Source organism: Fundidesulfovibrio sp. YSD1, from assembly GCF_055397115.1.
In genome coordinates this window covers 613,244-726,954 of the sequence record NZ_AP043666.1, presented here as the reverse complement: position 1 = coordinate 726,954, position 113,711 = coordinate 613,244, and the positions used below count along the sequence as shown (strand labels likewise).

At 67.4% G+C, this 113,711-nt stretch carries 95 protein-coding genes and 1 tRNA gene (2 of these 96 running past the window's edge); 61 read left to right on the top strand and 35 right to left on the bottom strand.

Annotated elements, in window-relative coordinates:
• The 4 genes in view from ACZ5V4_RS03405 to bioB are tightly spaced (each overlapping or abutting the next) and all read right to left on the bottom strand, a layout consistent with a single transcriptional unit that may run on beyond the window.
• Window positions 1-203, bottom strand: partial view of a methyltransferase gene (locus tag ACZ5V4_RS03405; RefSeq protein WP_464316773.1) — the start only. 577 nt of this gene lie to the left of the window's left edge; the window shows 203 of its 780 coding nt (coding positions 1-203); the start codon lies at window positions 201-203; its stop codon lies beyond the left edge, outside the window.
• A complete protein-coding gene (locus tag ACZ5V4_RS03400) occupies window positions 200-829 on the bottom strand; it encodes an alpha/beta fold hydrolase (RefSeq protein ID WP_464316772.1) in 630 nt (209 codons plus the stop codon). The genes ACZ5V4_RS03405 and ACZ5V4_RS03400 overlap by 4 nt, the downstream gene beginning before the upstream one ends.
• Window positions 826-1,986, bottom strand: coding sequence for an 8-amino-7-oxononanoate synthase (bioF, locus tag ACZ5V4_RS03395; RefSeq protein WP_464316771.1), 1,161 nt, complete (start codon window positions 1,984-1,986; stop codon window positions 826-828). Before bioF ends, ACZ5V4_RS03400 begins: the two co-directional genes overlap by 4 nt.
• Window positions 1,979-2,980, bottom strand: coding sequence for a biotin synthase BioB (gene bioB / locus ACZ5V4_RS03390; RefSeq protein WP_464316770.1), 1,002 nt, complete (start codon window positions 2,978-2,980; stop codon window positions 1,979-1,981). Before bioB ends, bioF begins: the two co-directional genes overlap by 8 nt.
• Before the next feature lie 112 nt (window positions 2,981-3,092).
• On the opposite strand from bioB, the gene ACZ5V4_RS03385 reads away from it, so the two are divergent.
• Both ACZ5V4_RS03385 and ACZ5V4_RS03380 read left to right on the top strand, forming a co-directional pair.
• On the top strand, window positions 3,093-3,515 hold the full coding sequence (locus tag ACZ5V4_RS03385) for a DUF4079 family protein (RefSeq protein ID WP_464316769.1): 423 nt from the start codon (window positions 3,093-3,095) through the stop codon (window positions 3,513-3,515).
• Entirely contained in the window at window positions 3,512-4,990 is a 1,479-nt protein-coding gene (locus tag ACZ5V4_RS03380) for a SagB/ThcOx family dehydrogenase (protein WP_464316768.1), read from the top strand. Before ACZ5V4_RS03385 ends, ACZ5V4_RS03380 begins: the two co-directional genes overlap by 4 nt.
• 5 nt (window positions 4,991-4,995) lie before the next feature.
• Here the strand turns inward: ACZ5V4_RS03380 and ACZ5V4_RS03375 are convergent, their stop codons facing one another.
• Complete coding sequence (locus ACZ5V4_RS03375; protein WP_464316767.1) at window positions 4,996-5,535, bottom strand: hypothetical protein; 540 nt, start codon at window positions 5,533-5,535, stop codon at window positions 4,996-4,998.
• A 321-nt stretch (window positions 5,536-5,856) separates the two neighbouring features.
• Here ACZ5V4_RS03375 and ACZ5V4_RS03370 point away from each other — a divergent pair, with 321 nt between their 5' ends.
• Entirely contained in the window at window positions 5,857-6,432 is a 576-nt protein-coding gene (locus tag ACZ5V4_RS03370; protein ID WP_464316766.1) for a class I SAM-dependent methyltransferase, read from the top strand.
• 35 nt (window positions 6,433-6,467) lie between these two features.
• Window positions 6,468-6,914: a hypothetical protein gene (locus ACZ5V4_RS03365; RefSeq protein WP_464316765.1), complete on the top strand. Its 447-nt coding sequence runs from the start codon at window positions 6,468-6,470 to the stop codon at window positions 6,912-6,914.
• Between the two features lie 51 nt (window positions 6,915-6,965).
• Here ACZ5V4_RS03365 and ACZ5V4_RS03360 read toward each other — a convergent pair whose 3' ends face one another.
• Window positions 6,966-8,075 carry an AI-2E family transporter gene (locus tag ACZ5V4_RS03360; protein ID WP_464316764.1) on the bottom strand — a complete coding sequence of 370 codons (1,110 nt, stop codon included), beginning with the start codon at window positions 8,073-8,075 and terminating at the stop codon, window positions 6,966-6,968.
• Window positions 8,076-8,202: 127 nt separating this feature from the next.
• Between ACZ5V4_RS03360 and ACZ5V4_RS03355 the strand changes: the two genes are divergently transcribed.
• The 5 genes from ACZ5V4_RS03355 to ACZ5V4_RS03335 all read left to right on the top strand — a co-directional run bounded on the left by ACZ5V4_RS03355 (window position 8,203) and on the right by ACZ5V4_RS03335 (window position 13,499).
• The gene (locus tag ACZ5V4_RS03355; protein ID WP_464316763.1) at window positions 8,203-9,123 is read left to right on the top strand and encodes a rhomboid family intramembrane serine protease; all 921 of its coding nucleotides are present in this window, start codon (window positions 8,203-8,205) and stop codon (window positions 9,121-9,123) included.
• A 339-nt stretch (window positions 9,124-9,462) separates the two neighbouring features.
• On the top strand, window positions 9,463-9,969 hold the full coding sequence (locus ACZ5V4_RS03350) for a PH domain-containing protein (protein ID WP_464316762.1): 507 nt from the start codon (window positions 9,463-9,465) through the stop codon (window positions 9,967-9,969).
• A 62-nt stretch (window positions 9,970-10,031) separates the two neighbouring features.
• Entirely contained in the window at window positions 10,032-11,495 is a 1,464-nt protein-coding gene (locus ACZ5V4_RS03345) for a HAMP domain-containing sensor histidine kinase (RefSeq protein WP_464316761.1), read from the top strand.
• A gap of 1 nt (window position 11,496) precedes the next feature.
• Window positions 11,497-12,123: a hypothetical protein gene (locus tag ACZ5V4_RS03340; protein ID WP_464316760.1), complete on the top strand. Its 627-nt coding sequence runs from the start codon at window positions 11,497-11,499 to the stop codon at window positions 12,121-12,123.
• A gap of 2 nt (window positions 12,124-12,125) precedes the next feature.
• Complete coding sequence (locus ACZ5V4_RS03335) at window positions 12,126-13,499, top strand: sigma-54-dependent transcriptional regulator (RefSeq protein WP_464316759.1); 1,374 nt, start codon at window positions 12,126-12,128, stop codon at window positions 13,497-13,499.
• 41 nt (window positions 13,500-13,540) lie between these two features.
• Here ACZ5V4_RS03335 and ACZ5V4_RS03330 read toward each other — a convergent pair whose 3' ends face one another.
• The 4 genes from ACZ5V4_RS03330 to ACZ5V4_RS03315 form a co-directional block, all read right to left on the bottom strand.
• Entirely contained in the window at window positions 13,541-16,315 is a 2,775-nt protein-coding gene (locus tag ACZ5V4_RS03330; RefSeq protein WP_464316758.1) for an MGH1-like glycoside hydrolase domain-containing protein, read from the bottom strand.
• Window positions 16,316-16,548: 233 nt separating this feature from the next.
• Window positions 16,549-17,997 carry a menaquinone biosynthesis decarboxylase gene (locus ACZ5V4_RS03325; RefSeq protein WP_464316757.1) on the bottom strand — a complete coding sequence of 483 codons (1,449 nt, stop codon included), beginning with the start codon at window positions 17,995-17,997 and terminating at the stop codon, window positions 16,549-16,551.
• A gap of 33 nt (window positions 17,998-18,030) precedes the next feature.
• Window positions 18,031-18,531, bottom strand: coding sequence for a cyclic nucleotide-binding domain-containing protein (locus tag ACZ5V4_RS03320; RefSeq protein WP_464316756.1), 501 nt, complete (start codon window positions 18,529-18,531; stop codon window positions 18,031-18,033).
• A 45-nt stretch (window positions 18,532-18,576) separates the two neighbouring features.
• Window positions 18,577-20,274: a long-chain-fatty-acid--CoA ligase gene (locus ACZ5V4_RS03315; RefSeq protein ID WP_464316755.1), complete on the bottom strand. Its 1,698-nt coding sequence runs from the start codon at window positions 20,272-20,274 to the stop codon at window positions 18,577-18,579.
• A 371-nt stretch (window positions 20,275-20,645) separates the two neighbouring features.
• Between ACZ5V4_RS03315 and ACZ5V4_RS03310 the strand changes: the two genes are divergently transcribed.
• Entirely contained in the window at window positions 20,646-21,617 is a 972-nt protein-coding gene (locus ACZ5V4_RS03310; RefSeq protein WP_464316754.1) for a deoxyhypusine synthase family protein, read from the top strand.
• A gap of 82 nt (window positions 21,618-21,699) precedes the next feature.
• On the opposite strand, the gene ACZ5V4_RS03305 is transcribed toward ACZ5V4_RS03310, so the two are convergent.
• Window positions 21,700-22,461: an NAD(P)-dependent oxidoreductase gene (locus ACZ5V4_RS03305; RefSeq protein WP_464317804.1), complete on the bottom strand. Its 762-nt coding sequence runs from the start codon at window positions 22,459-22,461 to the stop codon at window positions 21,700-21,702.
• On the opposite strand from ACZ5V4_RS03305, the gene ACZ5V4_RS03300 reads away from it, so the two are divergent.
• From ACZ5V4_RS03300 to ACZ5V4_RS03290, 3 genes are all read left to right on the top strand, one after another.
• Window positions 22,426-22,752 carry a hypothetical protein gene (locus ACZ5V4_RS03300; RefSeq protein ID WP_464317858.1) on the top strand — a complete coding sequence of 109 codons (327 nt, stop codon included), beginning with the start codon at window positions 22,426-22,428 and terminating at the stop codon, window positions 22,750-22,752. The two genes, ACZ5V4_RS03305 and ACZ5V4_RS03300, sit on opposite strands and share 36 nt — an antisense overlap.
• Before the next feature lie 186 nt (window positions 22,753-22,938).
• Window positions 22,939-23,565: a LysE family translocator gene (locus tag ACZ5V4_RS03295; protein ID WP_464316753.1), complete on the top strand. Its 627-nt coding sequence runs from the start codon at window positions 22,939-22,941 to the stop codon at window positions 23,563-23,565.
• Between the two features lie 365 nt (window positions 23,566-23,930).
• Entirely contained in the window at window positions 23,931-24,611 is a 681-nt protein-coding gene (locus tag ACZ5V4_RS03290) for a hypothetical protein (protein ID WP_464316752.1), read from the top strand.
• A gap of 249 nt (window positions 24,612-24,860) precedes the next feature.
• On the opposite strand, the gene ACZ5V4_RS03285 is transcribed toward ACZ5V4_RS03290, so the two are convergent.
• The 4 genes from ACZ5V4_RS03285 to ACZ5V4_RS03270 form a co-directional block, all read right to left on the bottom strand.
• On the bottom strand, window positions 24,861-25,370 hold the full coding sequence (locus ACZ5V4_RS03285; protein WP_464316751.1) for a hypothetical protein: 510 nt from the start codon (window positions 25,368-25,370) through the stop codon (window positions 24,861-24,863).
• A gap of 3 nt (window positions 25,371-25,373) precedes the next feature.
• Entirely contained in the window at window positions 25,374-25,805 is a 432-nt protein-coding gene (locus tag ACZ5V4_RS03280) for a hypothetical protein (protein WP_464316750.1), read from the bottom strand.
• A 33-nt stretch (window positions 25,806-25,838) separates the two neighbouring features.
• Window positions 25,839-26,867 carry an HlyD family secretion protein gene (locus ACZ5V4_RS03275; protein ID WP_464316749.1) on the bottom strand — a complete coding sequence of 343 codons (1,029 nt, stop codon included), beginning with the start codon at window positions 26,865-26,867 and terminating at the stop codon, window positions 25,839-25,841.
• Between the two features lie 130 nt (window positions 26,868-26,997).
• A tRNA-Leu gene (locus ACZ5V4_RS03270) sits at window positions 26,998-27,084 on the bottom strand.
• Window positions 27,085-27,171: 87 nt separating this feature from the next.
• Here ACZ5V4_RS03270 and ACZ5V4_RS03265 point away from each other — a divergent pair.
• The 4 genes from ACZ5V4_RS03265 (at window position 27,172) to ACZ5V4_RS03250 (ending at window position 30,137) form a co-directional block, all read left to right on the top strand.
• On the top strand, window positions 27,172-27,858 hold the full coding sequence (locus tag ACZ5V4_RS03265) for a DUF554 domain-containing protein (protein WP_464316748.1): 687 nt from the start codon (window positions 27,172-27,174) through the stop codon (window positions 27,856-27,858).
• Between the two features lie 18 nt (window positions 27,859-27,876).
• The gene (locus ACZ5V4_RS03260) at window positions 27,877-28,230 is read left to right on the top strand and encodes a hydrogenase maturation nickel metallochaperone HypA/HybF (protein ID WP_464316747.1); all 354 of its coding nucleotides are present in this window, start codon (window positions 27,877-27,879) and stop codon (window positions 28,228-28,230) included.
• 2 nt (window positions 28,231-28,232) lie between these two features.
• Window positions 28,233-28,889, top strand: a complete 657-nt coding sequence (gene hypB / locus ACZ5V4_RS03255; RefSeq protein ID WP_464316746.1) for a hydrogenase nickel incorporation protein HypB — start codon at window positions 28,233-28,235, stop codon at window positions 28,887-28,889.
• 123 nt (window positions 28,890-29,012) lie between these two features.
• Window positions 29,013-30,137 (top strand): NADH:flavin oxidoreductase, encoded by a 1,125-nt coding sequence (locus ACZ5V4_RS03250; protein ID WP_464316745.1) that lies wholly within the window; start codon window positions 29,013-29,015, stop codon window positions 30,135-30,137.
• A 63-nt stretch (window positions 30,138-30,200) separates the two neighbouring features.
• Here the strand turns inward: ACZ5V4_RS03250 and alr are convergent, their stop codons facing one another.
• Window positions 30,201-31,322 (bottom strand): alanine racemase, encoded by a 1,122-nt coding sequence (gene alr / locus ACZ5V4_RS03245; RefSeq protein ID WP_464316744.1) that lies wholly within the window; start codon window positions 31,320-31,322, stop codon window positions 30,201-30,203.
• A gap of 46 nt (window positions 31,323-31,368) precedes the next feature.
• Here alr and mutL point away from each other — a divergent pair, with 46 nt between their 5' ends.
• Window positions 31,369-33,399, top strand: a complete 2,031-nt coding sequence (gene mutL, locus ACZ5V4_RS03240; protein ID WP_464316743.1) for a DNA mismatch repair endonuclease MutL — start codon at window positions 31,369-31,371, stop codon at window positions 33,397-33,399.
• 14 nt (window positions 33,400-33,413) lie between these two features.
• Here the strand turns inward: mutL and rfaD are convergent, their stop codons facing one another.
• Window positions 33,414-34,385: an ADP-glyceromanno-heptose 6-epimerase gene (gene rfaD / locus ACZ5V4_RS03235; protein WP_464316742.1), complete on the bottom strand. Its 972-nt coding sequence runs from the start codon at window positions 34,383-34,385 to the stop codon at window positions 33,414-33,416.
• Window positions 34,386-34,535: 150 nt separating this feature from the next.
• Between rfaD and ACZ5V4_RS03230 the strand changes: the two genes are divergently transcribed.
• The 7 genes from ACZ5V4_RS03230 (at window position 34,536) to ldhH (ending at window position 45,910) form a co-directional block, all read left to right on the top strand.
• Window positions 34,536-36,116: a phosphoenolpyruvate carboxykinase (ATP) gene (locus ACZ5V4_RS03230; RefSeq protein WP_464316741.1), complete on the top strand. Its 1,581-nt coding sequence runs from the start codon at window positions 34,536-34,538 to the stop codon at window positions 36,114-36,116.
• A gap of 102 nt (window positions 36,117-36,218) precedes the next feature.
• A complete protein-coding gene (locus ACZ5V4_RS03225; RefSeq protein WP_464316740.1) occupies window positions 36,219-38,999 on the top strand; it encodes a PAS domain-containing hybrid sensor histidine kinase/response regulator in 2,781 nt (926 codons plus the stop codon).
• Between the two features lie 112 nt (window positions 39,000-39,111).
• Window positions 39,112-39,861 carry a tetratricopeptide repeat protein gene (locus ACZ5V4_RS03220; RefSeq protein WP_464316739.1) on the top strand — a complete coding sequence of 250 codons (750 nt, stop codon included), beginning with the start codon at window positions 39,112-39,114 and terminating at the stop codon, window positions 39,859-39,861.
• 102 nt (window positions 39,862-39,963) lie between these two features.
• Complete coding sequence (locus ACZ5V4_RS03215; RefSeq protein WP_464316738.1) at window positions 39,964-42,117, top strand: ABC transporter substrate binding protein; 2,154 nt, start codon at window positions 39,964-39,966, stop codon at window positions 42,115-42,117.
• Window positions 42,114-42,869 carry a LytR/AlgR family response regulator transcription factor gene (locus tag ACZ5V4_RS03210; protein ID WP_464316737.1) on the top strand — a complete coding sequence of 252 codons (756 nt, stop codon included), beginning with the start codon at window positions 42,114-42,116 and terminating at the stop codon, window positions 42,867-42,869. Before ACZ5V4_RS03215 ends, ACZ5V4_RS03210 begins: the two co-directional genes overlap by 4 nt.
• A 354-nt stretch (window positions 42,870-43,223) precedes the next feature.
• Complete coding sequence (locus tag ACZ5V4_RS03205; protein ID WP_464316736.1) at window positions 43,224-43,775, top strand: LutC/YkgG family protein; 552 nt, start codon at window positions 43,224-43,226, stop codon at window positions 43,773-43,775.
• Window positions 43,775-45,910: an L-lactate dehydrogenase (quinone) large subunit LdhH gene (gene ldhH, locus ACZ5V4_RS03200; protein WP_464316735.1), complete on the top strand. Its 2,136-nt coding sequence runs from the start codon at window positions 43,775-43,777 to the stop codon at window positions 45,908-45,910. The genes ACZ5V4_RS03205 and ldhH overlap by 1 nt, the downstream gene beginning before the upstream one ends.
• 121 nt (window positions 45,911-46,031) lie before the next feature.
• Here the strand turns inward: ldhH and ACZ5V4_RS03195 are convergent, their stop codons facing one another.
• The 12 genes from ACZ5V4_RS03195 to ACZ5V4_RS03140 form a co-directional block, all read right to left on the bottom strand.
• Window positions 46,032-46,238, bottom strand: coding sequence for a hypothetical protein (locus ACZ5V4_RS03195; protein ID WP_464316734.1), 207 nt, complete (start codon window positions 46,236-46,238; stop codon window positions 46,032-46,034).
• A gap of 259 nt (window positions 46,239-46,497) precedes the next feature.
• Window positions 46,498-46,731 (bottom strand): hypothetical protein, encoded by a 234-nt coding sequence (locus tag ACZ5V4_RS03190; RefSeq protein WP_464316733.1) that lies wholly within the window; start codon window positions 46,729-46,731, stop codon window positions 46,498-46,500.
• 97 nt (window positions 46,732-46,828) lie between these two features.
• Complete coding sequence (locus ACZ5V4_RS03185; RefSeq protein ID WP_464316732.1) at window positions 46,829-48,322, bottom strand: efflux transporter outer membrane subunit; 1,494 nt, start codon at window positions 48,320-48,322, stop codon at window positions 46,829-46,831.
• A complete protein-coding gene (locus ACZ5V4_RS03180) occupies window positions 48,319-49,299 on the bottom strand; it encodes an efflux RND transporter periplasmic adaptor subunit (RefSeq protein WP_464316731.1) in 981 nt (326 codons plus the stop codon). Before ACZ5V4_RS03180 ends, ACZ5V4_RS03185 begins: the two co-directional genes overlap by 4 nt.
• Window positions 49,296-50,018 (bottom strand): ABC transporter ATP-binding protein, encoded by a 723-nt coding sequence (locus ACZ5V4_RS03175; RefSeq protein WP_464316730.1) that lies wholly within the window; start codon window positions 50,016-50,018, stop codon window positions 49,296-49,298. Before ACZ5V4_RS03175 ends, ACZ5V4_RS03180 begins: the two co-directional genes overlap by 4 nt.
• A 3-nt stretch (window positions 50,019-50,021) precedes the next feature.
• On the bottom strand, window positions 50,022-51,182 hold the full coding sequence (locus ACZ5V4_RS03170) for an ABC transporter permease (protein ID WP_464316729.1): 1,161 nt from the start codon (window positions 51,180-51,182) through the stop codon (window positions 50,022-50,024).
• A gap of 402 nt (window positions 51,183-51,584) precedes the next feature.
• A complete protein-coding gene (gene nifJ, locus ACZ5V4_RS03165; RefSeq protein WP_464316728.1) occupies window positions 51,585-55,211 on the bottom strand; it encodes a pyruvate:ferredoxin (flavodoxin) oxidoreductase in 3,627 nt (1,208 codons plus the stop codon).
• A gap of 36 nt (window positions 55,212-55,247) precedes the next feature.
• Window positions 55,248-56,315, bottom strand: coding sequence for a phosphotransacetylase family protein (locus ACZ5V4_RS03160; RefSeq protein ID WP_464316727.1), 1,068 nt, complete (start codon window positions 56,313-56,315; stop codon window positions 55,248-55,250).
• A 20-nt stretch (window positions 56,316-56,335) separates the two neighbouring features.
• Entirely contained in the window at window positions 56,336-58,432 is a 2,097-nt protein-coding gene (locus ACZ5V4_RS03155) for an acetate--CoA ligase family protein (protein WP_464316726.1), read from the bottom strand.
• Between the two features lie 430 nt (window positions 58,433-58,862).
• Window positions 58,863-59,261: a restriction endonuclease gene (locus tag ACZ5V4_RS03150; protein WP_464316725.1), complete on the bottom strand. Its 399-nt coding sequence runs from the start codon at window positions 59,259-59,261 to the stop codon at window positions 58,863-58,865.
• Window positions 59,262-59,359: 98 nt separating this feature from the next.
• Window positions 59,360-59,809: a hypothetical protein gene (locus ACZ5V4_RS03145; RefSeq protein WP_464316724.1), complete on the bottom strand. Its 450-nt coding sequence runs from the start codon at window positions 59,807-59,809 to the stop codon at window positions 59,360-59,362.
• Between the two features lie 67 nt (window positions 59,810-59,876).
• Complete coding sequence (locus ACZ5V4_RS03140) at window positions 59,877-62,036, bottom strand: PAS domain-containing sensor histidine kinase (protein ID WP_464316723.1); 2,160 nt, start codon at window positions 62,034-62,036, stop codon at window positions 59,877-59,879.
• A 178-nt stretch (window positions 62,037-62,214) separates the two neighbouring features.
• Here ACZ5V4_RS03140 and ACZ5V4_RS03135 point away from each other — a divergent pair, with 178 nt between their 5' ends.
• The 34 genes from ACZ5V4_RS03135 (at window position 62,215) to ACZ5V4_RS02970 (ending at window position 104,119) form a co-directional block, all read left to right on the top strand.
• Window positions 62,215-62,472: a hypothetical protein gene (locus ACZ5V4_RS03135; protein ID WP_464316722.1), complete on the top strand. Its 258-nt coding sequence runs from the start codon at window positions 62,215-62,217 to the stop codon at window positions 62,470-62,472.
• A 676-nt stretch (window positions 62,473-63,148) separates the two neighbouring features.
• Window positions 63,149-65,713 carry a tetratricopeptide repeat protein gene (locus ACZ5V4_RS03130; RefSeq protein ID WP_464316721.1) on the top strand — a complete coding sequence of 855 codons (2,565 nt, stop codon included), beginning with the start codon at window positions 63,149-63,151 and terminating at the stop codon, window positions 65,711-65,713.
• A gap of 58 nt (window positions 65,714-65,771) precedes the next feature.
• Window positions 65,772-67,151, top strand: coding sequence for a TIGR03013 family XrtA/PEP-CTERM system glycosyltransferase (locus tag ACZ5V4_RS03125; protein WP_464316720.1), 1,380 nt, complete (start codon window positions 65,772-65,774; stop codon window positions 67,149-67,151).
• Window positions 67,152-67,164: 13 nt separating this feature from the next.
• The gene (locus ACZ5V4_RS03120; protein WP_464316719.1) at window positions 67,165-67,962 is read left to right on the top strand and encodes a polysaccharide biosynthesis/export family protein; all 798 of its coding nucleotides are present in this window, start codon (window positions 67,165-67,167) and stop codon (window positions 67,960-67,962) included.
• 19 nt (window positions 67,963-67,981) lie between these two features.
• A complete protein-coding gene (locus tag ACZ5V4_RS03115; RefSeq protein ID WP_464316718.1) occupies window positions 67,982-69,469 on the top strand; it encodes an XrtA system polysaccharide chain length determinant in 1,488 nt (495 codons plus the stop codon).
• Window positions 69,470-69,488: 19 nt separating this feature from the next.
• Window positions 69,489-70,310: an XrtA-associated tyrosine autokinase gene (locus ACZ5V4_RS03110; protein WP_464316717.1), complete on the top strand. Its 822-nt coding sequence runs from the start codon at window positions 69,489-69,491 to the stop codon at window positions 70,308-70,310.
• A 36-nt stretch (window positions 70,311-70,346) separates the two neighbouring features.
• Window positions 70,347-71,678, top strand: a complete 1,332-nt coding sequence (locus ACZ5V4_RS03105) for an XrtA/PEP-CTERM system-associated ATPase (protein WP_464316716.1) — start codon at window positions 70,347-70,349, stop codon at window positions 71,676-71,678.
• A 1-nt stretch (window position 71,679) separates the two neighbouring features.
• Window positions 71,680-72,912, top strand: coding sequence for a porin family protein (locus ACZ5V4_RS03100; RefSeq protein ID WP_464316715.1), 1,233 nt, complete (start codon window positions 71,680-71,682; stop codon window positions 72,910-72,912).
• A gap of 8 nt (window positions 72,913-72,920) precedes the next feature.
• Window positions 72,921-73,835 carry an XrtA system polysaccharide deacetylase gene (locus ACZ5V4_RS03095; RefSeq protein ID WP_464316714.1) on the top strand — a complete coding sequence of 305 codons (915 nt, stop codon included), beginning with the start codon at window positions 72,921-72,923 and terminating at the stop codon, window positions 73,833-73,835.
• Window positions 73,832-75,223, top strand: coding sequence for a phenylacetate--CoA ligase family protein (locus ACZ5V4_RS03090; protein ID WP_464316713.1), 1,392 nt, complete (start codon window positions 73,832-73,834; stop codon window positions 75,221-75,223). Before ACZ5V4_RS03095 ends, ACZ5V4_RS03090 begins: the two co-directional genes overlap by 4 nt.
• A 73-nt stretch (window positions 75,224-75,296) precedes the next feature.
• The gene (locus ACZ5V4_RS03085) at window positions 75,297-76,415 is read left to right on the top strand and encodes a glycosyltransferase family 2 protein (protein ID WP_464316712.1); all 1,119 of its coding nucleotides are present in this window, start codon (window positions 75,297-75,299) and stop codon (window positions 76,413-76,415) included.
• The gene (locus tag ACZ5V4_RS03080) at window positions 76,412-77,542 is read left to right on the top strand and encodes a glycosyltransferase (protein WP_464316711.1); all 1,131 of its coding nucleotides are present in this window, start codon (window positions 76,412-76,414) and stop codon (window positions 77,540-77,542) included. Before ACZ5V4_RS03085 ends, ACZ5V4_RS03080 begins: the two co-directional genes overlap by 4 nt.
• Window positions 77,539-78,618, top strand: coding sequence for a glycosyltransferase family 2 protein (locus tag ACZ5V4_RS03075; RefSeq protein ID WP_464316710.1), 1,080 nt, complete (start codon window positions 77,539-77,541; stop codon window positions 78,616-78,618). The genes ACZ5V4_RS03080 and ACZ5V4_RS03075 overlap by 4 nt, the downstream gene beginning before the upstream one ends.
• Window positions 78,615-79,754: a glycosyltransferase gene (locus tag ACZ5V4_RS03070; RefSeq protein ID WP_464316709.1), complete on the top strand. Its 1,140-nt coding sequence runs from the start codon at window positions 78,615-78,617 to the stop codon at window positions 79,752-79,754. Before ACZ5V4_RS03075 ends, ACZ5V4_RS03070 begins: the two co-directional genes overlap by 4 nt.
• Window positions 79,751-81,448 carry a TIGR03790 family protein gene (locus ACZ5V4_RS03065; RefSeq protein WP_464316708.1) on the top strand — a complete coding sequence of 566 codons (1,698 nt, stop codon included), beginning with the start codon at window positions 79,751-79,753 and terminating at the stop codon, window positions 81,446-81,448. The genes ACZ5V4_RS03070 and ACZ5V4_RS03065 overlap by 4 nt, the downstream gene beginning before the upstream one ends.
• A 6-nt stretch (window positions 81,449-81,454) precedes the next feature.
• Entirely contained in the window at window positions 81,455-82,294 is an 840-nt protein-coding gene (locus tag ACZ5V4_RS03060; RefSeq protein ID WP_464316707.1) for an ABC transporter permease, read from the top strand.
• Window positions 82,295-82,335: 41 nt separating this feature from the next.
• A complete protein-coding gene (locus ACZ5V4_RS03055; protein ID WP_464316706.1) occupies window positions 82,336-83,625 on the top strand; it encodes an ABC transporter ATP-binding protein in 1,290 nt (429 codons plus the stop codon).
• A 22-nt stretch (window positions 83,626-83,647) separates the two neighbouring features.
• On the top strand, window positions 83,648-84,622 hold the full coding sequence (locus ACZ5V4_RS03050; RefSeq protein WP_464316705.1) for a glycosyltransferase family 2 protein: 975 nt from the start codon (window positions 83,648-83,650) through the stop codon (window positions 84,620-84,622).
• Between the two features lie 149 nt (window positions 84,623-84,771).
• Window positions 84,772-85,866 carry a glycosyltransferase family 4 protein gene (locus tag ACZ5V4_RS03045; protein WP_464316704.1) on the top strand — a complete coding sequence of 365 codons (1,095 nt, stop codon included), beginning with the start codon at window positions 84,772-84,774 and terminating at the stop codon, window positions 85,864-85,866.
• On the top strand, window positions 85,863-87,095 hold the full coding sequence (locus ACZ5V4_RS03040; RefSeq protein WP_464316703.1) for a Glu/Leu/Phe/Val dehydrogenase dimerization domain-containing protein: 1,233 nt from the start codon (window positions 85,863-85,865) through the stop codon (window positions 87,093-87,095). Before ACZ5V4_RS03045 ends, ACZ5V4_RS03040 begins: the two co-directional genes overlap by 4 nt.
• Window positions 87,092-88,024 carry a glycosyltransferase family 2 protein gene (locus tag ACZ5V4_RS03035; RefSeq protein ID WP_464316702.1) on the top strand — a complete coding sequence of 311 codons (933 nt, stop codon included), beginning with the start codon at window positions 87,092-87,094 and terminating at the stop codon, window positions 88,022-88,024. The genes ACZ5V4_RS03040 and ACZ5V4_RS03035 overlap by 4 nt, the downstream gene beginning before the upstream one ends.
• Window positions 88,021-89,133, top strand: a complete 1,113-nt coding sequence (locus ACZ5V4_RS03030) for a polysaccharide deacetylase family protein (protein ID WP_464316701.1) — start codon at window positions 88,021-88,023, stop codon at window positions 89,131-89,133. The genes ACZ5V4_RS03035 and ACZ5V4_RS03030 overlap by 4 nt, the downstream gene beginning before the upstream one ends.
• Window positions 89,130-90,083: a glycosyltransferase family 2 protein gene (locus ACZ5V4_RS03025; protein WP_464316700.1), complete on the top strand. Its 954-nt coding sequence runs from the start codon at window positions 89,130-89,132 to the stop codon at window positions 90,081-90,083. The genes ACZ5V4_RS03030 and ACZ5V4_RS03025 overlap by 4 nt, the downstream gene beginning before the upstream one ends.
• Window positions 90,084-91,634, top strand: a complete 1,551-nt coding sequence (locus ACZ5V4_RS03020; RefSeq protein ID WP_464316699.1) for an O-antigen ligase family protein — start codon at window positions 90,084-90,086, stop codon at window positions 91,632-91,634.
• Window positions 91,621-92,763 carry a glycosyltransferase family 4 protein gene (locus ACZ5V4_RS03015; RefSeq protein WP_464316698.1) on the top strand — a complete coding sequence of 381 codons (1,143 nt, stop codon included), beginning with the start codon at window positions 91,621-91,623 and terminating at the stop codon, window positions 92,761-92,763. The genes ACZ5V4_RS03020 and ACZ5V4_RS03015 overlap by 14 nt, the downstream gene beginning before the upstream one ends.
• 13 nt (window positions 92,764-92,776) lie before the next feature.
• Window positions 92,777-94,597, top strand: a complete 1,821-nt coding sequence (locus tag ACZ5V4_RS03010) for a hypothetical protein (protein WP_464316697.1) — start codon at window positions 92,777-92,779, stop codon at window positions 94,595-94,597.
• A gap of 28 nt (window positions 94,598-94,625) precedes the next feature.
• Window positions 94,626-95,615: a glycosyltransferase gene (locus ACZ5V4_RS03005; protein WP_464316696.1), complete on the top strand. Its 990-nt coding sequence runs from the start codon at window positions 94,626-94,628 to the stop codon at window positions 95,613-95,615.
• Window positions 95,616-95,657: 42 nt separating this feature from the next.
• Complete coding sequence (locus ACZ5V4_RS03000; protein ID WP_464316695.1) at window positions 95,658-96,506, top strand: exosortase/archaeosortase family protein; 849 nt, start codon at window positions 95,658-95,660, stop codon at window positions 96,504-96,506.
• The gene (locus ACZ5V4_RS02995) at window positions 96,503-97,138 is read left to right on the top strand and encodes an exosortase C-terminal domain/associated protein EpsI (protein ID WP_464316694.1); all 636 of its coding nucleotides are present in this window, start codon (window positions 96,503-96,505) and stop codon (window positions 97,136-97,138) included. Before ACZ5V4_RS03000 ends, ACZ5V4_RS02995 begins: the two co-directional genes overlap by 4 nt.
• Before the next feature lie 9 nt (window positions 97,139-97,147).
• On the top strand, window positions 97,148-99,229 hold the full coding sequence (prsK, locus tag ACZ5V4_RS02990) for an XrtA/PEP-CTERM system histidine kinase PrsK (protein ID WP_464316693.1): 2,082 nt from the start codon (window positions 97,148-97,150) through the stop codon (window positions 99,227-99,229).
• A complete protein-coding gene (gene prsR, locus ACZ5V4_RS02985; protein ID WP_464316692.1) occupies window positions 99,226-100,620 on the top strand; it encodes a PEP-CTERM-box response regulator transcription factor in 1,395 nt (464 codons plus the stop codon). The genes prsK and prsR overlap by 4 nt, the downstream gene beginning before the upstream one ends.
• Before the next feature lie 20 nt (window positions 100,621-100,640).
• The gene (locus ACZ5V4_RS02980) at window positions 100,641-101,948 is read left to right on the top strand and encodes a nucleotide sugar dehydrogenase (RefSeq protein WP_464316691.1); all 1,308 of its coding nucleotides are present in this window, start codon (window positions 100,641-100,643) and stop codon (window positions 101,946-101,948) included.
• 85 nt (window positions 101,949-102,033) lie between these two features.
• The gene (locus tag ACZ5V4_RS02975; RefSeq protein WP_464316690.1) at window positions 102,034-102,945 is read left to right on the top strand and encodes a glycosyltransferase family 2 protein; all 912 of its coding nucleotides are present in this window, start codon (window positions 102,034-102,036) and stop codon (window positions 102,943-102,945) included.
• A 328-nt stretch (window positions 102,946-103,273) separates the two neighbouring features.
• Window positions 103,274-104,119: a PEP-CTERM sorting domain-containing protein gene (locus tag ACZ5V4_RS02970; RefSeq protein ID WP_464316689.1), complete on the top strand. Its 846-nt coding sequence runs from the start codon at window positions 103,274-103,276 to the stop codon at window positions 104,117-104,119.
• Window positions 104,120-104,478: 359 nt separating this feature from the next.
• On the opposite strand, the gene ACZ5V4_RS02965 is transcribed toward ACZ5V4_RS02970, so the two are convergent.
• From ACZ5V4_RS02965 to ACZ5V4_RS02945, 5 genes are all read right to left on the bottom strand, one after another.
• On the bottom strand, window positions 104,479-106,488 hold the full coding sequence (locus tag ACZ5V4_RS02965; RefSeq protein ID WP_464316688.1) for a ThiF family adenylyltransferase: 2,010 nt from the start codon (window positions 106,486-106,488) through the stop codon (window positions 104,479-104,481).
• 2 nt (window positions 106,489-106,490) lie between these two features.
• Window positions 106,491-107,369, bottom strand: a complete 879-nt coding sequence (locus ACZ5V4_RS02960) for an N-acyl amino acid synthase FeeM domain-containing protein (protein WP_464316687.1) — start codon at window positions 107,367-107,369, stop codon at window positions 106,491-106,493.
• Window positions 107,370-107,490: 121 nt separating this feature from the next.
• A complete protein-coding gene (locus tag ACZ5V4_RS02955) occupies window positions 107,491-108,930 on the bottom strand; it encodes a sigma-54 interaction domain-containing protein (RefSeq protein WP_464316686.1) in 1,440 nt (479 codons plus the stop codon).
• A 170-nt stretch (window positions 108,931-109,100) separates the two neighbouring features.
• Entirely contained in the window at window positions 109,101-109,688 is a 588-nt protein-coding gene (locus tag ACZ5V4_RS02950) for a PilZ domain-containing protein (RefSeq protein ID WP_464316685.1), read from the bottom strand.
• Window positions 109,689-109,845: 157 nt separating this feature from the next.
• Complete coding sequence (locus tag ACZ5V4_RS02945) at window positions 109,846-110,631, bottom strand: hypothetical protein (RefSeq protein WP_464316684.1); 786 nt, start codon at window positions 110,629-110,631, stop codon at window positions 109,846-109,848.
• Window positions 110,632-110,873: 242 nt separating this feature from the next.
• On the opposite strand from ACZ5V4_RS02945, the gene ACZ5V4_RS02940 reads away from it, so the two are divergent.
• Together ACZ5V4_RS02940 and ACZ5V4_RS02935 are read left to right on the top strand one after the other, a co-directional pair.
• On the top strand, window positions 110,874-111,155 hold the full coding sequence (locus ACZ5V4_RS02940; protein WP_464316683.1) for a hypothetical protein: 282 nt from the start codon (window positions 110,874-110,876) through the stop codon (window positions 111,153-111,155).
• A 182-nt stretch (window positions 111,156-111,337) separates the two neighbouring features.
• Window positions 111,338-113,110, top strand: a complete 1,773-nt coding sequence (locus tag ACZ5V4_RS02935) for a diguanylate cyclase domain-containing protein (protein WP_464316682.1) — start codon at window positions 111,338-111,340, stop codon at window positions 113,108-113,110.
• A gap of 102 nt (window positions 113,111-113,212) precedes the next feature.
• Here ACZ5V4_RS02935 and ACZ5V4_RS02930 read toward each other — a convergent pair whose 3' ends face one another.
• A protein-coding gene (locus ACZ5V4_RS02930; protein WP_464316681.1) for an MlaA family lipoprotein crosses the window boundary here: on the bottom strand, window positions 113,213-113,711 show its 3' portion. Its footprint extends 278 nt past the window's final position; 499 of the gene's 777 nt are visible here — the last part of the coding sequence; the start codon falls outside the window, past its right edge; the stop codon is at window positions 113,213-113,215.

Here is a 113,711-nt window from a genome sequence, read left to right as displayed (position 1 = left end):
CCCGGCAGGCCCGAGGCCAGAAGATGCGCGGCCAGGGCTCCCGTGCCGCAGCCCATGTCCAGCACGCGCGCCCCGGGCGCGACCCCTCGCGCGAGCGCCAGCTCCGCCAGCCTGCGGGCCGAGGCGGCCTGGGCCGTGGCGTGGCGGTCGTAGTCGCGGGCCTTGCCGAAGGCCCGGCTGATGAGCCCGGCGCGGGAGCTCAAAGACTCTCCAGGAAGGCGCGCACGAACCCGGCGCATTCTCGGGCGCGCGTGAAGGGGAAGGCATGTCCGCCCGAGGGCAGCAGGGTGACGCCTTCGCCGAAGGATGCCCGGGCGTTCTCCGGGGAGACCACGGCGTCGTCTCGCGCGCCCACGGCCAGCAGGGGCTTGCCCAGGTCTGCCAGGGCCGCCGCCTCGTCGCGCTCCAGGAGCTGGTCCAGGCCCCAGGCCAGCCGGTCCGCCCTGGCCGTGGCCGTGGCGGGGAAATTGGCCTCGGGCAGCCCGCAGGACCTGTAGAACCCAGCGAGCACCGCGCCCGGGTCGCGTCCAAGGCCCCGGCGCATGGCCCGGACAGGGCCGGGGGCGACGCCGAAGCGCGTGAAGCCGCCCAGGCTTATGAGCGCGTCGAATGGCGAGGGTTTTTGGGCCAACAGGAGCATGACCCCCAGCGAATGGCCCACGGCCAAGGTGGGCGTCGAGGGGGCCGGGGAGAAGTCCAGGTCCTCGGGGCCGAAGAAGCCGAGATCCAGCCTGCGCGCCGGATATTCGGGCAAGAGCGCGGCCAGCGGGTCCCAGAAGGAGGGGCCGAAGGCCCAGCCGTGCAGGAAGAGAAGCCTCGGGCGCTTCACGATGCGCTCCTGACGGCCCTGGGCACGGCCACGGCCAGCCGCTCCAGGTCGGCCTGGGTGTGCAGGGCCGTGAGCGAGAGCCGGAGCCTGCTCGATCCCGGGGGCACCGTGGGCGGGCGCACGGCCACGGCCAGGACGCCTTCTTCCTTGAGGGCCTGCATGGCCTCAAGGGCGCGCGATTCCTCGCCGACGGTCACGGGCACGATCTGCGTGGAGGACGCCCCCGTGTCCAGGCCCGCGTTGGCGAGCCTCTCGCGAAGCCTCCCGGCCCCGGCGAGAAGGGCCTGGCGCTCGCGCTCCATGCCGGGCAGGAGGTCCAGGGCCGCGTCCGCGGCCCCGAGCGCCGCCGGGGGCAGGGCGGTGGAGAAGATGAACCCGGGCGCGCGGTTGACCAGGTACTCGCGCACTTCGGCCGCGCAGCACACGTAGGCCCCGTAGCTGCCGAGCGCCTTGCTGAACGTGCCCATGACGAGCCCGCGTTCGATCCTGGCCCCGGCGGCCAGGCCCATGCCCGAACGCCCGAGCACGCCGACGGCGTGGGCCTCGTCCAGGTAGAGGAAGGCCCCGAAGCGCCCGGCCAGCGAGGCCAGGGCGTCCACGTCGGCGCGGTCGCCGTCCATGGAGAAGACCGTCTCCGAGAGGATGAACCGTGCCCCGGGCTTGTCCGCGCTTTTCTTCAGGAGCGACTCCAGGTGGTCCATGTCCAGGTGGCGGTAGCGCTGCTGGCGCGCCCCGGAGAGGCGCACGCCCTCGTGCATGCTGGCGTGGTTGAGCCTGTCCGCGAAGACCAGCGGCTCGGACCCGAGCGCTCCCTTGTCCAAAAGCGCGGCGATGACCGAGGCGTTGGTCTGGAAGCCGGACCCCATGACCAGCGCGGCCTCGCTGCCCTTGAGCCGGGCCAGCTTGGCCTCCAGTTCCTCGTGCGGGGGCAGCGTGCCGCAGATGAGCCGCGACGACGCGGAGCCCGCGCCCCAGGCGCTGGCGAACTCGCAGGCCCGGGCGATGCAGGCCGGGTGCCTGGAGAGTCCCATGTAGTCGTTGGAGGAGGCGTTCAGGACGGATGCGTCGCGCGGGTCGAACACGCGCGTGCGGCGCAGGCGGTGCGCGGCCTCGATCCGGGAGAGCGTTTCCCGGTAGCGCTCAAGGGGATCAGTCATCCGAGATATCCCACCCTGCGTCGAGGATGCCCTGGCGGTCGCGGGCCGCGTCCAGGCCGCGCGTGGTCAGGTAGTCGCCGATCATGATCCCGCTTGCCCCGGCTTCCAGCGGTTCGAGGCCGCGCTCCTGGCCGAACACGGTCTGGCGGCCGCCGCAGATGCGGATGTGCGCCCCGGGTGCGATGAAGCGCAGCATGGCAACCACCTTGAGCGCCTCTTCCGGCTCCAGGGGGATGCGCGAGCCCATGGGCGTGCCCGGGATGGGGTGCAGGAAATTGACGGGGATGGAGTGCGCGCCGAGTTCGCGCAGGGTGGCCCCCAGTTCCGCTCGCTGCTCCCAGCTCTCGCCAAGGCCGAAGATGCCGCCCGAGCAGACGTGCAGGCCCAGGGCCACGGCGTCGCGCACGGCGGCGACGTCGTCCTCGTAGTCGTGGGTGGTGCAGATCTGCGGGAAAAAGCTGCGCGCGGTCTCCATGTTGTGGTGGTAGGCCTTGAGCCCGGCCCGCTTGAGCTCGCCCAGCTGGTCCGCCGTGAGCACGCCGCAGGAGGCGTCGGCCTGCATGCCCAGCGAATCCACCAGGCTGACGGCCTGCCTGAGGAGCTCGAAGTCCCCCCCCGAGGGGGTGAGCCCGCTGGTGACGATGCCGAAGCGCCGCGCTCCCGCCTCGCGCATGGCCCGGGCCGCGCGGCCGATCTCCTCCAGGTCCAGGAAGGGGTGCTCGGGGGCTCCGGTGTCGAAGTGGGCGGACTGGGCGCAGAAGGCGCAGTTCTCGGAACAGCGGCCGCTCTTGGCGTTGACGATGGCGCAGAGGCTGACCGAGCGGCCGAGGCGCTTAACGCGGACGTCGCGGGCCGCGGCGAAGAGCGCCCGGGCCGCGACGCCCCGGGCCTCGGCCACGTCGGCGGCCAAGCGGGCGAGCTCGGCCGCGCCGAGCGGGGCGTCCGCCAGGGCGCGGGCCTTCCAATCATCGAAGGGGTGGTTGCAAATACCCATGGGATCACGTAAAAAAATATAATACTCCGCTCGTCCCGGGGGCGGGCGGGCAAGAGGATCACAGTACCCGGCGCAAGCCTGCTTGGCAACCGGCCCGCGCCCGGAGGCCACCATGCTCTACATCCATCCCACGCTGATGTTCCTGGCGGTGCTTGTCATGCTCTACGTCCTGCGACTGGGCATCGTCAGGCTCATGGCCACGCGCTATGGCGGCAAGGGGGTCTTCCCCTGGAAGCGCCACGTGCGCCTGGGCAAGACGGTCATGGGCGTGTTCGCCCTGGGCGCATGCGGCGGGCTCTTCTTCACCTGGACCCAGTGGTCCGCCCCGCTCAAGACCGGAGCGCACGCCGTGCTCGCCGGGTTCATCCTCGCCCTGGCCGCCTTCGGCACCCTGACCGGGCTCTCCCTGGACAGGACGCGCAAGCGCGGCAACCCCCTGGCCCTGGCGCACGCCGCCGGGAACGTCACCATGGCCGCGCTGGCGGCCGCGCAGGTGTTCACGGGCGTGGGGGTGTTGCGGGACTGGGCGTGGTGATCTCCCCGCGCCTCTACCACGAGGCAGTGTTCCACCGCCGGGGACGGCTCTCCGGCATGGGCCTCGACTGGGTGAACCAGCCCTCCACGTTCAAGAGCTACGAGGGGGCCGCTCATTTCGCCTTGCCGCGCGACATGGACCTGCCCCGCGCGACCCTCTGGCAGGCCCTGCGAGCCCCGGCCGCCCCCGCGCCCCTTCGCGCCGACGCCCTGGGCGCGGCGCTCTTCCACGCCGCCGGGCTCACGCGGGCTTCCAGCCACCGGGGCCGCGAGCTTCTCTACCGGGCCTGCCCCTCGGCGGGCGCGCTCTACCCCTGCGAGGTCTACCTGGCCTGGCCCGGCTCGGGTGAGCTTCCGGCCGGGCTCTTCCATTACGACGTCTCGCGCCACGGCCTGTCGCTCCTGCGCCCGGGCTTCCCCGGGCCGCAGGACCTGGGCCTTCCAGCGAACTCGCGCATGCCCGGGGAGGCGCTGGTGTTCGTCACGGCGATCTTCTTCCGCAGCGCCTGGAAATACCGCGCCCGGGCCTACCGCTACCTGAACCTGGACGCCGGGCACGTGTGCGAGGGCCTCGTGCTGGGCTTCGGCGCGCTGGGCGCGGCTTCCTCGGCGGAGCTCGACTTCGACGACGCCCGCGTGGCCGCTTTTCTCGGCCTGGACCCGGACCGGGAGGGCTGCCTGTGCGTGGTCCGGGCCGCCTGCGGCCACGACGAGGCCGCGCCCGGGCCGCCCGGGGAGATCGTTCCCGGGGCCGAGCGCTTGAGCCGTTGCGCGGCCCTGGACCCCGTGCCCGGGGAGTTGGCCCGTGTTCACGCCGAATGCGCCAACGTGCAGCGCCTCCAGGCGGCCATGCCTTCGCCCGCCGGCTCCCGGCTCGGCGCGGACCTCACCTGGGCCCAGGAGCGGCCCGGGCCGGTCCCTCCGGAGCGCATTGGGCTCTTCACCGCCATGGCCGCCAGGCGCTCCAGGCGCAATTTCATCGCCTCCGGCCTCTCGGCCCCGGCGATCTCGCGCGCGCTGGCCACGCTCGGCGCGCCGCTGTACGCCCGGACCGGGCATCCGGCCGAGGACGCCTGCGGGGTGGGCCTGCTCGCTGGAGGGGAGGCGGGGCTCGCGCCGGGGCACTTTATTCTGGACAGGAGAAACGCCCGCCTGGGGCTTCGCCGCGACGGCAACATCAGGCCCGCCATGGCGCACATCTGCCTGGACCAGCTGTGGATGCGCGACGCGGCCGTGCACGTGCTCTTCTTCGCCGACTTTTCCGAGCTGGACCCGTGCCTGGGCTCGCGGGGATACCGCGCGGCGCTTCAGAACGCGGGACGCCTCGGGCACAGGCTCTACCTGGCCGCGGAATCCCTGGGGCTGGGGGCGTGCGGGGTGGGGGCCTTCTACGACGACGAGGCCGCCGAAGTGCTGGGCCTGCCTTCCGGGGCCGGGCTTCTCTACCTGATGGCGGCAGGCCCGGTCAGGGGGTGAGGCGCCTAGTGCGTGCGCTCCTTCATGCGCCGCATGAGGTCGCGGATGACGTCCATGTGATAGGAAATGAACACGTTGTACTCGTGCTGAGTGGACGGCACGGGGACGCCGTGCTCCTTGGCCAGCGAGTAGAGCCGCACGCGCGACATGCGTTCGCCGTGTTCCATCATCTGCCGGGCCGTGAAGGCGATGAGCTCCTGCTTTCCGGCGGATGCCGCGTCCGTTCCCCCGTTGCGTCCGCTCCTGCCGGAACTGCCGGACACGGCCGCTTCCAGCTGCTTCAGGCGCTGCTCCAGCGCGCTGAGCCTGCGGGAAACGGGCTCGCCGGGATCTTCATCGATGTTCCCGGCTCCGTGCAAGAGCTCGGGATTTCCAGCCGCGATTTCGAGGGCCAGGGAAATGACTTCTCGCTGCGACCAGTTGAACGTCGCCTGCAAGGACTGCAGCGCTTGCGCCGCAGCCGGTGTGAGCGTCACACCTATGGGCTTGCCACCTTCCGCCACCTGCTGGGCGCGCCATCTGGTGGTACGTGCTTTCCCGTTCATACATCCCTCCAGTACAGCATGATGACCGTAAAGCAGGGATGCAGCAATTTCCATTGGAATGCAAGTGAGTTTCCAGGAAAACAACAGGGAACGGCGTGCAGGAGGACAAGGATGACCGGTGTACTGCTGTCAATGCGGATGCGGCCCGCGAGCAGCCAACAGCAGGGCGGACGGCCTTGGCAACGCTGCCCGGTCCGTGGAATAGGGGCCTGAATCCCGAACCTTCCGACTTGGAGGACACATGCGATCATTGCCGGCCCGATTGACCCTTCCCCCCGCCGGGCGCGCCGCCAAGGCCCCGCCGCAGCAGGCCGGGCGCTGATGGACGGTGGCGCGGTCTCGGGCGCGGCGGCCAGGGCCTCGGAGTTCCTCGTGCGCTGGCGCGGCGCGCTCCTTGAGGCGGCGCGCCTCGGGCCGGTGCTGGACGTGGCCTGCGGCGACGGGCGCAACGGGCTGCACCTGGCCGCCTTCGGGGCCGAGGTGCTCATGGTGGACCGTTCGGACGAGGCCCTGGCGAGCCTCGATGAGCTCGGCAGGCCGGGAAACGCGCGGTTCACCCGCATGGACCTGGAGACCCCCGAGCCCCCGTCCTTCGGGGCGGAGCGCTTCGGCGCGGTGCTGGTCTTCCGCTACCTGCACCGCCCGCTCATCCCCGCGCTCAAGGCCTGCCTGAAGCCCGGCGGGATGCTCCTCTACGAAACCTTCCTGGAGGGCCAGGAGGCCTACGGTAGGCCCCGCAACCCGGAGCACCTGCTTAAGCGCGGGGAGCTTGCGGGCTGGTTCGCGGACTATGAAATCCTGGAGCTTTTCGAGGGCTTGCTCGATCATCCGCCCAGGTTCATGGGCCGCGCCGCCCTGAGGAAGCCCGCGCCTGTTGCCAGCGCCGTCAGCCCCTGATACCTACGCGGCCACACCACAGGGAGGTCGGCCTCATGCGTCTCATCATCGTCATCGTCAGTTTTCTCCTGCTCGTTGCGGCGGCGGCGTCCCACGCCCAGTCCGAACGGGACGGCAACGACTGGCGCGCGCGCAGCGAGAGCTGGAAATATTCATACGTCACCGGGCTTCTGGACGGCGTGACCACGGGCAACGAGTTCACCATGCCCACGCTCTCCAAGGGCAGCATCGTCCTCTACAAGGAGGACCGAGCCTGCGTGGAGAAGGCCCAGGTGACCTTCGACTACAACACCAGCCGGTTCTTCTTCGGGCTTTCGCTCAAGGAAGTCGTGGAGGGGCTCGACGCCTTCTACCAGGACCCGGCCAACCAGCACATCCCGGCCAACAGGGCCGTGCGCGTGTGGGCCATGGCCCGCAAGGGCGTGCCCGAGGCGGACGCCCTGCTGAAGCAATTGCGCCAGGAGTGGGCCCCGGCGAAGTAGGAAGGATCCGGGCCCCGGCTCCCCGCGCGGCGAGGGAGGGGAGGGGGCTTTTCAGGGCTGATCCGCGTCGCCCTCGGGCGGGACGCACTTGGCCGCGAGCATCTCGCTGTATTCGTCGGAGTAGATGGCCAGCATGACCATGGCCAGGGCCAGGACCATGGGGCCGTAAAGGATGCCCAGCGGCCCGAAGTACTTGATGCCGCCGATGATGGAGAGAAACACCCAGAAGGTGGACATCTGGGCCTGGCCCTGCATGAGCAGCGGCCTGAGCACCGAGTCGATGCCCGAGACGATGATCATGCCCCAGGCGGAGATGATGATCGCGCCCTTCACGTCGCCCATGATGAGCAGGTAGAGGGCCGTGGGCCCCCAGACGAGCATGGTGCCCACCACGGGCACCAGCGAGGCGAAGCCCATCATCGCGCCCCAGAAGAAGGCCGGGACCCCCACGATGGCCAGGCCGATGCCGCCCGCCACGCCCTGGCAGATGGCCACCAGGAAGCTGCCCACCACCACGGAGCGGGCCACGTCGCGCATCTTGCGCAGGATGCGGTCCTCCTGGGCGTCGTGCAGGGGCGAGAGGTGCTTGAGCTGCACGAGCATGGACTCGCCGTCGCGGAACAGGAAGAAGAGCACGAAGAGCATGATCAGGAAGTTGAGCAGCACGCCCACGGTGTTGCCCAGAAGCCTCGTGCCCAGGTCGATGGACATCTGGCCCACGTTCTTGGAGAGGTCCAGGAGGCTGCCCTTGAAGTCGATCTTGGAGAGGTCCAGTTCCAGCCAGGGGAAGGTGTTCTGAAGCCACTCGAGGTAGGGCGCGAAGGTCTCGCTTTTGAGCCAGAGCTCCAGGTGCGTGTCCTTGAGCCAGGCCTGCAGGCTCGAGATGGACCGCGCCGCCTGGCCCGCCAGGGCGGCCGAGACCAGGAACATGGGCACGATGAGCACCAGCGTGACCAGGGCCGTGGAGCACAGCGCGGCCAGGGTGCCGCGGTTGTTCAGGCGCTGCTTGAGCTTCTGGTGCGCGGGGTGCAGCAGCGAGGCCAGGATGATGGCGATGAAAATGTCGTGGACGAAAGGCCTGAGCACCAGGAAGGCGAAATAGAGCGATATCGCCAGAATCCCGAGCAGGAAGAACGAATATATCTGTTCCTTGTTTTCCATGGCTGTCCTGGTTTCCCTCACGGATGGTCAGGGCCTTCCTAGCAGAGGCCGCCCCGTCCGCAAAGAGACATTTCGGAGCGAAGCGCTGAACCATCCCGCCGCCACCCGCAGGCCCTCCTGGATCGACGTGGCCCCGCCGCTGCTCGAGCGCGCGGGGCTTGCCGAGCTTGGCCCGGAGACGGCCAGGCAGTGGTCGCTGGTGCTCTATTCCAGGCGCGTGCCGCACCGCGTCAGGCAGGGGTATCCGGGGCTCAGGCTCCTGGTGCCGCCCTCGCGCGAGGACGAGGCCCTGGCCGAGCTCTCGGCCTACCTGCGCGAGAACCCGCCCGAGCCGCCCGGCCTGCCGGACTTCAGAGCCTCGCGCGAGGCCGTGTGGCGCGAGCTGCCCGGCGTGCTCTGGAGCCTCGGCGCGGTGACCGTTTTCCTGACCATGACCGGGGCCGAGAACACCCTGGGCGCGTTCATGACGGACTTCCACCGCCTGGGCGGGGGCGACACCTCGCTCATGGCCCGGGGCCAGTGGTGGCGGGCGCTCACGGCCCTGACCCTGCACGCGGACGTGGCGCACCTGATGGGCAACGTCTGCCTGGGCGGGACGTTTCTCGTGCTTTTGGCCAGGCAGGCCGGGCTCGGCACTGCGTGGTTCCTGTCGCTCACGGCCGGGGTGCTGGCCAACGTGGCCAAGGTGGCCCTGCAGGGGCCGGGCTTTCGTTTCCTGGGCGCGTCCACGGCCGTGTTCGCGGCGCTCGGCGTGCTGGCCGGGATTCGGGTGGTGCGCCTGGGGCGGGACTTGAGCTGGAAGCGCGCCCTGCCGTTCGCGGCCGGGCTCATGATTTTGGCGTTTCTCGGGGTGGGCGACGAAGAGCAGTCCCGGCGCATCGACCTGGCCGGGCACTTCATGGGCTTCGGTGTGGGGCTGGCCCTGGGGCTCGCCCACGGCCTGGGCACGGAGCGCTCGAAAGGCGGCGGCCGCGCGCTCTCTCCGTGGCTGGGGTGCCTCGCGGCCGCTCTTACGCTCGCAGCCTGGGCCTGGGCCCTACTTGCATGAGTCGTTCTTGTCGGACTTCGAACCGAAGTCCGGGCCGATGCGCGGGATTCAGCCCCCGCCGCCTTCGATCTTCGGGAACAGCTTGTTCACCAGGATGGCCCCGCCCACGATGATGGCGAGGAAGAGAAGGGCGTCGAGCATGGGTCTCTCCTGTCCGGCGTTATCCGCAAAGTATAATCAGCCCGTCGCGAAAAGCAAACCTCGGTCCATCGGCTTTTTCTATCCGAACTCCCGGCGCTCCCGACAGGGGCTTCAATCCCTTCGATTCTTTACACTAGCCGCGTGCCTGGTCTATGTTGTCCCTCGCGGCGAATCCCAGAATCCAACCGGAGCGAGAGCATGGACCCCAAACGCGTCCTGGCCCAAGACGAGCAGATCCTCTACCTGACCAAGAAACACTGGGCCGTCTTCATCAAGGCCGCCATCTACTTCGCCCTGGCCGCGCTGGTGCTGGCCTACAAGGACCCCATCCTCAAGGCCGCGCAGTTCACCCCGCCCGAGGACCTGAAGAAGATCCTGCCGCCGGTCGTCAACTGGACCGTGAAGGGCGCGTGCTTCACCCTGGCCACGGTCTTCGGGCTTTTGGGGCTGGCCAGGCTTTTGAGCTTCTTCAGCAACAAGGTGATCATCACCGGCAAGCGCGTGATCCAGCACGACGTGCTCTCGGGCTCGCTCTCCTCGCTGGACCTGGCTCGCATCGAGTCGGTGCGCGCCTGCACCGGGTTTCTGGGCTCGGTGCTGGGCTACGGCAAGGTGATCATGGTCATGGGCTCGGGCCAGAAGGTCGCAGTGGCCAACCTGCGCCGCCCGCACGAATTCGAGAAGGAACTTTTCGGGGCCAAGTGATTGCCCGCCGGGGGCTTTGGGCGTATGGTCCGCCCCGTCACGGAGCGGACCACCAAAAGACCATGCGTTTCCCCACTCGACCTCGCTACCTGAGGATCGGCATCCTCTTCAAGCTGATCCTGGTCTTCACCTCCATATTGGTGATCATCTACTTCACCACCTCGAACATCTTCGACTACCAGAAGGGGATCGTGAACATCTCCCGCGAGGTGGTGAAGGTGCGCTTCGAGGTGCTCTCGTTCTCCCAGACCATGGTGGACAGCCTGCTCTCCATGGAGGAAAACCAGAAAAAGTACGAGGTGTTGCGCCAGGACAACTACAAGGAATACTTCGCCTCGGCCTTCCGGGAGTACCGGCGCAACCTCTACTCCATCCAGTGGTTCAGCTACCCGGGCTCCGAGGTGTGGGCCAAGCTCCAGGAGGACTTCCAGCAGACCTTCCCGGACGTGGCCGACCCGTCCGCGCTCATGAAGGCGCAGCCGCCCTGGGTGCCCCAGGAGAAGCTGAACGAATGGCTGGGGATCATCTTCGAGGCCAAGCAGGAGAACGAGCGTTTCGTGGAATCGAGCATGCGCGAGCTCTACGCCTGGAGCGAGCGCTCCGTGCGCGCGGGCATGGTGGGACTGGGCGTGTCCATGGCCGTGGCGCTCCTTGGCAGCGCCTACCTGACCTACTCGATCTTCCGCCCGCTGCGCGAGCTCAGCCGCGGCATCCGGGCCTTCACCCAGGACGGCAAGCTCGAATCCGTGCGCGTGATCTCGCGCGACGAGCTTGGCGAGCTGGCCCAGGCCTTCAACGAGATGACCGCGAGGCTCAAGGAGGAGGAGAAGATGCGGTCGGACTTCATCGACATGCTGAGCCATGAGATCCGCACGCCCCTGACCTCCATCCGCGAATCCGTGAACCTCATGCGCGAGCAGGTTCTGGGCGAGGTCAGCGAGCGCCAGAAGCGTTTCCTGGACATCGCCTCCTCCGAACTCGAGCGCATCTCCAAGCTCCTGGCCAGGCTCATGCAGGTCACCAGCATGTCCTCGCGCTTCGTCACGCTGAGCTTCAGGCCCGTGGACCCCGTGCACCTGCTCCACGAGACCGTGGACAAGGCCTCCCCGGCGGCCGAAGCCAAGAAGATCACCATCAACGCCCACGTGCTGCCGGACATCCCGTCCGTGATGGCCGACACCGAGCACTTGCGCCAGGCGCTTTTGAACCTCATCGGCAACGCGGTTAAGTTCTCGCCGCCGGGCTCCACCGTGGAGGCCTCGCTCCAACTGGCCGACGGGGGCAACCAGCTTTTGTTCTCCGTGGTCGATTCCGGGCCGGGCATCCCCGAGGCCGAGCAGCTTTTGGTGTTCAACAAGTACTACCGGGGCGAGATGCTCAAGAAATCCGCCGACGGCATCGGGCTCGGGCTCTCCATCGCCAAGAACATCGTGGAGGCCCACGGGGGCAAGATCTGGCTCTCCAGCCGGCCCGGGCGGGGCAGCACCTTTTTCTTTACGATACCCATCTCCAGGGAGATACAGTGACATGCGCGCGCAACCCACACCCGTGAACGCAACCTTCGGCCCCGCCGCCTTGGCGGTGCTCCTCCTGCTCGCCATGAGCGCCTGCGCGCCGCACAAGCCCGCTTTGCAGGAGGGCGAGGGCGCGGCCCCGGCCGTGGCCGGGATCGAGAACCTGGACGCCGACTCCGCCTACGCCAGGGGCCTCAGCGCCTTCTGGACCGGCGACTACAGGACCGCCGTCGCCCTGTTCGGCAATCTGGCCTCGGGCGGAGAGGACAAGACGCTCCGCTCCAAGGCCCTGTTCGGCCTGGCCTGCTCCAGGCTGGCCTCCGCCAGGACCGAGGAGGACCTCGTGGCCGCGCGAAACGCCTGGCGCGACTGGGAGCTCTCGGCCATGGGCGAGCCCGCCGAGGTGGACGCGCGCATGCTCGGCCCCTTCCTCTCCAACCCCAAGCTCTTCGCGCCCGCCAGGGACGGGGCGGCCAGGGAGGCAGCCAAGCCGCAGCCCAAGCAGCCCGGCACCGGCGAGCTTGAACTTTCCAGGCGTTTGCAGGAAAAGGAAAAGGAAGTGTTGCAGCTGCAAAGGCAGATCAAAGCCCTGGAAGCCATCCACCGGGAGATCCAGGCCAAGAAGAAGATGTCGCAGTAGACATGGCAGCGACCAAGCTCCGCAAGACCATCCTCGTGGCCGACGACGACCCGCACATCCAGGAAGTCCTGGACGTGCGGCTGGGCTCGGCCGGGTACGAGGTCATCCTGGCTTCGGACGGCAGGCAGGCCCTGGACATCCTGGAGCGCACCCCCGTGGACCTGGTGATCTCCGACGTGCGCATGCCGGGCCTGGACGGGCTCGAGCTCCAGGCGCGCCTGGAGAAGACCGCGCCCAACCTGCCCATCATCTTCCTCACGGCCTTCGGCTCCATCCAGGACGCGGTGACCGCCATCAAGAGCGGGGCCGTGGACTACCTGACCAAGCCCTTCGAGGGCCGCGAACTCCTGGAGAAGGTCAGCAAGGTCCTGGCCAAGGCCGGCCCGGGCACGAGCTTCGTGGCCCCCGCCCCGGCCGCGCCCCGCTCCGGCGGCATGTGGGAGACGCGCTCGCCCAGGATGCGCGAGCTGGCCCAGATGGTGGAGAAGGTGGCCCCGCGCGACGTGAGCGTCCTGCTGCTGGGCGAATCCGGCACCGGCAAGGAGCGCATCGCACACCTGCTGCACGAACTGAGCCCGCGCCACGAGCACCCGCTGGTGGTGGTGGACTGCGGCTCCACCCCGGCCACGCTCCTGGAGTCGGAGCTCTTCGGCCACGTGAAGGGCTCCTTCACCCACGCCGTGCGCGACAAGAAGGGCCTCATCGAGGAGGCCCACAAGGGCACGCTCTTCCTGGACGAGATCGGCAACATCTCCACCGAGATGCAGCTTCGCCTGCTGCGCTTTTTGGAGAACCGCAAGATCAGGCGCATCGGCGACACGCGCGAGATCGCCGTGGACTGCCGCGTTGTGGCCGCCACCAACGCCGACCTGGCCCAGGATGTGGCCGAGGGCACCTTCCGCGAGGACCTCTACTACCGCCTGCGCGTGGTGACCATAAACGTGCCCCCCCTGCGCGAGCGCAAGGAGGACATCCCGCTTCTGGCCGCGCATTTCGCCGCGTCGTTCTGCAAGTCCCAGGGGTTGGAGCAGGTGCGCATCCCCCAGGAAACATACGACTTCATGGCCAACTACGCCTGGCCAGGAAACATCCGCGAGCTGAAAAACGCCATCGAGGCGGGCGTGGTGCTCTGCCAGGGCGGCGTGCTCACCCCGCGCGACCTCCAACTGGCCCCGGCTTCCAGGGTCCACCACGGCGACGAGGCCATGTCCCTGGACGAGAGCGAGAAGCAGGCCATCATCCGGGCCCTGGAGAAATCCGCCTGGGTGCAGAAGGACGCGGCCCCGCTGCTCGGGGTCAGCCGCAGGGCGCTCAACTACAAGATCCAGAAGTACGGCATCGAGATCCCCACTCGCCGCCGCACCCTCAAACCCTGATTTTCCGGGGAGGCGGCGCCTCCCCGGTTTCTTGCCCCTCCTCAGCTTCCCTTCCTGCCCTGGGGGCTCTTCGCCCCCTTGCTGAACGCGCCATGCTTGCCCAGTCGCAGGAAACTCTCCGCGTCCGTGAGGCCGAACAACTCGATCAGCTTGGCCACCAGCCCGGTCCACCCCGTCTGATGGCTCGCCCCGATCCCGGCGCCGTTGTCGCCGTGGAAGTACTCGTAGAAGAGCAGGTGGTCGCGCCAGTGCGGGTCTTGCTGGAACTTGGCGCTGCCGCCGAACACGGGCCTTAGCCCGTCGTCCCCCCGCAGGAAGATGCGCGTGAGGCGCGCGGCGATCTCCCGGGCCACCTCGAAGAGGTTCATCATCCTGCCCGAACCCGTCGGGCATTCGATCCTGAAGGTGTCCCCGTAGTAGCTGTAGTAGGACAAGAGCCCCCGGATGATCAGCACGTTCACCGGCATCCACACGGGGCCGCGCCAGTTGGAGTTGCCCCCGAACATGCCGCTGTCCGATTCCGCGGGCAGATAGCCTACCCTGTACTCCTGGCCGTTGACCCGGAACACGTAGGGCTGGCCGAGGTGGTGGCGTGAGAGCGCGCGGATGCCGTATGGACTCAAGAACTCGTTCTCGTCGAGCATCCGGGTCAGGATGCGCCGCAGGCGCTCCTTGTTGACCAGGGCGATGAGGCCCCTGTCCTCGACGCCGAGATGGCCGGGGCCGGTGGCGTGGATGCACTCGAGCAGTTCGGGCATCCTGGTCAGGCGCGTCTTGAACGCCTCTGTGACCCTGGGCATGCGTTCGCGTTGCCACTTTTCGATCACCGTGGCCGCGCAAAGCGGCAGGAGCCCCACCATCGAGCGCACCTTGAGCCGCCGCGCGCCGCCGTCGGGCAGGCGCAGGATGTCGTAGTAGAACCCGTCCTCCTCGTCCCACATGCCGTCCTCGCCCTTGCGGTTGATGCCCGAGGCGATCCAGAGGAAGTGCTCTATGAACTTGGTGCAGAGGTCCTCGTAGATGGGGTCGTGACCGGCCAGCTCGATGCTCAGCTCGGTCATGTTCTGGCAGAAGAAGGCCATCCATGCGGTGCCGTCGGCCTGTTCCAGGTAGCCCCCGGTGGGCAGGGGGGCGCTGCGGTCGAACACGCCTATGTTGTCCAGGCCCAGGAACCCGCCCTCGAAAATGTTCTTGCCGAAGCGGTCCTTGCGGTTGACCCACCAAGTGAAGTTCAGGGTGAGCCTGGCGAAGGAGCGCTTGAGGAAGTCCACGTCCTCCCGCCCGTGCAGGGCCTTCTCCGTCAGGTAGAGAAAAAGCGTGGCCCAGGCGTGCACGGGAGGGTTCACGTCGCTGAAGTTCCATTCGTAGGCGGGCAGTTGCCCACTCGGGTGCATGTAGATCTCGCGCAGCATCAGCTCCAGCTGCTCCTTGGCGAACCCCGGGTCGGCCGAGGACAGGGCGATGGCGTGAAAGGCCAGGTCCCAGGCCGCGTACCAGGGGTATTCCCACTTGTCGGGCATGGAGATGACGTGGTCGTTGACCATGTGGAACCATTCCCTGTTCCTGAACGCCGTCTTTTGCTGGCCGTGCAGGGGATGAGCCTGGTGCTCCTCCAGCCATTTGTCGGCGTCGAAGTAGTAGTACTGCTTGGACCAGAGCATCCCGGCCAGGGCCTGGCGCATCACGAAGGCCTCGTCGGGCATGGCCCGGGGGGGAGTGATGGAGGTGTAGAACTCGTCCGCTTCGCGGATTCTCTGAGCGAAGAGTTCGTCGAAGCCCGCGCCGAAGGGGCCGTCGCCCGTGCGGGACGCGGCCGCCGTGAGCCTCAGCCTGATGGTGGCGCCCGTGCCGGGAGGGATGTCCAGGAGGTAGCGGGCGGCGGCCTTGGTGCCGGTTCTGGCAGGATTCACAGCGTCCCCCCGGCCGTTGACCACGTATTCGTTGAAGGCGTCCTTCACGAAGGGGCCAAGGTTGGGAGTGCCGAAGACGCGTTCGTTGTTGGTCTCGTTCTCGGTGAAGAGAAGTTCGGGCTCGCCTTCCAGGCTCAGGATGAAGTCGGGCAGGCTCTCCGCGAACAGGGGGTCCGTGTGGGCCGCGCGTATCCCTCCGCCGTCCGAAACCGTGAGCACCGGCTTGCTGCCGCCGTCCGGCCAGGACCACGTGTTGCGGAACCACACGGTGGGCAGCACGTGCAGGGGGGCCGTCTCCGGGCCGCGGTTGTGCGCGGTGATCCTGACGAGGATGTCCTCGTGGGATGCCTTGGCGTACTCCACGAAGACGTCGAAGTAACGGTCCTGGTCGAAGACGCCGGTGTCGAGCAGCTCGTACTCGGGCTCCTGGCGCGAGCGCGAGCCGTTCACGCGCACCAGCTCGGCGTAGGGGAAGGCCGCCTGGGGGTACTTGTAGAGGTACTTCATGTAGGAGTGCGTGGGCGTGCTGTCCAGGTAGAAGTAGTATTCCTTCACGTCCTCCCCGTGGTTGCCCTCGCTGTTGGTCAGGCCGAAGAGGCGCTCCTTGAGGATGGGGTCGCGGCCGTTCCACAGGGCCACGGCGAAGCAGAGCACCTGGTTGCGGTCGGATATCCCGCCGAGGCCGTCCTCACCCCAACGGTACGCGCGCGACCTGGCCTGGTCGTGGCTGAAATGGTTCCAGGCGTCGCCGTCGGGGCTGTAGTCCTCGCGCACCGTGCCCCACTGCCTCTCGCTCAGGTAGGGGCCCCACCGCTTCCAGGGATGCCCGGGCGTCTTGCACTGCTGTCCGTCTGCTTCGCACTGGTCCAGCCGCGCCTGTTCCGCGCTTTTGGTCGGCTTGGTCATGGTCCGGCTCCTTTTCGGTGGGCGGTTGTGCCCGGCCTCCGGCGGCTCGGGCACGGACGCGCGCGGGAGGAGGCGGAATTCTGGGTGCAGGATGCCACTGATCGAGGAAGAGAGAAAGGCGGGGAAGGAAGAAATACGTCGTTGCGGGGTGATTTCCGGGCGCGCGCAGACGCAAAAAAAGCCGGGGCGCAGCTGCGCCCCGGCCTGATGCCTCGTCGAACGGTTTTGCCTGATCAGTCGATGCCCAGGCTCTTCCAGATGGAATTGATCCTGGCCTTGACCTCGGGGCTCATGGTCAGGGCGTCGGGCCATTCGCGGTGGTGGCCCTCCTCGGGGCCCTTCTTGGTGGCGTCGATGCCGATCTTGCCGCCGTAGTGGGGCAGGGGGCAGGCGTGGTCCAGGGCGTCGGTGGGGCCTTCCACCACCACGATGTCTCGCCGCCAGTCCACGTTGTTGCCGATGCGCCAGAGCACCTCGCTCACGTTCTGCACGTTCACCTCGGCGTCCACGATGACGATGACCTTGGTGAACATCATCTGGCCCATGCCCCACAGGGCGTACATCACCTTGCGGGTCTGGCCGGGGTAGCGCTTGTTGATGGAGACGAAGCACAGGTTGTGGAACACGCCCTCCAGGGGCAGGTTCATGTCCACCACCTCGGGCAGCGACTTCTTGATCAGCGGCAAGAACAGGCGCTCCGTGGCCTTGCCCATGTAGCAGTCCTCCATGGGCGGGGGGCCGACCAGGGTGGCCGGGTACACGGCGTCCTTGCGGTGGGTCAGGGCCGTGACGTGGAACACGGGGTAGTCGTCGGCCAGGGAGTAGTAGCCGGTGTGGTCACCGAAGGGGCCTTCGCGGCGGCGCTCGCGGGGCTCGACGTAGCCCTCGAGCACGAACTGGGCGTTGGCCGGGACTTCCAGGTCCACGGTCTTGCACTTGACCATCTCCACCGGGGACTGGCGCAAAAAGCCCGCGAAGATGAACTCGTCGATCTCGTCCGGGATGGGCGCGGTGGCGGCGTAGGTCACGGCCGGGTCCGCGCCGATGGCCACGGCCACGGGCAGGCGCTCGCCGCGCTTCTCGGCCAGGTGGTAGTGGTAGGCCCCGCCCTTGTGCTTGTGCCAGTGCATGCCCGTGGTGTTCCTGTCGAACACCTGCATGCGGTACATGCCCATGTTGCGCGTGCCGGTCTCGGGGTTCTTGGTGATCACCAGGGGCAGGGTGATGAAGGGGCCCGCGTCGCCGGGCCAGGTGGTCAGCACGGGCATGATGGAGAGGTCCACGTCGTCGCCGGTGTAGACCACGTCCTGGCAGGGGGCGCTGGAGACTTCCTTGGGGAAGATGTTGGCCATCCTGGCCAGCTTGGGGATGAGCTTGAGCTTGTCGATGATCCCGCCGGGCTTCTTTATCTCCAGGAAGGTCTCGATGTGCTCGGCCAGGGCGTCCAGGCTCTCGACCTCGAGGGAGAGGTTCATGCGGTTCACCGAGCCGAAGGCGTTGGTCAGCACGGGGAAGCGGCTGCCCTTGACCTTCTCGAAGAGCACGGCGGGGCCGGCGGACTTGCTCACGCGGTCCGTGACCTCGGCGATTTCCAGGTTCGGGTCCAGCTCGACGCCCACGCGCCGAAGCTCGCCCTTCTTCTCGATGGCCTTGATGAATTCCTGAAGGTCCTTGTACGCCATGTATGTCTCCGTGGAATCGTCTTGTTTGAGCTCTTAGAGGTATTCGACCAGCTTCACGCTGGTGTTGCGCAGCCTGAAGCTGATGAGCCGGGCGATGTTGATGGTCAGCTTGAGGGCCAGCTTGACGTCCTTCTCGCAGAGCGCCTCGTAGTTCTCGCGCGTGAGCACCAGAAGCGACACGTCGTCCATGGCCTTGGCCGTGGCCGAGCGCGGCGGGCCCTCGATGAGCGCCATCTCACCGAAGGCGCGCCCGGGGCCGATGCGCACCAGGCACTTGGGCTTCTGGTCCGGCGAGGCGTCGCGCTTGGTGATCTCGATGGAGCCCGAGAGGATGATGGCCATGGAGTCGTCCGGCGCGCCTTCGTTGAAGATCACGCCGCCCTTCTCGTGGCGGCAGAGCCGGAGGTATTTGCACAGCTTCCTGAGGTCGTCCTCGGTCAGGTCCTTGGCCCAGGTGGAGCCGTCGGTGAGCTCCAGGAGCTTGGGGCCGACCTCGGGATCGTGGAAGAGGTCGTCGCAGGCGTCGTAGTTCATGGATTTCCTCCGCCGGGGAGCTATGCCACAGGGCGTTGAAAACCGCTAGGCCGGGGTGCGCTCCTTGGGGCCTTGCTCCTGGTCCGCCTCGCGCAACTCGCGCCGCAGGGTCTTGCCCACGAAGGTCTTGGGCAATTCGTCCCGGAATTCGACGAATTTCGGCGTCTTGTAGGAAGCGAGCTTCTCCTTGCAGAAGGCGAGCAGTTCCTCGCGGGTGAGGGTCTGCCCCGGTTCGGGGACCACGAAGGCCTTGATCACCTCCCCCCGGGTGCGGTGCGGCACGCCGATGGCGGCCACGTCGCGCACCTTGGGGTGCTCGTGCAGGACCTCTTCCACTTCGCGGGGGTAGATGTTGTAGCCGCCGGAGATGATCATGTCCTTCTTGCGGTCCACGATGAAGAAGTAGCCTTCCTCGTCCATCACGGCCACGTCCCCGGTGTGCAGCCAGCCGCCCTTCAGGGCCTCGGCCGTGTCCTCGGGCCGGTTCCAGTAGCCCTTCATCACCTGCGGCCCCTTGATGAGGAGCTCCCCGGGTTCGCCCGGGGGCAGGGCTTCGCCCGTGTCCGAGAGGCCCGCCACGCGCGCCACCGTGTCCGGGAAGGGCAGGCCTATGGAGCCCTGCTTGCGCTTGCCGCGCAAGGGGTTCAGGTGCGTGATGGGCGAGGCCTCGGACAGGCCGTAGCCCTCGATGATCTCGGCCTGGGTGACCTCGGCGAAGCGGCGCATCACGTCCATGGGCAGCGGGGCCGAGCCCGAGACGCAGCAATGCACGCTTTTCAGGTCGTATTTGGGCAGGGCCTTCTGCTGCAGGAGCGCCATGTACACCGAGGGCGTGCCCGGGAACACCGTGGGCCGGAAACGGTGGATGGCCTTGAGCGTCTCCAGCGGATCGAAGCGCGGCAGGGGCAGGATGGTGGACGCGCAGTCCGTGGCGAAGTTGATGTTCACGGTCAGGCCGTAGATGTGGAAGAAGGGCAGGAGCCCCAAAAATATCTCCGGCTCGGCCCCGATGGAGTAGAGGATGGCCCGGGACTGCTGCACGTTCACGGACATGTTGCGGTGCGTGAGCATGACCCCCTTGGACACGCCCGTGGTCCCGCCCGTGTACTGGAGCACGGCCAGTTGCTCGGACGGGTCGAAGTCCCGGTCGAAGAGGGCCGCCTTGGGGAAGCAGGTCTTCCATTCGCGCACCCGCTTGCCGTCGAGGGCCATGTCCGGCAGCCTGCCCTCGCGCCAGGCCTTCACCCGGTAGAGCAGGTTCAGCGGGAACCCCAGGCAGCCGCTCACCCGCGTGACCAGGATGCGCTCGAGTTTCGACGCGGAGAGCAGGTGGCGGTGCCTGGCCCAGAGCAGGTCCAGCACCACCAGCACCTTGGCCCCGGAGTCCTCGATGATGTGCGAGAGCTCCTTCTCCATGTAGAGCGGGTTGACGAAGACCAGCGCGGCCCCGGCGTAGAGCGCGCCCCAGTAGCTGATCACGGTCTGGGGCAGGTTGGGCAGCATGACCGCCACCCTGTCGCCGCGCTCGACGCCCATGGAGCGCAAGGCCGAGGCGAAGCTCCCGGCGCGCTCGCGCAGGTGGCGGTAGGAGATGCGCCAGTTGCGGAAGGCCACGGCCGTGCGGTCCGGGTAGCGTTCCACGGCGCGGTCCAGGATGGCCGTGAGGGGCTCGTCACGGTAGTCCACATTGGCCGGCACGCCGGAATCGTAATGGGCCAGCCAGGGCATCTGTGCGTTCGTCATGGGAGGCTCTTTGCTGAAAGTGGAGGATTGCGGTTTAGTAGCGCGACAATCGTTTCAAAACAATGACCCGAAGCCCCGCAGGGCGGCCGATGGCGGAAAAAACGCTCCGGAAACCGGGTTTGGGCCGCCGGCGGGCTTTACGCGTCGCCCGCTTGTCTGGTATGCGGACGATTCTTTGGCAGAGGCAACGACAATGCACGGCGTGACAACCGAAAGGCATCCCATCCCGGAAAGCCCCGTGGCCGCTTGTTCCTGCGGCCGCGCAAGGCTGCTTCATCGATACCGTGCGCGAGCACCACACATTCCAAGAACCACTTCCTCACCTCAACCAAAGCGCGAACACGCGCACGAGGAGCGGCAAAGGAGCGGCAATGAGCACCATTAGCGCATTCATGGACCATCACTTCCGGCACTTCAACGCCCGCGAGACGCTGGACGCCGCCAGAGCCTGGAACACGCTTCTGGACGACGGCGGACAGATGTTCCTCACCATGGCCGGGGCCATGAGCACCGCCGAGATCGGCATCATCCTCTCGCGCATGATCCGCGCGGGCAAGGTCCACGCCATCTGCTGCACGGCGGCCAACCTGGAAGAGGACCTCTTCAACCTCTTCAACCACAACGAATACAAGATGGTCCCCCACTACAGGGACCTCTCCCCCGAGGCGGAGAAGGAGCTCTACGACGCGGGCTTCAACCGCGTCACCGACACCTGCATCCCCGAGGGTGTGCTGCGCCAGGTGCAGCGCGACATCGCCAAGCTGTGGAAGAAGGCCGCCGAGGACAACGCGCCCAAGTTCCCCTACGAGTTCATCTACGAGCTCCTGGACCAGCCCGGCATCGAGAAGCTCTTCCAGGTGCCCGCCGAGCACTCCTGGGTGCTGGCCGCCAAGGAGATGGGCCTGACCATCTACACCCCCGGCTGGGAAGACTGCACCCTGGGCAACATATTCTGCTCCGAGGTGATCCGCGGCAACGTGAAGAGCCACGCCGCCATCCGCCACGGCACCGAGCAGATGGAGCACCTGGCCAAGTGGTACATCGAGATGGGCAAGAAGAAGACCCCCGTCGGCTTCTTCCAGATCGGCGGCGGCATCGCCGGCGACTTCCCCATCTGCGTGGTGCCCATGCTCATCCAGGACCTGGAACTGGAGGACACTCCCTTCTGGGCCTACTTCTGCCAGATCAGCGACTCCACCACGAGCTACGGCTCCTACTCCGGGGCCGTGCCCAACGAGAAGATCACCTGGGGCAAGCTCGACATCAACACCCCAGGGTTCATGATCAATTCCGACGCCGCCATCGTCGCGCCGCTCATCTTCAGCTACGTGCTGGGGGACTAGGGCCGGGCGCGCAAGGCGCGAGGGTCGAAAACGAAAGGGCCGCTCCCGCCGGGGAGCGGCCCTTTTTCGTGCCGGGCGGGTTTCAATAGCGGTCGGACTCGGAGACTACCCCCAGGAGCTCCTCTCCGGCCAGGTAGCTGCGCAGGTTCTCCCTGGCGCGCTCCACGACGTCCTCGGAGTCCTCGACCAGCGCGAACGCGGAGTGGTTGGTGAGCAGGACGTTGCCGTGCTTTCCGTAGAGCGCCTTGTGCGCCGAGTCGCGGATGTCGATGCTGGCGGAGAGCACCTTGCCGGCGCGCAGGGCCTCGTCAAGGGCGTGGGGGTCCACCAGGTCCTCGCGCGAGATGTTGACGAGGTGCGCGGGGTGGGCCATGGCGGTGAAGAACTTCCGGTCGAAGTAGTTGCGCGTGAGCGGCGTGAGCGGGGCGGACACCACGATGTGGCTGGCGCGCAGCTTGTCCGGGCGGAAATCCTCGAAGGTGATGACCTTGTCGAAGTGTTCGTTGGCTTGCCCGGTCCTGCTCACGCCCGTCACGCGCATGCCGTTGGCCCGGGCCAGCTCCGCGATGGCGGTCCCGATGGCGCCGGCGCCGAAGACGAGCAGTTCGGCCGACTTGAGCAGTTCGCTCCTGACCACGGAGCGCTGCGCCGGGTCCGTGTGCCTGAGCAGGCGCTTGGCGGCCAGGTAGACGAGGCCCATGGCGAACTCCGCGATGGCCCGCGTGCGCAGGCCCTTGCCCGAGGTCAGCTTGATGCCCCTGGCGAAGATCTCGTCGATGGGAAGATGGTCGACTCCGGAACGCATGGAGTGGATCCAGTCGACGTTCTTGTGGCGCGAGAGCAGGAGGCGAAGGTCTTCTTTCTGGGTGTTCCAGTTGAGGATGATTCCGGAAACGTTTTCAGTATTGACCCTTTCAGGCGGGGACTTGTAAGTGATCGACTTTTTGAAGCGGAAGCGTTTCCTTACGGTTCTGGGGAGCAGCCTCTCGATCAACGCGCTCGAGGAGTCGATGCTGTAGAACGTGACCGTATTGTCGCTTCTCTCTTCATTGGAGAATATGAGTTTATAGTTTTCGGGAACAAGGATGGTCTTCTTTTCCATTTCGGCTTGGCCTTTGCGTATGTCCCGCTTTGAGTTGATCGGAGATGGAGGTTTTGAAATGGGATCTGCCGATTTTTCAATTGAGAATGTGTTCCTGTGCTGTCCGGGCAGTCGATAGCATGGGCGATAGTGGCGCGGAAGGTAGGGACAGGAGAATTTAGTCAATCAATATTGTAATATTGTTGCGCGGTTGTCCTATGTCCGCGCGGAGGGCGACGTATGTCTTTGGAAACCTGGCTGGCCTTCGTGGCCGCCTCGGCCGTGGTGCTGGTGATCCCCGGCCCCACGGTGCTTCTGGTGGCGGGGTTCGCGTTGACGCACGGCGCCCGGCGGGCGTGGTGGTCCGCTTTCGGCGTGGCCCTGGGAGACGCCACGGCGCTCGGGTGTTCGCTTCTGGGGCTCGGGGCCTTTTTGCAGACCAGCGCGCACCTGTTCACCCTGCTCAAGTGGGCGGGGGCGCTGTATCTCGTCTGGATGGGCGTCAGGATGATGCGGACCCCGGCCGCGGCGGGGGTGAAGGGCGGGCAGGGCGGCGGCGCGGGGTCGCCTGCGCGCATGGCCGCCCAGGCCTACGTGGTCACGGCCTTGAACCCCAAGTCGATCCTTTTCTTCGTGGCCTTCGTGCCGCAGTTCATGGCCCCGGGGCCGGACATGGCCGCACAGATGCTCGCGGTCTGGGCCTCCTTCGTGCCCTTGGCCTTTCTGAACGCGCTCGGCTACGTGCTGCTGGCGGCCAGCGCCAGGCGGGCGGCCGTGAGCCCCAAGGTGCTCGGGCTTTTCAACCGCGCGGGCGGCTCGGTGCTGGTGGCGGCGGGAGTGTGGACCGCCGCGCGCGAGGCGGGGTGACGGGGGCGTCATCCGATTCTATATAATTCGTCAACAGGGGGCATGTTCGTCATCGATCCTTATTTTTCAACCCTGCCACGAGAAACTTCGCTGTAGCGTGATTAATCCGTTTGGACAATTTTTGAGGGGATTGTTTCAGACGATTTCGGTTTGGTATGCCGTCCTGTATGCTCCATAGTTAAGTAGGGATTCCCTATCTTTACAGTGCATGATTGGCTACAATAATTAGGGGATTGTATTTGGATGCCTCACGGGAGTGGTCGTTTTTTCGTGCGGTGTTTGCAGTGCTATGTCTTGTTCGACGTTGACTCTGCGGATGTTCTTGTTGTTCACGCGTTAATCGCAAACACAAAGGGGATGTCTTCGTGTCCATTGAACAGAGTGAGAATGGTAATCTTGAGTTTACTGTCGCAGGAATGACCTTGGTGCCTCTTTTTATACTGGGCGAGGTTCTGGAAGTAAGCACGCACTCTGAGACAACAATTAGCGGCAGTGGCGGGCATGGAAGCGTTTCAACGGATTTACAAGGAAGAGTGACTGGTAGCACTGCTGGGATATCGATCAGCTCCTCAACGTATACGAAAACAAAGTTGTGGGTGAAGTTGCAGGACGGATCTGAAGAAGAATGGATAATCCCAGGAGAAATTTCCGCGAGATCTGGACACAAAGTGATTTTGATATCTGTTTTTGATAAGTCAAAGAAAGAAGGAGGGTATAAGTTCATTTTTATCAACCTCTCAACACGCAAGATGCAGCCAATCACCATGCCTGATGAGTTGGGGCGATACTACAAACTTACTCCTGCTTTTTCGAAGGGCGGATATGTCTTTCTTGCTGTCCTGGGGGCTATATTTGGAGCCATCCTCCTGGGTAATCTTTTCGGTGCAGGTGGCGGGATGCTTGGATTTTTCGCGCCCATCGTTTTTGCGTCACTTGCAGGTGTTTCTGCTAGTGGGAAAAATGCCAGCGTGAATAGGAATACGGTTTCAGAGATTGAAAATTACCAAAAACAACTTGTTGAAGCCGCATTAGCAATTTCGAAATGATTGCTTAATAGGGTAGAAGCATTGTCTCTTTGCACGTCGTGGTGCCAAGCAGAATGCTTCTATCCTTGTTGGCATGACGCCTTGCGAGCGTCCTGGCCACGGTCACTGTTACATCTACGGTATGTAAAAGTGAACGTGGCCAGTTACTTTCAAGATGGAGTCCCAAAAGGGCGCGTCGGCCGATCCCGGGGCTCCGCGAACGACGGGTTGTGTGGGTACTGCTGGAACAGCCGCCAGGGCGACTTCTCCCTAGCCCTCCACCCTGTTCTGAATGAAAGCCAGGGTCTTCTCCGGCAGGGCCTTGGCGGCTTTCTCCTCGTCCAGGGCTGCTAGATCTTCGGTGATGGTCAGCATCAGGTCCGTGAAGCGGGTCTGGTTTCTGATCCGCTCGCGGGTGTCCTGGCTGAACCAGGCCTCCTTGAGCAGTTCCGCCGCGTGGTGGTGGATCATCAGCGCAATGGGCCGAGGCATGGACGTGTAGGACTCGAGCATGCTGGCCTTCATCTCGTCGATGCTGTCCAGAAACTCCTTGAACTGCGCGGTCTGGCGTTCTTCCTCCAGGCGCAGGCGGTTGCACTCCTCCTTGAAGCGGATGTCCATGCGCTCCAAGGACTGCTTGAGCTCGACCTTGGCCACCTCGCGCTCGTGGCGCAGCTTGTCCAGCTCCGGAAGGTTCTCCTTCTGCCACTGGGCGGACTCGGTCTTCACGGTGCTGAATATCCTGGAGATGAACTTGGCGATGTTCTCGGAAACGGCCATGGTCTACGGCTCCTGGTGGAGGAAGGCGTCCAGCTCCTGGGCGAGCCTGTCCTCCGGCGTATTGGAAACGAGGGCGTGCAGGGCGCTCAAACCCTCGAAATCGAGGCTCTTGACGCATTGGCTGACGCGCATCAAAGCCTCATGATAACCAGCCAGGGCCAGGCTGTCACGGCGCTGCTTGAGTTCGCGGCGTGTAAGCGCGGCGAGTTCCTTGATGTTTTTTTTCTGGCGGGAGGCCAGCAGGGTTTCGCGTCTGTGCCTGGCCTTGTCGCGTATGGAGCGCTTCTTGGCGTCCTGGCGTTCGGAGGCGCGGCCGAGGAGGGAATCCCCCCGGTGCAGGAAGACGATGAGCGCCACCGCGGCCGCGAACACCAGCGCGTACGCCGCGACGACCGAGGAGGCGAAGAGCGCCGGGAGCCAGTCGAGGATTTCCATGCGCGGCGATGGCCGTATGAGCCCCGGGCGGGATCAGTCCGGGACCTCCATGGTCACGCGGGCGCGCATGCCTTCCTTGAAGCGCATGTCGTCGTTGGGGATCTCCACGAAGACCAGGAAGATGCTGGGCAGCTGCACGTCGGCCAGCAGGCCTCCGCCGCCGGAGATCCTGCCCACCTTGCCCTGGATGGGAACGTTGCCCTGGGACTCGAAGGTCACCGTGACGGGCATGCCCGTCTTCACCTGGGCGATGTACTTCTCGGGCACCCAGCACTTCACGGCCAGGGAGCGCAGGTTCCCCACGCGCATCAGGCGCGTGTACTTGGAGATGGTGCCCCCTAAGATCAGCTCCGGGCTCTTCCAGAGCACCTGCCCGTTCACCTGCGAGAGGATGAGCCCCGTCTTGGGGAACTTGGACGGGTCCTTGGATTTGACGCCGAGGCGCGCCTTGGCCGAGGAGAACTTGGCCGCGTCGAAGTCGCTCTCGCTGCGGATGACGCTCTCCAGCGTGCTGGCCTGGCTCTGGAGGACGATGATCTGCTGCCTCAGGTCGTCCACCTGGGCGGCGGAGGCGAAGCCGTTGCGGTAGTCGTTCACCGTCTGGTCGAGGTCGCGCTTCCTGTTGCGCAGGTCGAGCCTGATCTGTTCCAGCATGTGCATGTTCTGCTTGGTCTTGCTGGTCTCGATCTGGCTGAGCTCGTACTGGATCACGCCCTTGGGCAGGGTGTATTCGACCAGGGGCTGCGAATCGCCCACGGTGGTGCCTATGTCCACGAAGATGTCGACGAAGGTGATCTTGCCTTCGAAGATCGAGCTCGGGGCAGGCTCCTTGTTCTCGGCCCTGCTGGCGGCCTCGATCTCCTGGGCTTCCTTCTTCTGGGCGTCGGTGGAGTGCGGGGAGAAGACGTCCTGGGCTTCCTGGCACTCGGTCTTGCCCTCGAAGACGATGGTTTCGCAAAGGGCGGGGGCCGCCCCGGAGAAGAGCAGGGCGGACAAGAGGGCCAGGGCGGACGCGATGCGGGCCGCGCGGCCGGTGACGAGTCTAAGGGGAGCGGTGGTCATGGGGGCCTCTGAAACAACGGTTCCGGGCCTGCGCCACCCGCGCCCGAAGCGGCGCGCCGGGGCGCGTCCCGGGAAAGGGTCCGGCGGCCTGGTCGGCGCTGGATGAAGTGGCTCGGCAAGTCCGTTTCAGTGGTACCGGGAGTGGGACTCGAACCCACAAGGCCTTGCGACCGGCGGATTTTGAGTCCGCTGCGTCTACCAATTCCGCCATCCCGGCAAAAGGCCTTCCTAACTAGGTCAGGCCCGTGCCCGTGTCAAGACGGGCTTGTGCTCGCGGCCCCAAGCTGGTAGCACCGGACCCCTCATGGACATGCCCCTGGGTACCCTCGCCAACGCCGCGGCCATCGTCGCCGGGAGCCTCGTCGGCATCGTCATGCACGGCCGCTTCCCGGAGAGCGTGAAGAAGATCGTCTTCCAGGCCCTGGGCCTCTCCGTGCTGATCATCGGGCTCCAGATGGCCCTCAAGATGGACAGGCCGCTCTTGGTGGTCTTCAGCATGGTGCTCGGGGCCATCATGGGCGAGCTCCTGCGCATCGAGGACCGCCTGGAGTCCCTGGGCGAGCGCATCAAGGGCCTGGCCCGCTCGCGCAACGCCATGTTCACCGACGGCTTCGTCTCGGCCTCGCTCATCTATTGCGTGGGCTCCATGGCCATCCTGGGCTCCCTGGACGACGGGCTGAGAAACGACCCGACCATCCTCCTGACCAAGGCCACCCTGGACGGCTTCGCGTCCATCCCCCTGGCCTCCACCTACGGGGTGGGCGTGATGTTCTCGGCCTTGCCGGTGCTCCTCTACCAGGGGGCCATCACCCTGGCCGCCGGGTCGGTGCGCGAGGTGGTCACGCCGGAACTGCTCACGCAGCTCACGGCCACGGGCGGGCTTTTGATCATGTCCATCGGCGTGAACCTGCTTGGGCTCACGCGCATCAAGGTGGGCAACTTCCTGCCCGCCATCGCCTGGGCCGCGCTCTTGAGTTTCACCCCCATTTAGGCCACAACCGGGACCGCCATGCACGAAATGTCCATCGCCCAGTCCATCCTGGACATCATCAAGCAGGAAATGCAGAACACCGGCCTGCAAAGGCTCATCCGGGTCAAGATCAAGCACGGTGCGCTGACCAACACGGTGCCCGAGGCCCTGGACACCTGCTTCATGGCCCTCACCGTGGGCACGCCGCTCGAGTCGGCCGTGTTCGAGCTTGAGAGTGTGCCCGCGCTCTACCGCTGCCGCGTCTGCTCCAGGGAGTTCTCCCCGGAGGAGCACAACCGCCTGCTCGTGCCCTGCCCGCATTGCGGCGAGGAGTTCGGGCACACCGTGCTGGCGGGCAAGGAACTTTTCATCGACTACATCGAGGCGGAGTGAACATGAAAGTATCCGTGGTCCGCAACGTCCTGGAAGCCAACGACCGCCTGGCCGCCGAGCTGCGCGAGATGTTCGCCGGCAAGGGTATCCTGGCGCTCAACCTCATGAGCTCGCCCGGCGCGGGCAAGACGAGCCTGCTCGAGCGCACCCTGGCCGACCTCAAAGGCGAGTTCAAGATGGCCGTCATCGAGGGGGACCTCCAGACCGACAACGACGCCCGCCGCGTGGCCGCCACGGGCGCGCAGGCCGTGCAGATCAACACCGAGGGCGGCTGCCACCTGAACAGCTCCATGGTGCTCGAGGCGCTCAAACAGATCGACATGGAGGGGCTGGACATCCTCTTCATCGAGAACGTGGGCAATCTGGTCTGCCCGGCCGAGTTCGACGTGGGCGAGGACTTCAAGGTCACGCTGCTCTCCGTGACCGAGGGCGACGACAAGCCCGAGAAGTACCCCCTGATGTTCAACCTGAGCGAGGTCTCCCTGCTGAACAAGGTGGACCTGTTGCCCTACGTGGACTTCGACATGGAGCGCGCCAGGGGCTTCATGCGCGCCCTGAACAAGGACATCACCATCTTCGGCGTCTCCTGCAAGACCCGCGAGGGCCTGGACGGCTGGTACGGCTGGCTGCGCGCCAAGCGGGCCGCGAAAAAGGCTTGAGCGCGGGCGCTTGATCGAAACGCGAAAAAGCGTAGGAGGGGGCTTCGGCCCCCTCTTTTTTTCGCACAAGGCCGCCTGAATCCAAGATCACCCGCCGCGCGCAGCGGCGAAAGGAAGGAAGCGATGTCCGTTCTTTTCGAGCAGACCGCCATAAACGGCATGACCCTGGCCAACCGCTTCGTGCGCTCCGCCACCTGGGAGGGCCTGGCCGAGCCCGACGGCTCCGTGACCCCGAGGCTCGCCGAGGCCATGGCCGAGCTGGCCCGGGGCCAGGTGGGGCTCATCATCTCCGGCCACGCCTACGTCACCCGCGAGGGCCAGGCCGGGCTCAAACAACTGGGAGCCTACGACGACTCCCAGGTGCAGGGGCTTGCCGCCATGGCCAGGGCCGTGCACGGCGAGGGCGGCAGGATCGCCCTGCAACTGGCCCACGCGGGCAACCAGGCCAACACCGCGCTCTCCGGGCTGCCCGCCGTGGGCCCGGTGGACGTTCCCGCCCCTGAAGGGGGGCTGCCTTGCGACGGCCTGGACGAGGCGGGCATCGCCCGCGTGGTGGAAGCCTTCGCCCAGGCGGCAAGGCGCGCGAAGGACGCGGGCTTCGACGCCGTGCAGGTGCACGCCGCGCACGGGTACCTCCTGAGCCAGTTCCTCTCGCCCGCCTGGAACACCCGCTCCGACGGCTACGGCGGCCCGATCGAGAACAGGGCGCGCGCCGCCGTGGAGGTCATCCGCGCGGTGCGCGGGGCAGTGGGGCCCGGCTACCCGGTGCTGGTGAAGCTCAATTCCGCCGATTTCGTGGAAGGGGGCCTGGACGCCCAGGACAGCGCGGCGGCGGCCGCGCTTTTCGAGCAGGCCGGGGCCGACGCGCTGGAGCTCTCCGGCGGTTCGCGCGCGGCCGGGGAAAAGTTCATGCCCGCGCGCAAGGGGAAGATCCGCTCCCAGGCCGACGAGGCCTACCACCGCGAGGCCGCCAAGCTGGTCAAGGCGCGCTTAAGCGTGCCGCTCATGCTCGTGGGCGGGATACGCTCATTCGAGGTGGCCGAGGGCGTGGTGGACTCCGGCCTAGCCGATTACGTCAGCCTGTGCCGCCCGCTCATCTGCGAGCCGGGCCTGGTGCGGCGCTGGCGCGACGGCGACCGCCGCCCGGCCCTGTGCGTTTCGGACAACGCCTGCTACGGCCCGGGGTTCGCCGGGGAGGGCATCCGCTGCGTGACCTTCGAGAAGGCCCGGGCCAAGGCTGCGAGGTAGGACGGAAACGCCGGGGCGCGGCCGGACAGTTGGCCGCGCCCCGGGCTGCAAACGAAAGGCCTTCTAGACGTATTCTCTCTTGTTCAGCCCCAGCAGGCAGAACACCTCGTAGGTGATGGTGCCCCACCAGGAGGCCAAATCCTCGGGCGTGACCCGGCCCTCGCCCTCACCGCCCAGGAGCCAGATGTCCTCGCCCGGGCGCACGCTCTCCACGCTGGTCACGTCCACGGCGCACATCTGCATGCACACGCGCCCGAGGATCGGCACCCTGCGCCCCTTCAGGCACATCCAGGCCTTGCCCGAGAGCCCCCGGCTGTAGGCGTCGGCGTAGCCCGCGGCCACCACGGCCACGGTCTTGTCCTTTGCTGCCGTGTAGGTGCAGCCGTAGCTGATGGACTGGCCCTTTTTCAGCGGGTGCACGGAAAGTATCTTCGTCTTCACGCTCATGGCGGGCCTGAGCCCCCGCCCGGCCTCTTCGAGCGGCGTGCCGCGGAAGGGGTTGCAGCCGTAGAGCGCGATGCCCGCGCGCTGGTTGTCGAGGTGCAGGCCCGGGTGGCCGAGGATCGCGGCGGAGTTGGCGATGCTGGCCGCCGAGGTCAGGCCTTCGCCGGCCAGTGCCTGGCGGATGGCCGCGAATTCGGCTGCCTGCTGGTCCACGTAGGCCTGGGATTCGGGCTCGTCCGCCGTGGCCAGGTGGGAGCTCACGAATTCCAGGCGCACGTTCTTCATGGCCTTCAGGCGCGCGGCCACGGCGGGAACGTCGGCCAGGGTGAAGCCCAGGCGGCGCATGCCGGTGTCGAACTTCAGCGCCACGGAGATGGCCTCGTCCTCCCCCGCCTGGACCTCGGCCAGCTTGTCCAGCTGTTCGAAGCCGTGCAGGAAGGGGATCACGCCCGCGTCCCAGAGCGCCTGGTATTCGCTGTCCTCCACGGGGCCCAAGAGGGCGATCACGCGCCTGGCGTGGCCCGTGGCGCGCAGGGCCACGGCTTCCTCAACGGTGCCCACGGCGAAGGTCTCAGCGCCCTCGGCCGAGAGCACCTGGGCCACCTGGGAGAGACCGTGCCCGTAGGCGTCGGCCTTGATCACGGGGACCACGCCGCCCGAGGCGGCGTTCAGCAGATGATAATTATGAACGATATTGGCCAGTTCGATAACCGCCGTGACCTTGTTGTAGGGAATGCTCATGTCGGCTCCGTTGCCGGGAGTTTCGTGTTCGGGTAGTCTGGCCGCGATGAATTCCTACCGAACCATTCGCGTCTTGCCGCCCCACCTTCAGAACCAGATCGCCGCCGGTGAGGTGGTAGAGCGGCCTTCGAGCGTCGTCAAGGAACTGGTGGAAAACAGCCTCGATGCCGGGGCTGACCGCGTCCAGGTGCAGCTGGACGGCGGCGGGCTCGAGCTGATCCTCGTGCAGGACAACGGCCGGGGCATGGACCCGGACGAGATGCGCCTGGCGCTCACGCGCCACGCCACCAGCAAGCTGACCGCCGTGGAGGACCTCGAGTCCATCGCCACCTTCGGCTTCAGGGGCGAGGCCCTGCCCTCCATCGCCTCGGTGTCGCGCCTGCGCATGAGCTCCAAAAGCCAGGACTCGCCCGACGCGCACTTCATCGACGTGCACTTCGGGGAGCCCCGCGAACAAGGCCCGGCCGCCATGACCCAGGGCACGCGCATCGAGGTGCGCGATCTCTTCGCCAACGTGCCCGCCCGGCTCAAGTTCATGAAATCCCTGCCCACCGAGGTGCGCCGCTGCCAGGAGGTCCTGGAGCGCATGGCCCTCTCCCGTCTGGACGCGGGCTTCAAGTTTTCCGTGGGAGAGCGCGTGGCCCTGCGCTTCGTGCCCGGCCAGAACCTGATCTCGCGCCTGGGCGTTGTCTGGCCCCCGGCCGTGGCCCAGGCCCTGACCCCGGTGGAGGCCGAGATGCACGGGCTTCGCGTCGCCGGGTTCGCGGGCCTGCCCCACGTGGGCCAGGCCAGGCCGGACAGGATGCTCTTCTACGTCAACGGGCGGCCCGTGCAGGACAGGGTGCTCCTGCGCGCCGTGCGCGAGGCCTACAAGGGCCGGATGCTCGCGCGCGAGTACCCGGTGGCCGCGCTTTTCATCGAGACCGGCCCCGGCGAGGTGGACGTGAACGTGCACCCGGCCAAGACCGAGGTGCGCTTCCGCGACGAGGGACTGGCCTTCACCCTGGTGCGCACGGCCGTGGCCCGTGCCCTGGACCTGGGCGCACCCTCGGCGGCCATGCGCGGCGTGCTGGACCACAAGGCCCCGTCCGCGCGCGAAGCGGGCCAGGACGGCCCCAAGTACGCGACGTACCAGGAGTATCTGACGGAAGTGGCCGAGTCCTCCCGGGAGGGGGGGGCGGAGCCCGAGGCACCCGGGCGGGAGTTTTCGCGCCCCGGCGGGCAGGCCCGGACCCTGGCCGTGTCCGGAGGCGGCGTCCGGCCGGACTGGCTGGCCTCGCGCCCGGGCATGGAGGGCTTCGACCCGGGCGACACCCCGGCCTACCTGCGCCGGGCCGCCGAGGGCGGCGCGGTGCCCGGCGAGGCCGGGCAACCGCAGAGCCAGCGCCCCAGGCGTTTCGACGAGCCTCCGGCCCTGCGCGACTCGGCCCGGGAAGCCGTGGCCGCCTACGAGGCCGGGACGCCACCCGCGCGGGAGCCGGAGAGGGCCCGGGAGGCCGGGCAGGCGCGCGCGCGGCCGCGGCGCGTGGGCGGGGTGGAGTACCTGGGCCAGGTCGCGGGGACCTACCTGGTGCTTCGCCTGGCAGGGGAGGGGGTCGCGCTCCTGGACCAGCACGCGGCCCACGAGCGGGTGCTCTTCGAGCGCATGCGCGCCGCGCACTCCAAGGGCCAGAGCCAGCCCCTGGCCATCCCCTTCGAGATGGCCCTGCACCCGGCCGAGCAGAAGAGGCTCACCGGGTTGTGGGGCGAGCTTTCGGCCCTGGGCTTCCAGATGGAGTCCGTGCGGCCGGGGGTGACGGCCGTGCGCGGCATCCCTCCGCTGCTGACCACCGGACAGGCCAAGGAGTTCCTGAAGGAGGTCCTCTCGGGCCAGGCCAAGGGCATGGCGGACCTCTGGGCGGTGATGAGCTGCAAGGGGGCGATCAAGGCGGGCGACGCCCTGGCCGACGACGAGGCCCTGGCGCTCATCGCCGAATGGAGCGTGGTGCCGGACCGCGACTACTGCCCCCACGGCAGGCCCGTGGTGGTCACCTGGGACAAGAAGGAGCTGGAGAAACTCTTCAAACGGCGCAAGTAGGCGGGGCTGCCCGTCTAGAGGTATCTGTCCGCCCCTGACAGGTAGCCGCGCACGTAATCCTCCACCGCCTCCTCCAGGGGCGTGAACGCCCTGTCGTATCCGGCCGCGCGCAGCCGCTCCATGGGGGCCTCGGTGAAATACTGGTAAGTGTCCCGGATGGCCTCGGGCATGTCAACGTATTCGATGTCCGCGGGCCTGCCCATGGCTGCGAACACCGCCAGGGCCAGGTCCTTGAAGCTTCTCGCCCTGCCCGAACCCACGTTGAACACGCCGTTGGCGCGCGGGTTCTCCAGGAGCCAGGCCACCACGTCCGCGCAGTCCTTCACGTAGACGAAGTCCCGCCGCTGCCCTCCGTCCTCCACTCCTTCCCTGTGCGACCGGAAGAGCCGCACCTTTCCCGCCTCGTTGATCTGCCCGAAGGCCTTGCAGGCAACGCTCATCATCTCGCCCTTGTGGTACTCGTTGGGGCCGAAGACGTTGAAGAACTTGAGGCTGGCCACGCTCGAAAGCCAGCCCTCGCGCAGGGCCGCCAGGTCGAAGAGGTGCTTGGAGTAGCCGTAAATGTTCATGGGCCTGAGGCGCGAGAGCCCTTCCGGGCCGTCCCCGAAGCCCTGGGAGCCGTCGCCGTAGGTGGCGGCGCTGGAGGCGTTCACGAAGCGGACCTGGTTGTCCAGGCAGAAGCGGCAGAGATCGAGCGTGTAGCGGGTGTTGTTGGCGTGGAGGTAGTCCGCGTCGCGCTCGGTGGTGGCGGAGCAGGCCCCCAGGTGCGCCACGGCCTTGGCCCCGTAGTGGTTCCGGCCGCTCCGCACGCTTTTCAGGAACTCGTCCTTGTGCACGTAGTCCCTGAAGCGCCTGTTCACGAGATTGCGCCATTTTTCGCTAACTCCCAGGTTGTCCACCACCAGGATGTCGTCGAAACCCAGTTCGTTGAGCTTCCAGATGACGGCGCTGCCCAGAAAACCAGCCCCTCCCGTGACCACGATCATGAGACCTCCCCGGCACTCGCGGCATAACCAACCGTTTTCGCCGCACTAAATCGACGGATTCGCAAAAGCAACCCGGCTTTTGCCTTGGCATGACTTCGTGAAATGTTGTACATGCCCAGACGCCCCCAATCAACCAAGCCGAGGCCTCCCATGCCCATCTTCGAGGAATTCGATATCGCCGCGCGGAACATCTACCGCCAGGCGGTGGATGAGGAACGCATCATCCACAATCCCGGCCCCGAAAGGCTCAGGCGCATCAGCCTGGAGGCCCCGGAGGTGCGGGAGAGCCGCTACGGCAACATAGTGGCGCGCACCGAGCCCACGGCAAGGGCCAGGGCCTTCACCAAGAACAGCGTGGACTCCCCCTTCGGCCAGCCCGAATTCGCCCTGCTGGCCAAGGCGCGCAACGCCCTGGCCCAGCAGCAGCTCATCTGCATGGACGTGCTTGTGCGCCAGGGCAACCCGCCCGTGACCGCGCGCCTGATGGTGCCCAGGCGCTTCGCGCACATCGCCTACGGCGGCATGAAGCTCTTCGGCCCGAGGCTCAACGACGTGAGCGAGCCCACGCACCAGGTGATCTACTTCCACGACGAGGCCTGGGAGCGCAACTTCGGCCTGCCCATCGACGAGATGGACATCACCATCCGCCTGGTCCATTCGTCAACCGGGCGCATGATCAAGATCGTGCGCAACTCGAGCCACCTGGGCGAGTTCAAGAAGGGCATCTTCGCCGCCGAGGACTGGCGCGCCAAGCTCACCGGGGAGGGCATCTTCCTGCACGCGGGCTGCCGCCGCGACACCCTGGAGAGCGCCAGGGGCGGCATGCACTCGCAGACCTCGCTCTTCGTGGCCCTGGCGGCCAACGGCAAGACCTCGCTCACCTGCCGGGTGCTGGCGCGCAAGAACGGCGAGGAGTCCTGGCTGATCCAGGACGACGGCGGCATCCTCACCCGCCAGGGCAGCTTCCACGGCTACGAGCAGGGCGGCATCTACGCCAAGACCGACGGCCTGACCCCCAGCGAGCAGATCGAGACCTACTACGGCGCCCTGAAGCCCGACTCCTACCTGGAGAACGTGCACGTGGAGGAGGACCGCTCGCTCGATTTCTTCAACATCCAGCGCACCTCCAACGGCCGCGCGGCCATCGAGCGGCGCGACTTCATGCACGCCCACCGCGCCATCGACGCCCAGGAGGTGAACAACGTCTTCATCATCACCCGGGGCGACATCATCCCCGCCGTGGCCAAGCTCTCCCCCTGGCAGGCCACGGCCTTCATGGTCCTGGGGCAGTCCTTCGAGCCCGCCTCCACGCCCGAGGCAGAGGCCAAGAGCGTGTTCTTCTTCGATCCCTTCATGGCCGGGGACCGCGTGGAGCACGCCCACCTGTTCCAGGAAATCCTCAAGTGGAACCCGCACATCAACTGCTACCTGCTGAACACCGGCGGGGTGGGGCAGGGCGGGCACCACCGCAAGATCGCCCTGTGCGACACGCTGAACATCCTCGAGTCCATCCTGCGCGGCGGCCTGGAGGATTGGGAGACCTGCGAGGCCACCGGGCTCATGGTCCCGCGCGCGGTGCGCGGCATCGACTCGATCCTTTTGCATCCGGCCAAGCTCTTCCCGGGCCAGGAGTTCGAGGCGCGCCAGGCCGCGCTTTTCGCGGCGCGCAGGCGGACGCTGGAATCCTACGAGGGGCTCGACAGGGCCATCGTCAATTCCATCAAGAAGTAGCCGCGCGACTCCGTACGGCTTGCACAAAACGCCTCTCGGGGCTATGTTTTGTCTATGGCCTGTGTCCCTTCCCATGGACCGGACTCGCGAAAGGCGGAATCGATGGACTCGCACAAAACCAGGGAGCAACTGCTCGAGGAACTGGCCCGGGCCAGGCGGCGCATCGCCGAGATGGAAGGCCAGGCCCCGCAGGGCGGCGAGCAGGAGCGGATGCTCGCCCAGGTCCTGGACACCATCCCGGCTCGGGTCTTCTGGAAGGACCGGGACCTCTCCTACCTGGGCTGCAACCGCCAGTTCGCGGCCGATGCCGGACTTTCCTCGCCTTCGCGCATCGCGGGCATGAACGATTTCCAGATGCCCTGGGCGTCCGAGGCCGAGGCCTACAGGGCCGACGACCGCAAGGTGATCGAGACCGGACAGCCCATCATCGGCTACGAGGAGCCCCAGACCACCCCCACGGGCCAGACCATCTGGCTGCGCACCAGCAAGGTCCCGCTGCTGGACGCCACGGGGCGCATCCGGGGCGTGCTCGGCACCTACGAGGACATCACCGCCGGCCGCCGGGCGCTGGAAGCCCTGGCCGAGAGCGAGGAGAAATACCGGGCCATCGTCCGGGCCTTCGACGGCCAGATCTACACCTGCTCCGCCGACCTGCGCATCCAGTTCATGAACAAGGCCATGGTCGAGCGCCTGGGCCGCGACGCCACGGGGGAGCCCTGCCACAAGGCCCTGCACGGCCTGGACGACCCCTGCCCCTGGTGCGCCAACGAGCGCGTCTTCAAGGGCGAGACCGTGCGCTGGGAGGCCCAGAGCCCCGGCAACCACCGCTGGTACTACGTGGTCCAGACGCCGGTGTTCCACGGGGACGGCTCGGTCTCCAAACTGGCCATGATCACGGACATCACCGAGCGCAAAAAGGGCGAGGAAGACCTGCGCGAGAGCCGCGAACGCTACCGGATCGTGGCCGACAACACCTACGACTGGGAGTTCTGGATAGGCCCCGAAGGCGCGGCCCTCTACCAGTCGCCTTCCTGCGAGCGCGTCACCGGGCGCAGCGCCCGGGAGTTCATGGAGGACCCGGGGCTGCTCGAGCGCATCGTCCACCCGGACGACGCCGCCGAGTTCTCGCGCCACAATCGGGACGTGATGTCCAGGCGCGCACCGGGCACGATGAGCTTCCGCATCGTGCTGCCCGACGGCCAGGTCCGCTGGATCGAGCACATCTGCCAGCCCGTCTTCGGCGTGGGCGGGGTGTACATGGGCGTGCGCGGCAGCAACCGCGACGTCACCGAGAGCAGGCTCATCCGCGAGGAGCTCAAGCGGGCCATGGAGGCCGCCCAGGACGCGAGCCGGGCCAAGAGCGCCTTCATGGCCAACATGAGCCACGAGATCCGCACCCCCATGAACGCCATCCTGGGCTTTTCCAGGCTCGTGCTCAGGCGCGGGCTCGTGGGCGAGCAGCGGGAGTTCATGGAAGGCATCATGGACGCCGGGGCCGCGCTCATGCAGATCATCGGCGACATCCTCGACTTCTCCAAGATCGAGGCCGGGCGCATGGAACTCGAGAGCGAGTGCTTCGGCGTCCCCGAGCTTCTGGACAAGCTCATGCGCGCCTTCGCCCCCCAGGCCCAGAAAAAGGGCCTGCGCCTGGACTTCAAGGCCGCCCCCGGCGTCGCTTCGACGGTCAGGGGCGACAGGGGCAGGCTCCGGCAGGTGCTGGTGAACCTGGTGGGCAACGCGATCAAGTTCACGCCCGAGGGGGGCGTGGAGTGCCGGGTGGAGCCGGAGCCCGAGGCCATACGTCCCGAGGGCGCCCCCCCGGGCCAGCAGAGGCTCCTCTTCACGGTGCGCGACACGGGCATCGGCATCGCGCCGGACAAGCTCGAGGCCATCTTCGACAGCTTCACCCAGGCCGACCTCTCCACCACCAAGCGCTTCGGCGGCACCGGACTGGGCCTTGCCATCTCGCGAAGGCTCGTCTCCATGATGCACGGCCGCATCTGGGTGGAGAGCGCGCCGGGCCAGGGGGCCGCGTTCTTCTTCACCGCCGGGTTCGAGCCCTCCCTGGCCGGCCGGGCCGGGGAGGCCTGCGAGCATGCGCCCGCCGGGGGCGAGCTGCGCGCGCTGCCCCCCCTGGACGTCCTCCTGGCCGAGGACGACCGCCTCAACCAGACCTTCATGGAGGCCCTGCTCAAGGAGGCCGGGCACAGCGTGACCATCGCGGCCAACGGCAGGGAGGCGCTGGAGCTCCTGGAGAAGCAGGCCTTCGACGTGATCCTCATGGACATCTCCATGCCGGAACTCGACGGCGTGCAGGCCACCAGGGCCATCCGCGCCATGGGGCCGCCGCGCGGCCAGGTGCCCATCGTTGCCATGACCGCGCACGCCCTCAAGGGCGACCGGGAGCGCTTCCTGGCCGCCGGAATGGACGGCTACGTGGCCAAGCCCGTGGACATGGAGGCCCTGCTCGGGGCGCTTTCGCGCGTGGTGGACAAGGCCGGGCCCGGCGAGGCCCCGCCCCACGGCCCGCACGCCACGGAAGGGGACGGCCCCCTGCTGGACGAGGACTGGATCGCCCGCCAGTACTCCGGCCGGGGGGACATGGGCCGCAAGCTCGTGGAGCTCTACCTGGCGGAACTGCCCAGGCGGCTGGAGGAGATCGCCCTGGCGGCAGATGCGGGCGACGCCAAGGCCCTGGCCATGGCCGCGCACACGCTCAAGGGCGCTTCCGGAGTGGTGGGCGCTTCCGGCGTGGCCAGGCAGGCCCTGCTGGTGGAAAAGGCCGGGCGCGCGGGGGATTTGCCCCTGGCCCGTGCGCTCATGACCGAGCTGGCCGCCGTGGCCGCGCGGACGAGGGAAATCCTGCCTGCGGCCCTGGACTGAATCCGGGGCGCTTATTTTCGTGAAATCCCCATGGGTTCGGCGTTGACCGCGTCCGCCCGCGCGGGTAGTCATGCAGCGTGAGGCCGCCGCACCCGGCCGCCACGGAGCGAGCATGGCAGACAACTCCGCATACCCCGCCGTCCTGGGCGTCTACTCCCTGCGCAAGGTCACGGAGATAGGCGCGGGCGCCACCCTGGCGGACCGCAAGGGCGTCACCTACTGGTATTTCCGCCAGACCGGCGACGAGTCCTTCGAGCGCCAGCCCCTGGGGGCCGACGGGCTGCCCTCGGGGCTCAAGTCCAAATGCCCGGCGAGCGAGCTCATAAGCTCTTTCACGCCCGAGCCGCTCTACTACGGCGAGAACCCGTTGCCCGCCCTCTCCGCCCTGGCCGCGAACCTGGCGGACGAAGGCGACGACACCGCCCTGGACAAGCTCGACGACGCCCAGTGGGACGCGCTCAAGGCCCTGCTGGTGGACCCCGTGGAGATCCCCCTGCGCTTCGATCCCGAATACCTGGGCAAGAGCAGGGCCATCCTGAAGGCGGCCAGGGCCGTGCTGAACATGCTCATGTGCCGGGGCCGGGCCGCGCGCTTCACCCAGTGCTCGCGCCTGAACGGCTTCGGCGTGCGCCTGCGCAAGAACGGCCGCCTGGAGGAGTCCATCAGCTATTTCAACAAGGCCCTGGACATGGACCGCACCGACGAGCACCTGCTCTTCAACGTGGCCCGGGTCTACTACGACAAGGGCGACTTCGAGCGCTGCCGTCAGGCCCTCCAGGAGGCCCTGGCCCTGAACCCCGAGTTCCCCGAGGCGGGCATGTTCGCCCGCTTCATGGCCCGCAAGACCTTCTCCCCCGCCTGAAGCCGGGCCCGCGCCATTCCCTTGCGCGGCGTTTCGTGCTACCCGTGAGGACCGTGCCCCGTATACGGCGGCCGCGGTGATTCCAATTCCCCAGGGCCCGCCATGACCTTTCGCCTCCTGAACCTCCCCGCGCTCCTGGCGCTCCTGCTGGCGCTTTTCGCCGCCCCGGGCGCGTCGTTGGCCGAGGGCAAGAAGCGCGTGCTGGTCCTGCATTCCTACCACAAGGGCCTGGCCTGGACCGACAGCACCGACGCGGGCATCGCCTCCGTGCTGCGCGGCGCGCCGGGCGTGGAGGTGTTCACCGAGTACATGGACACCAAGCGCGTGCACGAGCCCGAGTCCGACGCGCTCTTCGCCGCGCACCTGAAGGCCCGCTACGCGCGCACGCCTTTCGACGCCGTCCTGGCCTCGGACGACGACGCCTTCCAGTTCATGCTCTCCAGGCGCGGGGAGCTTTTCCCCGGCACGCCCGTGGTCTTCTGCGGGGTGAACTTCTTCGACGAAGCCATGCTCGCCGCCGACAGGGGCTCCTTCACCGGGGTGGTGGAGGGCTACGACGTGCGCGGCACCCTGCGCGCGGCCCTCTCCCTGCATCCGGGCACCTACCGCGTGGTGGTGATAAACGACCGCACCTCCACGGGGCTGGCCAACAGGAAGATTCTGGCCGAGGTCATGCCCGAGTTCGAAAAAAAGGTCGGCGTGACCTACCTGGACGACCTGACCATGGAGGAGCTCCTGGCCAAGGTACGCTCCCTGTCCCAGGGCGACATCATCCTGCTCATGACCTTCAACCGCGACAGGGCGGGCAAGGCCTTCGACTACGACGAGTCCATCGCGCTCATCGCCGCCCAGTCCAAGGTGCCCATCTACGGCGTGTGGGATTTCTACCTCGGCAAGGGCATCGTGGGCGGGCTCCTGGTGAGCGGGTTCGACCAGGGGCGCGTGGCCGCCGAGATGGTCCTGCGCATCTTGTCCGGGGAAAAGGCCGGGGACATCCCCGTGGTCAAGGAGAGCCCCAACCGCTACATGTTCGACCACCAGCAGCTCAAGCGCTTCGGCGTCTGGCCCGGCGGGCTGCCCGAGGACACGGTCTTCATCAACCGCCCGGCCTCCTTCTACGAGGAGCACAAGGGCAAGGTCCTGGCCGTGGGCGGGGCGTTCCTGGTGCTTCTGGGCATGCTCGTGGCCCTGTGGGTGAACATCCAGGGCCGCAAGAAGACCGAGGTCAGCCTGCGCGAATCCGAGGAGAAGTTCGAGCGCATCTTCCGCCACAGCCCGGACTGGATCGCCATCCTGCGCCTGAAGGACGGGGTCTACGTGGACGTCAACGACGCCTTCGAGAACATCACCGGGTTCACGCGCGCCGAGGTCATCGGCAAGACCTCCATGGACATAGGCATCTACGCCAACCCCAAGGAGCGCTACGAGCTCGACGAGGACTTCCTGCGCCAGGGCAAGACCTTGAACCAGGAGCTGCAATACCGCATGAAGTCCGGCGGCGTGATCACTGTCGAGCGCTCAGGGGAACTGGTGGAGATCGGCGGGGAGGCGTGCATCGTCTCCATCGTGCGCGACGTCACGGGCAAGAAGCAGGCAGAACAGGCTCTTTTGGAGTCTGAGCGCCAGAAGAAGCTGCGCACCGAGGCCGAGATCAAGATGCTCCAGGCCCAGATCAACCCGCATTTTCTGTTCAACGCCATCACGTCCATCATGCACTACATCAGGACCGACCCGGACACCGCCTCGGACCTCCTGGTGAAGCTCGGGGACTTCTTCCGCAAGAACATCAAGCCCGGCGGGGCCAGCGTGCCGCTCTCCAAGGAACTGGAGCACTGCGAGGACTACCTCTCCATCGAGCGCGCCCGCTTCGAGGAGCGCCTCAAGGTCACCTACGACATCGCCCCCGAGGCCCTGGACTGCCTGGTGCCGCCGCTCATCCTCCAGCCCCTGGTGGAGAACGCCCTGCGCCACGGCATCATGCCCAGGGAGGAGGGCGGGGAGATCGTCATCGGCGCGCACCTGGAGAACGGCGTGGTGCGCATCTCCGTGCGCGACGACGGCGTGGGCATGGACCAGGCCCACGCGGCCTCGCTGCTCTCCGAGACGCCAGGGGCCGTGCCGCCCCAGGGCACGGGGCTCGCGCTCAGGAACGTCAACGCCAGGCTCGTGGCCATCCACGGCGCGCAGCACGGCCTGCGCATCGAGACCGCCCCGGGCATGGGCGCAACCGTGTCCTTCACCATCCCGCGCCCATGAGCCTGACTGTCTTCATCATCGACGACGAAGGCCCGGTGCGCCGCGAACTCAGGCACCTGCTCGGGCGCATCGAGGGCGTGGCCGTGGTGGGCGAGGCCGCCAGCGGCACGGCCGCCATGCCGGAGCTGCGGGCGCTTTCGCCGGACGTGGTCTTCCTGGACATCCAGATGCCCGGCCTGTCCGGGCTCGAGCTCTCCTACCTCTTCGGCGACATGGAGAAGAAGCCTCTGCTGGTGTTCGTCACGGCCTACGAGGAGCACGCGGTCAAGGCCTTCGAGCTCGACGCCCTGGACTACATCCTGAAGCCCTTCACGCTGGAGCGGCTGAAAAAGGCCGTGGACAAGGCCCGGCGGTATCTGCGCACGGACGGCCCGTCCGCGGGCGCCCCGGCCCCGGCCCCGGGGGAGCCCTCCGCCCAGGAGCGGCGCATCCCCCTCTACGACGGCGAGCGCATCGTGCCCACGCTGCCCAGGCACATCTTCTTCGTGGCCAGCGAGGAGGGCCGCATCGCCGTGCACGCGGTGCACGGCCGCTACACGGCCAAGGCCACCATCGCGGAGCTGGAGCAGCGCCTGATGCCCCACGGCTTCTTTCGCGCCCACCGCAGCCACCTGGTGAACCTGAACCACGTGGCCGAGATCATCCCCTGGACCGGCGGCAGCTACAAGCTGGTCATGAGCGACAAGGAGCGCTCCGAAATTCTGGTCAGCCGCTACAACGCCAGGGACCTCAAGACCCACTTCGACCTCTAGCAGCCTGCCCCAAAAGTCCCGCCCGCACTCCGTTCAGCCCCGAACCTTCGCCGTTCGGCCCCGGAATCGCGCCATCCGGCATTTGCGCGATTTCATAACATGCTATAATAAAAGAACTTTTTAATTCGATTCGCGCAAGGTCAGCGAAGCGGCGCGCCCGGCCCCCTGCCAGGCGCCTTTCAGGCCCGAAAACGCACCATTGGGCGGCCCTGCCTGCCGTTTGATGAAAATGAATGCAATTTCTCCTCGAACGGGGGTATTTGGCGATTCGCACGGCGCGCCCTTGACGTTTTCGGGCGCGCGACGAGCAAACGGGTGGTTCGACCGGCCACCCACATCCATGGAGGACCGACCATGTACGACCTTTTCAAAGCCAAGGCCGAGGCAGTCAACGCCGAGGTGCACCGCTTCGCCGGAAAGGGCGAGGCCCTGGCCTTCATCAAAGAGACCTTCGCCAAGGAGGGCGTGGCCGACCAGCCCCAGGCCTACGCCGTCTGGGTGGACAGCCCCTTCCTTGAGGGCATGGACAAGGACGCCCTGGTGGCCGAGCACCCCGGGCTCAAGTTCAACGTCACCCGCGACATGGCCGAGAAGGCCAGGATCGGCGTGACCCAGATGCAGTGGGGCGTGGCCAACACCGGCACCCTGGCCCAGAACTCCACGGCCGTGGCCGAGCGCCTGGCCTCCATGCTGCCGTTCATCCACCTGGCCATCGTGGGCACCGACGCCATCGTGCCCGACATGCCCGCGCTCCTGGAGACCGTCCACCCCAAGGACGCCGCCTACCTGGCCCTCATATCCGGGCCCAGCCGCACCGCCGACATCGAGCGCGTGCTGACCATCGGCGTGCACGGCCCCGAGCGCCTGATCATTGTCTGCATCGACGACCTGGGAGGAAGCAACTAATGGCCACCAAGGAATTCAAGGACTCCATCGACTCGGCGCTCACCAACGCCAACCTGACCGGGGCCCTGGGCCGCTTCTCCGAGGCCTACGCCGTGGCCCGCAAGAAGGCCTACGACGGCATCGACTTCGAGCAGCTGCGCGGGCGCATCGCCGCCATCAAGGGCTACGCCGCCGAGCACCTGGACGAGCTGGCCGAACAGTTCACCAAGGCCGCCACCGCGCGCGGCGCCAAGGTCTTCCGCGCCAACTCGCCCCAGCAGGTCAAGGAGTACATCGCCAACCTGTGCCGCGAGAAGGGCGTCAAGCGCATCGTCAAATCCAAGTCCATGGCCACCGAGGAGATCCACCTCAACCAGCACCTCATCGCCCAGGGCCTGCAGGTCAACGAGACCGACCTCGGCGAGTGGATCATCCAGCTTGCCGGCCAGACCCCCTCGCACATGGTCATGCCCGCCATCCACATGACCCGCGACGAGGTGGCCGACCTCTTCAGCAAGGAGATCAACGAGCGCCTCACCAACGACATCCCCAAGCTGGTGAAGGTGGCCCGCAAGGAGCTGCGCGAGAAGTTCCTCCAGGCCGACATGGGCATCTCCGGGGCCAACATGGCCATCGCCGAGACCGGCACCATCGTCACCGTGACCAACGAGGGCAACGCCCGCCTGACCACCAGCCTGCCCAAGGTCCACGTGGCCGTGGTGGGCCTGGAGAAGCTGATCCCCACCTGGGCCGACGCCGCGCCCGTGCTGGTCGCCCTGCCCAAAAGCGCCACCAGCCAGCAGCTCACCAGCTACGTGAGCTTCATCACCGGCCCCACGCCCAACGACGACGGCTCCATGAAGGACATGCACATCATCCTCATGGACAACAAGCGCACCGAGATGGCCCGCGACCCCATCTTCAAGCAGGCCCTCCAGTGCATCCGCTGCGCCTCCTGCCTGAACGTCTGCCCGGTCTACCGCCTGGTGGGCGGCCACGTGTTCGGCAAGGTCTACACCGGCGGCATCGGCACCATCCTCACGGCCTGGTTCGACGAACTCAAGAAGAGCGAGGACATCCAGAGCCTGTGCATCCAGTGCGGCAACTGCAAGCAGGTCTGCCCGGGCCAGATCGACATCCCGGCGCTGATCCTCGAGATCAGGCGCAGGCTGACCAAGGAGCAGGGCCAGAGCCTGGCGCAGAAGGCCATCTTCTCGGTGGTGAACAACCGCAAGATCTTCCACGGCATGCTGCGCGCCGCCTCCAAGGTGCAGGGCGTGGTGGCCAAGGACGGCTTCATCCGCCACCTGCCCATGTTCCTCTCCGAGCTCTCCGAGTTCCGCAGCCTGCCGGCAATCGCGGACAAGCCCTTCCGCGACGTGTTCGACACCATCCGCCAGCCCATGCTGAACAAGAAGGTCGCCTTCTACGCGGGCTGCCTGATCGACTTCGCCTACCCCGAGATGGGCGAGAAGCTGGTGAAGATCATGAACAAGGCCGGGTACAACGTGGTCTTCCCCAAGGGCCAGACCTGCTGCGGCGCCCCGGCCCGCTACAACGGCGCCTACGAGGTGGCCGCGGGCAACGCCACGGACAACATCGCCGCCCTCTTGGAGCAGGAAGTCGATTACGTGGTCAGCGCCTGCCCCACCTGCACCTGCGCGCTCAAGAGCGAGTTCATCGAGGTCTACGAGAGCCTGGGCCAGCGCGACATGCTGCCCAAGGCCCGCCGCCTGGCCACCAAGACCGTGGACTTCTCCAGCTTCGTCAAGCAGCTGGTGGACGAGGGCAAGCTCTCCTTCCAGGAGGGCAAGTACCTGGGCAAGATCACCTACCACGACTCCTGCCACCTGAAGCGCACCCTGCACGCCGAGAAGGAGCCCAGGGAGCTTCTGGACAAGGCCGGATACGACATCGAGGAGATGTTCGAGTGCGACATGTGCTGCGGCATGGGCGGCTCGTACTCGCTCAAGTTCCCCGAGATCTCCAAGCCCATCCTCGAGCGCAAGCTGAAAAACATCAAGGACAGCGGCGCGCCCGTGGTGGCCATGGACTGCCCCGGCTGCGTCATGCAGATCAAGGGCGGCCTGGACAAGGACCGCTCCCCGGTGAAGGTCAAGCACACCGTGGAGCTCCTGGCGGACCTGCTGAAATAGGCTGATACGGCAATGCGGGCCGCCTCCGGGCGGCCCGCTCCTGGGATTGTCTCCCGGTCGATGGCGGCTCTCGCGGGGAATCGGTCACCCCGCGGGGGCCGCCAAACCTTTTTCCGGGGAATCAGCCGGACACGACGGCCAGCGCGGCCGCTATCAGGAAGTAGGGCAGTGTCTTGGCGGCGCTGGTGCGGAAGAGCTCCGCGCAGGGCTCTAAGAACCGGCAGGCCAGGCTCGCGCACAGGGCGAAGGCCACGTAGATGGCGGTGACGCGCAAAATGAAGGGCAGCACGGTGGAGAGCAGGATGTCCGCCGCTGTCTGTATGGTCATGCGTCACCCCTTGATGGAATCCCGGCAAGCGCGGCCGCGTGGGCTGGTCCGTTGGCCGGGGCGCCGCGCGGGTTCTTGCGTGTGCGCGGCGTCGTTTAGGGGCTGCTTCAATGCGCCGCAAGGCGCGGCCCCTGTATACTTGAGGTGCGTGACGCGCGCGGGGTTACGCCCTGGGTGCATCCGCAAGGGTGCGCCGAAAAGAAAGGCCGGAGCGCGAAAGCGCTCCGGCCTTTTTCAGTTCGAACCCGGGCCTTGGGCCTTATTTCTTCTTGGCGGCCTTGGGGGCGTCCTTGCCGGGGCCGGGGTAGTTCATGACCATGCCGCCCTTCTTCAGGCATTCGTCGATGGAGGCGGTCATGACCTTCTGGTCGCCCATGGAGCACTCCCACTTCTTGGGGGCTTCCTTCTTGGCCTTGGCCTTGCCGGCGGCGAAAGCGGCTCCGGCGGACAGGGAAACGGCGAGAACCAGGGCGGTGGCAACGAGCTTTTTCATGATGAAGAACTCCCTTCAAATGTGTTTTCGGCAAGTTAGCCAAGCCGCGCCCGTGCGGCAAGAGTTATCATGAACAAACGTTCATCTTTCAAAAATATCATGTTCGCGGCTTGTCCCCCACGCCGCCGTCGCCCTGGTCCCCGGCCCGGCCGAGCTCGCCGCTGGCCCATCCGCCTCCGAGGGCCTTGTAGAGCGTGACCATGTTCGAGAGGAGCCCGGCCCGGGAGGAGCAGGCGTTCTCCTGGGCCTCCAGTAGGGCCTTTTCCGCCGAGAGCACGTCCAGGAAACTCGTGAGCCCCTTGGCGTAGCGCTCCCTGGCCAGTGTGAGCGCCGTTTCGTTGGCCTTGATGGCCTCGTCCAGGCTTTCGGCGCGCTTGCGCTGGGCCGAGATGGCCACGAGCGCGTTCTCCACTTCCTCCAGGGCCGTGAGGAAGGCCTGCCGGTAGGCGGCCAGGGCCTCGTCGTAGGCGGCTCGGCTCTTCTCCACCCCGGCCCGGGACTTGCCCGCGTCGAAGACCGGGGCGGACACGGCCGGGACCACGCTCCAGTACCAGTTGGCCAGCCCCAGGAATTTCGCCAGCATGTTGCCCTGAAGCCCCAGGCCCATGGTCAGGTCGAAGGAGGGGTACTGCTTGGCCGTGGCCGCGCCGACGGCCGCCGAGGCGGCCGCGAGCCTGCGCTCGGCCCGGCGCAGGTCCGGCCTGCGCTCCAGGAGCTCAGAGGGCAGGCCCGCAGCCATGAGCGGGCCGGGCTCGGGCAGGGGCGCGGCCTTGCCGAGGAGCTCCACGAGCGCGGAAGGGTCGCGCCCGAGCAGCACGCCCAGGCGGTGCAGGCAGGCCTTCACGCTGGCCTGCCTGGCCGGAATCTCCGCGTTGGTGGAGGCCAGCTGCGCCTCGGCCTGGGACACGTCCAGGTGGCTCACCAGGCCGATGCGCCAGCGCTCGCGGGTCACGGCAGCGTTGTCGGCCTGGGAGCGGGCGGACCGGCGCGCGATGTAGAGGAGCGTCTGGTACCGGCGCAGGTCCACGTAGGTCCCGGCCACGTCGGCCAAAAGGGCGAGCACCGTGGCGTTCAGGTCCTCCACGCTTGCGTCCAGGCTCGCGCGCGCCTGCTCGCGCTGCCGCCTGAGCCCGCCGAACACGTCCAGCTCCCAGGAGACCCCGGCCCCGCCCTGCCAGGTGGTGCCGGGGTAGGCCGGGGACGCGTTCTCGGCCGCCTCGCCCGTGGCCGTGCCCGCCGGGTCGGAGTAGCTTGTGGTGGCCGCCCCGGAGGCGGTGAGCATGGGGGCCAGGGCGGCCGTGGCCACCTTGGCCTCGGCCCTGGCTTGGAGGATGCGCGCCCTGGCCTGGGCCACGTCCAGGTTGGAGGCCACGGCGTCCGCGAGCAGCCGGTCCAGCACGGGGTCGCCGAAGCCCTTCCACCAGGCGGTCCGGGCCTGGACCGGGGCGGGCTGTCCGGGGGGGCTTTCGGCGGCCCCGCTCCAGGCGCTTGGCGCGTCCAGGACGGGGCGCTTGTAGTCGGGCCCCACGGCCAGGCAGCCGGGCAGGCCAAGGCAGGCGCAGGCCAGGAGGATGATCGCGGCGGGCCTCACGATCCGCCCCTGCCCGCGCCCCCGGCGGATGCCGCCCTGGGGGCCTGCGGAATCTCCACGAACACGTCCAGCTGCTGGCCCGCGAAGGCCGCCAGGGACGCGGCGTCGAAGCTGTAGACCACTTGCAGCACGCGGGTGTCCACGCGCTCCGTGCTCGACCCGGTGAGCGAGGCCTTGGGCACCATGTAGGGCTCCACGTACTCGAAGCACAACTCGGCCTTGAGTTCGCGGTTGCCGCGCACGAAGGCCATGGCCCGCCCGGCCTTGTCGAAACGCCAGGCGTCGTTCTCGTCGATGTCCACGCGCACGCGCGGGCGCGCCATGCCGCCCAGGCGCAGGAGCGGGGTGGAGAGGCTGCCCGTGGCGGCGTACTCGCCCTTGCGCACGTTCACCTGGAGCACTTGGCCGTCGATGGGCGCGCGCACGGTAAGCCGCTCCAGGGTGGTCCTGGCGGCCCCGAGCCCGGCCTCGGCCACGGCCACGTCGGCCCTGGCGCTCTCCACCTTGGCCTTGGCCAGCTCCCAGGCGTTGCGCCGCTTCTCCACCTCGTCGGTGCTCACGGCGCGCCTGTCGGTCACGCCGCGCACGATGCCGTACTGGGTGGCGTAGTCCTTGAGCGACGCCTTGGCCTCGGCGAGCGACGCCCGGGCCTTCTCCAGGGTGGCGGCCTTCACGGCGATCTCGGCCGAGGCCTCGCGCGGGTCGGTCTGGAAGAGCGGCTGCCCGGCGGCCACGGTTTCGCCCGCCTCCACATGGACTTCGTGCACCACGCCGCCCACGGAAGCGCCTATGGAGATGTTGTTGGAGGCGGCCTCCACCAGCCCGGACCCGCCTATGTAGGCCTCGAAGGGGGCCTGGGCGGGCATGGCCGCCGGGACGGCCTGGTCCTGCGGCCTCGCGGTGCGCAGGGCCACGGCCACGGCCAGGGCGATCCCGGCCAGGGCGAGCAGCGGCAGCAGCGCGTTTCTCACGTTCATGAGCGGTCTCCTTGAGCCGCGCCGGCGGCCTGAATGCGTTCGATGCGGCCGTCGTCCATGTGGGCGAAGCGGTCGGCGTAGTCGAATATCCTGGGGTCGTGCGTGACGATGACCAGGCAGCGCCCTTCCCGGGCCGAAAGTGACTTGAGCATCTCCATGACGCCTTGGCCCGTGGCGTGGTCCAGGGCGCTGGTTGGTTCGTCGCAGACCACGAGCCTTGGGTCGTGCACCAGGGCCCGGGCGATGGCCACGCGCTGCTGCTGGCCGCCCGAAAGCTGCCCGGGCCTATCCGCGCCCCGGCCCTCCAGGCCCACGTCGGCGAGCCGCGCGCGGGCCGCCTCGAAGGCCTCGCGCCTGGACACACCCCCAATGAGCAGGGGCAGGCAGACGTTCTCCTCCACCGTGAGCGAGGGCACGAGGTTGAAGTTCTGGAACACGAAGCCGATGTTCTCCCCCCGGAAGCGCGCCAGGGCGTCCTGCTCCAGGGATTTCATGTCCCGGCCCAGCAGGCGGCAGCTGCCCTGGTCCGGGTCCAGGATGCCCGCCATCACGGAGATGAGCGTGGTCTTGCCGCAGCCCGAGGGGCCGACCAGCATGAAGAGCTCCCCGGCGAAGACGTCCAGGTCCACGCCGCGCAGGGCCATGGTCAGGGAGTTGCCCGTGACGTAGGCCTTGGTCACGCCGCGGCAGGAAACGATGGGGGTGTCGGTGCGGTCCATGGCTCAGGCCTTGAAGACGCTCGCGGCGTCCAGCTTGAGGACCTTGCGCAGGCTCACGGCGGCGGCCGCGAGCACGATCAGGCACACGGCCGAGCCGCTCAGGGCCAGGAGCTGCCAGGTGATCTTGGGTTGCGGGCCGTGCCCGGCGGCCGAGGCCTGGGTGAACAGGGCGCTCAGGCCCGCCCCGATCCCGAAGCCCACGAAGCCGACCAGCAGGGCCTGGAGCAGGATCATGCGAAGGAGCGTGCCGCGCGTGGCCCCCATGGCCTTGAGCACGCCGAAGTAGCGCAGGTTGTCCAGGGTGAAGTTGTAGAAGATCTGCCCCGTGACGGCCGTGCCCACGGCGAAGCCGATGAGCACCACGAAGCCGATGTTCACGAGTATGTTGGTGCGCTTGACGATGAAATCGAGCGATTTGCGCTTGAACTCCCCGTCGGAGTAGGCGGCCAGGCCTGTGTCGCGCTCGATGCACCTGGCCACGGACTCCGGGGACAGCCCGGGCTTGGCCTTGGCCAGCACGAAGGTGAGCATCTTGCGCTCGCTGAAGGCGTAGTTCTTGGCCCGGGAGTAGGTGGTGTAGAGCACCGGCTGGGACATGAAGCTGGGCGTGGCCCGGGCGATGCCCACCACCAGGGCGCGCTTCTCGTTGATCTCCACGGTGTCGCCCACCTTGAGGGGCACGGGCGGCCCGCCGCCTTCGGGGCGCATGGCCAGCCTGCCCCTGGCCCCGGCCTCGTCCGCGATCACTGCGTCGGGGATGCGCAGGTCTTCCAGGCGGCCTTCGAGCATCCTGCCCGGCCCGCCAATCATGGTGGCGTCGTCCAGGCCCACGATCTGGCTCTGGGCCGTCTCGCCGTTTAGGAGCCTCACCTTCTGGCCTCCCTTGTAGAAGGGCACGGCCCACTCCACGCCCTGGACGCCGCGCACGCGGTGCAGCTGCGTCTCCTGGATGGCCCGGACGTCCTCCACGGACTGCACGGCCGGGTCCATGACCCAGATGTCGGGGAGCGAGATGTCCGAGATGGTTCCGGTGGTCTGGCTGAGGATGTCCACGAGCATGGCGGGCTGCTGGATCATGATCAGCGAGGACAGCGCGATGGCCGTGACGATGCCCAGGTATTTGCCCCGGTCGCCGAAGAGCATTCGGAGTGCGATGTACAGCATGTGCGCGTGGTCTTTAGGGTGCGGCGGGCTTTCTTGGCGCGGCCGCGCGGCCGACAAAGCTTAGAGGCCTCTGGACCGGGCGGGGTTACAGAGGCGGGGGCTTTCGGGGGAACCGGGCGGAGCCGTTGGAGGGGCGAAAAAAAAAAGGAAGCGGGGGGAGATTTCTCTCCCCCCGCACGGTTGGGCCAGCCGGCAGGTGGGCAGCGTGGTGAGGCTCGCGGCTTTTAGGGCGGGGTGTGGTGGGGCGATGCCGCGAGGGGTGACAGCCAGCCGGCCCGATGGCCGTTATGGTATCGTTTCAGTTCGCATTTTGCTCTCCGAAACCGATATGTCCTTTTTCAGATATGTCCTTTTTTGGTCCCCGGAAGAGGCACAATGCCTCTTCCGGGGAATTTTTTCCAGTTACTTTCCGGCGCGGCCGTCGTCGCAGGGTTCGGCGTTGCCGCCGCCGTGCTCGGCCGTGGCGGAGAGGGTGCAGCCCTCGGTGCCGGAGGAGGCCGGAGCGGCCTTGACGGCGGGCTTGCCGGAGGCGGGGTCCACGCCGGCCAGCAGGCACAGCTGGGTCCAGCGGCCCATCACGTCGGACTCCAGCTGTCCACGCAGCACCTTGGCCATTTCGGGCATCATCTTGTCAAGGGCGGCGAAGCGGTTCTCGCTCAGCACGAAGTCAAGGATGGTGCCGTCCGGGGTCTTGGAGTCGATGACCAGCGGGTTCTTGCCCTCGTCGGCCAGCAGGGGGTTGTAGCGGAACAGGGGCCAGTAGCCGGAAGCGGTGGCCAGCTTGGCCTGCTCCTGGGTCTTGCCCATGCCGCGCTTGAGGCCCTGGTTGATGCAGGGGGCGTAGGCCAGGATGATCGAGGGGCCGGGGTAGGCCTCGGCCTCGGCGAAGGCCTTCATGAGCTGCTGCTTGTTGTAGCCCATGGACACGGCGGCCACGTACACGTTGCCGTAGGTCATGGCGATGCGGGCCAGGTCCTTCTTGCGGGTGCGCTTGCCGGCGGCGGCGAACTTGGCGATGGCGCCGGTGGGGGTCGCCTTGGAGGACTGGCCGCCGGTGTTGGAGTACACCTCGGTGTCCATCACCAGGATGTTGATGTCCTCGCCGGAGGCGATGACGTGGTCCAGGCCGCCGAAGCCGATGTCGTAGGCCCAGCCGTCGCCGCCGAAGCACCAGATAGACTTCTTGACCAGGAGGTCGGCGTCGGCCGCCACGGCCTTGAGGGCCTCGGACTTGGCGCCGGCCAGCAGCTTCTTGATCTGGTTGCCGAACAGCGCGGACTTCTCGGCGTTGTCGGCGTCGCACAGCCAGCCCTCGAGGGCGGCCTTCAGGTCGCCTTCGGCCTCGGCCGAGGCGGCCTTGACCTTCTCCTTCAGGAGTTCGCGACGCTGGCTGACGGCCAGGCCCAGGCCGAAGCCGAACTCGGCGCAATCCTCGAACAGGGAGTTGCCCCAGGCCGGGCCGTGCCCGTCCTTGTTCACGCAATACGGGGTGGTGGGAGCCGAGGCGCCCCAGATGGAGGAGCAGCCCGTGGCGTTGGCGATGATCATGCGCTCGCCGAACATCTGGGTCAGCACGCGCACGTAGGGGGTCTCGCCGCAACCGGAGCAGGCGCCGGAGAATTCCATGAGGGGCTGGCAGAACTGGGAGCCCTTCACGGAATCGCGCTTGAGCAGCCCTTCCTTCCAGGCCACGGTCTCGCTGAACTTGAAGTTCGGCACCTGGGCGGCCAGCTGGGTCTCGATGGGCTTCATCACCAGGGCCTTGGTCTTGGAGGGGCAGATGTCGGCGCAGTTGCCGCAGCCGAGGCAGTCCTGGGTGTTGATCTGGATGCGGAAGTGCATGCCCTTGAGTTCCTTGCCCTGGGCGGGAAGGGTCTCGTAGGTGGCGGGAGCCTTGGCCTTCTCGTCATCGGTGAGCAGCGAGGCCACGATGGCGGAGTGGGGGCAGACGAAGGCGCACTGGTTGCACTGGATGCAGTTTTCCTTGACCCACTCGGGCACGTTGATGGCCACGGCGCGCTTCTCGTACTGGGAAGTGGCCAGGGGCATGATGCCGGCGGGGTCGAACAGCGACACGGGCAGGGAGTCGCCCTTCTGGGCCAGGACGGGCTTGGCGATCTTGGCCACGTAGTCGGGCAGCTTCTCGGCGGTGGCGGCGGCGTCGGTGGCGGTGGCCCAGGAGGCGGGGTACTTCACTTCCTCGAGGGCGGCCACGGCCTGGTCCACGGCGTCGATGTTCATCTGCACGATCTTCTCGCCCTTCTTGCCGTAGGCCTTGTGGATGGACTTCTTCAGAAGCTCCACGGCCTTTTCGAAGGGCAGCACGCCCGCCAGCTTGAAGAAGGCGGTCTGCATGATCATGTTGATGCGGCCGCCGAGGCCCACGCCCTGGGCGATCTTCACGGCGTCGATGTTGTAGAACTTGAGCTTCTTGTTGGCGATGGCCGCCTTCACGTGCCCGGGCAGCTCCTTCTCCATGTCCTCCAGGGTCCAGGGGGAGTTGAGCACGAAGGTGCCGCCGTCCTTGACGCCTTCGAGAACGTCGTAGAGCGTGACGTAGTTGGCCTTGTGCACGGCCACGTAGTCGGCGGCGTTGACCAGGTAGGTGGAGCGGATGGGCTCCTTGCCGAAGCGCAAGTGGGACACCGTGATGCCGCCCGACTTCTTGGAGTCGTAGGCGAAGTAGCCCTGGGCGTACATGTCGGTGTTGTCGCCGATGATCTTGATGGCTTCCTTGTTCGCGCCAACGGTGCCGTCCGCGCCCAGGCCCCAGAACTTGCACTGCACGGTGCCGGCCGGGGTGGTGTCGGCGAAGGCGGGCACGTTCAGGGAGGTGCCGGTCACGTCGTCCTCGATGCCCACGGTGAAGTGGTTCTTGAGGCCGGCGGCCATGTTGTCGAACACGGCCTTGACCATGGCCGGGGTGAACTCCTTGGAGCCCAGGCCGTAGCGGCCGCCGATCAGCGGGGTGGCGATGCCGGCGTCGCGCAGGGTGGTGGCCACGTCGAGGTAGAGGGGCTCGTAGAGCGAACCGGCTTCCTTGGTGCGGTCGAGCACCGTGATGGCCTTGGCGGTCTTGGGCAGGGCGGCCAGGAAGGACTCGGAATCCCAGGGGCGGTACAGGCGCACGGTGACCAGGCCGACCTTCTGGCCCTTCATGTGGTCGATGACTTCCTTGATGGCCTCGCAGGAGGAGCCCATGGCCACGATCACGTGTTCGGCGTCGGGCGCGCCGTAGTAGTCGAACAGCCCGTAGGAGCGGCCGGTGGCGGCGGAGACCTTCTTCATGACCTCCTTAACGATGCCCGGCACGGCCTGGTAGAACTTGTTGGCGGCTTCGCGGCCCTGGAAGTAGATGTCCGGGTTCTGCGCGGTGCCGCGGATCTGCGGGTGCTCGGGGTTCATGGAGCGGGCGCGGAACTCGTTCACCTTCTCCATGTTCACCATCTTGGCGATCTCGGAGAAGTCGAGCACCTCGATCTTCTGGACCTCGTGGGAGGTGCGGAAGCCGTCGAAGAAGTGCAGGAACGGCACGCTGGACTCGATGGCCGACAGGTGGGCCACCAGGGCCATGTCGTGGGCTTCCTGGACGGAGCAGCCGGCCAGCATGGCGAAGCCGGTCTGGCGGCAGGCCATCACGTCCTGGTGGTCGCCGAAGATGGACAGGGCGTGGGCGGCCACGGCGCGGGCGGAAACATGGAAGACGCCGGGCAGGAGCTCGCCGGCGATCTTGTACATGTTGGGGATCATGAGCAGAAGGCCCTGGGAGGCCGTGTAGGTGCTGGTCAGGGCGCCGGCGGCCAGGCAGCCGTGCACCGCGCCGGCGGCGCCGGCCTCGGACTGCAGCTCACGGACCTTGATGGTCTGGCCGAAGATGTTCTTCATGCCCTGGGAGGCCCATTCGTCAACCATTTCGCCCATGTTGGAGGAGGGCGTGATGGGGTAGATGGCCGCGCACTCGGAGAGAGCGTAGGCCACCCAAGAAGTGGCGGTGTTGCCGTCCACGGTCTTGATCAGTTTCTGTGCCATTGCCTTGTTCCTTTCTGGTGTATGTATATGGGTTGGTTAGAGCCCAAGACCCTGCCTGATGGCCGCCACGTCCACGTGGGCCGCCACCAGCTGGGATGCCTGTTGCAGTTTATCGGGATCGCGCAGCTTGTGCCGCGCGAGAATCGCCTCCATGCGCCTGGCCACGGAGTAGGTGTCCTCGCGGACCACCAGGATGGGCACCTCGGCGTTCTCCGCCCTGGAGAGGATGATGTCGTTGGGGTAGAGGTTGCCGGTGAGGATCAGGCAGGCGCAGCGGCCGTCGATGGCCACGAGCTGGAGGTCCGAACGGTCCCCGCCCATGATCACGGCCGCGTTCTGGTATTTGCGGAAATGCGTGAGGAAGTTCTCCACCTGCATGGTGCCGATGAGGAAGGACTCGGCCACGGTGCCGCCCTTGTGGGCGCTGGAGATGATCTTGCCGCCCAGGCGCTCGGCCAGGGCGTTCACGGAGATGGATGCGAGCATCCTGTCGTGGGGGATGGCCCCGAAAACCTTGACCTTGCGCTTGTTCAGGAAGGGGATCAGCAGCGACTTGACCTCTTCCTGGTAGTGCCCGGGCACGGCCGTGAGCACCACGCCCAGCATGCGCTCGCCCAGCCGGTCCTTGATGGCCAGGATGGCGTCGTGGTTCATGCCTTCGGTCAGGCGGTCCACGATGACGACGGGCATGTCCAGGGCGGCGGACACGGCCGCTCCGTTTATGCAGGCGTAGAGCCCCGTGTGCAAAAACGCGCCCGAGCCTCCGGCGATGGTCAGGCTCTTGCCCTTGGAGACCTTGGCGTAGGCGGCCGTGATCTCGGGGAGGCGGTCCTGGCAGGCGCCCTGGGCCAGGGCCTTCTGGCGGAAGTCCTGGGTGACGAGCACGGGGGTGGCCAGGGCGGGGGGGAGGTCCTGGCCGAGCGCCGCGCTCACGGCCATGGCGTCCAGGTCGCCCCAGGCGTCGCCGAAGCGGGCGGCCTGGGCCCCCACGGGCTTGAAGTAGCCCACCTGGAGGCCGTCGCGCCTGAGCTTGAGCCCAAGCCCCGCGCAGAGGGCGTTCTTGCCCGAGTAGGGCGCGGTGGAACCGATGTAGAGGCCAGGCATGTTCGTACCCATTCCCTCGGCTAACGCGGTAGGAGCATCAGGCGCGCGTCGGCCACGACGGCACGTTCGTTGTTCACGAGCACGGGGCCGAGTTCGGCCTCGAAAATCTCAGGGAAGTCCATCGCCAGTTGGGAGAGGCGAATGGCGATGTCTTCGAGTGCTTCAATGTTCGCGGGCGGCTCTCCCCTCATGCCCTTGAGGAGCATGTAGGAGTCCACCTCCCGGATGAGCTGGCGGGCGTCATGCACGGATACTGGAGCCAGCCGATACGAGATGTCCTTGAGCACGTCAACATAAATCCCGCTCAGTGCGAACTTGAGCAGCGGCCCGAAGTGGTCGTCGCGCCGAAACCCCATGACCACTTCCTTCATCCCGGGCGGGGCCTGCTGCTGGATGATGCAGCCCGTGACGTGGGCGTCGGGCCGCGTGACCGCGATGTGCCCGGTGATCTCCAGGAAGGCCCCGCGCAACTGCGAGGCGGAAGCGATGCCCACGGCCACGCCCCCGGCGTCGGCCTTGTGGGCGATCTGGGGCGAGGCGATCTTGCAGACCACGGGGTAGCCCAGGGTGTCGGCGGCGGCCAGGGCCTCGTCGGAGGTGCGCGCCAGGATGGAGCGGGCCGAGGGGATGTCGTAGGCCTTGAGGATCTCCTGGGCGGCCTCGTCCGGGATCTCGGTCAGGCCCTGGGAGCGGGCGTCCTTGATGAGGCGCCGGACCACGTCCTTGCGGCCTTCCACGCTGGCCATCACCGGCGACGGCCGCGACTTGCGCACCGCGTGGCGGTACATGGCCTCCAGGCTCTTCACGGCCTGCTCCGGGAAGCGGTAGCAGGGCATGCCCGCCTCGGTAAGCGTGCGCACACCGGCCTCGATGCGGTCCTTGCCCATGAAGCAGCACAGCACCGGCTTCACCGAACCCTTGGCCGCGCGGATCACGGCCTTGGCCATGGCCTCCGGATCGGTGAAGGCCGTGGGCGCGATGAGCACGAGCAGGCTGTCCACCTGCTGGTCCTCCAGGACCACGGAGATGGAGCGCTCCAGGCGCTCGCCGTCGGCGTCGGCCAGGATGTCCACGGGGTTGTACACCCCGGCCGTGGCCGGGAGGCTCGACTTCAGGGTGTCCACGGTCTGGGCGGAAAGGGGGGGCATGGCCAGAAGCGACTTTTCGGCCGCGTCGGCCGCGAGCACGGCCGGGCCGCCCGCGTTGGTGACGATGGCCAGGCGCGGGCCCCGGGGCAGGGGCTGGGTGGAGAGCGCAAGGGCCAGGTCGAACATTTCGGAGACGGTCCGGGCGCGCAGGATGCCGGTCTGACGGAAGGCGGCCTCGTAGGCCTGCTCGGAGCCCACCATGGCCCCGGTGTGCGAGGACGCGGCCTTGGCCCCGGCCGCCGTGACGCCGCCTTTCAGGATGATCACGGGCTTCTCGCGCGTGATCTTGCGGGCCATGCGCAAAAAGGCCTCGCCGTGCTCCACGTTCTCCACGTAGCCGAGCACCACCTTCGTCTCGGGGTCCTGGGCCAGGGCGTAGAGCATGTGCGTCTCGTCCACCACGGCCTTGTTGCCCAGGCTTACGAACTTGGAGAAGCCGATGGATTCGCCGATGGCCCAGTCCAGGATGGCCGAGCACAGCGCGCCGGACTGGGAGAAGAAGGCGATGTTGCCCTTGCGGGGGAACCCCGGGGCGAAGGAGGCGTTCACGCCGTCGGAGGTGGAGAGCACGCCCAGGCAGTTGGGGCCGATGAGGGCGATGTCATTGTGGCGGCAGATCCGGGCCACCTCCCCCTCGATCTTCCAGCCTTCGCGGCCGGTCTCGCGGTACCCGGCGGAGACGATCACGGCCGAGCGCAGGCGGTGCTCCACGAGCGCCTTGAGGGCGGGGACCACGGCGTCGCGCGGCACGGCCAGCACGGCCAGGTCGAGGGGGGCGGGCAGGGAGGCGATGTCCTTCACGGCGGGGATGCCGAGGATGGAATCCGCCATGGGGTTCACGGGGTAGAGATCGCCCTTGAAGCCTGCCTCGATCATGTTCTTGAGTATGGTGTATCCGATCTTGCCGGGTGACCTGGACGCGCCGACAACGGCCACTGATTTCGGGCTGAAAAGCGCGTCAAGGTGCATGGTTACTCCAAGGCGGCCCCGTCCGGGCGGCGGCGGCCGACATTGGCGCGAACCCGTGGAAATGATGCCGGCATCCAGCTTCCGGGCGCGCGCGGTTCGGGCTTCTTTACAACTTTCGTTCCAAAGGCAAACTTCAATGAAATGCGAAAGTTACATTTTCATGGCGTGTCCGGTACCCCGGATTGCCCACCGCCGTCCGGAAAAACGGACCGGGGCGGCGGCCGGAGTTGTCCGGATGTCCGGACACGCAAGGACGACCTTCTTGAAGCATATGCCTTATGGGGTCGATGGAGTCAATGAAACTGCCGAAAGGCGCGATTGGCGGGGCGAACGGCCGCTGGCGGTCCCTGAAGCGTCGCAGGGGGCGGGCAAGGGGGCGGGGGAGGGGCGATTCGGAGAAAAAAACCGACGATGAGGACGGGGGAGGGGCTTAGCCCGCGCCCTGGCTCGCTGTCTTGCCCAGGGTCAGCCCGGGCAGGGTCAGGGGGGTGCGCTGGGCCTTTTTCTTGCGGCGCTCGAAGATCTCCGGGCGCGAGCCCAGGCGGTAGCGCCACAGCGGGCAGGGCTCGAAGGGCTGCCTGCAGGAGGGGGTGGCCGCGCAGGCGCGCACCTGGTCGCGCTTGCCGCAGCAGCAGGCCAGGCACTGGCGCCTGATGGCCCGCACCGGGGGGCGGGAGGCCTCGGGGGCGTGGCCCATGCGATAGGCGTGCAGGGGGCAGTCCGCCTGGGAGCACTCCGAAACCAGCAGGTAGGAGCCGCCCATGCAGGCGACGCAGAACTTGCGAATGGCTTCGGCTGCGGAAATCTTGCGCGCTGGCGCGGCGTTCATCGGGACCTGCCTTGTTTGGTGTCGCTCCCGGGGGGCGGGCTTGGCCCCGGCCGGTTCCAGCCCCCTTGTCCTTTCCCGGGGCAAAACGCAAGAGCCCGTCATTTGGCCCGAAACGCCGTCACCTCGTCGGATTCCGGCTTTTTCACATAGATTTCCGGGAGTTCGTAGGGCTTGTGGTCGATGTAGAGGCGCTCGGTGTACTCGCGGCGGTCGTTGTAGTCCAGAAGCCTCGTGGAGCCGTCCATGCAGCGGCACTCGGCCTCGAAGCCGTCGCCCACCAGCGAGGGGATGATGCGTCCTTCCAGCACCAGGCAGGGCCTGGGGCCGAAGTTGAGCAGCTGGGTGAAGGCCCTGGCCTCGGGGCTGCCGTGGTCGAAATCCCACTGCCTGCGCTGCTGGACGATGTACTGCACCACGTCGGGCACGTTGTCGTCCAGGTCGCGGTTGAGTTCGGGGGTGGCGTTGTCGGGCCTGCTCTGGGCCAGCGCGCCGGGAGCGCACGGGGCCAGGAGCGCCGCAGCGGCCAAAAGGGAGAGTAAAAGACGCATGGGGCCTCCGCGAAGGTGCTGCCCGGACACATGCATCAAGGCCGCCCCGCTGTCCAGGGCGCGTCCGTTATTCGGCGGCCTGGTTCTGGAGCACGAGGGGCAGGCGCACGGTGAAGCGCGAGCCTTTTCCGGGCTGCGAGTCCACCTCGATCTCGCCCTTGTGGTTGTTGGTGACGATGAAATAGGAGACCGAAAGCCCGAGCCCCGTGCCCTCGCCCGGGGGCTTGGTGCTGTAGAAGGGCTCGAAGACCCTGCGCCTGATCTCCTCGACCATGCCCGGGCCGTTGTCCTCCACCTCCACCACGGCCTTGCCCGCCTCCAGCCGCGTGCGCAGCACGATCCTGGGCGGGTCGGGCCTGTCGCCCCGGGCGGCCATGGCCTGGGCCGCGTTGCGCAAGAGGTTCATGAACACCTGCTCGATCTGGGTGGGCGTGCAGGCCGCCGGGGGCAGGGCCGGGTCGTACTCCCTGACGATGTCGATCCTGCGGAAGTCGTACTGCTTCTTGAGGTCGTAGTCGGTGGAGCAGAGCTCCACGGTGCGGTCCAGCAGGGAGTTCAGGTCCGAGGGCGCGCGCGAGGAGTCGCTCTTGCGGCTGAACTCCAGCATGCTGGCCACGATGCGCGCCGCCCTGACGGCCGAGGCGCGCACCTCGCGCATGAGCGCCGTTATCTCGCGCTTGTCCATGTAGGCGCGCAGGCTCTCCAGGCTGCACCCGGCGTCGGCCGCCGCCGAGAGGTTGGCCGGGGAGTCCGCCTCCACGCGCATGAGCATCACCTGCGTGCCCTGGATGATCCCCCCCAGGGGGTTGTTGATCTCGTGGGCCATGCCCGCGGCCAGGCCGCCCACGCTCATCATCTTCTCTGTCTGGATCATCACCTCCTCGATCCTGGTGCGTTCGGTCACGTCGTCGAGCACCACCACCGTGCCCTTGGACCCGGCGGATTCAAGGGGGTAGAGGTTCATGCTCATAAGGCGCGTCCCGGAGCCCGAGCTCAGGGGGAGCTTGTCGAAGTGCGACGCCGCGCGCGAGCGCATGGCCGCCGCGAGGTCCTCCGGGGGAACCGGCAGGCTGGGCAGGATGGAGCGAAGGGGCTCGCCCAGGGCCTGCTCGAAGGTCCGGCCGCTGAGCATCTGCGCGCAGCGGTTGAAGTGCGTGACCCGGCCGTTCTCGTCCAGGCCGATGACGGCGGAGAACATGGAGTCCAGGATGGCGTTGGTCAGGGCGTGGGCCTCTTCCAGTTCGGCCTCCATGGCCTTGCGCGCGGAGATGTCCGTGATGATGCCCACGAGGCCTTCCTCCCCGCCGCCCACGTCCGAGAGCCTGGTCCCGGCCAGGTGCCCCCAGAACTCCGTCCCTCCGGCCCTCAGGTAGCGCCGCTCCGCGCTTACGCTGTCGATCTCGCCGGAGAGCAGGGCGCGCATCCTCGCGGCCCCGCCCTCGCGCTGCTCGGGATGGACCAACTCGACGTAGGGCTTGCCCGTGAGCTCCTCCCCCGGCAGGCCGAACATCCCGGACATGCGCTTGTTGGCCAGGAGGATCACGCCCCTTCTGTCCACGAGGAAGATGGCCGAGGGCGACGTGTCGAAAATGGCCCTGATGCGCCCCTCGTGCCTGCGCAGCGCCTCCTCGGCGCTCTTGCGCGCGGAGACGTCGCGCACGGCCACGAGGACGCGCTCCCTGCCGCCCACGCGGGCCAGGCTGGTGGAGAGCTCTGTCCAGAAGAGCCCGCCCGCGCTGTTCCTCGAGAGCCATTCGGCGCTCTGGGGCTCTCCGCTCCGGGCGCGCGCGAGCAGCGCGGCGGCGTCCCGGCGGGTGTAGGGGGGCACGCCGGCGCTCAGTTCCTCCATGTCCTTTCCGGCCATCTCCTCGCGGGAATGGCCGAACATCTCGCAGGCCCGGCGGTTCACGTCCACGATGGCCCCGCTGGCCGCGTCGTGCACGAAGATGGCGTCGCCCACGGAATCGAAGATGGAACGGAAGCGGGCCTCGCTCTCCTCCAGGGCGGCCATCTGGCGCCTGTCCTTGCCTTCCTGGCGCTTGAGCTCGAGCCCGAGGAGCACGGCCGTGACGCAGATGAAGAACCAGCCCTTGGTGGTCTGGACCCATTTGAGCGCCGCTGGCGAATGCGAGAACAGCGCCTCGGCAGCCTGGTCCGAGAACAGGATCCAGAGCACGCCCGCGAGCGCGTAGAGCAGGGCGATACGGGTTGACTTGGCGATGTTCATCTCACTTCTCTGTTATCGCCGCTGATATATGCAATGGAAGCGTTTTACAACCTTCCCCGCCCGTTCGGGCGCAAAGGGCGTCGACGCCGGGCGGGAGACTCGCGGGCGGGAAAATTTCCTTGATATAAAATCGTCTATCATTTATGTGTTATCTGCATATATTGTGCTGGGAGGATGTATGATCGCGCAACGAGACTTGCAATGGGTTTCAAAACTCGCCCCCGTGGCGCAACTGCTCGAGATGCTGGGAGGCCTGGACCAGCCCTCGGTGAGGTCCGGCGAAGTGTTCCAGGCCATGGCCCGCGACGTCTGGGAGGCATACTGGTACCTGAGCGCCCGCATGAACGACGAACTGGTCGGCCTTGCGCAGGACGCGCGGGGGGACGAATATTTCGAAGCCGTGGAACGGCGCGCCCGCAAGGCGGTGGACTGGTGACGCGCGGGCCTGCCCGGCCCGGCAGGAGGCAGGCAGCGTGCTGACGCGCCAAGGCGGCCCGGAACCTCCATGACCCGCTTCCCGGGCACGAAAACCTGCCGTTCGCCGCCTCGCCGTGGCGAAGGCTCCCGTTCGCTCCGCTTTACGTCTTGCCCTCGCCGCAAGCGGAACCATCGCGGATGGAACTCCCGCCCGTTCCGCGCTTCGTTCGGCCCGGCGCACGAGCCGGACCCGGCCTTCCCCTTCCGTGCAGGCATGGCCGGGACCGTTTTGCCGGGCATGGCGTCCGATTTATTCGGACTCGGCTTTCGAGAGGGTTTTCCTACCTCGACAAGAGTAGATTGTACGCTGGTCGACATTTCCGGCGTACGTCCGCGTCTCGTTTCATGAGGGTTTCCCCCACCCGGATTTGCTCACTTTTTCGGCAGGACCGCTTTCGAGTCCCGGGAGGTGCGGTTTTTGGACCCGAGTCTTGAAAAACAAGACTGTCTTGGAATTCCGGACTAAAAAAACACCTTCGAAAAGTCGGGAAAATTCCCTAAATATTTTAATAACGCCTTGTAATAACTATCTTGTTTTCAACATCCCCTGTTGGCATGATCTTAGCTTTCTGGGGGGAGGCTCGCTGTCCGTTTTGCTGTATCCGCACCAACCCCAAGAACCAAGGATGCACCGGATGATCTTCAGATTCGTTAGCGCGGCCGTTCTCGTCATCGGATTGATCGCCTGCGGCGGCCAGTCCCGCGATCAGATGATGCAGCAGGGGCAGGAGCTCGAAAAACAAGGCAACCAGAAAGGCGCCATCGTCGTCTACAAGAATCTTCTCGAAAAGTATCCCGGCGACGTCCCGGCCACCCTGGCCCTGGTTTCGGCCTACATCGACACCGGAAAGGCCGACCTGGCCGACGCCGAACTCGTGAAGGCCCTCCCCAAGCTCTCCGACAGCATCGAAGCAAAGGTGCTCTCCGCCAAGGTGGCCAACTCCCTGGGCAAGCCCGAGCGCGCCCTGGAAACCCTGGCCCCCCTGCTGGGCGCCCCCAACCCCCCGGGCGAGGCCTTCGAACAGGCCGGAAACGCCCTGCTGCTGCAGCAGAAGTTCCCCGAGGCCCAGAAGGCCTACGAGAAGGCCGTCGGCATTTCCGGCAACCTCCTGAAAGCCCGCCTGGGCCTGGCCGAGAGCCTCCTGCAGCTCAAGGAGCCCGCCAAGGCCCGCGAGCAGGTGGACACCGTGCTGGCAGCCGCCCCCCAGGACCGCGCCGCACTGTACATGCTCTTGCAGATGCAGATGCTGGCCGACGACGAGGAAGGCGTGCTCTCCACCTACGGACGCATCGCCAAGGCCAACCCCTCCGACCTCAAGGCCCGCTACTCCGAGGCGTTCATCCGCCTGGGCAAGAAGCAGGACAAGCAGTTCGCCCAGTCCGTGGCCCAGAGCATCCTGAGCCAGTACCCCGCTTCCCCCGAGGGCATGAAGCTCCAGGGCCTGTTGAGCCTTGCGGACAAGGACTATCAGAAGGCCCTGGAATACTTCCTGAAAGCCCAGACCAAGCGCCAGGACCTGGACACCAGCGCCTTCCTGGCCCAGACCTACGTCGGGCTCGGCAACCTCGAGACGGCCGTGAGCCACATCCAGGCCGCCCTGTCCCAGAATCCGAACCTGCTGGGACTCAGGCGCATGCTGGCCACCATCTACCTGCGCCAGAACCGCCTGGACGAGGCCCTGGCCGAGGCCCGCAAGAGCTTCGACACCGCCCCCGACGACGTGGCCGGGCAGCGGCTTCTGGCCGAGACCCTGATGGCCAGCCGCGACTACGAGAAGGGCCTGGAGATCTTCTCCATGATGGCCGACAAGGAAGTGCAGCAGCCCCTGGTCTACAGCAAGCAGGGCATGCTCCTGGCCATGAAGGGCGACGCCGCCGGGGCCGAGGAGGCCTTCCGCAAGGGCGTGGAGATGGGCGGCCAGCAGCTCGAGCCCCGCATCTACCTCGCCTCCTACCTGATGGGCAAAAACCGCATCGACGAGGCGGTGGAGATCCTCGGGGCCGGCCCGGCCCAGGGGCCGCAGAGGGCGCTGTCGCTCAACGCCATGGCCAAGATGCGCCTGATGCAGAGAAAGCTCCCCGAGTCCGTCGAGCTCCTCGAGCAGGCCAAGGCCGCCGACCCCACCCTGATGCTCACCTATTACAACCTCGCGTCCATCGACATGGCCTCGGGCAAGGTGGACAAGGCCGCCGCCGACTTCGAGGCCGCCCTGGCCGTCAACCCGAACGACGCACGGGCGCTCATGGGGGCGGCCGGAGGCTACGAGGCCCTCGGCGACATGGCCAAGGCCCAGGGCTATTTCGAGCGCGCGGCCAAAGCCGACCCCGCCCGCGCCGCCCTGACGCTGGCAGGCTTCTACGTGCGCCGCTCGGACAACGCCAAGGCCATGCTGGTGGTGGACGACCTCATCGCCAAGCAGCCCAAGGACATCCCCGCCTGGCTGTTCAAGAGCCGCCTGCACGCCATGGCCAAGGAGCAGGACAAGGTCCTGGCCGCGCTCTCCAGCGTGGAGACCATCGACCAGCGCACCGGCCTCCTGGAGAAGGCCAAGTACCACCTCTCCGTCAACGAGCCCGCCCAGGCCGTGGAGATCGCCACCCGCGTCAGGGACTTGAAGCCCGGCTCGGCGGCCTACGCCATGCCCCTGGCCGAGGTGCAGTCCCTGACGGGCGACCTGGACGCCGCCCGGGCCACGTTGCGCGCGGCGCTCAAGGAAGAACCGGACAGCATCCAGGCGCTCTCCACCCTGGGCCAGTTCGAGGCCCGCAAGGGCAACACGGCCGAGGCCCTGGCCCTGGTGGACACGGCCATGGAAAAGGGCATGGCCCCCGGGGCCGGCCGCGCGCTCAAGGGCACCATCCTCCTGCAGAAGGGCGACGCCAAGGCGGCGGCGGGCGAGTACGAACTGGCCCTCAAGGCCAACGACCGCCAGGCCCTGGCCCTCAACAACCTGGCCATGATCTACGCCGACGACGAGGCCAACAAGGGAAAGGCGCTCGAACTGGCCGTGCGCGCCTTCTCCGTGGAGCCCAACAACCCCTCGGTGATGGACACCCTGGGATACGCCCTTCTCAAGAACGGGCGCGGCAAGGACGCCGTCACCCTGCTTGAAAAGGCCGACAAGCTCATGCCCGGCAACCAGAGCGTGAAGCAGCACCTCGCGATGGCCCGCGAGGCCGCCGGGGCGGAAAAGCAGTAGCGGACCGGAACACTCAATCTCCTGAAGGGCGCCAGGGAACGGCGTCCGGGGAGGGGCGATGAACATACCTCACGAACACGATCACGACGCCGGAAAACGAACGCTCAAGCAATGCGCGGTGGACATCATCGTCGCGCTGACCGCTCTGCAGCTGACGTTCATGCTGTCGCAGGCGGGGCTCAAGGGCTTCGAATCCATGGTCTTCCAACCGGGCAAGACCGTGCACTTCCTCGTCATCGCCGCTTTCCCGTCGATCCTGGTGGGGATGATCCTGGCCTACGCGGCCAAGAGCCGCAGCATGCTCATCCACCTGGCCAAGACGGGCCTGTCCATCCTGGTCTCCTACGTGCTGTTTTTGGCGCTGGACGAGACGCGCATGCCCAACCGCATGGGCGAGTCCGAGATCGTCTGGGGCCTGGCGCTGTTCGCGTCCCTGAGCCTCGGGTTCGAGCTCCTGCGCGCCGTGGGCGCCAGGGCCGCCGGGGCCAGGAAGGTGCTGCTGGTGGGCAACGGCGCGCTGGCCAGCCAGATGGCGGCGCTGATCCTCGACAACGACGACCGTTTCGAGCTGGTGGGCAGGATCGAGTACCCCATGCAGTCGCGCGACGCCAAGTCCGACGACGCCACGGAAGTCTTCGAGACGGCCAAGCGCCTGGGAGCGAGCCAGGTGGTCATCTCGCTCACGGAGAGGCGCGGCGTGTTCCCCCTTCAGGAAATGCTCAACTGCAAGCTCTCGGGCATCGAGGTGCTGGACTCCCCGGCCATGTTCGAGCGCATCACGGGCAAGCTCCTCATCGAGAACATCACCCCGAGCTGGTTCATCTTCTGCCACGGCTTCAAGGTGACGCCCCTGTTGCGGGCCTGCAAGCGCGCGGTGGACGTGGCCCTGTCGCTCTTCGGCCTGACCGTGTTCGCCCCGTTCGGGCTCCTGGTGGCCCTTGCCATCAGGATGGACTCTCCCGGCCCGGTGTTCTTCAGGCAGGTGCGCGTGGGCGAGGGCGACAGGAACTTCGAGCTCATCAAGTTCCGCTCCATGCGCCAGGACGCCGAGAAGGGCACGGGCGCGGTGTGGGCCAGCAAGAACGACGCGCGCGTCACCAGGCTCGGCCGCTTCCTCAGGCGTACGCGCATCGACGAGATCCCCCAGCTGATCAACGTGCTGCGCGGCGAGATGAGCCTGGTGGGCCCCAGGCCCGAGCGCCCCGAGTTCGTGCGCACGCTCAGCGAGCGCATCCCCTATTACTCCGAGCGCCACTTCGTGAAGCCCGGCGTCTCGGGCTGGGCCCAGGTGCGCTACCCTTACGGAGCGTCGGTGGAGGACGCGGTGGAGAAGCTCCGCTACGACCTGTACTACATCAAGAACATATCCATCCTGCTCGACCTGAAGATCATCCTGAAAACCATTTCGGTGATGCTCCGTTGCCAGGGCAGCCGTTAAGAGGGAGGCGAACGTGAAGACACTGCTTTCGGTCCTGTTGGCTCTGTTCGTGGCGGTCCCGGCCTTCTCGGCCGACTACGCCATCGTGGTGGGGGACAAACTGGCCGTCTCGGTCCTGGGCGAGCAGGACCTGAGCCAGTCCGTGTGGGTCAGGCCCGACGGCAAGGTCACCATGCCGCACATCGGCGAGATCCAGGCCGCGGGGCTCACGCCCACCCAGTTCGCGGACAAGATCGCGGCCGGGCTCAAGTCCATCGTGCGCAAGCCCGTGGTCACGGTGACGGTGCTCGAGGGCCAGAACGACAAGGTCTACGTGATCGGCGGGGGCGTGCGGCCCTCGGTGTTCGAGCTGGCCAGGCACAAGACGCTGCTCCAGGTGCTGGCCTCCATCGACGACCTGTCCGTGGCCGACCTGTCCGAGGGCACCCTGGTGCGCGAGAACAGCCAGGTGATGAAGGGCTTCAAGGAACTCTACGAGGACGGCGACATCAGCCGCAACCAGGACCTGCACGCCGGGGACGTGATCATCCTGCCCGTGCTCAAGGACCGCTACATCTACGTGTCCGGGGCCGTGAACAGCCCGCGCACGCTGCCCTACCGCGAAGGCATGACCATCCTGGACGCCCTCATGGAGGCAGGCGGCTTCAACCGCTTCGCCAGCAAGAACGACACGCGCATCGTGCGCCGCAACGGCGACAGGGAAGAGATCATCAAGGTCAAGGGCAAGAGCCTGATCGAGAAGGGCGACTCCAGCCAGAACGTCCTTCTGCGCCGGGGCGACATGGTCATCGTGGAGGAAGGGTTCTTCTAGAACCCTCGGGGAGGTCCAAGTGTCCGAGTTCTTCCAGCAGTATGATCAGTTCGTGAAGATGATCGTGGCCAGGAAACGCCTGTTCCTGGCCGTGGCCATGCTGGTCATGGCCATCGGAGTGGTCACGGCGTACGTGCTGCCGAAAAAGTACGAGGCCCAGAGCACGGTGTTCATCGAGCAGAACGTCATCACGGACCTAGTCAAGGGCATCGCCGTGACCCCGTCCGTGGATTCGAAGCTCAAGATGCTCACCGTGTCCCTGCTCAGCCGTTCCATGCTCATGAAAACCCTTTCGGCCCTGGACAAGGACCTCGCCCTGCAAAACGACAGGGACATGGAAGAGTACCTGAGCGACCTGATCAAGCGCATCTCCATCACCTACCAGGAGCGCCAGGGCGTGTTCAGGATCACCATGCGCGACAGCGATCCGGCCTTCGCCCGCGACTTCGTGAACACCCTGACGCGCAAGTACATCGACGAGAACACCTCGTCCAAGCGCGTGGAGTCCCTGGAAGCCACCAAGTTCCTGGGCGGCCAGATCGAGAGCTTCAAGCGCCGCATCGACGCGGCCGACGACGCCATCAACAAGTTCAAGAGCGAGAAGGGCTTCATGCTGGCCACCGACGAGGGGTTCCTGCGCGGCGAGATCATCAACGCCGAGAAGCGCCTCGAGGAACTGGCCATCAAGCGCAAGGAACTGGAAGCCAAGCAGCGTATCCTGGCCGAGCGCGGCCCCGAGCCCGGCAGGCTCGCCGAGGCCGAGGCGCGCCTGGCAGAGCTGCGCGGGCGCTACACCGACGAGAACCCCAAGGTCGCGGCGGCCAGGGCCGAGGTGGCCAGGATGCGCACGGGCGGGGTGGATGGCTCCAAGCGCAACGCGGCCAGGGTCAAGGAAGGCGTGGACCTCATCCAGGTGGAGCTCGACGCGTACAAGGAGATGGAGGCCAAGCAGCAGCGGGCCATCGAGGACAGCAAGGCCATGCTGCGCGAGATCCCCAACGTGCGCTCCACCCTGGCGGAACTGATGCGCAAGAAGGAGGACGAGAGCGTCATCTACACGCAGCTCGTCGCCAGGTACGGCCAGTCCGAGGTGTCCAAGCAGATGGAGCTCCAGGACAAGGCCGTGGCCTTCCGCATCCTGGACCCGGCCGTGATGCCCATCGCGCCCATCAGCCCCAACCGGATGCTCATCATCATCGGCTCGATCTTCGGCGGGTTCGGCGTGGCCTTCGGCGTGGTCTGGCTCATGGACATGATCTCGGGCGGGCTGAAGAGTCCGTCGGCGCTCAAGGAGCTGGACATCCCGGTCTTCGCCGTGATTCCGCACGTGCCCGACGTGGAGCAGGACAACACCAAGCGCAGGAAGGACCGCATCTTCATGGGCTTCGCAGCCTGCTACGTCCTGGTGATCCTCACGGTGGCCGTATGGGACAACCTCCAGCTCCAGGAGAACGCCCTGCGGGCCAAGTCGGCGATTTCCCACAAAATATCCCAGGTAATGAAGTAAGCACACCGCGAGGACACGCATGAGCAGAATCGAGAACGCCCTGAACAAGGCCGTGGGCGCGCAAGCCCCGGCCCCCGCCCCGCGCAAGGCCTCGGTGCCGCCGCCGTCCGCCGGAGCCGACGAGGTCGCGGCCAGCAACCTCAAGGAGCACATGCTCCAGATGGCCGCCGCCCCCAAGTCCCAGGTGTCCGAGGAATACCGGAAGCTCAAGGAGGCGTTCATCAGGGCCGCCAGCCGCGAGGGCTTCGACAACGTGGTCCTGGTGACGAGCGCCAACCCCAAGGAAGGCAAGTCCGTCACCACGCTCAACCTGGCCATCAGCCTGGCCCAGGAGTTCGACTACACCGTGCTGGTGGTGGACGCTGACCTGCGCGCCCCGGTCTGCCACAAGTACCTGGGCATCGACGCCGGGCCGGGCCTTTCGGACTGCCTGGAGGGCAGGGCGACCTGCGGGGAGGTGCTGGTGAAGACCGGCGTCGGCAGGCTGGTGCTCATGCCCGCCGGAAAGCCCGTGGCCAACCCCGCGGAGCTCCTGGCCTCCAACAAGATGCGCCAGCTCCTTCAGGAGCTCAAGCACCGCTATCCCGACCGCTTCATCCTCATCGACTCGCCCCCGGCCAAGCTCTTCGCCGAGACCAGGGCCCTGGCGGCAGTGGCCGACGCCACCATTCTCGTGGTACGCGAAGGAGTCTCCTCCGTGGAGGACGTCTCCGAGACCGTGGGCGTGCTCGACCACAAGGTCATGGGCATCGTCTACAACGACGCGGGCGAGGCGCCTTTCCGCAAGGCGGCGCATTACTATCAGTACGCCTATTCCCAGCCCGAGGGGGCCGGGCAGTAACTGGCGGCCTTTTCGCCCTCAACGACGGAGAGAACAGTGTACGAATCCTTCTTCGGTCTGGACCACAAGCCTTTCGAACTGATTCCGAATCCGTCGTTTCTGTACATGAGCATGGCCCATCGCAAGGCCATCAACTACCTGACCTACGGCATCCGGCAGCAGAGCGGCTTCATCCTGCTCACGGGGGAGGTCGGCACCGGCAAGACCACGCTGATCCGCAGCCTGATCAAGAGCCAGCTCTCCGACGTGACGCTCTCGAAGATCTTCAACACCAAGGTCTGTTCGCAGCAGCTCATCGAGATGATCCTCGACGACTTCGGCGTGCACCCCACGGGCAAGGACAAGCCCACCCTGCTGCGCGAGCTCAACGATTTCCTCATCTCCCAGTACGCCATGGGCCGCCAGTGCGTGCTCATCCTGGACGAGGCCCAGAACCTGACCCACGAGCTTCTCGAAGAGGTGCGCATGCTCTCCAACCTGGAGAACGACCACCAGAAGCTCCTGCGGATCATCCTCGTGGGCCAGCCGGAGCTCAAGGATCTGCTGGCCTCGCCTTCGCTCATGCAGTTGCGCCAGCGCATCCAGGTGAGCTGCCACATCTCGCCCCTGCCCGCAGAGGAGATCGCCGACTACGTGCTCTACCGCCTGGAGTCGGCGGGCAACCGCGAGGCCGCGCAGTTCGACCCGGGGGCATTCGAGGCCGTCCACGCCTACACGCGCGGCGTGCCCAGGCTCATCAACATCCTCTGCGACTACCTGCTGCTGGACGCCTTCGCCAGCGAGACGCGCCACATCACCGAGTCGGCCGTCCACGAGGTGGCGGCGGACCTCAATTTCGACAACCAGTACTGGAACCCCCCGGCCCAGGAGCCCGACGAGGACGACGACGTGGCCCCGGCCAGGCACGAAACCGGCCGCCAGTCCACGCACGTGGCGGGCCACGCCGCCGGGCGGGCCACGTCCAAGATCACGTCGCTTCTGAAGAACCTGAACAACAGGCTGAAGACCATCGAGGAAACCCTTCCCCGGCTGGAGAACTCCCGGGTGGACTCCGTCCGCCAGGCCGCCGCCGCGGAGCAGGGCGCGCTGCACGACCAGCTGGCGCAATTCCAGGAAACCCTCCAGGGCCGCTTCAACGAGATGTGGTCGGCCATGGAGCAGCTCTCCGGAGAGGTCCACGGACTCAAGGTGCGCCTGGAGGAGGACATGCCCCAGGCCGCGCCGCCCGGCGAGGACGCCCTGGCCGAAGAGGCCACCCTCGCGGAGGAGGCCGCCCCGGAGCCTTCGAGCATCGCGCAGGCAGAGGCCGAACCGTCCCCCAAAAGCGGCGGAAGCTGGATGAAACGGCTGATCTTCAGGATGTCGTAAAGTGAAAAATCTCTATTGCCATCTTCTTCTGGCCGTTTTCGTGGGCTCGCTCATCATGCCTCCGGGCGTAAACGGAGTGACCACCGACTACAACATCACGGTGGGAGTGGGCGAAGAGTACAACGACAACGTCAACGAGGTCGCCAACAAGAACAAGAAGCCGGACTGGAACACAACGGTGTCGGCCAGCGGCGGCGTCACCGTGGACGCCGGGCGCATCTGGGCCAACGGCAGCGTGGACGGCTCCTACAACTTCTACGCCCTGGGCAACCGGACCGACGAGTTCAAGGGCGGGGCCAAGGCCAAGGTCTCCGTGATCCTGATGCAGGACTTCCTCTTCCTCGAGGGAGAGGAAAACTACCGCCAAGTCTACCGCAGTCTGACCAGGGGCGAGACCAACCCCACGGACTCCACCCGCGACATGGTGAACCAGAACAACATCACCGCGCGAATCTACATGACCCCGAGGCTGGGCGAGCGCACCACGTTCAGGGTGGGTGTGGAGTACGGCACGGTGATCTACAACACGGCCGGGGAAACCAACCGGCAGACGTACATGCTCTTCGCCGAGTCCGCCTACGAGCTCACCCCCACCCTGCGGCTGACCATGGACCTCCAGGCCCAGCACCTGGACAACGGGAACTACTGGACCCAGAGCTACGTGCCCAACGCGGGCATCATCTGGAACTACTCCCCCAACGGCTACCTGATCTTCAGGGCGGGCCCCAGGTTCACGCGCTACGACAACGGCACCACGGCGGTGAACCCGTACGGCAACGGCACCCTGTCCTACACTATCGGCAGGACCAACTTCTCCGCCAACCTGACCTCCGAATACACCGACAACCCCTCCACCAGGTACCCCACGCTCAAGTCCACGGCCGGGGCGTCGGTGGGCTTCCAGTTCGACCGCGGCTCGGTGCAGGCCAGGGCCTCCTACTCCTACCTGAGCGGCGAGGACACCCTGAACACCCAGCAGGTTTCCCTGGGCCTTTCCGGCAGCTACGAGCTGACCCCGCGCCTGTCCGCCCGGGCCGGGCTCTCGCGCGAGTCGAGCCTGGACAGCGGCTTCGGCGACGCCCGCTGGTACATCGACGGCAGCCTTTCCTACGACATCGGGCGCAACTTCTCCGTGGAGGGCTACTACAAATGGAAGCTCTCCAACATCACCCGTGGCACGGGCGATTCCTACCAGGTGAACATCGTCGGGCTGAGGCTCAGGAAGACGTTCTAGAGGCGAGCATGCCAAACGACCACGGCCCCATCCACAACGCCCTGACCGTGGACGTGGAGGACTACTTCCACGTCCAGGCGTTCGCCCAGGGCGTCTCCCCGGCGGACTGGGACGGCTTCGAGTCGCGCACGGAGGCCAACACCGGCCGCCTGCTGGAGCTCTTCGCCGGGCTCGGCGTCAAGGCGACCTTCTTCGTGCTGGGCTGGGAGGCCGAGCGCCGCCCGGGCATGGTCCGGCGCATCGCCGGGGAGGGCCACGAGGTTGCCTGCCACGGCTACGCACATCAGCTGGTCTACAAAAACGGCCCCGAAGCCTTCCGCGAGGACGTCCGGCGCGCCAAGGCCCTCATCGAGGACATCACGGGCTCCCGGGTGGCGGGCTACCGCGCGCCCAGCTACTCCATCACGGCCAAGAGCCTCTGGGCCCTGGACATCCTGGCCGAGGAGGGCTTCACCTACGACTCCAGCATCGTCCCGGCCCGCCACGACATCTACGGCCTGCCCGGCGCGCCGCGCTTCCCCTACGCGGCGGCCACGGCGGCCGGGCCCCTGGTCGAATTTCCGCCCAGCACCATGCGCGTGGGCACGGGCGGGGTGAAGGCCACCGTGCCCGTGGGCGGGGGCGGCTACCTGCGCCTCTACCCCTCGGCCCTGACCCACTGGGGGCTTAATCGCATCAACTCGCGCGAGCGCCAGCCGTTCTGCGTCTACGTCCACCCCTGGGAGGTGGACCCGGCCCAGCCGCGCATGCGCGGCCCGCTGCGCTCGCGCTTCAGGCATTACGTGAACCTTGGGCGCACCGCGGGACGGCTGGCGGACCTCATCGCCCGCTACCGCTTCCGCCCCATGGGCCAGGTGCTGGCGGGCCTGGGCGGGCTGCCCCTGCTCCACGCCCGGAGCGGCGGGCTGCGGGGGGCCGCATGAGCCAGGCCGCCGCCGTCTCCGGAACCCCGGACCTCTTCTCCTTCGTCTCGCGCGGCGTCATCGCGCCCCTGTGGGCCGCGCGGGAGAAGACCCCGTACCTCAAGCACCTCAAGGGCCTGGTCGATTCCCCGTACCGTCCGCTCTCCGAGGTGCGCCGGGACCAGCTCGAGAGGCTGCGCGCGATCCTCGATCACGCGGCGGCCAAAAGCCCCTTCCACCGCGAGCGCCTGCGCGCCTGCGGCTTCGAGCCGGGCGCCCTCGAGAGCCTGGACGACCTGGCCGGGCTGCCCCTGACGACCAAGGACGACATCCGCGAGCGCCGCCAGGACATGCTGGCCGAAGGGGTCGACCCCGCCTCGCTCGTGACCATGACCACCTCGGGCTCCACCGGGGTGTCGCTCACGCTGCACATGGACGAGGACAGCAGGCAGTGGAAGCGCGCCTGCGCCATCCGCCACGACATGTGGACCGGCTGGCGGCTGGGCGAGCGCGTGGGCGCGGCCTGGGGCAACCCCGAGGCCGCCAAGCACTGGCGGCTGTGGCTGCGAAACGCGCTTCTGATCCGGCACATCCCCCTGGACACCCTGCGCATGGACGAGGCGGCCATGACGCGCTTCCACGCGGAACTCATCCGCCTGAAGCCCACGCTGCTCTTCGGCCACGCGCACTCGCTCTACCTCTTCGCCCGCTTCGCCCGCGAGCGCGGCCTGGCGCCGTTCAAGCCCAAGGGCGTGGTCAGCACGGCCATGGTCCTGCACGATTTCGAGCGCGCCGTGATCGAGGAGGTCTTCCAGGCCCGGGTGTTCAACCGCTACGGCTGCGAGGAGGCGAGCCTCATCGCCAGCGAATGCGAGGCCCACGAAGGCCTGCACGTCAACTGCGACACCCTGGTGGTGGAGGTGGTGGACGCTTACGGCAAGCCGGTTCCCGCCGGGACCCCCGGGGCGGTGGTGGTCACGGACCTGACCAACAGGGCCATGCCGCTCATCCGCTACAAGGTGGGCGACGTGGCCACGTTCAAGGCCCCGGCGTGCTCCTGCGGGCGCTCCTACCCCCTGCTGGGCTCGCTGGAAGGGCGCATCGCGGACTACGTTCGCACGGCCTCGGGCGAGTACATCTCGGGCATCTCGCTCACCGAGAACTTCGCCATGAAGCTCAACGGGGTCAAACAGCTCCAGATCGTCCAGGAGCGCATCGACCTGCTGCGCTTCCGCATCGTCCCGGAAGAGGGCGGGGCCGCCCCGGACGTGGAGGGGCTCGGGGCCCTGGTGCGCGAACGCTTCGGGGACAGCATGGGCTTCGCGGTGGAGGAGGTCGGCTCCATCCAGTCCGAGCGGTCAGGCAAATACAGGTTCTGCATCTCAATGCTCGACGCAGCGCCCTTCTAGGTGTCGTATGAATACCCTGGCCTTTGCCGTCTGCATTCCTTTCCTCGTCTACGCCTGCCTCGGGTCGTTCAACATGATTTTGCTCGCCGTGCTGCACCTCGTGCGCTGGCCGGGCCTGCCGCGCTACGGCCAGGGCAGGGCGGACATGCGCTTCGCCGTGGTCGTCCCCGCCCATGACGAGGAGCAGTGCATCGAGGAGACGCTCGCGGCCACCCTGGCCCTGGACTATCCGGCCGGGAACTTCCAGGCCGTGGTGGTGGCCGACAACTGCTCCGACGCCACGGCGGACAAGGCCAGGAAGGCCGGGGCGCGCGTCATCGAACGCAAGGACCCCGCGCGCCGGGGCAAGGGCTACGCCCTGCGCCACGCCTTCGACATCCTCCTGGCCGAACCCTTCGACGCGGTGGTGGTCATCGACGCGGACACCAGGCCCGCCCCGAACCTGCTCAAGGCCTTCGCCGCGGCGCTCGGCTCGGGCGTCAGGGCCGCGCAGTGCCGCTACGGAGCGGACAACGCCGAGGCCTCGCCGCTCTCCTGGCTCCTGGTCTTGGGCAACGTGCTGGAGAACGACCTGCGCCACGAGCCCCGGGCCAGGCTCGGGCTGCCGACCATCCTGCGCGGCAACGGCATGTGCTTTTCCGCCACGGTGCTGCGCGAGAACCCCTGGCAGGCCTTTTCCATCACGGAGGACACCGAGTACGGCCTGGCGCTCCTGGAGAACGGCGTCCGCGTGGCCTACCTGGCGGACACGCAGGTGACCACGCGCCTGCCCGAGACCTTCGAGCAGCTGCGCATCCAGCGCGCCAGGTGGGCCGCCGGGAACGCCGACCTGGCCAGGGCCCGCGTGCCGCGCCTCTTCGCCTCGGCGTTTGCCAGGCGCGACTGGCTCCTGGCCGACGCGGCGTGGTCGCTCATGACCGCGAGCCTGCCGCAGCTTTTGCTCTGCGCGCTTGCCCCGGCCCTGGCCGGGCTCGCGATCACCGGCGGGCTGGCGCTCACGGCCTGGGGCGCGGCGGCCCTTGCCGCGCAGGGCTGCGTGCTGGCCCTGGGCGCGGCCTCCATGGGCGGCCGTGGCGGGGCGCTGCGCTCCCTCAGGGCGCTCCCGGGCGTGTTCTGGTGCCTCACGGCCAGCCTCGTGGCCGCTCGCCTGAACCGCAGCGCCAGAACCTGGGCGAGGACGAAGCGGTCATGAACAAACCCCTGGTCGTGGCCCACTGCATCGCCACCAATTTCTTCGGCGGCCCCGAGCGTCAGATACTCACGCACCTGAAGCGCGTGCGCGAGCTTGGGGTCAGCCCCCTGGTGATCTCCTTCACCGAGACCGGCAAGGACAACGAGACCCTGGCCCTGGCCGAGGAAGCCGGGCTGGACACCGCCCGCCTGGACGGCGACCGCGCCTTCGACCCGCGCAACGTGCTGGCCCTGCGCGACATCCTGAGAAACCGTGGAGTCGGCCTGCTTGTCAGCCACGGCTACAAGGCCAACGTGCTGGGCCGCCTGGCGTGCTGGCTGACGGGCGTGCCTAAGCTGGCGGTGTCGCGGGGCTGGACGGGCGAGTGCGCCAAGGTGCGCTTCTACGAAAAGCTCGACCGGCTTTTTCTGCGCTTCGCCGACCAGGTGGTGGCCGTGTCCCACGGGCAGCGCGAGAAGATCGTGCGCGCCGGGGTGGCGGCGGGCAAGGTCGAGGTGATCCACAACGCCATCAACCTGGGCGACGTGCCCGGAGCGGACCCGGACATGCCCGAGCGCGCCCGCCTGGGCATCCCCCGGGACGCCCTGCTCGTGGGCACGGCCGGGCGGCTTTCGCCGGAAAAGAACCATCTGGGCATGATCCGGGCGGCGGCCGAGGTGCTCGAAAGCCGCCCCGACACGCACTTCGTGGTCTGGGGCGAGGGCTTTTTGCGTGAAAGCCTGGAGCGCGAGATCGAAAGGCTCGGGCTCACGGGGCGCTTCCACCTGCCCGGGTTCAGCAGGCAGGTCCGCAGGCACTTTCACGAGCTGGACGTGTTCGTGCTGCCCTCGCACACCGAAGGGCTCTCGAACGTGATCCTGGAGGCCTTCGCCTGCGCCAGGCCCGTGGTGGCCACGGCCGTGGGCGGCAACCCCGAGGTGGTGGAGGACGGCGTCAGCGGCGTGCTCACTCCGGCCGGGGACGACCGGGCCCTGGCCCGGGCCATCCTCAAGCTGGCCGCCTCGCCCGGGCTGCGCGAGGCCATGGGTCGGGCGGGGCTCGCGCGTGTGGCCGGGCAGTTCGACTTCGGCGCCCAGACCGAGCGCTACGCCAAGCTCTACCGCGAGCTGGCCGGGAGGGCCGCGTGAACCCCCAGGCCGCCATCGCCGAGGCTTCGCCCGAAGCGCGCCCCGGCTCGGAGCTGCCTTTCATCACCGTGGTCATGCCCGTGCGCAACGAGGCCCGGTTCATCGGCTCCACCCTGCGCCAGCTCCTGGAGCAGGACTACCCGGCCGAGCGCTTCGAGGTCATCGTGGCCGACGGGCAGTCCGACGACGCCACGGCAAGGATCGTGAACGACGTTTCCCGCGCGCACCCCAACGTGCGCCTGGTGGAGAACCCGCTGAGGCGCTCCAGCGCCGGGCGCAACCTGGGCTTCCGGCTCGGGCGCGGGGACGTGTTCCTGGTGGTGGACGGCCACTGCCTGATCCCCGGGCGCGACCACCTGCGCCAGGTGGCGGCCTGCCTGTCCGAGAGCGGGGCGGACTGCCTGGGCAGGCCCCAGCACCTGGACCCGCCGGACATCACCGGCACGCAACGCTCCATCGCCCTGGCCCGGGCCTCCTGGCTGGGGCACGGCGGCGGCTCGCTCATCTACGGCGGGTTCGAGGGTTTCGCCAGCCCCGTGAGCAACGGCGCGGCCTACACCCGCCGGGTCTTCGAGCGCGTGGGCTACGTGGACGAGTCCTTCGACGCCTGCGAGGACGTGGAGTTCAACTGGCGCGTGGAGCGGGGCGGCTTCGCCAGCTACACGAGCCCCAGGCTCATGGTGAAGTACTACCCCCGCGAGAGCCTTTCCGGACTGTGGCGACAGATGGTGCGCTACGGGCGCGGGCGCGTGCGCCTTGCGCGCAAGCACCCGGCCAGCTTCGGGCTGTCCACCGCCGTGCCCGCCTGCGTGTTCGCCTTCTTCGCGCTCTACGCGCTGGCCTTTGCCGTTTGGGCGCTCTCGGCCGGGGCGGCGTTCGGCGCCATCCTCGGCGTGCTGTCGGTTCCGGCGGCGCTCTACGCGCTGGCCGTGCTGGGGGAGTCGGCCAGGATCGCCGCGCGCCACGGGACGGCGCACATGGCCCGCCTGCCCCTGGTCTTCGCGGCCGTGCACCTGGGCCTGGGCGCGGGCATGTGGCTGGAGCTCTTCGCGCGGTCCTCCAGGAGGCGGCCATGAAGAGGGTGCGCGTGGCGTTTCTTATCGACACCATCGAGTCGCCCTCGGCCGGTTCCGAGCGCCAGCTGCTCATGCTGCTGGAGGGGCTGGACCGCGCGCGCTTCGAGCCCACGCTGTGCGTGCTCAGGGGCTCGGACTGGATCGAGCGCGAGTTCAGGCTCTGCCCGGTGCGCGAGCTCGGCGTGGCCTCCTTCAAGAGCCTGCGGAGCCTGTCCGTCGTGCTCCGTTTCGGGGCCTGGCTTCGCCGCGAGAGGGTGGACGTGCTCCAGGTGCACTTCCGCGATTCCTCCATCGCCGGGGTGGCGGCCTCGCTCCTGGCCCCGCGCACGGCCGTGGCCGCCGGGCGCAAGAGCCAGGGCTACTGGATGCGCCCGGGGGACATGCTGCTGACCAGGATTCTCAATCTCGGCGTGGACGTTTTCGTGGCCAACTCCCGCGACACGGCCGGCTGGGTGGAGCGCATGGAGAAGGTCCCGGCGGGGAAGATCCGCGTGATCCACAACGGCATCGACCTTCCCGAAAGCGCCCCGGACGGCGCGGCCCGCGCCCGGGCCCGCGCGGCCCTCGGCGTCCTGGGGGACGCGCCCGTGGTCGGGATCGTGGCCAACCTGCGCCCGGTGAAGCGCGTGGACGTGTTCGTGCGGGCGGCGGCGCTGGTGCGCGCCGAACGCCCGGACGCCGTGTTCGTGGTCGTGGGCGACGGCCCCGGGCGCGCGGATGTCGAGGCGCTGGGCGCGGAGCTCGGCCTGGGCGGAGCTTTGCGCCTTCTGGGGCGCAGGCTGGACGTGCCCGAACTGCTGCCCGGGTTCGACGTGGGCGTGCTCACGTCGGATTCAGAGAGCTTTTCCAACGCGCTCCTGGAGTGCATGGCCGCCGGGCTGCCCGTCGTGTCCACCGACGTGGGCGGGTGTCGCGAGGCCCTGGGCGAAAGCCTGGCCGGGATCGTGGTCGAGCCCGGCAGGCCCGGCGACGTGGCCCGGGGCGTGCTTGAGCTCCTGGGCGACCCCGGGCGCATGGCCTGGGCCAGGAAAAACCACCCGGAGCGCGTGCGCGAGGCCTTCTCCCGCCAGGCCTACGTGAGGGCCTACGAGAACCTCTACGGCCAGTTGGCCGGCGGCGGGAGGGCGCACGCATGAAGACCTTCCGCACCGTTCTCCTCGCGGCCCTGGCGTCCTTGCTGGCCGCGTTGGCGTGCCTGGCGGCGGAAGCGCCGCAGCCGCAGGGCGTCTTCGCCGAGGCCACGGCCGAGGGGCGCGACGGCTCGGTGGTGCTGCGCTGGAAGCTGGACGAGGCCAAGGCTGGCGCGGCCGGGGTCAAGGGCGTCGGCGTCTACTCCATCACCGCTGGCGACGAGGCCGGGTTCAACGTCAAATCGCTCAAGCTGGTCAAGGATTGCGGCAAGGCCACGCAGTTCGCCGTGGACGGCCTGGAAAACGGGACCGTGCGCAATTTCCTGCTCAAGCCCTACGGCGACAGGGGCGAGATCGAGGCCAGCCAGGTGCTGCCGGGCCTGCCGGGCGCTCCCGCCAAGGGCGCGCCCAGGGCCGTGCGCAACGTCTACGCCGCGTCCGGGGCGGACGCGGTGGCCGTGTTCTGGGAGCGCTCGCCCGAGGCCCCGGTGCAGGGTTACGAGATCGCCAGAAAGGCCGAGGGCGAGCCCGAATTCAAGGTGCTGGGGCGCGTCTCCAAGATCGTCGGAGTGAACCACCCCACGGGCGGCAGCTCCGGCAGGATCCACCTCCCGGCGCTCAGGCCCTGCTTCTACCGCGACGCCACGGTCACTCCGGGCGTGGCCTACTCCTACCGGGTCCGCGCCGTGGACGCCAAGGGCGAGATGGGCCCCGAGGCCGTGAGCAAACCCCTGGCCACGAGGCCCGCCCGCTCGCCCGAGCCCTCCGAGGTGCTGCTCCTGGCCGTTGACGGCGACGACGCCTCCCTGGCCGTGGCCAAGCACTACGCCGAGAAGCGCAAGGTGCCCCAGGAGAACATCCTGAAGCTCAGGCTGCCCAAAGCGGCCCACCTCTTCCGCTGCGAGGAGCACGCGGCCCGGCCCGTGCGCGAACACCTGCTGTCCAGGGGGCTTGCCGGGAAGATCAAGGTGATCGTCCCCTGCTTCGGCATGCCCCTGGGCGACGGCTGGCGCGCGGTGGACTCCATCCTCACCGATCCCTTCGGCTACTACTCCTGGGGCCGGATCATGGGCACGGACAACCCGCTCTTCACCAGGGACGCCCATTTCGAGGGCACGTACGGGCTCTATCTCGTCACCCGCCTGGACGGGCCGGACGCGAAGACGGCCATGTCCCTGGTGGACAAGGCCCTGGCCGCCGAGGCCTCCGTGACCGCCGCGTCCGGCGCGGCGGCCTTCGCGGACGACGACTTCGGGCGCAGGGCCGCCGAGGCCGCGCGGCGCGCCGGGGTCAAGGCCGGGACGCAGCCAGCCGAGGCCTTCAAGACCCTCGGCCTGGACGATTCGGTCATGTGGCTGTTCGCCTCCGGGACCGGGCTGCGCAAGCTCAGGGACACGCCCTGGCCCACGGGCTCGGTTGCGGCGTTCCTCAAGTCGGACTCGCTGGTGGAGGTCCGCGAGGCCAAGCCGCGCAGCTGGGTGCACGGCCTGCTGGCGGACGGCGTCACGGCGACCTTCGGGGCCGTGGTGGAGCCCTACGTCCAGGGGTTCACGCGCGGCGACGTGTTGTTCGCGCGCTTCTGGACCGGGGAGTACTGCTTCGCCGAGGCCTACCTGATGGCCACGCCCACGGTGCGCTGGGCCATGTCGGCCGTGGGCGACCCCCTGTACAAGATCGGCAAACCCAAAAAGACGGACTGAACCGCCATGAGCACGACGCATTCCAACCGCCACCAGGTGGTCATCGAAGCCAAGAAGGGCCTCAAGGCGCTGGACCTCGGGGAGCTCCACGAGTACCGCGACCTGCTCTTCTTCCTGGTCTGGAGAAACGTCCGGGTCCGCTACGCCCAGTCGATGCTCGGGGTGGGCTGGGCGGTGATCCAGCCGCTTTTCTCCATGCTCGTCTTCACCGTGATCTTCGGCCACCTGGCCAAGGTGGATTCCGACGGCGCGCCCTACGCGGCCTTCAGCTTCACGGCCCTGGTGCCCTGGACCTACTTCGCCAACGCCCTGGGCGACAGCGCGGGCAGCCTGGTCAGCAACGCCAACATGATCCGCAAGGTCTACTTCCCGCGCCTGGTGCTGCCGCTCTCCTCGGTGCTGGCAAAGCTGGTGGACTTCGGCATCTCCATGGCCATCCTGGCCTGCATCATGGCCTGGTACGGCATCGCGCCCACGGGCTACGTGGTGGTGCTGCCGCTTCTGATCCTGCTCATGATCCTCACGGCCGCCGGGATCGGCATGTGGCTCACGGCCCTTTCGATCCAGTACCGCGACGTGCACTTCTCGCTCAACTTCCTGGTGCAGCTCTTCATGTACGCCGCGCCCGTGGTCTACCCCGCGTCGCTGGTCCCGGAGAAGTACGCGCTTCTGTACTCGCTGAACCCCATGGTGGGCGTCATCGAGGGCTTCCGCTCCGCGCTTTTGGGCACGGTGCCCATGCCCTGGGGGGCGGTGGCCCTGGGGTTCGTGGTTTCGTCGGCCCTGGCCGTGTCCGGGGCGGTGTACTTCCGCAACAAGGAACGGATCTTCGCGGACGTGGCCTAGGGCCGCGGCGAGGCATCGATACGCGCCTGGAGAAGCATGAGATGAAATCCGGCGAACCCATCATCAGGGTCGAGAACCTGAGCAAGCGCTACAGGCTGGGCCTCAAGCAGGAGATCCACGATTCGCTCCTGTCGGCCGCGCTGTCCTGGGTCAAGGCCCCACTCAGGAACTACCGCAACCTCAAGGCCCTGGACACCTACTCGGGCGAGGAGGAGGGCGAGGGCGTGCTCTGGGCGCTCGATGGCGTCTCCTTCGAGGTGGCCGAGGGAGAAGTCCTCGGCATCATCGGGCGAAACGGCGCGGGCAAGAGCACGCTTCTGAAGATACTCTCGCGCATCACCGAGCCCACCAAGGGCCGCGTGGTCATCAACGGGCGCGTGGCCAGCCTGCTGGAGGTGGGCACGGGCTTCCACCCGGAGCTCTCGGGGCGCGAGAACGTGTACATGAACGGCAGCATCCTGGGCATGCGCAAGGCCGAGATCGACGCCAAGTTCGACGAGATCGTGGCCTTCTCCGGGCTCGAGCGCTTCATCGACACGCCCATCAAGCGCTACTCCTCGGGCATGACCATGCGCCTGGCCTTTTCCGTGGCCGCCCACCTGGAGCCGGAGATCCTGGTCATCGACGAGGTCCTGGCCGTGGGCGACGCCTCCTTCCAGAAGAAGTGCCTGGGCAAGATGCAGGAGGTGGCCCAGGGCGGGCGCACCGTGCTCTTCGTCAGCCACCAGTTGGACGCCGTGGCCACGTTGTGCTCCCGGGCGATCCTCCTCTCGCACGGGCGGGTGCTCATGGACGGCGGCGTGCAGGAGGTGATCGACCGCTACGTCGACGGCGTGTCCGAAGCCGCTTCGGTCTCCCTGCGCGAGCGCACGGACCGCTACGGCGCGGGCTGCCTGCGCTTCACCGAGACCTGGATCGAGGACGAATCCGGCAACAGGCTCCCCTCGGCCAAGGCCGGGGCCCCGCTCAAGATCGTGGCGGCCTACGAGAAGGTGGCCGACGATGCGCTGGGCGACCTGACGGTCACGTTCTGGCTGCATTCGGACAAGAACGTGCACCTGCTGGAGCTCTCCAACAAGATCTCCGGGCAGGAGTTCGACGGCTCCATCCCTGAACGTGGGCGGCTGGAGTGCATCATCCCGCGCCTGCCCCTGAACGTGGGCGGCTACTACTACCACGTGTTCCTGCAGAGCTACGGCCGCATCCAGGACCTGGTGCGCCAGGCCGGGGCCTTCGACGTGGAGGCCGACGACTTCTACGGCACGGGCAAGCTGCCAGAGCAAAAGTGGGCGCTTTTGCACGACTACAGCTGGAACATCCGGGAAATGTGACCGGCGCGGGCAGGGGAGAACCATGACGATATCCATCATCATCTGCACCTACAACAGGGCCGAGAGCCTGAGGCGCACTCTCGCCACCCTGATCCCGGCCAATGTCCGGGACGTGCTCGAGGTGATCGTCATCGACAACAACTCCTCCGACCACACCCGGGACGTGCTGCGCGAATACGAGGGCCTTTGCCCCGATATCTTCAGGAGCGCGGTGGAAACCAGGCGCGGCAAGGCGGCCGCGCTGAACAGGGCGCTCTCCATGGCCCGGGGCGACGCGTTCGCCTTCACCGACGACGACGTCCTGCTGCCGGAAAACTGGATCAACGAAGCGCGCCGGGCGCTGGACGGGCATCCCGAATGCGACGTCTTCGGGGGGAGGGTGGTCCCGGTGCCGCCCGAGGGCATGGAGTTTCCGTCCTGGGTCCACTGGGAGGACCCCTACAACATCGCCGAAGGCCCCCTGGTGGACCACAACAAGGGCGGCGAGGTGAAGAGCTACCACGAACCCGGGATGTGCACGCCCATCGGCGCGAACTTCTTCGCCAGGCGGCGGGCGTTCGAAAGAATCGGCCCGTTCGGCGAGGTGAACGCGGCAACCGGCGGCCCGGCCACCAACGAGGACAGCGTCTGGTGCAACATGGCCAAGAACCGGGGCGAGGCAATGCTGTACGTGCCGGACGTGGCCGTGCGCCACGTCACGCCGCCCGGGCGCATGACCAAGGAGTATTTCTCCCTGTATTACCGCAACTCCGCCAAGACCTGCGTGGCGAACACTCCCGTGGACCAGGATGACCCGTACAGGATATTCAACGTCCCCCGCTGGTTCTACGTGAAGCTTTTGCGTGCTCTCGGAACCTATCTTGGATCGGCGCTCTCGCTTGAGCGCGAGAGCCTCGTCTACGCCAAGAAGATGCAGCTCGTTTATTTTCTGAGCGTCGTCAGGGAGTTCATTCGCGGGTACTCGCGGCGAAGCGGAGCGCAGTCCTCATCGAAATGAGCGGTCTGTTTTTCGTGTTTCGCTCATTGCGGTGGAAGTCGTTTGTGGTATCGTCTTCAGTGCAGGGTGGTGTCGTCTTGCGCCTCATTGTCGCATGCGCCCTGCTATGAATGACTATTTTTACAAGATTGAACGAAGTGAGTGATGCAATGCCGGTCAAGCTCTGCTACGTCGCCAACCCCAACTGGCCCCACGTCGAGAAGTGGGCCAGGTGGTTCGCCGCGCAAGGCGGGTACGAGGTGCACGTGCTGAGCGAGGCCGAGCCCGCCTACGACGGCGTGGCCTGGACCAGGCTCGATATCGGCGGGCCCTCCTTCCTGCCCTGGATCGCGCGCGCGGCCCGCGCCTTCAGGGCCGCCTTCGCGGCCATCGGCCCGGACCTCGTGCACCTGCACAACCTCGAATACGCGAGCGTCCCGGCGGCCATGGCCTGGCGGGGGCCGATGATCCTCACCACCTACGGCCTGGACATCACCCTCTATAACGCTCCCGGCTCCTCCTGGCGCGCGCGGTTTCTGAAGCGCCTGGCCCTGCGCCGGGCCGACGCGGTCACGGCGGCCTCGCGCTTCCTGGCGGACATGACCGCGCGCATCGGCGGCCTGTCCCCGGAGAAGGTCCACGTGACCCCCTTCGGCGTGGACGCCGCCCGCCTGAAGAGGGCCGCGCCGCACAATTCCAACGGCTGGGTCACGGTGGGCATGCCCAAGGACCTCAAGCCCGAGTACGCCCCGCTCGATTTCATCCGGGCCATGGGCATCCTGGCCTCGCGCGGCCTGAACGTGCGCGGCTACGTGCAGGGCGAGGGGCCCCAGCGGGAAGCCGCCCAGGCCCTGGTGCGCGAGCTGGGCCTGGAGGAGCGCGTGGAGATACGCGGGCGCGTGCCTTTGGAGGCCATGAAGGAAATCTACGAGCGCACCGACATCTGCGCGCTGCCGTCCCTGCGCGAGAGCTTCGGCGTGGCGGCCCTGGAGGCGCAGAGCATGGAGATCCCCGTGGTGGCCACCCCGGTGGAGGGGCTGGCCGAGGTGGTCCTGGACGGCGTGACGGGATTGAGCGTCCCCCCGGGCGACCCGCAGGCCCTGGCCGGGGCCATCGAGAAGCTGGCCCTGGACCCGGAGCTGCGCCGGGAGATGGGCCGCTCCGGGCGGGAGTTCGTGCTCGGGCGCTTCGACTGGCCCAGGACCGCGCGGACCATGGACGGGCTCTACAGGCGGCTCACCCGCGCCGAGGGAGGTGCCGCATGAGCGGCGAGGCCATGTTCACCTACTCCTTCGACCTGGGCGGCGGCGTCTCCGGAATGGCCGTGGTGGACTCGCTGGTGGGCGGCACCAGCTCCGGCGGCGTGCGCATCGCCCCGGACGTGGACCCGGCCGAGGTGCGCGCCCTGGCCGCCGAGATGACGCTCAAGTACGGCTTCTTCGGCCTGCCGCGCGGCGGGGCCAAGTGCGGCATCCGCATGCCCGGCGACGTCCCCCGCGAGCGCAAGCTCGAACTGCTCGAGCAGGCCGGGGCCAGGCTCGCTCCGCTCATCAACCACGGGATTTACTACCCGGGCATGGACATGAACTGCGGCCCGGACGAACTGCGCGCCATCTACCGGGGCGCGGGCATCGCCCTGGGCGAACTCACCGACACCTCCTTCTTCACCGCCGTGTTCGCGGCCAGCGCGGTCAGGGCCTGCGGTGACGCCTGCCTGCCCGACGACGGCCGGCCCTTGACCCTGGCCGTGGAGGGCTTCGGCAGCGTGGCCTGCCATCTGGCGTCCATGCTCGACCCCAAGCGTTTCCGCATCGTGGCCCTGTCCACGGTGCAGGGGGCCGTGCTCAACGAGGACGGCTTCTCCCCCGACCAGCTGGCCGAGGCCAGGCGGGCCCACGGCGACGCCATGGCGCTCAACCTGCCTGGCAGCCGGATGGAGCCCAAGGAGCGCCTGTTCGAGGCCGGAGTGGACATCCTCGTGCCGGCGGCGCGCGTGGGCAGCATCGACGAGGCCCGCGAGCCCCGCGTCCGCGCGTCCTGCATCGTCTCCGTGGCCAACGCGCCCTGCACCCCGGGCGCGCTGGACCGGCTGCACGGGCGCGGGATCATGGTCCTGCCCGGGTTCGTGTGCAACGCGGGCGGGGTGCTCGGCTCCTCGCTCTTCGACCGGGGCGTCCCGGGCACGCGCGTGGAGGCCCTGGCGGACGGGCCGTACCGAGCGGTGGTGGCGGAGCTTTTGCGCAGCTCCAGGGCTCTCGGCGTCAAGCCCACGCATCTGGCCAGCGGCCTTGCCCGGGACAGGATCGCCCGCGCGGCCCAGGCCGCCCGCAACCCGTCGAGGGCCGCCAGGATGCTCGGCAGGCTGGCGCGCAAGTCCCGGTTCGTGTCCGGGCTGGTCAACCGCGACGCCGAGGGCGCCTGCCGCAGGCACCTGGAGGCCCTGGCGCGCGACCTCGAGCGCCTGCGCCAAGAAGGCGGGGAGGTCAGGCCATGAACGCCCCGTGCGTGAGCGTGGTCATGCCGGTGTACGGCACCGAGCGCTACCTGGCCGGAGCGGTTCGCTCAGTGCTGGCCCAGAGCTTCGGCGACTTCGAACTCATCGTGCTGGACGACTCCTCGCCCGGCGACCCGGCTGGCGTCATGGCCGGATTCGACGACCCGCGCATCCGCTTCGTCCGTCACGAGAACGGCGGCCCGGCGTTCACGCGCAACCAGGGCGTGCGCCTGGCCCGGGGGCGCTTCGTGGCCTTTCTCGATTCCGACGACGAGTGGCTGCCGGACAAGCTCGCCAGGCAGATGGCCGTCTTCGCCAGCCGCCCGGACGTGGACGTGGTCTACGCCCAGCGCGAGACCATGGACGAGGAGGGCCGGACCGTGCCGGGGTTCAGGCCCCGGCTGCACGAGGGGCTCATCCTGGACGAACTCTACGTGGACAACTGCATCTGCATGTCCTCGGCAGTGCTCAGGCGCGAGGTGTTCGACGCCTGCGGCTACATCGACGAGGCCCTGCGCATGAGCGAGGACTTCGATTTCTGGCTGCGCGTGGCCTGCGGCCACCGCTTCGCGGCCATCGGCGAGCCCCTGGTGCGCTACCGCGCCCACTCCGGGCAGGTTTCGCGCAACGTGGAGTGGCGCATCCGCACCGTCTGGGAGATCCGCGCCCGCTTCGACGAGCGCCACGGCCACCTGGTGAGCCGCAAGGCCCGCATGCGCGCCCGCGCGCTCTACCACTCCGGGCACGGCTTCCGGGCCGAGGCGGCCGGGGCCGGGGCCATGGACTCCGTTCCCCACTACTTGCGGGCCCTGGCCAGCTACCCCCTGGACGGCTTCTCCTGGCGGGGCCTGGCCCGCTGCCTGGCGGGCAGGACGCTCCTCGGCCTGTACCGGCGCGCGAGGCGCGCCTCGCAAGGGGGCGGGGCATGAGCGCCAGGATTACCGTCGTGCTGCGCTATGACGATTTCAGCGCCCTGAGCGACACCGCCGTCGAGTCGGAGCTCCTGGGCATCCTGCGGCGCACCGGCCTGCGGGCCGTGTTCGGGGTGGTGCCCTTCGCGGTCCCGGCAGGTTCGGCGGACCACCTGGAGGCCAAGGCCCTGGAGGGGGAGAAGGCCCGCATGCTGCGCGAGGCCGTGGTGGAAGGCGTGGTGGAAGCGGCGCTGCACGGATGCATGCACCTGTACCTGCCCCGGTTCTATCCGGGCGGCGGCTTCACCGAATTCGAGGGGCTGACCAGGGCGGAGCAGTCCGAACTGGTGGCCAGGGGCAACGACGGGCTGGAAAACGCCTGCGGGCGCAAGGCAAGGACCTTCATCCCGCCGTTCAACAGCTACGACGAGCTCACCGTGAAGGCGCTCCAGGACAACGGGATACAGTGCCTCTCCGCCGCCGTCTTCGACCCCGTTCCCGAGGACGCCGCCCTGCGCCTGCTGCCCCACACGTGCAACCTGTCCCAGGTGCGCGAGGCCGTGGACCTGGCCCGCCGGGGCGCGAGCGCGGCGCCGGTGGTGGCCGCGCTCTTCCATCAGTGCGATTTCGCGGACAAGGGCGGCGGGCGCGCCCCCTTCCCCCTGGAGCGTTTCGAGGACTTGGCGCGGTGGCTCGCGGAGCAGGCGGACGTGGACGTAAGGACCGCCGCGCAGGCCATGGACGCCGGGGAGGACCTGGGACTCGAACGCCACCAGGTCAACAGGCGGCTTCGCCGCCTGGCCGTCCATCCCCTGGCCCCGGCCTGCGACTCGGCCTCCAGGACCAGAACCTACTACCCCGACCAGGGCGAGGCCCGCTCCTGCCTGCGCATGGCCATGCTCTACGCGGCCGCGGCCTACCTGCTGGCCGCCATGGCCGGGTTCTCCGGGGGCGTGCTGGCCGTTGCCGTCACCGGGATTCCCGGCGGGGCGGCGGCGGCCGTGCTCGGGGCGCTCAATGCGCTCTGGTTCGCCTACCTGGGGCTGCGCCCGGGCAGGGTCTACAGCAACGCGGCCAGGCTGTCGGTCTTCCTGGCGGCCAGCGTGGCCGGAGGGCTCGCCGCATGAACGCCCGGACGGCCAGCCCGCGCGTGAGCGTGATCATCCCGGCGTACAACAGCGCCCGCTTCCTGCCGCGCGCCCTGGCGTCCGTGTTCGCGCAGACCCGAAACGACTACGAGATCGTGGTCGTGGACGACGGCTCCACGGACAACACGCCGGAACTGGCCGCGAGCTACGGCAACCGGATCAGGTATTTCAGGCAGGAGAACGGCGGGGCCGCGTCCGCGCGCAACGCGGGCGCTGGCGAAGCCCGGGGGGAGCTCCTGGCCTTCCTGGACGCCGACGACGAGTGGATGCCGGACAAGCTCGAGGCCCAAGTGGCCTTCATGGACGTTCACCCCGGGGCCGCCATGAGCTTCACGGACATGTCCCACTGCGAGTCCGGGCGCAAGGTGCACGACTCCTACCTTCACGAGCGCGGATACCGGCACGTGTCCGGCGGGCGCATCTTCCGCAACCTGCTTTGCGAGTGCTTCATCTTCACGCCCACGGTGATCATCCGGCGCGAAGCCTTCCTCCGGGCCGGGCTTTTCGACGTGTCCCTGCGCACGTGCGAGGACGTGGACCTCTGGCTGCGGGTGGCGGACGCGGGCGAGATAGGCTTTCTCGACAGGCCCCTGGCGGTGCGGCACGAACACTCCTCCAACACCACCAAGAACACCGACAGTTACCTGAAGTACCCCATCGTGATGTTCACGAGGATCCACGAAACGCACGCCGACCCCGAGGTGCGGGCCATCACGCGCTCCCGCCTGGGGAGGATGCACTTCGACCTGGGGTATCACCAGTTCAGCACCGGAAGGATGGCGCAGTGCCGTTCCTCCATGGCCAGGAGCATGTCCTATTCGCGCCCGGGCCTGGCCCACGCGAAGTACATCCTCCTGTCGCTTCTTCCAACGGGCCTTGTCCGCGCGCTCAGGCGGCGATTCGGAAACGGAGCGGGAGGGGGTCACTAGATGCTTCCGGCGATGCTGGCGGGATACCTTTTCCTGCTGATCTTCAGGCCCTACGAGTATTGGCCCATCCTCGGCACGCTCCGCGTGGAGCGCGTCTACATGATCGTCTTCATCATCATGGTCATGGTTTCGGAGCACAAGCGCTGGATCAAGAGCCCGGTGAACGCCTGCGTAGGGGTGTTCGTGGCGGTCCTCACGTTTTCGAGCTTCTTCGCGTTCAACGTGGGAGAGTCGCTGGACCTGCTCATCGATTATCTGAAGTATGTCGTTTTTTACGTCGTCGTCGTGCTGTCGATCAACAACAAGAAAGATTTCAGGAATATAATACTGATTTTTCTCGCCGTGATGTTCCTGTACGTCGGCAAGTCGGCGTGGGAATTCTTCGTCAACGGGCGTTACGAGTTCACCATGGGCATCAAGCGGATGGTCGGAGTGGACATGACGTATGGGGCTCCGAATTCGTTCGCCGCGTCGATATGCTACTCGCTTCCTTTCGTGTGGGCCGTCATCAGGTTCGGCGAGTACAAGAAATGGATACGCCTGGCGTTGTGGAGCTATGGCGCGCTGGCAGTCGTTTCAATAATATATACAGGATCGCGCAGCGGCATGGCTACCCTGCTGTTGTTCTTTGTCCTGGCGGTCTTCAGTTCCTCGAAAAAAGTGATCGCGCTGCTCGTCATGGGAGCCCTTCTGGTCATCGGTTGGGACTTCATTCCCGCAGACCTGCAGACGCGGTTCATCTCGACCTACGAGAAGGGGCACGCCCCGGCCAGCGCGGACGAATCCGCGGAAGGACGCCTCGCGGGCTTCCTGCAGGGCGCGAAGGTGTTCGCCCAGCATCCGCTCCTGGGCATAGGCCCCGCCAACTTCCAGTTCAGCTGGCCCGGGGTGGCGAGGGGCTACAACGCGCACAACCTCTACGGCCAGATCATGGGCGAGTTGGGCCTCGCGGGCGTGGCGACCTTCGGGCTTCTGCTGCTCGTGGTCTACCGGACCAACGGCAAGGTCATCTCCCTGTCCCGCAAGGAGTTTCCGGGGCTCGGCTCGCGCCGGGAATCGGCCAAGCCCGCCAAGTCGCGCGGGCCGGGCCGGGGGGCGCCGAGCCCGGCCAAGCAGGCCGCTCAGGCCCGTGCCGCGCGCCGCGCGCTTCAACCCTCGGCGTCCGGCGCGGCCGTCCGGCGCGAGCCGGTCCCGGCCATGGCCCGGGCCCAGGCTCCTGGCGCGCCCGTCCAGCCGCACGCCAGGCGGCACGCGGGGCCGGGCCTTCAGGGCGGCCTCGCGGACTCGGGGCAGCCCCTTGACCCGTTCGCCCCGGATGCCCGGAAGGCCGGGCATGAGGCGGCGTTCGACCCCGTGCGCGAGGGCTACCGCAGGAGCCTCTTGTTCTTCATGCTCATCGCCCAGGCCGTGAACCAGACGATCATCCTCATGCTCTTCAAGGGCTGGGGCGACCACAACCTCTACCGCTACACCTGGCTCTGGCTGGCCGCGGTCACCGTGCTGTGCGACCACCTGCTGCGCCAGGAGGTGAAGGACCATGGCAAGCGCTAGGCGGCTGCTCGCGGTGGTGCGCTGGCCCCTGGGGGGCATCCGCACCTACATGCGCCACGTCTACGGCGGGCTGGGCCGGGACTGGAGCGTGACCATCCTCGCTTCGGACACCCAGGAGACCCAGGCGCTCCAACAGGACGCGCGCGAGATCGGGGCCGAGCTCGTCATTTCCCGGAGCGGGCGGGGCGGGGGCGAGCGGGCGCTGCTGCTGGCGGTTCTCAAGCTGATGGCCACGCGGCGGTTCGACCTCGTGCAGAGCCAGGGGTTCATCTCCGCCGTGCTGGCCTCGCTGGCCAACATCGTCTTCAGGGTCCCCCACGTGGTCACGGTGCACGGCATCCTCGAAGAGCGCCTGCTCGGCGACTTCAAGGGCAGGCTCAAGCTCGCGGCCACCAGATGGGCGCTGAAGTCCTGCGACGCGGTCTATTGCGTGGGCGAGGACATCCTCTCCTACCTCAGGCGGAACATGCCGGGGCTAAACGGCGTCCGGCCCAGGCTCGTGGCCATTCCCAACGGGATCGAGACCTCCGGCTTCGGAAACGCCCCGGCGCCCGGATCGTTCCGGGAGGAGCACGGCATCGGGGCGGGGACGTTCCTGTTCGCTTCCATGGGCCGCTTCATGCCCCAGAAGGGCTTCGACACGCTCATCGACGCCCTGGCGCTGATGGAAAACGACGCGCGAGGCCGCGAATACATGGTCGCGGCCATGGGCTCCGGCGACTACCGCGACTGGTACGTGAAGCTGGCCAGGGAAAAGGGCGTGGACCGCAGAATCGCGTTCATCCCGTTCCAGCGCGACGTGGCGAGCGTTTACGGGGCCGTGGACGCGGTGCTCATGCCCTCGCGCTGGGAGGCCTACCCCCTGGTGGCGGCCGAGGCGCTGTGCTGGGGCGTGCCGCTCATCGCCTCCGACTGCCTGGGCCTTCGCGAAGTGGCCAAGGGCACCCCGGCCTTGACCGTCGGAGTCGAGGACCCGCAATCCCTGGCCGGGGCCATGCGCGCGGTGATGGACTCGGACCGCAGGCCCTCTTTCGAGGCCTACCGCGGCGAGGCCCTCAAGCGCTTCGACGTCCGGAACACGGCCGAAAGCGTCCGGCGGCTGTTCGACGAAACGGCGCGCAAGGCCTGAGAGGAGCAAACGAATGCGACCGATTCCACGTCTGTCCATCCTCGCCGCCGCGAGCGCCGCGATCCTCTGCCTGTGCGGCCGGGACGTCTGCCTGGCCAAGGACCCCGGGCTCAAGCCGGACATGGCCGCCCAGGTCCCGGTGAAGCTCACCGCCCCCAACCCCTTCGGCCTTGGCGGCGAGGACTCCTGGCTGGAGGCCGGGCAAAAGACCGTGCCCGTGCCCCAGCGCAAGCGCGTGATCGAAATCAGCGCGCCCGGCGTGCTCGACCAGCCCGACACCGAGTACCGCCTGACCAAGGACGTCCGGGCCGACGGCACCGCGTTCAAGATCGCCAAGAACAACATCACCCTGAACCTGAACGGGCACAAGGTGGTCTACGCGGCCAAGCCCTCGGGCGAGCAGAACTACGGCGTGCATTTCGACGGGCAGTGGCAGTTCTCGGGCGTGGCCGTGGTCAACGGCGACATCATCCAGGCCGAGCCCTACGCCGACGGGGCCCAGGGGGAGAAGTGGGGCATCCCCTACGGGTCGGGCTGCTCGCCGATAATGGGCGGGGCCGTGTCCAGGTCGGAGTTCGCCGGGCTGCGCGTGGTCTACGGAGGCAAGGACCTCACCGGAATCTTCGTCAACGGCGACCAGCTGAACATCCACCACAACACCGTCGAGGACAAGGGCGACATCGTCACCAACAGGCATCGGGGCCTGGGCGCCATCCAGGGCGTGGGCAAGAACGCCGTCGTCAGCCACAACCTCATCGTCCGGGCGCGCCACAACGGCATCAGGGCCGGCGGGACCGTGACGCACAACAAGGTGTTCATCGACAGCAAGGGGACCAACTCCGCAGGCATCTCGGCCTCCTGCACCGTGACCGCGAACAAGGTGGTGGGCGTGGGCGAACACCCCATCGGCTTCTACATGGGCGGAAAGTGCGACGAGGGGATCACCTACACCGGCAACTACGTCGAGGTGCAGAACACCGCCCGCAGCGAGGAGTACGAGAACACCGGCGCGGTGTGCGCCAGGCTGCAGTGGGGCGACCGCATCAAGGTCGCGGACAACACCTTCATCCTGAAGGTGGACCACAAGGTCAACCCCAAGAGCTGGGGCCGGGCTTTCATGGTCAGCCTCTCCGAACCCGCGCTCACGGCCGTGTTCGAGAACAACCTGGTGCTGGCGCTCGCCCCGGACGGGGAGGGCAAGGCCGCCGGCATCGCGGTGGTGGCCAACAACGTGTCGCCCGGCCTCGTCTTCAAGAACAACACCGTGGTCAGCTCCTGGGCGGACGTGCTCCTGGCGGACAGCTACGGCCACGCCGACGGCTTCGCCCGCTTCGAGGGCAACACCTTCGTCAAGGCAGTGAAGGCCCCGGAATTCAAGACCATCCGCAGCCAGTATTCCGAAAGGCCCAGCACCGCCGTTTTCAGCGGCAACCGCTTCGAGGCCGGGGCCTCGGCCGACGACGCGGACATGGAATTCACGGGGGCCGGGCTCAAGGAGATCGTCTTCGCCCGAAAGGCCCTGATCGCGGCCGCCTACCCCGACGGCAAGCCCGCCGCCGGGGCCAGGGTCTCCGTCACGGACAAGAACGGCAGGGAATGCGCGGGCGCCGTGACCGACGCCAAGGGAGAGTGCGAGGCGGACGCGCCCGAATACCTGTTGAGCAACCGCGACAAGTCGCTCGTGGAGAAGCAGGCCGCCAGGATGCTGGGCGCCAAGTCCTGGCGCGTGGAGCCGGGCCCCCTGACGGTAACCGTGACCGACGCGGGCGGGCGCAAGGCCACGGCCGGGCTCGACCCGGCCTCGGACAAGCCCGTGCGCCTGGTGCTGCGCTAGGGCCGGGGCAAGCGGAGAGGACGGAGCGATGCGAGTGCTGACCACCATAGCGGGGCACCCCGAAAAGACCTGGGGCCGGGCCACGACCCTGGCCGATCCCCGCTGCATCGAGCTGCTCTACGGCAGGATGGGCACGCTCAGGCGTTACGCCACGGCCCTGGCCGTGGCCGCGCGCATGATCCTCATGCGCGGGCGCTTCGACGTGGCCGTGGTGGACGGAGGGCCCACCGGTCAGTGGTTCTCCTGGCTGCAGAGCCTGCTCGTGTTCGGGCGCGTCCCCACGCTCATGGTGGACTGCCTCTGGTACAGGGACAAGGGGTGGCTGCGCCAGGGCCTCAAGCGGCTGCACAAGCGCCTGAGCGCCGCGAGCGTGCAGCGCTTCCTGGTCTGGGCCAGGCACGAGGTGCAGGACTACTCGCGCGAGTTCGGCATCCCGGCCGCCAAGTTCGCCTACGTGCCGTTCCACATCACGCTCGAAGGCTACGGCCTCGAGACGGGCGACGGCGGGTTCGTCTTCGCCGGGGGCAACGGCGACAGGGACTATCGTGTGCTCGTGGAGGCCGCGCGGGGGCTTAACATCCCGGTGTTCATCGCCACCACGGACCAGAGCTTGCTGGCGGGCGTGGACGTCCCGCCCAACGTGACAGTGCGCGGGGTGAGCCACGAGGAGTTCCGCGAGCTCATGGCCACGTGCCGGGTGGCCGTGGTGTCCATGCGGGGCGGGCTCCTGCATTCGGGGGGGCAGCAGACGTTCCTCAACTCGATGTACCTGGGCAAGCCCACGGTGGTCGTGGGCCGCAGGGTGGCGGACGGCTACGTCGAGGACGGGGTGAACGGCTTCGTGGTCGACTACGGCGACAGCGCTGCGCTGCGCGAGGTCCTGGCCGGGCTCTGGGACTCGGAGGAGCTTCGCCGGGCCGTGGGCGCGAGGGCCAGGGAATACGCCTCGGGCATGACCACGGAATCTTTCATGAAGGTGATTCTCGAACACGCCAGGGAAGTGGCGCGGCTCCGCTGAGGCGGGTCCGGGAAAGCCCTGAAGGGCAACGGGGGATGAACCATGGAATACACGGAAACGAAAAGCTGGACCGACCCCAGGAACTGGATCTGGCCGGTGGCCACCCTGGCGGTGATCTTCACGGTGTACGCGCCGGTGATCGACCTGATGGTCCAGGATTGGCTCCACGACGAGAACAATTCGCACGGGTTCATCGTCCCCCTGGTGTCGGCCTACCTGATCTGGAGGCGGCGCGACGAGCTTCTGGCCAAGGCCGTCAAGCCCAGCTGGTGGGGGCTGGCCGTGGCCGCGGGCGGGGCGGTGATGCTGGTGCTCGGCTGGCTGGCCGGCGAGTATTTCACGCAGCGCTCCTCGCTCATCGTGGTGCTCTGCGGCTGCGTGATCTTCTGGTACGGCTGGGGAGTGATGTCCGTGCTGGCCGGGCCCATGGCCTACCTGGTGCTCATGGTTCCCATCCCGGCCATCATCTACGACGCGGCCGCGTTTCCCCTGAAGCTCCTCGTGACCAAGGCGTCCGTGGCCTTCATGAAGGCGGTGGGCATCATGGTGGTGCGCGAGGGCAACGTGATGATGTTCCCCAACATCACCCTGGAGGTCGTCAACGCGTGCAGCGGCCTGCGCTCGCTGACGTCGCTCCTGGCCGTCGGGCTCGCCTACATCATGCTCTTCGTGAAGGCGCGCTGGCAGCAGTACGCGCTGGTGGCGCTGATCTTCCCCATCGCCCTGGCCGCGAACATGGTCCGCGTGATCGGCACCGGCGTGCTGGCGCAGTATTTCGGGGCGGCGGCGGCCGAAGGTTTCTTCCACGAATTCGCCGGGCTGGTCATCTTCCTGGCATCCATCGCGATGCTCACGGCCGCGCACGGCATCCTCTCGAGGTGGTCACGATGAAGAATTCCATCCGCTTCCTGGCGATCATCGCCCTGATGCTCGGGGCCTGGGCCTACATGAGCACCCACAAGGACAGGCCCATGCCCCTGCCCGCGCCCCTGAGCGGCTTCCCCGTCACCTTCGGCGACTGGAAGCTCTTCAAGGACTCCCAGTTCGACCAGCAGGCCCTGGATATGCTGCGCCCCACCGACTACATGTCCAAGCGCTACACGCGCCGCGACGGGGCCATGGCGGACATCTACGTGGGCTACCACGACGGGGCCAGGCAGTCCGGCGGCATCCACTCGCCCCGCAACTGCCTGCCGGGCTCCGGCTGGTACGAGGTCTCCTCCCGGCAGGTGAAGATCGCCCTGCCGGGCAACAAGGACCTGGACGCCGTGATCGCGGTCTACCAGCACGGCACCAGCTCCGAGCTTCTGCTGTACTGGTTCCAGGTGGGCGGCACGGCCGTGTCCAACGAGTACGCCATGAAGATCCAGGAGGTGCTCAATTCCGTGCGCTACAGAAGGCGCGACGCGGCTTTCGTGCGCATCATGGTGCCCATCACCGGCAGCCAGGACAAGGCCATTTCCGAGGCCGAGGACTTCCTCAAGGCCGCGCACCCCTCGCTCAGGCAGTACCTGCCCTCCTAGGGGCGCGCCATGGCAGCCGGACCAGTCCAGATCACCCTGCTCGCCCTGTGCGTGGCCCTTGCCGCGGCCCTCGCCGCGGGGATCGTGATGCGGCCCGCGCTGGCCTACATCCGCGTGAGCCTGCTCGCCGGGGTGTTCGCTTTCCTGGCCCAGGACTGCCTGGCCGTCTGGGGCGAGGCCCATCCCGATGCCAGGGCCTGGATAGGCTGGTACCTGGCGGCCGAGCTCGGCGGCTCCATGGCCTGGCTCCTCTTCGGCAGGCGTTACGCGCGCGCCGCCGAGGGCGGCCAGGCGGCCTCGCCCGGCTGGCTCACGGTGCTCGCGGCCTTCGCCCTGATCGGGGCCGTGGCCGGTTCCGGGGGGCTGCTCGCGCAGCCCGCAGCCGGCGGGCCCTCCAACACCCTCGTGCTCTCCCTGGCCGGTTTCGCCGTGCGCGCGCTGAGCCTCGGCATGCTCATCCTCTCGCTGACGAGTCTGGAGGCGACGCTGGTCAATTCCGTGCACGGGCAGCGCTGGCGCATCAAGTTCACCATCCTGGGCGCCTTCACCGTGCTCGCGGCCCAGGTCTTCACCGTGAGCCTGGGCCTGCTCTACCGCTCCGCCGACCTGAGCCTGACCCCGGCCAAGCAGACCGGGTTCATCCTGGGCGTGGCCTTCCTGTTCTACTCCACCGTGTTCAGGGGCGGCGAGGCCCCGGTCACGGTGTCCAGGCGGCTGGCGCGGTCGTCCGTGGTCCTTTTCGGGGCCGGGGCGTACCTCTTGTTCCTTGGGGCGCTCGGCGTGGTCATGAGCATGACCCAGTTCGCGGGCAACAAGGCGCTTCTCCTGGCCCTGGGGCTGGTGGCGGGCGTGTGCGTGCTCACCCTGCTTCTCTCGGAGGAGGTCCGGCGCAGGGTCAACCGGGTGCTCCAGAACTATTTCTACAAGGAGAAGTACGACTACCGCGTCCAGTGGCTCTCCTTCACGCGCAGGCTCTCGCGCGCCCAGGCCAGGGACGGGCTCTACGACGCGGTGCTCCTGGGCTTCTGCGAGACCTTCGGCATGGGCGGGGCCGTGCTCTACCTCAAGGACCAGGATTCGGGGCGCATGAGCGCCGCCGGCATGTGGGAGGTGGAGCGCACCCCGCCGCCGATCGAGGACTGGAAGGGCCTCGAGCGCCTGTTCCGGGCCGGGGCGGCCGCCGTGGACGTGCGCGAGCCCCGGGCGGGCGTGGACGAGGCCTCGCGCGCGTTCTTCGAGGCCACCCGCGCGGCCTTCGCCGTGCCGTTCATGCGCGAGGACACCCTGGACGGCCTGATCCTGCTGGCGCGGCCCATCGACGCCTCCGAGCGCTACAACCAGGAGGACTTCGACCTCATGGAGGCCATGGCCACCCACGCCCATTCGGCCATGCTCAACCACAGGCTCGCCGACCAGCTGGCCAAGGCCAGGGACATGGAGGTCATGGGCAAGGTCTCGGCGTTCATCGTCCACGACCTGAAGAATCTGGTGTACACCCTGTCGCTCATCGTGGACAACGCCAAGCGCCACATCCAGAACCCGGAGTTCCAGCGCGACATGCTGAAGGGCCTCGAGAACACCGTCTCCAAGATGCACGTGCTCATCTCCCAGTTGCGCCAGCTGCCGAGCCGCGCGAACCTGAACCTCGAGCCCTCCGGGCTTTTGAGCCTGGCGCGCGACACCTTCAAGCATTCCCCCGCGCCCGGCCTGTCGTTTCGGGGGGATGACGCCACGGCCCTGGTGGACAGGACACAGATGCAGAAGGTCATCCTGAACCTGGCGCTCAACGCCAGGGAGGCCAGCGGGGAGAGGGACGAGGTGATCCTGGAGACGGGCGTGGAGGAGCAGGGGCCGTTTTTTCGGGTCACGGACACGGGTTGCGGCATGAGCGAGGCGTTCATCCGCGAGAACCTCTTCCAGCCCTTCAGGACCACCAAGGCAAAGGGCATGGGCATAGGCCTTTACCAATGCAAACAGATCGTCGATGCCCACGGCGGGTCCATCGACGTGGAGAGCTTCGAGGGGCGCGGCTCGGTCTTCACCGTCCGGCTGCCGTCGCCCGCCGCAAGCGGTTTCGGGGAGGATGCATGAACCGCACGCTGCTGATCGTGGACGACAACGAGGACGTACGCCAGCAACTCAAATGGGGCCTCTCGTCGGAGCCCTTCTCCATCGTGTTCGCCCAGGACGCGAGCGAGGCCCAGGAGGTCTTCCGCGAGCACCAGCCCCAGGTGGTCACCCTGGACCTGGGGCTGCCGCCGCGCACCGAGGACGCCTCCCAGGGCTTCGCCTGCCTGCGCGCCATGCGCGAGCAGTCGCCCACGGCCAAGGTGATCGTGATCACCGGGTTCGACTCGCGCGACTACGCGCGCACGGCCGTGGAACTGGGCGCGTACGACTTCTTCCTCAAGCCCATCAACTTGGACGAGCTCAAGGTGATGATCCGGCGCGCCTTCCATCTCCATGAGATCGAGCGCGAAGCCGCCAGCGCGAGGCCCCAGGCCGCGCCGGCCGCGCCTGCCGCTCTCACCAGGGCCAACCCGGGCGGCATCGTGGGCGAGTCGCCCCCCATGCGCGAGGTGCTGGCCTGCGTGTCCAAGGTGGCCTCCTCGGACGTGCCCGTGCTCATCCAGGGCGAGTCCGGCACGGGCAAGGAGCTCGTGGCGCGGGCCATCCACGAGCTGTCCTCGCGCAAGTCCGGCCCGCTGGTCTGCGTCAACTGCGGGGCGGTGCCCGAGAACCTGATCGAGTCGGAGTTCTTCGGCCACGAGCGCGGCGCGTTCACCGGGGCGGTTTCCACGGTCAAGGGCAAGGTGGAGTACGCCGACGGGGGTACGCTCTTCCTGGACGAGATCGGCGAATTGCCCGCCAACCTCCAGGTGAAGCTCCTGCGCTTCCTGCAGGAGATGACCTTCCAGCGCGTGGGCGGGCGCAAGAACATCCAGGTGAACGTGCGCGTGGTGGCCGCCACCAACGTGGACATCCAGCAGGCCATGCGCTCCGGGGCCTTCCGGGAGGACCTCTTCTACCGCATCGGCGTGGTCTCGGTGAAGCTGCCCCCCCTGCGCGAACGCGGGCGGGACGTGGCCCTTCTGGCCGAGCACTTCCTGCGCAAGCACGCCGAGGGCATGCAGGGAGCGCCTCCGGGCTTCACCGGGGACGCCCTGGAGGCGCTCAAGCGCCATGCCTGGCCGGGCAACGTGCGCGAACTCGAGAACACCATCCGCAGGGCCATGGTCATGTGCGGCCCGGCCCCCATCTCCGCCGGGGACCTGGACCTCTTCGCCTCCGCGCCCCGCGAGGACGACACCCCCCTGCACAAGTACGCCACGCTCAAGGACGCGCGCAACCACGTGGAGAAGCAGATGGTGGTCTCGGCCCTGGAGCGCTTCGGCGGCAACATCGTCAAGGCCAGCGAGGCCCTGGGCATAAGCCGCCCCACCTTCTACGACCTGATGCGCAAGCACGGCGTCGAGCAGTGATTCCAGGAAGGAGCACCGACATGCTGCGTTTCGAAGAGATCAAGGCCTCCAAGGTGGCCGTGGTGGGCCTGGGCTACGTGGGCCTGCCCCTGGCCGTGGCCCTGGCCAGGCATTTCGACGTGGTGGGCTACGACATCTCCGAGCGCCGCGTGGCGGAGCTCGAATCCGGCCGGGACTCCACGGGCGAGGTGGACGAGGCCGAACTCGCGTCCGTTCGGGTGGAGTACACCAGCCAGCCCGAGGCCCTGCGCGCCTGCCGCCTGATCGTCGTGGCCGTGCCCACGCCAATCGACGAGACCCTCAACCCGGACCTGAAGCCCGTGGTGGGGGCCACCTCCGCCGTGGGCGCGAACCTCTCGCCCGGGGCCCTGGTGGTGTATGAATCCACCGTCTACCCGGGGCTCACCGAGGAGGTCTGCGTGCCCATCCTGGAGAAGCGCTCCGGGCTTCGCTGCGGCGAGGACTTCTGGGTGGGCTATTCGCCCGAGCGCATCAACCCCGGCGACAGGGTGCACACGCTGAAAACCATCGTGAAGGTGGTGGCCGGGCAGACCCCCGAGGCCACGGACCTCCTGGCCCAGGTCTACGGCACGGTGGTGGAGGCCGGAATCCACAAGGCCTCCTGCATCAAGGTGGCCGAGGCGGCCAAGGTCATCGAGAACACCCAGCGCGACCTGAACATCGCGCTGATGAACGAGCTCTCGCGCATCTTCGCGCTCATGGGCATCGACACCCTGGAGGTGCTCGAGGCCGCCGGGACCAAGTGGAACTTCCTGCCCTTCAGGCCCGGGCTCGTGGGCGGGCACTGCATCGGCGTGGACCCGTACTACCTGACGTTCAAGGCCCAATGCCTGGGCTACCACCCCCAGGTGATCCTGGCGGGGCGGCGCATCAACGACTCCATGGGCGCGTGCGTGGCCCAGCAGGTGGTCAAGCAGGCCGTGGGGGCCGGGGCCGCGCTGCCCGGGGCCCGGGTCGGCGTGCTCGGCCTGACCTTCAAGGAGAACGTGCCGGACCTGCGCAACACCAAGGTGGTGGACGTGGTGCGCGAGCTTCAGGCCTACAAGGCCCGGGTGCTCGTGCACGACGCCGTGGCCGACCCGGAGGAGGCCCGGCGCGAGTACGGCATCGAGCTTCTGCCCATGGAGGCCATGACGTCCCTGGACGCCCTGGTCCTGGCCGTGCCGCACAGGGCCTACGCCCGCCTGGACGCGCGGGCCCTGGACGCCATGTTCAGGCCCGGGGCCGCGCGGCTGGTGTTCGACATCAAGGGCTTCCTGGACGCCGCTTCCCTGCGCGAGGCCGGGATTTCGGTCTGGAGGCTGTGAGGAGGACGCGCCGCTCGTTGCGACGCGGGCGGCCGGGGATTCCCCCACGCTTCGGGAACAACGACGGGAACCGGGGACACGCACCATGAACGCGAACGCTCCGAAGAGGACGTGGAGCGAGGGCGACGGCCTCGTGTCCGTGATCATACCGTGCTACAACGCCGCGAAGTTCATCGGGCGCACGCTCGACAGCGCGTACTCGCAGCGGGGCGTCTCGCTCGAGGTCGTGCTCGTGGACGACGGTTGTACGGACGATTCGGTCGGCGTGGTCAAACGCCGCTATCCAAACACCGCCGTCTTCAGGCACGAGAACGGCGCGAACAGGGGCTACGCGCGATCCGTCGCGCTGGCCGTGTCCAGGGCGCGCGGGGAGTTCATCGCGTTCCTGGACGCGGACGACCTCTGGCTCTCCGGCGAATACCTCCTTCGGCAAGTGGACGAACTGAGGCGCAGGCCCGAATGCGTCCTCTCGCTGATGAACGGCTTCGCCATCGACCAGGACGACAACATCCTCTGGAAATGGAACGACGAGAGCGTCTATGAGGACTTCGACAAGAGAAGCATCCTCCAGAACTGCTTCATGCTCACGGGAGCCACGGTGGTGCGGCGCGAGGCGCTGCTCGAGGCGGGCGGCGTGGACGTCGCGCTCCAGGCCATCGACCACGACATGTGGATCAGGCTCTCCGAGCTTGGGGATTTCGCCGTCATCCCCGAGCCCCTCTTCGGCTACCGCCAGCACCCCGGCCAGATAAGCCACCGCCGCAAACAGTGGGAGGACGGCTTCGCCATCATGCGCAAGACGGCCGGGCGCGGCTTCTATTCACCCGGGGAAATACGCAGGCGCAAGGCCGTGCTGCATTACCGTCTCGCCCAGCACGACCTGGCCACCCGCAGGTACCTCTCCCTGGCCGGGCATGGCCTTGCGGCCGTGGCCTGCGATCCGCAAAGGGCCTTCTCCCAGGCCTGGCGGTTCCTCCTGCGCAAGCTACGGGGCTGAGCCCGCCCGGGTTCCGCCCCGGCCCGCAGTCCGTTCCTCCTTTCCTTCGCCTTTCCGGGCGTTTTCCCCAGGCTGCGGCGCGGCCTGTCCCGCTCGCCGCGCCGCGCGCGAAACTTTCTGAAACATGGCTCCAGGCAAGGGCTGGCGAGCCTTCCCGGGGTGGCCTTGTAAGGTTTTACCGATGGAAAGTGTCGCCGCCCTTTACATCGGGGGAGCACGAGGGGGGTGTTTGAGGGCAATGTCTTTTGATTTCAGCATGATACAGGCTGGCATTGATTGTGCTTAGAAGGAGGCAATTCGGAAATCAATTTCGGAGGAGGAAAAAACCATGAAGCGGTTAGCACAACTCAACGGAATGCTCCTGGCCCTGCTGCTCCTGGCCAGCACGGCGTTCGCCTACCCGGTCCTCGGCCCCAACCAGAACGAGATCGAGTTCATCAACTTCGAAAACGTCTACCACCAGGTCGGCGGACAGTGGGTCGCCCGCGGTCCCAACGACACCCTCGCGATCGGCGACGTGTTCGTGGGCATCATCAGGGCCCAGACCATCACCAACAACGGCGTCCCCGTTTGGAGTGCTGACGAAGTCGGCGCCCCCGGCACCCTGGACACCCTGACCGGCTACTTCATCAACACGGTCACCGGGTTCGACGTCCCCAACAACGTCATCTTCCTGGGCGCTTCCAGCGTCGACCCCCTGAACACCGGCGTGTTCACGGCTCAGGACTTCACTGACGGCGTGGTCATGAAGCTCTTCACCGACACCCAGACCGTGATGAACCCCACCACCGTGCTGGGCGGCATCGCCAGCGCCACCGACGGCGCCCTGTGGGCCTCCCTGTCCCTCAACGGTGGCTACTGGTGGAGCGACGCGGCCCCGCAGTTCGGCTCCTCCGGCCCCATCGGCGAGAACTGGTTCGGCTTCAACGTGGTGGACGGCGTCCTGGGCGGCCTGCAGAAGATCAACGACCCCCTGGAAACCCTGTACAACCTCTCCGTGGACATCTACGGCGTGTCCCGCATCAACTTCAACACGGTCGGCGGCACCACCGGCGCCTGGCTGTTCGCCAGCAACGACCCCGCGACCCTGGCCACTCCCGAGCCCGCTACCCTGCTGATCATGGGCTCCGGCCTGCTCGGCCTCTACGGCGCTCGCCGCCGCCGCAAGGCCTAACGACGGTCAACCAGCAACCAACCCAAGCCGGGGGAGGGCAACCTCCCCCGGCTTTTTCGCGCGCCCGAGGGCGGAGAGAATCGGGGCGCCGCCCCGAACCCCGCCAGGGCTTTGCCCTGGACCCAGCAGGGGGATGATCCCCCTGCGCCCTCTACAGCTTGGCGTCGGTCACCGGATGCAACGAAATGGGCCGCCCTCCTGGCTGGAAGCGCGCTTCCAGCCAGGAGGGCGGCCATATTTCATGGTGATGGTGAAACCCGCGAAGCTGTCGCCGGGTCCAGGGGCAGGCACTGCCCCTGGCAGGTGCAGGACGGAGTCCTGCCGGGTTCCAGGGCGGAGCCCTGGGAAGGTCCGGCGGATCAGTCCAGGATGGCCGACTCCAGGGGGCGCCTGGGCGTGCCGTAGCGGATGGGCTTGGCGTAGCCCGCGCGCAGGAGCATCACCGGCCACAAGCCCTGGCCGAGGCCCGGGAAGAGCGCCTCGAAGCGCGGCCAGACCCCTTCGAGCAGGCGGCGGTGCGCCTTGGAGAAGGCGTCCGGGCCTTCGAGCCTCCAGCGCAGCCAGAAGAGCGTGATGGCGGTCATGGGCTGGGCGGCCAGGCCCAGGCGCGTGGCTGCCAGCCAGAAGCGCTGCATGGCCATGCCGCCTTCCACGAAGCCCTTGGCCGTGGGCTGATCCGTGCAGGCCAGCGCGGCCAGCGGGCTTGCCTGGATGGCCATCTTCGAGTGCATGGCCACCATGCGCCCGACCCCCAGGAGGTTGGCGGCGCGCATGGCCTTCCAGGGGCGCGTGGCCCGCAGGAAGACTTCCCCGGCCGCGCCCGCGTAGAGGTTCTTGAGCGGCAGCCCGTCGGGGATGTCGCCCCCGTCGGGCGGGTCGAAGCGGGTCATGCTCATGAAGTATTCGTGCAGGTCCTGGCGCTCCACGCGGATGCGGTCCGCCAGGTAGACGAGTCCGGCCAGCTCGCGCAGCTTCTCCGGAGCGTCCAGGAGGAAGAGCTTCATGGGGCTCGCGGCCCGGGCCAGGGTCTCCTGGCAGAAGGGCTCCACGCGCCTGCGCCTGGAGTAGGGCCTGCGGTTGGTGCAGCGCGCCCAGATGGAGTCCGCGAGCGGGTCGGCCTGCCTGGGGGCGGGCTCGAAGCGGATGTCCGCCAGGAGGTTTTCGTCTTCCGGGTCGGGGCAGAGCGCGGCGGAGGGCGAAAGGCCCAGGCCGGGGGCGGCCGTGACCACGTTCTGCACGGCGGCCCCGCAGGCGATCACCGAGGCCAGCTGGCGGAAGTTGAAGAAGCTCGAGTCCTCGCGGGGCTCGAGGAAAATTTTGAGTGAGCCGTCCTCCAGCGTGAACCGCCACGGCTGGCAGTTGTCGCCCGAGGGAGCCTGCTGGGCGGCCTGGGCCAGCCAGGCCAGTTCGCCGGGCGAAGGCGCGGCGTCCGAGGGCAGGCGCGGCCCGGGCTCGGGGGGCTCCTGGCGGATGTTCTTGCCCTCGCCGCCCAGGATCACCGCGCGCACGAACCAGAGCTTGGCGCGTTGCAGGGGCGAGGCGTTGCCCTTGCGCGGCCGGGCGGTGCGGATCCGTCCGCCCAGGGGGTCCACCTGCATGGAGAAGGGCGCAGGCCTGACGCCGGGCCGCCCGGTCAGGAGGCGCACGGCCTGCGTGGCCGCGAGGCCGGCGCAGAGCAGGCAGGCGATGGTCAGCGACGGGCCGCGCCCACGCTCCAGGCTCACGCGCGCGGGGTCTATCTGGCTGATGTGCAGCCCGCGCGGGGCCAGGCCCACGGCGAAGCGCAGGAGCTTCTCCCCCTTGGGCAGGGAGTCGTCGATCTGGAAGTATTCGTCGAAGGACATGCCGTCCGGGGTGAACACCAGCACCGAGGAGGTGAACCCCAGGGGGGCGGCCGTGACCACGGGGATGCCCTTTTCCCTGGCGCGGTTGAACAGGGCGCGGCGGATGTCGATGGCCCCGATGTCGAACCCGTCCACAACCACGCCCGCGCCGTCCAGGAAGGCGTCCAGGTTCTCTGGCGTGACGCCTTCGGGGAAGCCCCGGATGTCCAGGTGGGGGTTGATCTGGAGGGCCTCCTCGACCATGGATTCGAGCTTTTGAGCCCCGAGGTGGCGCGTGGACGCGGCGTACTGGCGGTTGTAGTTGGCCAGCTCGAAGGTGTCCGGGTCGGCCAGGGTGAAGGCCCCGACGCCGAGCCTGGCCAGGGCGGCGCAGTGCAGGCCGCCCACGCCGCCGAGGCCGGGGATGGCCACGCGGGAGCGGTAGAGCACGTCCTGCTCGGCCGGGCTCAGGATGCCGAGGTTGCGGGAGAAGGCCACGTCCATGAAGGCCCGGGCTTCGGGCGAGGGAAACGTCTGGTCCGCCATTGTCAGGTCCTGGGCCGCGAGCCGCCGTACAGGGCCTTGTGGTAGATCTTCTCGAGGTAGAGGCGCTGCTCGTCGGGCAGGGACGCCAGCAGCCCGGGGCTGCTGGCCAACAGGTGCCTGGCGATCTCGGATTCCAGGGGCGCGTTCTTCTCGGCGTCGGTCAGGCGCAGTTCGTCGCCTTCGAGGTGGGCGTTCACCTTGACGAAGAAGGAGTGCAGGTCCGTGTCGAAGCTGTTGGTGCCGTAGGCGGCGAACAGCGAGGGCTCGATCTCGTGCATGTTCACGCGCAGGGCCACGGCCGGGGCGTCCACCTTGTCGTAGTGGCGCTCCTCGCCGAAGGGCTGGAAGAGGAAGATGGAACTGTAGAAGCGCACGTGCTTGGGGTTGACCATGATGCAGAGGTCGTCAGCCTTGGTGACCATGCCGTACTGGAACACGGCCTTGGCCAGGAACATCATCAAGTTCTGCCAGCGCCTGTGGCGCTGGGTGGCCAGGGAGCCGAGCTCCACGACCTTGCGGCCCTGGTTCCGCAGGGCGTCGATCTCGGGCTTGTAGAGCTCGTCCATGGGCAGCCCGAACCTCGGCGTGTCCGGGATGTAGCTCATGGTGGAGAGTACGGTGAGGTAGGTCTTGAAGACGAACACGCAAGTCTTGGGCAGCAGGTGGTGCAGCCCGAAATGCAGGCCCGCCGGGTTTTTCTGGCTGATGTAGCCCGAGGCGAAGTATTCGTCGTGCAGCACCGAGAAGGCCTGGGAGTATTCGTCCAGGGTCTCGGCTATCTTGAGGCTCGGCCTGTCAAGTTGATCAAGCTTTGCGTCAAGGAGAGCGGAACGGCGGATGCGGATGGTGCGCCGCCGCTCGATGCCCCCCGGGACGTTCATCGGTACTGGAGGGGGGGGTGGCGGAGGGGGCATGGTACCTGCCGTGAATGTCTGCGGCATTTTGGACACCTTTTTCTGCTGCAAGGATACTGCTTGTGAGCATGTATCGTGCCATGAAGTGTCATTGCTGAAGATCCGCTTTGCTTTTTCCGGTCAGGCTGTATTTTTTGTAGAACTCGTACAGCCGAGCTCTTGAAAGGTTCGCCGTGGCCATGGCTTTGGGGATGTCCCCCTTTGTCATTCTCTGCAATTCGATGAAATACCGCTTCTCCATGGAGTTGAGCAGGTCGCAACGATATTGCTTGTAAGAAGGCAATGATTTCCCGGAGCCGAAAAATGGAGTCGCCTGGGGCTCGTCACCGTTGCCGCTGGCGGGGGGGTCGTCATGTCCAAGAGTGTTCTTGGCGGCCTTGACCCTGATGTAGAACGGCAGGTGTTCCGGATAGATGATGGGCTGGTTGTAGGAGATGGCCACCACCGAGTCGATGACGTTCTCCAGTTCGCGGACGTTGCCGGGCCAATTGTGCTGGCGCAGGATGTCCAGGAACTCCTGGGAGAAGGTCTTCATGGGGGTGTTGTTCTTGGAGCAGGACTTCTTGAGCAGGTGCGTGGCCAGGTCCACCAGATCCTCGCGGCGCTCGCGCAGGGGCGGCAGGTTCAGCTTGAGCGACTGGATGCGGTAGAGCAGGTCCGACCGGAAGAGGCCGTCCTTGACCATCTGCGTGAGGTCCTTGTTGGTGGCGGCCACCAGGCGGAAGTCGCTGGCCACCTCTTGCTTGCCGCCCACGGGCCGGAAGCGCTTCTCCTGGAGCACGCGCAGGAAGTTCTTCTGGAGGTCCAGGGGCAGCTCCGAGACCTCGTCGAGAAAGAGCGTGCCCTTGTGCGCGCGCTGGACCAGGCCTTCGCTCTTGGCGTCGGCCCCGGTGAAGGCCCCCTTGGAGTGGCCGAAGAGGATCGATTCCACCAGCGTGGCGGGCAGGGAAGCGCAGTCCACGACGATGAGGTTCTCGTTCTTGCGGTCGCTCAGTTCGTGGATGGCCCGCGCGAAGAGTTCCTTGCCCGTGCCCGTCTCCCCGTGGATGAGCACGGAGACGTTGCTGCGGCTGGCTTTGGCCGCGATCTTCAGGCTGTTGCGCATCTCCGTGCACGAGCCCACGATGTTGTAGCGGGAGCCGATCTCGGACCAGGAGAGCTCCTCCTCCGTGAGCACCACGTCCAGGCGCCCGAAGAGCGACTGCAGGTGCTGCACGGCGTTGTAGCGCGGGATGTAATCCAGCGCGCCTTCGCGCAGCACGTACTCGAGCTCGTAGATGTCCGGCTTTTCGACGATGACCAGCATCTTGGGCGGCTTGTGCAGCCCGGAGAGGTGCGGGATGATCTTCGTCAGGGGCATGTTGCCGGTTTTATTGAGGATGAGCAGGTCGGTGGTCAGGCTGTTGCCGTTTTCGATCACCTCGTTGATGTTCGTGACACGAGTGATGGTGTGGGGGGTTCCTCTGGAAATATCCAATATCTCGCGGAAGATGTCCGGAGATTTTTCGAAGACGACTACGTTGGCCATCAATGCGATCCTCTTGAGAGGAAAAACCTTTGTTGACCGACTGATAGCGCACGCACCGCCTCAGCCGGAGGGGCAACAGAACGACTAGTATGCGCGAGGATAGGCGGCCGGGCGCGGATCAGTCAATGCAAGAAACCCGCATTTTGCGTGCGTGAGACGGCCGGTTTGCTTCACAGCTGAAATTGCTGCCGCAGGGCTTTCCGGAGGCTTTCCGGCACCCGAAGGAACGCCGCGCCGATCTCCGCCGTGGCGGACATGGTGATGTGCACGGGCTTGCACACTATCTGGATGAGGTCCGAGATGTTCGGGATGTTGAATATCACCACGAACGGCTTGAGCTTGTTGATGTTGTCCATCACGCGCGATGCGTTGGAATCCAGCTTTATTCCAATTCCGCCAAGAGATATGTTTATGATGTTCACTGGCTTGTATTGTGTCTCGTTGGCGGAGAGCTTTATCTCGATCACGCCAGGCATCGAAATGTCCTTGCGAATGTGCTTGCGGAAATCACGGTCCGAAGATTTTCCTCCAGGCGCATCCAATTCGTTGAAATAGCCGGCAAGAATGCTGTTGAGCAACTGATCCTGGTTCTGCTTCTCGTTCTTCGAGTGCTGCTTCAGCCTCGAGGCCAGCTTGGCGTCCAGATCGAAGCAGACCGTCACCGTATCCAACTTGATGTTGGCGGCGATGGAGTTGATCTTCGTCGAAAGAGTGAGAGTAGGGGATTTCAGCATGCCTTGGTGAACATCAAGAATCATGCCATTATCCGGGCTACGGGCCGGACTGGGAAAGGGCGGGGAGTGGCGCGCATCCTCGCGTGTGACGGCCTTGTTGCCGAACGTGTCTTTTGTGTAAAGAGAAGCAACACCTGTCGGATTATCAGCCAGATGCGTGGCGCCCGGAAGCGGGACCGCTTCAGATGCCGGTCAGGCTGGCGGCCACCACGTGCACCACGTCGCGTTCGGGGTGGGCCTCGGGCCTCGGGGCGACGCGCCATTCCCACCTGTCCCCGGGCGGGGGCGGGACCACGCCGTGCAACGGGTCCGCGGAAAGGGTTTCGCCCCGGCCCATGGCCAGCCAGGCCACGTCCGTGATCAGGCAGCGCGGCGCGTCGAAGTTCGCGAGCCAGGCCAGGTGGCCCTCGATGACGCCCCGGGCGAAGGATTCCAGTTCGTTGTCGCCGTAGCGGCCCGTGAGCCAGAGCTTCTCCAGGGGGATGAGCGGCAATTGGGAGAGCGTGTTCGCGGAGACGACGAGGTCCGGGCGTTCTTCCTGGAGTACGGGCGGCGGGCAGGGGGCCACGGGCAGCGCGCGCGGGAACCTGACCGCCTCCAGCACCGCCTCGTGGACCCCGGTCAGGTCGGCCGGCACGCAGTGCACGTTGCCCAGGCGGGCGGCCTTGCGCAGCACGCGGCGCGGGTGCGCCACGTCCACCAGCAGGACCTTGCGGAAAGTATGGGAAAGTTCCTCGAGGGGCACGTCCAGGCAGGGGCCCGAACCCGCGACCAGGGCCAGCCCCTTCCCCGGCGTGCAACGGGCGGCCTGGCGGATGAAGGCGCGTGTCTTGTCGAGGTGCGGCTGCCACGCCGGCGCGTTGCGCTCGTGGCGGGCCAGGTAGCGGACCATCTCGGCGACGAAGCCGAGTTCTTCAGCAGGGGGAAGGGTCTGTGTCGACGCGCTCCTGAGCCATTTTCGGATCATGGCCGCTCCCTGTGCTGCCTGTTTAATGCGGTTCAAGATTCTGTAACAAGAGTTTCGCAGACTCGTCCAGTGTTTCCGCTGTGGCGATACAGAGGTGTTTCTATCCTTCCGCGAGCAATGGACGCGGTTGGCTTCCTATGTAAAAAATCCCGACATTGTGTCGATTTAATTGACAAAATTCTCGCGAAAGAAGTTCGCTGGCGCGAAGGGCGGCCCGGGGGTACCCTGCCTTCCGGCGGTGTATGGAAAAGACGGACAAAAACGACGAGGATGCCGCGATGCGCGTGACCATGATCGTCCTGGCCGTTCTCGCCTGCGGCTCCGCCTGGGCCGCTTCCGGCGCGCGGGAACGCGAGAGGCTTCTCGATGAGCAGCACAGGCGCTGCGTGGAGGCATGCCCCAAGCCGGTGATCCGCCAAGGGCCGGAGGAAGAGGTCTGGGCGGCCAATGCCAAGGCCGAGGCCCGTTACGACAACTGCGTGCACAACTGCGACAGGATGCTGCTTCGGGGCGGCAGGCGCTGAGCGCGGGGAGGCCCGGCCGGGCGAATCGGGCGCTCCGTGATAACGCATGTCATCCCAGGCTGTTGCGTTGCCTGCGCCTCGCGCGGAGGCCGCCGGATCACGGCGGATGTGTCCGGAACCGGCGGACAGTATTGCGAAAGCGCGCCAGGTTCGGCTATGGTCTTGCGCAAAGCATGCGAAATATGACCGCTTCTTCCTCAGACAGCGTCAAACTCGACGTCAGCACCACCTTGCGCGAGATCCTCACGCCCGGGGTCATGGGCGTTCCGGCCGGCGCGACCATGGACAAGGCCCTTTCCCGCATGAGCGCGGCGCGCATCAGCTCCGTGCTCGCGCTGAGCCGGGGCCGCCCCGTGGGCATACTCACCGAGCGCGGCGTCATCGCGGCCATTGCCGAGCACGGCCAGGGGCTTCTCGGCCGCAAGGTCCGCGAGGTGATGTCCAGCCCCGTGCTCACCGCCCCGGACACCATGCACGTGCACCGGGCCTTCTCCATGCTCCTGGAGCGCGGCTACCGCCACCTGGTGGTCACCGACGCCAAGGGCAAGGCCATGGGCATGGTCACCCAGACCAACGTGGTCCAGCACCTGGGCGTGGAATACTTCGTGGAGATCAAGCGCGTGGGCCAGATCATGTCCCGGGGGATCGCCTCGCTGCCCTCCGGGGCCAGCCTGGCCCGGGCCCTGGAGGTGATGGCCGCCGGCCCCTTGAGCTGCGTGGTGGTCCTGGAGGGGCGCTCCCCGGCGGGCATCCTCACCGAGCGCGACATGGTGGCCGAGGTGGCCGCAGGGCGCGACCTGGCCTGCGTCACCGTGGAGCAGGCCATGTCCAAGCCCGTAGTCACCGTGGCCGAGGACACGCCCGTGCACCAGGCCGCCGCGCTCATGAGCGACAGGGGCATCCGCCGCCTGGTGGTGGCGGACGGCGACGGCCGGGCCGTGGGCCTGCTCACGCAGTCGGACCTGGTCAAGGGCATGGAGGCCCGCTACGTGGAGATGCTCAAGGAGGTCATCCGCGAGAAGGACGAGCTCCTGCGCGAGGCCGTAAGCGAGGCGGCCAAGAAGTCCGTCTACCTCGACACCATCCTGAACACCTCCATCGACACGGCCATCGCGGCCACGGAGGGCGAGAGCATCGCCTTCGTGAACCAGGCCGCCCGGGACATCCTGGGCGAACCGCGCGGACCGGTCATCGGCATGGACCTGGTTGAATTCCACAAACTGCACGGGGTCTCGCCCAGGCGCATGCGCCGAGCCCTGGCCGCGGTGCGGCGCGACGGCCAGCATTGCTTCAGCGCGGTGCTCGAGAAGGACGGGAAGCGCCGCTTCATGGACGGCAAGGTCAGCGGCATCCGCGGCGGCGGGGGGACGGAAGGCTACGTGCTCATGCTGCGAGACGTGACGGAGCGCCACGAAGCCGAGGAGACAATCCGCCGCATGGCCTATTTCGACGCGCTCACGGGCCTGCCCAACCGCTTCCTGGTCATGGACAGGCTCACGCAGGGGCTTTCCCAGGCCAAGCGCAGGGGATGCCTGCTGGCGGTGATGCTCATGGACCTGGACGGGTTCAAGCTGGTCAACGACACCCTGGGCCACAACGTGGGGGACATGCTGCTCAAGGCCGTGGCGGAGAGCGTTCGGGACGTGCCGCGCAAGTCCGACACCGTGGGGCGCATGGGCGGGGACGAATTCCTGGTGGTGCTGCCCGAGGTGAAGACTCCGGAGGGGGCCTCGGCAGTGGCTTCGAAGATGCTTTCCGCCGTGCGGCGGATCAGGGCCGTGGCAGGCCATCCCATCGCGCTGAGCGCAAGCATCGGCCTGGCAATGTACCCCTGGGACGGCTCGGACGCCCTGACGTTGATCAAGAAGGCGGACGCGGCCATGTACGCGGCCAAGGACGCGGGCCGCGACACCTACATGTTCTCCGGCGAGGACCGCCGCTTCAACTACCCCTGACGGGAAGCCTCCGTCCGAAAGCGGCGGCGCAGAAACCCGCACCACCGGCAACGGCGTCGTGCCCGCTCCTTGCGCCCTTCGGGCGGGGCTCGCGCGCGGGCGCTACTGCTGCGTCCCGCCCGAGGTCTTCACCCAGGCCGAGTCCAGGGCGTCCTGGACCAGTTTGCGGCGCAGTTGGGCGTAGGCGTCGCGCGCGGCGGAGTAGGGTTCGACGGAGGAGCGCTTGAGCTCCTCGTAGACGTCCAGGGTCTCGGGGATGCGGTTCAGCCTGCCCGTGCCGCTTATGATCAGGGTGAGCACGAAGGGCGTGTCCAGGTAGCTGGTGGGCTGGATGGCGGTGTCCACGGCCATGCCCAGGCCGTCGCGCAGGGAGCTGGGGCCCAGGATGGGCAGCACGAAGTAGAAGCCGTGGTCGAAGCCCCAGACGCCCAGCGTCTGGCCGAAATCGAGCCGTTGCGGCCCCATGCCCGGTTTGGTGGCGGCCAGGTCGTAAAGCCCGCCCAGGCCGAAGGTGGAGTTGATGATGAACCGGCCCAGTTCGCGCGAGGCCTTGTCCGGCCGCAGCTGGAGCAGGGCGTTGACGAAGCGCGCCGGGGCCAGG

Bases quoted from the DNA above. Each gene is read 5' to 3' on its own strand.
- rfaD (WP_464316742.1), bottom strand. From the start codon at position 34,385: ATGATCGTGGTCACGGGAGGGGCTGGTTTTCTGGGCAGCGCCGTCATC.
- ACZ5V4_RS03210 (WP_464316737.1), top strand. From the start codon at position 42,114: ATGAGCCTGACTGTCTTCATCATCGACGACGAAGGCCCGGTGCGCCGC.
- ACZ5V4_RS03175 (WP_464316730.1), bottom strand. From the start codon at position 50,018: ATGGACCGCACCGACACCCCCATCGTTTCCTGCCGCGGCGTGACCAAG.
- ACZ5V4_RS02975 (WP_464316690.1), top strand. From the start codon at position 102,034: ATGAACGCGAACGCTCCGAAGAGGACGTGGAGCGAGGGCGACGGCCTC.
- ACZ5V4_RS03330 (WP_464316758.1), bottom strand. From the start codon at position 16,315: ATGACCAAGCCGACCAAAAGCGCGGAACAGGCGCGGCTGGACCAGTGC.
- ACZ5V4_RS03370 (WP_464316766.1), top strand. From the start codon at position 5,857: ATGGACGGTGGCGCGGTCTCGGGCGCGGCGGCCAGGGCCTCGGAGTTC.
- ACZ5V4_RS03065 (WP_464316708.1), top strand. From the start codon at position 79,751: ATGAAGACCTTCCGCACCGTTCTCCTCGCGGCCCTGGCGTCCTTGCTG.
- ACZ5V4_RS03150 (WP_464316725.1), bottom strand. From the start codon at position 59,261: ATGAACGCCGCGCCAGCGCGCAAGATTTCCGCAGCCGAAGCCATTCGC.
- ACZ5V4_RS02950 (WP_464316685.1), bottom strand. From the start codon at position 109,688: ATGATTCTTGATGTTCACCAAGGCATGCTGAAATCCCCTACTCTCACT.
- hypB (WP_464316746.1), top strand. From the start codon at position 28,233: ATGAAAGTATCCGTGGTCCGCAACGTCCTGGAAGCCAACGACCGCCTG.
- ACZ5V4_RS02965 (WP_464316688.1), bottom strand. From the start codon at position 106,488: ATGGCGGACCAGACGTTTCCCTCGCCCGAAGCCCGGGCCTTCATGGAC.
- ACZ5V4_RS03070 (WP_464316709.1), top strand. From the start codon at position 78,615: ATGAAGAGGGTGCGCGTGGCGTTTCTTATCGACACCATCGAGTCGCCC.
- ACZ5V4_RS03170 (WP_464316729.1), bottom strand. From the start codon at position 51,182: ATGCTGTACATCGCACTCCGAATGCTCTTCGGCGACCGGGGCAAATAC.
- ACZ5V4_RS02940 (WP_464316683.1), top strand. From the start codon at position 110,874: ATGGAAAAGACGGACAAAAACGACGAGGATGCCGCGATGCGCGTGACC.
- ACZ5V4_RS03250 (WP_464316745.1), top strand. From the start codon at position 29,013: ATGTCCGTTCTTTTCGAGCAGACCGCCATAAACGGCATGACCCTGGCC.
- ACZ5V4_RS03375 (WP_464316767.1), bottom strand. From the start codon at position 5,535: ATGAACGGGAAAGCACGTACCACCAGATGGCGCGCCCAGCAGGTGGCG.
- ACZ5V4_RS03215 (WP_464316738.1), top strand. From the start codon at position 39,964: ATGACCTTTCGCCTCCTGAACCTCCCCGCGCTCCTGGCGCTCCTGCTG.
- ACZ5V4_RS03010 (WP_464316697.1), top strand. From the start codon at position 92,777: ATGCGACCGATTCCACGTCTGTCCATCCTCGCCGCCGCGAGCGCCGCG.
- ACZ5V4_RS03320 (WP_464316756.1), bottom strand. From the start codon at position 18,531: ATGAACTACGACGCCTGCGACGACCTCTTCCACGATCCCGAGGTCGGC.
- ACZ5V4_RS03030 (WP_464316701.1), top strand. From the start codon at position 88,021: ATGAGCGCCAGGATTACCGTCGTGCTGCGCTATGACGATTTCAGCGCC.
- ACZ5V4_RS03035 (WP_464316702.1), top strand. From the start codon at position 87,092: ATGAACGCCCCGTGCGTGAGCGTGGTCATGCCGGTGTACGGCACCGAG.
- ACZ5V4_RS03090 (WP_464316713.1), top strand. From the start codon at position 73,832: ATGAGCCAGGCCGCCGCCGTCTCCGGAACCCCGGACCTCTTCTCCTTC.
- ACZ5V4_RS03005 (WP_464316696.1), top strand. From the start codon at position 94,626: ATGCGAGTGCTGACCACCATAGCGGGGCACCCCGAAAAGACCTGGGGC.
- ACZ5V4_RS02960 (WP_464316687.1), bottom strand. From the start codon at position 107,369: ATGAACGTCCCGGGGGGCATCGAGCGGCGGCGCACCATCCGCATCCGC.
- ACZ5V4_RS03195 (WP_464316734.1), bottom strand. From the start codon at position 46,238: ATGACCATACAGACAGCGGCGGACATCCTGCTCTCCACCGTGCTGCCC.
- ACZ5V4_RS03295 (WP_464316753.1), top strand. From the start codon at position 22,939: ATGTCTTTGGAAACCTGGCTGGCCTTCGTGGCCGCCTCGGCCGTGGTG.
- ACZ5V4_RS03310 (WP_464316754.1), top strand. From the start codon at position 20,646: ATGAGCACCATTAGCGCATTCATGGACCATCACTTCCGGCACTTCAAC.
- ACZ5V4_RS03325 (WP_464316757.1), bottom strand. From the start codon at position 17,997: ATGGCGTACAAGGACCTTCAGGAATTCATCAAGGCCATCGAGAAGAAG.
- ACZ5V4_RS03110 (WP_464316717.1), top strand. From the start codon at position 69,489: ATGAGCAGAATCGAGAACGCCCTGAACAAGGCCGTGGGCGCGCAAGCC.
- ACZ5V4_RS03025 (WP_464316700.1), top strand. From the start codon at position 89,130: ATGAACGCCCGGACGGCCAGCCCGCGCGTGAGCGTGATCATCCCGGCG.
- ACZ5V4_RS03220 (WP_464316739.1), top strand. From the start codon at position 39,112: ATGGCAGACAACTCCGCATACCCCGCCGTCCTGGGCGTCTACTCCCTG.
- prsR (WP_464316692.1), top strand. From the start codon at position 99,226: ATGAACCGCACGCTGCTGATCGTGGACGACAACGAGGACGTACGCCAG.
- ACZ5V4_RS03180 (WP_464316731.1), bottom strand. From the start codon at position 49,299: ATGAACGTGAGAAACGCGCTGCTGCCGCTGCTCGCCCTGGCCGGGATC.
- ACZ5V4_RS03045 (WP_464316704.1), top strand. From the start codon at position 84,772: ATGCCGGTCAAGCTCTGCTACGTCGCCAACCCCAACTGGCCCCACGTC.
- ACZ5V4_RS03230 (WP_464316741.1), top strand. From the start codon at position 34,536: ATGCCCATCTTCGAGGAATTCGATATCGCCGCGCGGAACATCTACCGC.
- ACZ5V4_RS03145 (WP_464316724.1), bottom strand. From the start codon at position 59,809: ATGCGTCTTTTACTCTCCCTTTTGGCCGCTGCGGCGCTCCTGGCCCCG.
- ACZ5V4_RS03365 (WP_464316765.1), top strand. From the start codon at position 6,468: ATGCGTCTCATCATCGTCATCGTCAGTTTTCTCCTGCTCGTTGCGGCG.
- ACZ5V4_RS03345 (WP_464316761.1), top strand. From the start codon at position 10,032: ATGCGTTTCCCCACTCGACCTCGCTACCTGAGGATCGGCATCCTCTTC.
- nifJ (WP_464316728.1), bottom strand. From the start codon at position 55,211: ATGGCACAGAAACTGATCAAGACCGTGGACGGCAACACCGCCACTTCT.
- ACZ5V4_RS03020 (WP_464316699.1), top strand. From the start codon at position 90,084: ATGCTTCCGGCGATGCTGGCGGGATACCTTTTCCTGCTGATCTTCAGG.
- ACZ5V4_RS03260 (WP_464316747.1), top strand. From the start codon at position 27,877: ATGCACGAAATGTCCATCGCCCAGTCCATCCTGGACATCATCAAGCAG.
- ACZ5V4_RS03280 (WP_464316750.1), bottom strand. From the start codon at position 25,805: ATGGAAATCCTCGACTGGCTCCCGGCGCTCTTCGCCTCCTCGGTCGTC.
- prsK (WP_464316693.1), top strand. From the start codon at position 97,148: ATGGCAGCCGGACCAGTCCAGATCACCCTGCTCGCCCTGTGCGTGGCC.
- ACZ5V4_RS03060 (WP_464316707.1), top strand. From the start codon at position 81,455: ATGAGCACGACGCATTCCAACCGCCACCAGGTGGTCATCGAAGCCAAG.
- ACZ5V4_RS03160 (WP_464316727.1), bottom strand. From the start codon at position 56,315: ATGCCTGGCCTCTACATCGGTTCCACCGCGCCCTACTCGGGCAAGAAC.
- ACZ5V4_RS02995 (WP_464316694.1), top strand. From the start codon at position 96,503: ATGAAGAATTCCATCCGCTTCCTGGCGATCATCGCCCTGATGCTCGGG.
- ACZ5V4_RS03140 (WP_464316723.1), bottom strand. From the start codon at position 62,036: ATGAACATCGCCAAGTCAACCCGTATCGCCCTGCTCTACGCGCTCGCG.
- ACZ5V4_RS03130 (WP_464316721.1), top strand. From the start codon at position 63,149: ATGATCTTCAGATTCGTTAGCGCGGCCGTTCTCGTCATCGGATTGATC.
- ACZ5V4_RS03350 (WP_464316762.1), top strand. From the start codon at position 9,463: ATGGACCCCAAACGCGTCCTGGCCCAAGACGAGCAGATCCTCTACCTG.
- ACZ5V4_RS02955 (WP_464316686.1), bottom strand. From the start codon at position 108,930: ATGGCCAACGTAGTCGTCTTCGAAAAATCTCCGGACATCTTCCGCGAG.
- ACZ5V4_RS03080 (WP_464316711.1), top strand. From the start codon at position 76,412: ATGAACAAACCCCTGGTCGTGGCCCACTGCATCGCCACCAATTTCTTC.
- ACZ5V4_RS03190 (WP_464316733.1), bottom strand. From the start codon at position 46,731: ATGAAAAAGCTCGTTGCCACCGCCCTGGTTCTCGCCGTTTCCCTGTCC.
- alr (WP_464316744.1), bottom strand. From the start codon at position 31,322: ATGAGCATTCCCTACAACAAGGTCACGGCGGTTATCGAACTGGCCAAT.
- ACZ5V4_RS03275 (WP_464316749.1), bottom strand. From the start codon at position 26,867: ATGACCACCGCTCCCCTTAGACTCGTCACCGGCCGCGCGGCCCGCATC.
- ACZ5V4_RS03050 (WP_464316705.1), top strand. From the start codon at position 83,648: ATGACGATATCCATCATCATCTGCACCTACAACAGGGCCGAGAGCCTG.
- ACZ5V4_RS03125 (WP_464316720.1), top strand. From the start codon at position 65,772: ATGAACATACCTCACGAACACGATCACGACGCCGGAAAACGAACGCTC.
- ACZ5V4_RS03205 (WP_464316736.1), top strand. From the start codon at position 43,224: ATGTACGACCTTTTCAAAGCCAAGGCCGAGGCAGTCAACGCCGAGGTG.
- ACZ5V4_RS03265 (WP_464316748.1), top strand. From the start codon at position 27,172: ATGGACATGCCCCTGGGTACCCTCGCCAACGCCGCGGCCATCGTCGCC.
- ACZ5V4_RS02970 (WP_464316689.1), top strand. From the start codon at position 103,274: ATGAAGCGGTTAGCACAACTCAACGGAATGCTCCTGGCCCTGCTGCTC.
- ACZ5V4_RS03015 (WP_464316698.1), top strand. From the start codon at position 91,621: ATGGCAAGCGCTAGGCGGCTGCTCGCGGTGGTGCGCTGGCCCCTGGGG.
- ACZ5V4_RS03095 (WP_464316714.1), top strand. From the start codon at position 72,921: ATGCCAAACGACCACGGCCCCATCCACAACGCCCTGACCGTGGACGTG.
- ACZ5V4_RS03335 (WP_464316759.1), top strand. From the start codon at position 12,126: ATGGCAGCGACCAAGCTCCGCAAGACCATCCTCGTGGCCGACGACGAC.
- ACZ5V4_RS03385 (WP_464316769.1), top strand. From the start codon at position 3,093: ATGCTCTACATCCATCCCACGCTGATGTTCCTGGCGGTGCTTGTCATG.
- ACZ5V4_RS02945 (WP_464316684.1), bottom strand. From the start codon at position 110,631: ATGATCCGAAAATGGCTCAGGAGCGCGTCGACACAGACCCTTCCCCCT.
- bioB (WP_464316770.1), bottom strand. From the start codon at position 2,980: ATGGGTATTTGCAACCACCCCTTCGATGATTGGAAGGCCCGCGCCCTG.
- ACZ5V4_RS03040 (WP_464316703.1), top strand. From the start codon at position 85,863: ATGAGCGGCGAGGCCATGTTCACCTACTCCTTCGACCTGGGCGGCGGC.
- ACZ5V4_RS03360 (WP_464316764.1), bottom strand. From the start codon at position 8,075: ATGGAAAACAAGGAACAGATATATTCGTTCTTCCTGCTCGGGATTCTG.
- mutL (WP_464316743.1), top strand. From the start codon at position 31,369: ATGAATTCCTACCGAACCATTCGCGTCTTGCCGCCCCACCTTCAGAAC.
- ACZ5V4_RS03315 (WP_464316755.1), bottom strand. From the start codon at position 20,274: ATGACGAACGCACAGATGCCCTGGCTGGCCCATTACGATTCCGGCGTG.
- ACZ5V4_RS02935 (WP_464316682.1), top strand. From the start codon at position 111,338: ATGACCGCTTCTTCCTCAGACAGCGTCAAACTCGACGTCAGCACCACC.
- bioF (WP_464316771.1), bottom strand. From the start codon at position 1,986: ATGACTGATCCCCTTGAGCGCTACCGGGAAACGCTCTCCCGGATCGAG.
- ldhH (WP_464316735.1), top strand. From the start codon at position 43,775: ATGGCCACCAAGGAATTCAAGGACTCCATCGACTCGGCGCTCACCAAC.
- ACZ5V4_RS03155 (WP_464316726.1), bottom strand. From the start codon at position 58,432: ATGCACCTTGACGCGCTTTTCAGCCCGAAATCAGTGGCCGTTGTCGGC.
- ACZ5V4_RS03135 (WP_464316722.1), top strand. From the start codon at position 62,215: ATGATCGCGCAACGAGACTTGCAATGGGTTTCAAAACTCGCCCCCGTG.
- ACZ5V4_RS03225 (WP_464316740.1), top strand. From the start codon at position 36,219: ATGGACTCGCACAAAACCAGGGAGCAACTGCTCGAGGAACTGGCCCGG.
- ACZ5V4_RS03000 (WP_464316695.1), top strand. From the start codon at position 95,658: ATGGAATACACGGAAACGAAAAGCTGGACCGACCCCAGGAACTGGATC.
- ACZ5V4_RS03340 (WP_464316760.1), top strand. From the start codon at position 11,497: ATGCGCGCGCAACCCACACCCGTGAACGCAACCTTCGGCCCCGCCGCC.
- ACZ5V4_RS02980 (WP_464316691.1), top strand. From the start codon at position 100,641: ATGCTGCGTTTCGAAGAGATCAAGGCCTCCAAGGTGGCCGTGGTGGGC.
- ACZ5V4_RS03055 (WP_464316706.1), top strand. From the start codon at position 82,336: ATGAAATCCGGCGAACCCATCATCAGGGTCGAGAACCTGAGCAAGCGC.
- ACZ5V4_RS03085 (WP_464316712.1), top strand. From the start codon at position 75,297: ATGATTTTGCTCGCCGTGCTGCACCTCGTGCGCTGGCCGGGCCTGCCG.
- ACZ5V4_RS03285 (WP_464316751.1), bottom strand. From the start codon at position 25,370: ATGGCCGTTTCCGAGAACATCGCCAAGTTCATCTCCAGGATATTCAGC.